81 protein-coding genes, 4 tRNA genes, 2 rRNA genes, 2 pseudogenes and 1 riboswitch are annotated in these 92,376 nt (G+C 44.4%); of the genes and pseudogenes, 56 read left to right on the top strand and 33 right to left on the bottom strand.

The annotated features are described in order from the left end of the window. The 4 genes from ACINWC323_RS16075 to cysK all read left to right on the top strand — a co-directional run. A 23S ribosomal RNA gene (locus tag ACINWC323_RS16075) occupies positions 1 to 2,758 on the top strand; the annotation flags it as partial. A 159-nt stretch (positions 2,759 to 2,917) separates the two neighbouring features. Further along, positions 2,918 to 3,032, top strand: a 5S ribosomal RNA gene (gene rrf / locus ACINWC323_RS16080). Between the two features lie 99 nt (positions 3,033 to 3,131). Next, the gene (locus tag ACINWC323_RS16085; RefSeq protein ID WP_009508040.1) at positions 3,132 to 4,139 is read left to right on the top strand and encodes a hypothetical protein; all 1,008 of its coding nucleotides are present in this window, start codon (positions 3,132 to 3,134) and stop codon (positions 4,137 to 4,139) included. A 145-nt stretch (positions 4,140 to 4,284) separates the two neighbouring features. Beyond that, positions 4,285 to 5,286 carry a cysteine synthase A gene (cysK, locus tag ACINWC323_RS16090; protein WP_009508090.1) on the top strand — a complete coding sequence of 334 codons (1,002 nt, stop codon included), beginning with the start codon at positions 4,285 to 4,287 and terminating at the stop codon, positions 5,284 to 5,286. Positions 5,287 to 5,351: 65 nt separating this feature from the next. Here cysK and ACINWC323_RS16095 read toward each other — a convergent pair whose 3' ends face one another. The 5 genes from ACINWC323_RS16095 to ACINWC323_RS16115 all read right to left on the bottom strand — a co-directional run bounded on the left by ACINWC323_RS16095 (position 5,352) and on the right by ACINWC323_RS16115 (position 8,407). Beyond that, positions 5,352 to 5,894 (bottom strand): lytic transglycosylase domain-containing protein, encoded by a 543-nt coding sequence (locus ACINWC323_RS16095; RefSeq protein WP_005226292.1) that lies wholly within the window; start codon positions 5,892 to 5,894, stop codon positions 5,352 to 5,354. Positions 5,895 to 6,225: 331 nt separating this feature from the next. After that, positions 6,226 to 6,789, bottom strand: a complete 564-nt coding sequence (locus ACINWC323_RS16100; protein WP_032881019.1) for a lytic transglycosylase domain-containing protein — start codon at positions 6,787 to 6,789, stop codon at positions 6,226 to 6,228. Between the two features lie 325 nt (positions 6,790 to 7,114). Next, positions 7,115 to 7,333, bottom strand: a complete 219-nt coding sequence (locus ACINWC323_RS16105) for a DUF2798 domain-containing protein (protein ID WP_005226294.1) — start codon at positions 7,331 to 7,333, stop codon at positions 7,115 to 7,117. Next, positions 7,330 to 7,905 (bottom strand): flavodoxin family protein, encoded by a 576-nt coding sequence (locus ACINWC323_RS16110; RefSeq protein WP_009508408.1) that lies wholly within the window; start codon positions 7,903 to 7,905, stop codon positions 7,330 to 7,332. Before ACINWC323_RS16110 ends, ACINWC323_RS16105 begins: the two co-directional genes overlap by 4 nt. A gap of 10 nt (positions 7,906 to 7,915) precedes the next feature. Beyond that, a complete protein-coding gene (locus ACINWC323_RS16115; RefSeq protein WP_009508091.1) occupies positions 7,916 to 8,407 on the bottom strand; it encodes a DUF2938 domain-containing protein in 492 nt (163 codons plus the stop codon). Between the two features lie 81 nt (positions 8,408 to 8,488). Between ACINWC323_RS16115 and ACINWC323_RS16120 the strand changes: the two genes are divergently transcribed. The 5 genes from ACINWC323_RS16120 (at position 8,489) to ACINWC323_RS0118765 (ending at position 14,968) form a co-directional block, all read left to right on the top strand. Next, complete coding sequence (locus tag ACINWC323_RS16120) at positions 8,489 to 8,896, top strand: helix-turn-helix domain-containing protein (protein ID WP_009508088.1); 408 nt, start codon at positions 8,489 to 8,491, stop codon at positions 8,894 to 8,896. Between the two features lie 150 nt (positions 8,897 to 9,046). After that, positions 9,047 to 10,300, top strand: coding sequence for an esterase-like activity of phytase family protein (locus ACINWC323_RS16125; protein ID WP_009508067.1), 1,254 nt, complete (start codon positions 9,047 to 9,049; stop codon positions 10,298 to 10,300). A 78-nt stretch (positions 10,301 to 10,378) separates the two neighbouring features. Then, positions 10,379 to 11,587 (top strand): MFS transporter, encoded by a 1,209-nt coding sequence (locus ACINWC323_RS16130; RefSeq protein ID WP_009508071.1) that lies wholly within the window; start codon positions 10,379 to 10,381, stop codon positions 11,585 to 11,587. A 157-nt stretch (positions 11,588 to 11,744) separates the two neighbouring features. Next, positions 11,745 to 14,126 carry a YgiQ family radical SAM protein gene (locus tag ACINWC323_RS16135; protein ID WP_009508435.1) on the top strand — a complete coding sequence of 794 codons (2,382 nt, stop codon included), beginning with the start codon at positions 11,745 to 11,747 and terminating at the stop codon, positions 14,124 to 14,126. Between the two features lie 302 nt (positions 14,127 to 14,428). Further along, positions 14,429 to 14,968, top strand: a complete 540-nt coding sequence (locus ACINWC323_RS0118765; protein WP_032881017.1) for a DUF2726 domain-containing protein — start codon at positions 14,429 to 14,431, stop codon at positions 14,966 to 14,968. On the opposite strand, the gene ACINWC323_RS16140 is transcribed toward ACINWC323_RS0118765, so the two are convergent. The 5 genes from ACINWC323_RS16140 to mdtD all read right to left on the bottom strand — a co-directional run bounded on the left by ACINWC323_RS16140 (position 14,965) and on the right by mdtD (position 19,926). Further along, the gene (locus ACINWC323_RS16140; RefSeq protein WP_004773913.1) at positions 14,965 to 15,321 is read right to left on the bottom strand and encodes a RidA family protein; all 357 of its coding nucleotides are present in this window, start codon (positions 15,319 to 15,321) and stop codon (positions 14,965 to 14,967) included. The two genes, ACINWC323_RS0118765 and ACINWC323_RS16140, sit on opposite strands and share 4 nt — an antisense overlap. 371 nt (positions 15,322 to 15,692) lie before the next feature. Beyond that, positions 15,693 to 16,760: a DNA polymerase IV gene (dinB, locus tag ACINWC323_RS16145; RefSeq protein ID WP_009508433.1), complete on the bottom strand. Its 1,068-nt coding sequence runs from the start codon at positions 16,758 to 16,760 to the stop codon at positions 15,693 to 15,695. Then, positions 16,750 to 17,511, bottom strand: coding sequence for a glycoside hydrolase family 25 protein (locus ACINWC323_RS16150; RefSeq protein WP_009508064.1), 762 nt, complete (start codon positions 17,509 to 17,511; stop codon positions 16,750 to 16,752). The genes dinB and ACINWC323_RS16150 overlap by 11 nt, the downstream gene beginning before the upstream one ends. Positions 17,512 to 17,522: 11 nt before the next feature. Continuing rightward, a complete protein-coding gene (locus ACINWC323_RS16155) occupies positions 17,523 to 18,491 on the bottom strand; it encodes a hypothetical protein (protein WP_009508060.1) in 969 nt (322 codons plus the stop codon). Between the two features lie 46 nt (positions 18,492 to 18,537). After that, positions 18,538 to 19,926 carry a multidrug transporter subunit MdtD gene (mdtD, locus tag ACINWC323_RS16160; RefSeq protein WP_009508042.1) on the bottom strand — a complete coding sequence of 463 codons (1,389 nt, stop codon included), beginning with the start codon at positions 19,924 to 19,926 and terminating at the stop codon, positions 18,538 to 18,540. Between the two features lie 164 nt (positions 19,927 to 20,090). Here mdtD and ACINWC323_RS16165 point away from each other — a divergent pair, with 164 nt between their 5' ends. Then, a complete protein-coding gene (locus tag ACINWC323_RS16165; RefSeq protein WP_009508384.1) occupies positions 20,091 to 21,872 on the top strand; it encodes a choice-of-anchor I family protein in 1,782 nt (593 codons plus the stop codon). 52 nt (positions 21,873 to 21,924) lie between these two features. Here the strand turns inward: ACINWC323_RS16165 and ACINWC323_RS16170 are convergent, their stop codons facing one another. Then, positions 21,925 to 22,551 carry an LOG family protein gene (locus ACINWC323_RS16170; RefSeq protein ID WP_009508038.1) on the bottom strand — a complete coding sequence of 209 codons (627 nt, stop codon included), beginning with the start codon at positions 22,549 to 22,551 and terminating at the stop codon, positions 21,925 to 21,927. Positions 22,552 to 22,876: 325 nt separating this feature from the next. Here ACINWC323_RS16170 and ACINWC323_RS16175 point away from each other — a divergent pair, with 325 nt between their 5' ends. The 5 genes from ACINWC323_RS16175 (at position 22,877) to ACINWC323_RS16195 (ending at position 30,102) form a co-directional block, all read left to right on the top strand. Then, positions 22,877 to 24,460, top strand: coding sequence for a TerC family protein (locus ACINWC323_RS16175; RefSeq protein WP_009508423.1), 1,584 nt, complete (start codon positions 22,877 to 22,879; stop codon positions 24,458 to 24,460). Positions 24,461 to 24,627: 167 nt separating this feature from the next. Next, complete coding sequence (locus ACINWC323_RS16180) at positions 24,628 to 25,098, top strand: YchJ family protein (protein WP_009508032.1); 471 nt, start codon at positions 24,628 to 24,630, stop codon at positions 25,096 to 25,098. A gap of 52 nt (positions 25,099 to 25,150) precedes the next feature. Further along, positions 25,151 to 25,795 carry a trimeric intracellular cation channel family protein gene (locus ACINWC323_RS16185; RefSeq protein ID WP_005226310.1) on the top strand — a complete coding sequence of 215 codons (645 nt, stop codon included), beginning with the start codon at positions 25,151 to 25,153 and terminating at the stop codon, positions 25,793 to 25,795. 250 nt (positions 25,796 to 26,045) lie between these two features. Beyond that, on the top strand, positions 26,046 to 28,265 hold the full coding sequence (parC, locus tag ACINWC323_RS16190; RefSeq protein WP_009508425.1) for a DNA topoisomerase IV subunit A: 2,220 nt from the start codon (positions 26,046 to 26,048) through the stop codon (positions 28,263 to 28,265). A 157-nt stretch (positions 28,266 to 28,422) separates the two neighbouring features. Next, complete coding sequence (locus ACINWC323_RS16195) at positions 28,423 to 30,102, top strand: long-chain-fatty-acid--CoA ligase (RefSeq protein ID WP_004773931.1); 1,680 nt, start codon at positions 28,423 to 28,425, stop codon at positions 30,100 to 30,102. Positions 30,103 to 30,445: 343 nt separating this feature from the next. On the opposite strand, the gene ACINWC323_RS16200 is transcribed toward ACINWC323_RS16195, so the two are convergent. Beyond that, positions 30,446 to 30,835, bottom strand: a complete 390-nt coding sequence (locus tag ACINWC323_RS16200) for a hypothetical protein (RefSeq protein ID WP_009508058.1) — start codon at positions 30,833 to 30,835, stop codon at positions 30,446 to 30,448. A 150-nt stretch (positions 30,836 to 30,985) separates the two neighbouring features. Here ACINWC323_RS16200 and ACINWC323_RS16205 point away from each other — a divergent pair, with 150 nt between their 5' ends. Together ACINWC323_RS16205 and ppa are read left to right on the top strand one after the other, a co-directional pair. Further along, on the top strand, positions 30,986 to 31,384 hold the full coding sequence (locus ACINWC323_RS16205; RefSeq protein WP_032881013.1) for an MAPEG family protein: 399 nt from the start codon (positions 30,986 to 30,988) through the stop codon (positions 31,382 to 31,384). 114 nt (positions 31,385 to 31,498) lie between these two features. Further along, positions 31,499 to 32,026 (top strand): inorganic diphosphatase, encoded by a 528-nt coding sequence (ppa, locus tag ACINWC323_RS16210; protein WP_009508394.1) that lies wholly within the window; start codon positions 31,499 to 31,501, stop codon positions 32,024 to 32,026. A 97-nt stretch (positions 32,027 to 32,123) separates the two neighbouring features. Here ppa and ACINWC323_RS16215 read toward each other — a convergent pair whose 3' ends face one another. After that, positions 32,124 to 33,449 carry an OprD family outer membrane porin gene (locus ACINWC323_RS16215; protein WP_009508414.1) on the bottom strand — a complete coding sequence of 442 codons (1,326 nt, stop codon included), beginning with the start codon at positions 33,447 to 33,449 and terminating at the stop codon, positions 32,124 to 32,126. Between the two features lie 738 nt (positions 33,450 to 34,187). On the opposite strand from ACINWC323_RS16215, the gene ACINWC323_RS16220 reads away from it, so the two are divergent. Then, a complete protein-coding gene (locus ACINWC323_RS16220; protein ID WP_009508431.1) occupies positions 34,188 to 34,958 on the top strand; it encodes a TorF family putative porin in 771 nt (256 codons plus the stop codon). Positions 34,959 to 35,062: 104 nt separating this feature from the next. On the opposite strand, the gene ACINWC323_RS16225 is transcribed toward ACINWC323_RS16220, so the two are convergent. The 3 genes from ACINWC323_RS16225 to ACINWC323_RS16235 all read right to left on the bottom strand — a co-directional run bounded on the left by ACINWC323_RS16225 (position 35,063) and on the right by ACINWC323_RS16235 (position 37,787). Next, positions 35,063 to 35,827, bottom strand: a complete 765-nt coding sequence (locus ACINWC323_RS16225) for a sulfite exporter TauE/SafE family protein (RefSeq protein ID WP_009508059.1) — start codon at positions 35,825 to 35,827, stop codon at positions 35,063 to 35,065. A 175-nt stretch (positions 35,828 to 36,002) separates the two neighbouring features. Next, entirely contained in the window at positions 36,003 to 37,490 is a 1,488-nt protein-coding gene (locus tag ACINWC323_RS16230) for a YifB family Mg chelatase-like AAA ATPase (RefSeq protein WP_032881026.1), read from the bottom strand. 69 nt (positions 37,491 to 37,559) lie between these two features. Next, entirely contained in the window at positions 37,560 to 37,787 is a 228-nt protein-coding gene (locus ACINWC323_RS16235; RefSeq protein WP_009508400.1) for an accessory factor UbiK family protein, read from the bottom strand. A 275-nt stretch (positions 37,788 to 38,062) separates the two neighbouring features. On the opposite strand from ACINWC323_RS16235, the gene glnK reads away from it, so the two are divergent. From glnK to ACINWC323_RS16270, 7 genes are all read left to right on the top strand, one after another. Further along, on the top strand, positions 38,063 to 38,401 hold the full coding sequence (gene glnK / locus ACINWC323_RS16240) for a P-II family nitrogen regulator (RefSeq protein WP_004656379.1): 339 nt from the start codon (positions 38,063 to 38,065) through the stop codon (positions 38,399 to 38,401). A gap of 69 nt (positions 38,402 to 38,470) precedes the next feature. Beyond that, positions 38,471 to 39,880, top strand: a complete 1,410-nt coding sequence (locus tag ACINWC323_RS16245; RefSeq protein ID WP_009508419.1) for an ammonium transporter — start codon at positions 38,471 to 38,473, stop codon at positions 39,878 to 39,880. A 124-nt stretch (positions 39,881 to 40,004) separates the two neighbouring features. Beyond that, on the top strand, positions 40,005 to 40,469 hold the full coding sequence (nrdR, locus tag ACINWC323_RS16250; protein WP_009508081.1) for a transcriptional regulator NrdR: 465 nt from the start codon (positions 40,005 to 40,007) through the stop codon (positions 40,467 to 40,469). 12 nt (positions 40,470 to 40,481) lie between these two features. Continuing rightward, the gene (gene ribD, locus ACINWC323_RS16255; RefSeq protein WP_009508077.1) at positions 40,482 to 41,582 is read left to right on the top strand and encodes a bifunctional diaminohydroxyphosphoribosylaminopyrimidine deaminase/5-amino-6-(5-phosphoribosylamino)uracil reductase RibD; all 1,101 of its coding nucleotides are present in this window, start codon (positions 40,482 to 40,484) and stop codon (positions 41,580 to 41,582) included. After that, a complete protein-coding gene (locus tag ACINWC323_RS16260) occupies positions 41,579 to 42,871 on the top strand; it encodes a DNA adenine methylase (protein WP_009508380.1) in 1,293 nt (430 codons plus the stop codon). Before ribD ends, ACINWC323_RS16260 begins: the two co-directional genes overlap by 4 nt. Positions 42,872 to 43,252: 381 nt before the next feature. Further along, a complete protein-coding gene (locus ACINWC323_RS16265) occupies positions 43,253 to 44,092 on the top strand; it encodes an MIP/aquaporin family protein (protein ID WP_009508086.1) in 840 nt (279 codons plus the stop codon). Between the two features lie 160 nt (positions 44,093 to 44,252). Continuing rightward, on the top strand, positions 44,253 to 44,912 hold the full coding sequence (locus ACINWC323_RS16270; RefSeq protein WP_009508412.1) for a riboflavin synthase: 660 nt from the start codon (positions 44,253 to 44,255) through the stop codon (positions 44,910 to 44,912). A gap of 41 nt (positions 44,913 to 44,953) precedes the next feature. On the opposite strand, the gene blhA is transcribed toward ACINWC323_RS16270, so the two are convergent. The 3 genes from blhA to ACINWC323_RS16285 are packed head-to-tail and all read right to left on the bottom strand — an operon-like array spanning position 44,954 to position 47,464. Beyond that, positions 44,954 to 45,580: a cell division protein BlhA gene (gene blhA / locus ACINWC323_RS16275; protein WP_009508046.1), complete on the bottom strand. Its 627-nt coding sequence runs from the start codon at positions 45,578 to 45,580 to the stop codon at positions 44,954 to 44,956. Between the two features lie 35 nt (positions 45,581 to 45,615). After that, positions 45,616 to 46,023 (bottom strand): DNA polymerase III subunit chi, encoded by a 408-nt coding sequence (locus ACINWC323_RS16280; RefSeq protein ID WP_009508390.1) that lies wholly within the window; start codon positions 46,021 to 46,023, stop codon positions 45,616 to 45,618. Then, on the bottom strand, positions 46,016 to 47,464 hold the full coding sequence (locus ACINWC323_RS16285; RefSeq protein ID WP_009508437.1) for a leucyl aminopeptidase: 1,449 nt from the start codon (positions 47,462 to 47,464) through the stop codon (positions 46,016 to 46,018). The genes ACINWC323_RS16280 and ACINWC323_RS16285 overlap by 8 nt, the downstream gene beginning before the upstream one ends. 153 nt (positions 47,465 to 47,617) lie before the next feature. On the opposite strand from ACINWC323_RS16285, the gene lptF reads away from it, so the two are divergent. The 4 genes from lptF to ACINWC323_RS16305 all read left to right on the top strand — a co-directional run bounded on the left by lptF (position 47,618) and on the right by ACINWC323_RS16305 (position 52,637). Next, complete coding sequence (gene lptF / locus ACINWC323_RS16290; protein ID WP_005226334.1) at positions 47,618 to 48,718, top strand: LPS export ABC transporter permease LptF; 1,101 nt, start codon at positions 47,618 to 47,620, stop codon at positions 48,716 to 48,718. Continuing rightward, positions 48,718 to 49,788, top strand: a complete 1,071-nt coding sequence (gene lptG, locus ACINWC323_RS16295; RefSeq protein ID WP_005281054.1) for an LPS export ABC transporter permease LptG — start codon at positions 48,718 to 48,720, stop codon at positions 49,786 to 49,788. Before lptF ends, lptG begins: the two co-directional genes overlap by 1 nt. Before the next feature lie 122 nt (positions 49,789 to 49,910). Continuing rightward, positions 49,911 to 51,455: a 2,3-bisphosphoglycerate-independent phosphoglycerate mutase gene (gene gpmI, locus ACINWC323_RS16300; RefSeq protein WP_009508406.1), complete on the top strand. Its 1,545-nt coding sequence runs from the start codon at positions 49,911 to 49,913 to the stop codon at positions 51,453 to 51,455. Positions 51,456 to 51,464: 9 nt separating this feature from the next. Next, positions 51,465 to 52,637, top strand: coding sequence for a S41 family peptidase (locus tag ACINWC323_RS16305; protein WP_005281046.1), 1,173 nt, complete (start codon positions 51,465 to 51,467; stop codon positions 52,635 to 52,637). 40 nt (positions 52,638 to 52,677) lie between these two features. On the opposite strand, the gene ACINWC323_RS16310 is transcribed toward ACINWC323_RS16305, so the two are convergent. The 3 genes and pseudogenes from ACINWC323_RS16310 to gacA all read right to left on the bottom strand — a co-directional run bounded on the left by ACINWC323_RS16310 (position 52,678) and on the right by gacA (position 56,363). Next, positions 52,678 to 54,114 (bottom strand): sigma-54-dependent transcriptional regulator, encoded by a 1,437-nt coding sequence (locus tag ACINWC323_RS16310; protein ID WP_032881010.1) that lies wholly within the window; start codon positions 54,112 to 54,114, stop codon positions 52,678 to 52,680. A gap of 18 nt (positions 54,115 to 54,132) precedes the next feature. Next, positions 54,133 to 55,701: pseudogene (locus ACINWC323_RS16315) on the bottom strand (sensor histidine kinase). A 26-nt stretch (positions 55,702 to 55,727) separates the two neighbouring features. Beyond that, a complete protein-coding gene (gene gacA, locus ACINWC323_RS16320) occupies positions 55,728 to 56,363 on the bottom strand; it encodes a response regulator transcription factor GacA (protein ID WP_004773961.1) in 636 nt (211 codons plus the stop codon). A gap of 210 nt (positions 56,364 to 56,573) precedes the next feature. Here gacA and pbpG point away from each other — a divergent pair, with 210 nt between their 5' ends. Further along, positions 56,574 to 57,638 carry a D-alanyl-D-alanine endopeptidase PBP7/8 gene (pbpG, locus tag ACINWC323_RS16325; RefSeq protein WP_126687697.1) on the top strand — a complete coding sequence of 355 codons (1,065 nt, stop codon included), beginning with the start codon at positions 56,574 to 56,576 and terminating at the stop codon, positions 57,636 to 57,638. Positions 57,639 to 57,763: 125 nt separating this feature from the next. Here pbpG and thrC read toward each other — a convergent pair whose 3' ends face one another. The 4 genes from thrC to xerD all read right to left on the bottom strand — a co-directional run bounded on the left by thrC (position 57,764) and on the right by xerD (position 62,302). Beyond that, positions 57,764 to 58,903: a threonine synthase gene (gene thrC, locus ACINWC323_RS16330; RefSeq protein ID WP_004656353.1), complete on the bottom strand. Its 1,140-nt coding sequence runs from the start codon at positions 58,901 to 58,903 to the stop codon at positions 57,764 to 57,766. Between the two features lie 107 nt (positions 58,904 to 59,010). Then, a complete protein-coding gene (locus tag ACINWC323_RS16335; RefSeq protein WP_004773963.1) occupies positions 59,011 to 60,312 on the bottom strand; it encodes a homoserine dehydrogenase in 1,302 nt (433 codons plus the stop codon). Between the two features lie 129 nt (positions 60,313 to 60,441). Beyond that, positions 60,442 to 61,257 (bottom strand): DsbC family protein, encoded by an 816-nt coding sequence (locus ACINWC323_RS16340; RefSeq protein ID WP_005281034.1) that lies wholly within the window; start codon positions 61,255 to 61,257, stop codon positions 60,442 to 60,444. A gap of 124 nt (positions 61,258 to 61,381) precedes the next feature. After that, complete coding sequence (xerD, locus tag ACINWC323_RS16345; RefSeq protein WP_009508429.1) at positions 61,382 to 62,302, bottom strand: site-specific tyrosine recombinase XerD; 921 nt, start codon at positions 62,300 to 62,302, stop codon at positions 61,382 to 61,384. Positions 62,303 to 62,451: 149 nt separating this feature from the next. Between xerD and ACINWC323_RS16350 the strand changes: the two genes are divergently transcribed. The 6 genes from ACINWC323_RS16350 (at position 62,452) to ftsW (ending at position 67,890) form a co-directional block, all read left to right on the top strand. Continuing rightward, on the top strand, positions 62,452 to 62,712 hold the full coding sequence (locus tag ACINWC323_RS16350) for a FeoA family protein (RefSeq protein WP_005226344.1): 261 nt from the start codon (positions 62,452 to 62,454) through the stop codon (positions 62,710 to 62,712). After that, positions 62,709 to 64,562, top strand: coding sequence for a ferrous iron transporter B (gene feoB, locus ACINWC323_RS16355; protein WP_009508404.1), 1,854 nt, complete (start codon positions 62,709 to 62,711; stop codon positions 64,560 to 64,562). The genes ACINWC323_RS16350 and feoB overlap by 4 nt, the downstream gene beginning before the upstream one ends. Positions 64,563 to 64,615: 53 nt before the next feature. Then, positions 64,616 to 64,867, top strand: a complete 252-nt coding sequence (locus ACINWC323_RS16360) for a DUF6587 family protein (RefSeq protein ID WP_005226346.1) — start codon at positions 64,616 to 64,618, stop codon at positions 64,865 to 64,867. Between the two features lie 54 nt (positions 64,868 to 64,921). Further along, positions 64,922 to 65,212, top strand: a complete 291-nt coding sequence (locus ACINWC323_RS16365) for a hypothetical protein (RefSeq protein WP_009508443.1) — start codon at positions 64,922 to 64,924, stop codon at positions 65,210 to 65,212. Between the two features lie 114 nt (positions 65,213 to 65,326). After that, entirely contained in the window at positions 65,327 to 66,679 is a 1,353-nt protein-coding gene (murD, locus tag ACINWC323_RS16370) for a UDP-N-acetylmuramoyl-L-alanine--D-glutamate ligase (RefSeq protein WP_005226347.1), read from the top strand. Positions 66,680 to 66,696: 17 nt separating this feature from the next. Then, a complete protein-coding gene (ftsW, locus tag ACINWC323_RS16375; RefSeq protein WP_009508402.1) occupies positions 66,697 to 67,890 on the top strand; it encodes a putative lipid II flippase FtsW in 1,194 nt (397 codons plus the stop codon). Between the two features lie 51 nt (positions 67,891 to 67,941). On the opposite strand, the gene gluQRS is transcribed toward ftsW, so the two are convergent. The 5 genes from gluQRS to thiC all read right to left on the bottom strand — a co-directional run bounded on the left by gluQRS (position 67,942) and on the right by thiC (position 73,120). Beyond that, positions 67,942 to 68,874: a tRNA glutamyl-Q(34) synthetase GluQRS gene (gene gluQRS / locus ACINWC323_RS16380; protein ID WP_032881007.1), complete on the bottom strand. Its 933-nt coding sequence runs from the start codon at positions 68,872 to 68,874 to the stop codon at positions 67,942 to 67,944. A 3-nt stretch (positions 68,875 to 68,877) separates the two neighbouring features. Next, positions 68,878 to 69,408, bottom strand: a complete 531-nt coding sequence (dksA, locus tag ACINWC323_RS16385) for an RNA polymerase-binding protein DksA (protein ID WP_005226351.1) — start codon at positions 69,406 to 69,408, stop codon at positions 68,878 to 68,880. Between the two features lie 290 nt (positions 69,409 to 69,698). Further along, entirely contained in the window at positions 69,699 to 70,514 is an 816-nt protein-coding gene (gene cpdA, locus ACINWC323_RS16390; RefSeq protein WP_005226353.1) for a 3',5'-cyclic-AMP phosphodiesterase, read from the bottom strand. Positions 70,515 to 70,537: 23 nt separating this feature from the next. Then, positions 70,538 to 71,149: an NUDIX domain-containing protein gene (locus ACINWC323_RS16395; protein WP_032871209.1), complete on the bottom strand. Its 612-nt coding sequence runs from the start codon at positions 71,147 to 71,149 to the stop codon at positions 70,538 to 70,540. Positions 71,150 to 71,224: 75 nt separating this feature from the next. After that, positions 71,225 to 73,120 (bottom strand): phosphomethylpyrimidine synthase ThiC, encoded by a 1,896-nt coding sequence (gene thiC, locus ACINWC323_RS16400; protein WP_009508410.1) that lies wholly within the window; start codon positions 73,118 to 73,120, stop codon positions 71,225 to 71,227. Positions 73,121 to 73,204: 84 nt separating this feature from the next. Beyond that, positions 73,205 to 73,325, bottom strand: a riboswitch (TPP riboswitch). A gap of 412 nt (positions 73,326 to 73,737) precedes the next feature. On the opposite strand from thiC, the gene phoU reads away from it, so the two are divergent. Further along, entirely contained in the window at positions 73,738 to 74,460 is a 723-nt protein-coding gene (gene phoU, locus ACINWC323_RS16405) for a phosphate signaling complex protein PhoU (protein WP_004773981.1), read from the top strand. A 294-nt stretch (positions 74,461 to 74,754) separates the two neighbouring features. Here the strand turns inward: phoU and ACINWC323_RS16410 are convergent, their stop codons facing one another. Further along, positions 74,755 to 75,027, bottom strand: a complete 273-nt coding sequence (locus tag ACINWC323_RS16410; RefSeq protein ID WP_005226361.1) for an oxidative damage protection protein — start codon at positions 75,025 to 75,027, stop codon at positions 74,755 to 74,757. Positions 75,028 to 75,077: 50 nt separating this feature from the next. Next, complete coding sequence (argH, locus tag ACINWC323_RS16415) at positions 75,078 to 76,508, bottom strand: argininosuccinate lyase (RefSeq protein WP_009508382.1); 1,431 nt, start codon at positions 76,506 to 76,508, stop codon at positions 75,078 to 75,080. On the opposite strand from argH, the gene ACINWC323_RS16420 reads away from it, so the two are divergent. The 19 genes and pseudogenes from ACINWC323_RS16420 (at position 76,499) to tuf (ending at position 92,373) form a co-directional block, all read left to right on the top strand. After that, a complete protein-coding gene (locus tag ACINWC323_RS16420) occupies positions 76,499 to 77,644 on the top strand; it encodes a sensor histidine kinase (protein WP_009508392.1) in 1,146 nt (381 codons plus the stop codon). The genes argH and ACINWC323_RS16420 overlap by 10 nt on opposite strands. A gap of 59 nt (positions 77,645 to 77,703) precedes the next feature. Beyond that, entirely contained in the window at positions 77,704 to 78,444 is a 741-nt protein-coding gene (locus tag ACINWC323_RS16425; protein WP_009508044.1) for a LytR/AlgR family response regulator transcription factor, read from the top strand. Between the two features lie 110 nt (positions 78,445 to 78,554). After that, positions 78,555 to 79,472, top strand: coding sequence for a hydroxymethylbilane synthase (gene hemC, locus ACINWC323_RS16430; protein ID WP_032881024.1), 918 nt, complete (start codon positions 78,555 to 78,557; stop codon positions 79,470 to 79,472). Continuing rightward, positions 79,472 to 80,248, top strand: a complete 777-nt coding sequence (locus tag ACINWC323_RS16435; RefSeq protein ID WP_009508073.1) for a uroporphyrinogen-III synthase — start codon at positions 79,472 to 79,474, stop codon at positions 80,246 to 80,248. Before hemC ends, ACINWC323_RS16435 begins: the two co-directional genes overlap by 1 nt. Next, positions 80,245 to 81,072 (top strand): hypothetical protein, encoded by an 828-nt coding sequence (locus ACINWC323_RS16440; RefSeq protein ID WP_009508079.1) that lies wholly within the window; start codon positions 80,245 to 80,247, stop codon positions 81,070 to 81,072. The genes ACINWC323_RS16435 and ACINWC323_RS16440 overlap by 4 nt, the downstream gene beginning before the upstream one ends. 6 nt (positions 81,073 to 81,078) lie before the next feature. Then, positions 81,079 to 82,272: a hypothetical protein gene (locus ACINWC323_RS16445; protein ID WP_009508388.1), complete on the top strand. Its 1,194-nt coding sequence runs from the start codon at positions 81,079 to 81,081 to the stop codon at positions 82,270 to 82,272. An 8-nt stretch (positions 82,273 to 82,280) separates the two neighbouring features. After that, a complete protein-coding gene (locus ACINWC323_RS16450; protein WP_009508062.1) occupies positions 82,281 to 82,727 on the top strand; it encodes an acyl-CoA thioesterase in 447 nt (148 codons plus the stop codon). A gap of 379 nt (positions 82,728 to 83,106) precedes the next feature. Continuing rightward, entirely contained in the window at positions 83,107 to 83,433 is a 327-nt protein-coding gene (locus ACINWC323_RS16455; protein WP_005280991.1) for an H-NS histone family protein, read from the top strand. Positions 83,434 to 83,610: 177 nt separating this feature from the next. After that, positions 83,611 to 84,354 (top strand): type II secretion system protein N, encoded by a 744-nt coding sequence (gene gspN / locus ACINWC323_RS16460; RefSeq protein WP_005226377.1) that lies wholly within the window; start codon positions 83,611 to 83,613, stop codon positions 84,352 to 84,354. Continuing rightward, a complete protein-coding gene (locus ACINWC323_RS16465) occupies positions 84,354 to 85,193 on the top strand; it encodes a type II secretion system protein N (RefSeq protein WP_009508439.1) in 840 nt (279 codons plus the stop codon). Before gspN ends, ACINWC323_RS16465 begins: the two co-directional genes overlap by 1 nt. A 40-nt stretch (positions 85,194 to 85,233) precedes the next feature. Next, positions 85,234 to 87,498, top strand: coding sequence for a type II secretion system secretin GspD (gspD, locus tag ACINWC323_RS16470; RefSeq protein WP_009508386.1), 2,265 nt, complete (start codon positions 85,234 to 85,236; stop codon positions 87,496 to 87,498). A gap of 62 nt (positions 87,499 to 87,560) precedes the next feature. Next, the gene (locus ACINWC323_RS16475) at positions 87,561 to 88,175 is read left to right on the top strand and encodes an FHA domain-containing protein (RefSeq protein ID WP_009508445.1); all 615 of its coding nucleotides are present in this window, start codon (positions 87,561 to 87,563) and stop codon (positions 88,173 to 88,175) included. Between the two features lie 71 nt (positions 88,176 to 88,246). Continuing rightward, entirely contained in the window at positions 88,247 to 88,912 is a 666-nt protein-coding gene (locus ACINWC323_RS16480) for a phosphoglycolate phosphatase (RefSeq protein ID WP_009508069.1), read from the top strand. 112 nt (positions 88,913 to 89,024) lie between these two features. After that, entirely contained in the window at positions 89,025 to 90,518 is a 1,494-nt protein-coding gene (trpE, locus tag ACINWC323_RS16485) for an anthranilate synthase component I (protein WP_009508051.1), read from the top strand. A gap of 99 nt (positions 90,519 to 90,617) precedes the next feature. Next, positions 90,618 to 90,693, top strand: a tRNA-Thr gene (locus ACINWC323_RS16490). 52 nt (positions 90,694 to 90,745) lie between these two features. Continuing rightward, positions 90,746 to 90,829: transfer RNA gene (locus ACINWC323_RS16495), tRNA-Tyr, on the top strand. A 29-nt stretch (positions 90,830 to 90,858) separates the two neighbouring features. Then, a tRNA-Gly gene (locus ACINWC323_RS16500) sits at positions 90,859 to 90,934 on the top strand. 11 nt (positions 90,935 to 90,945) lie between these two features. Continuing rightward, a tRNA-Thr gene (locus tag ACINWC323_RS16505) sits at positions 90,946 to 91,020 on the top strand. Between the two features lie 164 nt (positions 91,021 to 91,184). Further along, positions 91,185 to 92,373 (top strand): annotated as a pseudogene (gene tuf, locus ACINWC323_RS0118760) (elongation factor Tu). Positions 92,374 to 92,376 lie beyond the last annotated feature (3 nt).

Genomic DNA, 92,376 nt, shown 5'->3' with positions numbered 1-92,376 from the left:
CCGCTATAAGGCGGGTATCATAAGCTGAATACATAGGCTTATGAAGCGAACGAGGGGAAGTGAAACATCTCAGTACCCTTAGGAAAAGAAATCAATTGAGATTCCCTTAGTAGCGGCGAGCGAACGGGGAGCAGCCCATTAAGTTATGTGTGTTCTAGTGGAACGCTCTGGGAAGTGCGAACGTAGAGGGTGATATTCCCGTACACGAAAGGGCACACATAATGATGACGAGTAGGGCGAGGCACGTGAAACCTTGTCTGAATATGGGGGGACCATCCTCCAAGGCTAAATACTCCTGACTGACCGATAGTGAACCAGTACCGTGAGGGAAAGGCGAAAAGAACCCCTGTGAGGGGAGTGAAATAGATCCTGAAACCGCATGCATACAAGCAGTGGGAGCACCTTCGTGGTGTGACTGCGTACCTTTTGTATAATGGGTCAGCGACTTATATTCAGTAGCAAGGTTAACCGCATAGGGGAGCCGTAGAGAAATCGAGTCTTAATAGGGCGTTTAGTTGCTGGGTATAGACCCGAAACCAGGCGATCTATCCATGAGCAGGTTGAAGGTTGGGTAACACTAACTGGAGGACCGAACCCACTGTCGTTGAAAAGCCAGGGGATGACTTGTGGATAGGGGTGAAAGGCTAATCAAGCCTGGTGATAGCTGGTTCTCCCCGAAAGCTATTTAGGTAGCGCCTCGGACGAATACCATTGGGGGTAGAGCACTGTTTCGGCTAGGGGGTCATCCCGACTTACCAAACCGATGCAAACTCCGAATACCAATGAGTACTATCCGGGAGACAGACTGCGGGTGCTAACGTCCGTAGTCAAGAGGAAAACAATCCAGACCGCCAGCTAAGGCCCCAAAATCATAGTTAAGTGGGAAACGATGTGGGAAGGCATAGACAGCTAGGAGGTTGGCTTAGAAGCAGCCACCCTTTAAAGAAAGCGTAATAGCTCACTAGTCGAGTCGGCCTGCGCGGAAGATGTAACGGGGCTAAAACTATGTGCCGAAGCTGCGGATGTATACTTGTATACGTGGTAGGGGAGCGTTCTGTAAGCCGATGAAGGTGTATTGAGAAGTATGCTGGAGGTATCAGAAGTGCGAATGCTGACGTGAGTAACGACAAAACGGGTGAAAAACCCGTTCGCTGAAAGACCAAGGGTTCCAGTCCAACGTTAATCGGGGCTGGGTGAGTCGACCCCTAAGGCGAGGCCGAGAGGCGTAGTCGATGGGAAATTGGTTAATATTCCAATACTTCTGTGTAATGCGATGAGAGGACGGAGAAGGTTAAGTCAGCCTGGCGTTGGTTGTCCAGGTGGAAGGCAGTAGGCATGCATCTTAGGCAAATCCGGGGTGCTCTATGCTGAGAGCTGATAGCAAGCTGTACTTGTACAGTGAAGTGGCTGATACCATGCTTCCAGGAAAAGTCTCTAAGCTTCAGTTACACAGGAATCGTACCCGAAACCGACACAGGTGGTCAGGTCGAGTAGACCAAAGCGCTTGAGAGAACTCTGCTGAAGGAACTAGGCAAAATGGTACCGTAACTTCGGGAGAAGGTACGCTGCTGACGGTGATGGGACTTGCTCCCTGAGCTTTGGCAGCCACAGAAACCAGGCCGCTGCAACTGTTTATTAAAAACATAGCACTCTGCAAACACGAAAGTGGACGTATAGGGTGTGATGCCTGCCCGGTGCTGGAAGGTTAATTGATGGGGTTAGCGTAAGCGAAGCTCTTGATCGAAGCCCCAGTAAACGGCGGCCGTAACTATAACGGTCCTAAGGTAGCGAAATTCCTTGTCGGGTAAGTTCCGACCTGCACGAATGGCATAATGATGGCGGCGCTGTCTCCAGCAGAGGCTCAGTGAAATCGAAATCGCTGTGAAGATGCAGTGTACCCGCGGCTAGACGGAAAGACCCCGTGAACCTTTACTGCAGCTTGACATTGAACTTTGACCTTACTTGTGTAGGATAGGTGGGAGGCTTTGAAGTTAGAACGCTAGTTCTAATGGAGCCGTCCTTGAAATACCACCCTGGTAATGTTGAGGTTCTAACTCTGCCCCGTAATCCGGGGCGAGGACCATGTCTGGTGGGTAGTTTGACTGGGGCGGTCTCCTCCTAAAGAGTAACGGAGGAGTACGAAGGTGCGCTCAGCGTGGTCGGAAATCACGCGTAGAGTATAAAGGCAAAAGCGCGCTTAACTGCGAGACCCACAAGTCGAGCAGGTACGAAAGTAGGTCTTAGTGATCCGGTGGTTCTGTATGGAAGGGCCATCGCTCAACGGATAAAAGGTACTCTGGGGATAACAGGCTGATACCGCCCAAGAGTTCATATCGACGGCGGTGTTTGGCACCTCGATGTCGGCTCATCTCATCCTGGGGCTGAAGCAGGTCCCAAGGGTATGGCTGTTCGCCATTTAAAGAGGTACGCGAGCTGGGTTTAGAACGTCGTGAGACAGTTCGGTCCCTATCTACCGTGGGCGCTGGAAATTTGAGAGGATCTGCTCCTAGTACGAGAGGACCAGAGTGGACGAACCTCTGGTGTACCGGTTGTGACGCCAGTCGCATCGCCGGGTAGCTATGTTCGGAAGGGATAACCGCTGAAAGCATCTAAGCGGGAAGCCTACCTCAAGATAAGATTTCCCTAGGAATTTATTCCTCTAAAGAGCCGTTCGAGACTAGGACGTTGATAGGTTGGGTGTGGAAGCACGGTGACGTGTGAAGCTGACCAATACTAATTGCTCGTGAGGCTTGACTATACAACACCCAAACAGTTGTTGTATTCAAGATAAATTCAATACATAACTTGATTTAGTGTCAAAACTAGTTACAATACGACTCGATTAAACTAATCCGTTAATAACTCTTTCGGTACTAAGTGGCAAAAAACGTAAGACCACCCAAAACCAAAACAGTTTGCTGGCGACAATAGCAAGAGTGAACCACCTGATCCCTTCCCGAACTCAGAAGTGAAACCTCTTAGCGCTGATGGTAGTGTGGCACTTGCCATGTGAGAGTAAGTCATCGCCAGCTTTTAAATACGAAACACCCCTAACCTGACGGTTAGGGGTGTTTTTTTGCGCGTGGAATTTTATATACTGAATCATTACTTAAAATGATTATGAGAATTTGATGATCAACTTCGATAGGAATAGTGCTTTTTCAATTGAGCTAAAAGATCCTGATAATGATAGGCCTCTGAACATTATAGAACTAATAACTATTAGAGATGATTTATATATATTCACATCTGAAGCTATTTTAAAAATGTTGCTGGCTGACTCAATTGATCCAGATAAAGTAGAACTAAACACCAAGCATTCTTACGAAAAAATTGCAGACATTGGATGTAGCTCAGAATATATAGCTCGAGTAATAATACAAGCATCAAAACTTATATCTTTCATTATTTATTCTGATATTGAAAAAGATAAAATACTATCACATTTATTAGGACTAAATTTTAAGCTATTGAATTGTAATAGTATTGTTTCTCAAATTAAGCTTGGCTATCAAGAATTATTACCTAAATGTGGCAAAATTATTTCTGATAATTACTTAAAGAATTCTATCCCGGCCTTACCAAAAATTCCTGAATTAGATTCTAAAGTCCGTGTTTTTTTAACAAATGCAAAATTAGTTATAATTGATATATTTAAATTCTTATCTTTATTTTATTTATTACCTATCAATGATAGAGATGAAGCACATTTTAATAAGCATATTGAAAATTTAAAAAAGAATTTAGGTGCTGATAATGAAATTGTTAAATTGTTAGAAGAAGACCTTGAATGGATTCAAATATTAGCAGAATGTCGAAATGCAATTGAACATTCAGGTGAGGGACAACTATTGAAAATTGAGAACTTTAGTATTAAGCCTGGTAATCTTCTTTCAACTCCGACATGGACTTATGATTTGACAAGAAAACTTAATATAAAAAAAGGTCCAGATGATCTATTGAATGATTTAGATGTGTTTTGCTCTAATATGCTTCATTTAATTGAAGATATGATAATACTGACTATACAGGATAAGCTTAGAAAGTATCCGCTTCTCGCTCTTTATAAACTAAACGAGCAGGATTATGATCCTAAATGTCCTGTTAGATATGATATAACCTTAAAAGCAAATATTTGAAATTAGCCAAAATTTTCGTATATCAACTTTAGAGTTTAAGTGATATTAGTTTCAGAGATAAAAGAAGGGAAGTTTTTTTACTTCTCTCCTCGCGCCACAAGCCTATAATGATTGAGAATCATTCCAAATCTAATAAGGAAATAACATGTCAACTGATCAGCAATTTCCAGCACCAGCCAACCTAGGGATCGCAGTGTATTCAAACAATGCCGAAGCCATTGGGAACACACCTTTAGTGCGTATCAACCGTCTGATTAAAACAGGTGCAACAGTACTGGCAAAAGTTGAAAGCCGTAATCCTGCATTCTCAGTGAAGTGTCGTATTGGTGCCGCTTTGATTGCAGATGCGGAAAAACGTGGTGTACTGAAAGCTGGCATGCATATTGTTGAACCGACCAGTGGTAATACAGGGATTGCCTTAGCCTTTGTTGCAGCGGCAAAAGGTTATCCAATTACCTTAACCATGCCTGCAAGTATGAGCCTGGAGCGCCGAAAGGTTTTAAAAGCTTTAGGTGCAAATCTGGTTTTAACTGAGCCTGCTAAAGGAATGAAAGGTGCAGTAGATGAAGCTGTTCGTTTAGCTACGGAAAATCCAGAACTATATTTCTTGCCGCAACAATTTGAAAATCCAGCCAATCCTCAAATTCATGTTGATACCACCGGTCCTGAAATCTGGCAGGCAACCAATGGACAAGTTGATATTCTCGTTGCGGGTGTCGGTACAGGCGGAACCATTACCGGAATTTCTCGTTATTTTGAGCACGTTCAGAATAAGCCAATTTATTCTGTAGCAGTTGAACCGGCTGAATCTCCAATCATTACTCAAACTAAAAATGGCGAAAGCATTACCCCGGCACCGCATAAAATTCAAGGAATTGGCGCCAATTTTATTCCGAAGAACTTAGATCTGGATTTGGTAGATGAAGTTGTAGCTGTGAATAGTGTGGATGCCATTGAGTGGGCAAGAAAGTGTGCAACTCAAGAAGGGATTTTGGTCGGTATCTCCAGTGGTGCAGCATTGGCGGCGGCAGCTCAAATTGCAGAACGTCCTGAAAATGCAGGTAAAACCATAGTGGTGATCTTACCGGATAGCGGTGAACGTTACCTATCTTCAGTCTTATTTGAAGGTTTGTTTGACGAAGCCTAAATCTATTGTTCAAGTTATAAAAAACCATGCCTAAGCGCATGGTTTTTTCATTTTTGCTGTATTTTTTATAAGGCTTTTTTCAAGGTTTTTTCATGGCGTTTCACCGAGCGGGCGTACTTTTTACCTTTATGCCGTGTCCAGAAGCTACGTTGATAACCTGTTGGGCCAACATTGTAATAGGCTACGGCTTTGGACCAGCTCCCAGCAGATCGATAGTAGGTCGAGAGGACATGCGCGCCACAGTTAATGTTGACATTTTCATCATAAAGATTGCCTGGGCAAGCCTGATTCCAATGACTGGAAATGATTTGGGTTAAACCAATGGCCCCCGTTGGTGAGCGGGCAGCGCTATTGTAATTGGATTCCTGTCGAATCAGCGCGGCCAGTAAAGTCGGCGATACATCATAACGCTCAGCACTTTGAATGATCATCGGTGATAAACGATTGGCCGTGCTGGGTGAAACAGAATAAGCGTTTTGTAAGCCTGAGGAGAGTTGATTCGAGCGATTTGCAAATGATCCGCTTAAGCTACTACACGCGGAAAGACTCACTGCCATAATGACAAGGCTGAGCTTTAAAAAAAGTGAACCGAGCGCGTGAGAAGTCATACCTTGATCAGTTGATGTAGAGACGATTTGCAAAACCAAGACCCGAGACAGAATAAAATTATTAGGATGGTATGCACTCGGTTTAGGGGAGTCAATAGCAGTTGTTTTACCGTATTGATTCTTTTAAACGGGACATAAAAAAGCCTCGACATCCTGTCGAGGCTTTTCATATTTGGTTTCTTGCCATCAACTCCTGTCAATGACCACATCCTGTGCTGTTATTGTTCTGAATGAGACGTCCTGTCCCTGTATGAGTCCTATATTAATGAATGCAAGATGATGAGGACATTCGCCAATGACGCCAACCGGTGTAGGTTTTTACCGACAAGGTTTATAAAGCTTCTTTCAAGGACTGTTCATGTCGTTTGACCGAGCTGGCATAACGTTCAGCCTGTTGGCGCATATACGGGCTTCTGCGATAGCCTGTCGGACCCACATTGTAATAACCCAAGGCTTTTGCCCAGTCTCCAGTGGACTGATAGTAGTTCGCCAGAATATAGGCACCACAATTAATGTTGACATGTTCATCATACAGATCACCTGGACAAAACTGTTGCCAGAATTTTGGACGGACCTGCGTTAAGCCCACTGCATCCGCAGAGGAGCGGGCAAACGTGCGATAACTGGATTCCTGACGAATCAGTGCAGCGAGTAAATGCGGGGAAATGTTATGTCGTTCAGCAGTTTTGAGAATGATCGGAGCAACGCGATTGGCAGTGCTCGGCGCAACGGAGTAGGCGTTCTGGATTCCTGTTGCAAATTGTTGAGATTGACGTATAGAAGGGCCTTGAGTACTGGTACAGGCAGCGGTTAAATAGCTAATGAAAAGGACGACACTCAATTTGGCAAAAGTGATTGGGAACCGAGAAAAGCAAAATTTGTTGTAAATTATCATCGTAAAACAAGACTGACCATCATATATAAAACATGCGGATAGTAGGTAGCAAGCCACAGGGAGTCAATGCAGAATCGTAAGTTAAATCGTTTACTTTTTTTGTATTCAAACAAACTCAAGGACAATAAAAAGCCCCGACATCCTGTCGAGGCTTTTCATATTTGGTTTCTTGCCGCCAACTCCTGTCAACGACCACATCCTGTGCTCTTGTTATTCTGAATGAGACATCCTGTCTCTCTATGCTTGATATATTAGCGAATTGATCTCATCAGGGATATTCGCCAATGACCACAGTCACTGTAGGCTTTTGCTTACAAAGTCCCAATTAGCGTTTCTTTAGAATCCATCCTACCAACCTTTGTGCAATCGGTGCGCAGACCAATACGCTAGGAAAGGCAAACATCCATGCCACGATCCATGCTGACATCCACATGGCAAAGAAATGATCGATAAAACCGACTGCCTTTAATGTGGTGATGCCAGAAATTAAAAAAGACATCATGCAGGACAGAACCAATGGAAATAAAAGACTTGCTGCTTTCACGTGATCATCACTCCTTGATATGCACTTAAGCTGGATGCAAAATTTTGTCCAAATAGCTGAGCAGTTTTGATATCACCAAAATCAAAGGCATCTGCTGCACTGGCATGTTCAGCTTGTGCCATAAGCCCAGTCCATGAGCCGAGACGATTGGCTGCTTGCGTATACGGAACCCCTTGATGTTGCTCAGGTAAAATAGGGTTGCCGATCCATATCATACCGTGTTGCATCGAAAAGGTGAAAAGTGAAATCAGTGTAGATTGCTTATCCCCTGCGGGCAGTGAGGAAACGGTAAATCCTGCGGCTAATTTTCCTTTAAAGGCTTGTTTTTTCCATAAAGGCCCTGTGGCATCCATCAATTGTTTAAATGTGCCTGACACACCACCCAAATAGGTGGGAGAGCCCCAAATCAGTCCGTCATAGTGACAGAGTAATTCGGGTTGAGACATTAACTGCTCAGCGCTGAATAAATCAGTTTTAATCTGTCCAACTTGCGCTATACCGCGTTGAATCTGTTGGGCAATAAACTGGGTATGGCCCTGACGGCTATGATAAATAATGGCAATCGACTTCATGGTTGATCCCTCAGTGAAATAATGCAAGTAATAGCGCGCTGAGATATAAACCGCAGCCGAAAATAGCGTGGTTGATCAGGCTGCGTAGACAGTTATGCAAGGGCTGTGCTGTTTTAGCTGAGGCAATGCCTGCCCCCATAGCTGGTTGCATAATCAAGAAGGGAATGAGCACTGTAATCACGCCGAAAATAAAAGCAGAGCTAAATTGAGGCTGTCGTAACCATGCTTCTCCAACAATCAGCACAAAGCTGAAGGCAAACAGCATGCCGACACTGTAATGTGCCAGCCAACCCAAGGCATATTCCTGTCGGATGGCAGGACTTTGCGTAATCGATGCATGGATGAACTTGCCTCGAAACATCCAGCCCAACCAACGGCCCAACAAAGCAAAATTTAAGCTTGGGCGGTTGAGTGTTTTTAACAGTAATAGCCACATATCCATCATGATCGTGGCACCGACACCTAAACACAGGATTTGAAATAACAGTTGCGCAGTTTCCATTTTTTCACCTTGATCTTTTTTGCGTAAAACGCGATAAAGATAGTGTGCAAGTTCAAGTCAACTTGAAGTCAAGGGGTATTTATGGATATTGGAGAAGTTGCGAGGCGGGCCCATGTGAGCACCTCAACCTTACGCTTTTATGAACAAAAAGGTTTAATCAAATCAATAGGCCGTCATGGATTACGCCGACAATATGGCAAGCAGGTTCTGGATCAATTGGCATTGATTGCTTTGGGGCGGGCGGCAGGTTTTTCTCTCAATGAAATTGCACAGATGTTTGGCGAAAATGGTCAGCCTGAACTGGATCGAGCCATGCTCAATGAAAAAGCTGAACAATTGCAACAAATGATCCAGCGCTTGGATTTTATCAGCCAGGGACTGAGACATGCTGCGGTATGTCCCGCAGAAAATCATATGCAATGCCCAACCTTTCAAAACTTTTTAAAAGCCGCGATTGCGGGTGAATATCGACCGATCAAACTTGAGTAAGACTGGATAGGCGATCGTTAGCGTAGTTTATAAAACAAAATGTCGGGTTACATTGTCATCTTTTCGCCATAAAGAGTTCATGCGATTGCAGTAAAAATGTCATCAAAGCTTGCTTAAATTGGCATAATTTTTGACCAAGCGTATAAAACCATGAATAAGAAAACTTTATTGGCCGTATTGTGCAGTACAGCTTTAGGACTCAGTGCCTGTAACGATGATAATAAACCAGATCAGACCACACCCACAGAGAAAGTTACCGAGCCTACTTTAGTCTCTTTTGCCAAACTTGATGTTGCAACTTATGCGGCTGGCCCCGACTCGGGTAAAGCCGTGAGTGGTGCCAATGGAATTTATCCGCCATTTAAAGGGCAGCCAGTACAAGGCTTTTCTGCCGCTTTGAAAAATGCGGATGGTAGTTATATGGCCATGGCCGATAACGGTTTTGGCACACAGGACAATTCAGCCGATTTCTTGTTACGTATTTATAAAATCAAAGCAGACTTTAAAAGCAAAGCTAAAGGCACAGGGCAAGTGGCTGTGCAAAGTTTTGTCCAGCTACGTGATCCCAATAAACTGATTCCTTTTGAAATTGTGAATGGCAATACCGCAGAGCGTTTGCTGACTGGGGCGGATTTTGATCCTGAATCGATGCAACGTGCTGCAGATGGAAGCTACTGGATTGGCGACGAGTTTGGTCCTTATCTGCTGCACTTCTCGGCAGAAGGTGTGTTGCTCGATGCGCCGATTGGATTGCCAAATCCATTGAATCCGGCACAAGAATTACGTTCCCCACAAAATCAACTGAATAAAGCCAATATCAATTATGTTGAGCCCTTAGTTGGACGCAGTAGTGGTTTTGAAGGCATGGCCATTTCACCAGATGGCAAGTATTTATATCCATTGCTGGAAAAACCTTTACTGAATGATGCAACTGGCCGACTATTGATTTCCCAGTTTGACCTTCAGAAAAAAGCCTATACGGGTGTTTATTATTGGTTTGAGCTGAACAGCAAAGCCACCAATATTGGCGATTTCCAATTGTTTAATGACAAAGAAGGCATCATTATCGAGCGGGATGTGAGCCAGAATAATCTAGGCGGATATAAAAAACTGATCCGGATTAAGTTCAATGAGCCTAAACAAACGGTAGCGCGTGAAGATCTGGTGGACTTGATGAAGATTGCCAATCCAGATGCTCTATACGGCACCGTGCGGGCAGGAGATATTGGAACAGGTAAGGTTTTTGCATTTCCATTTGAGACCATTGAAGATGTCATCATTGAAAATGGAACAACTTTGACGGTATTGAATGATAATAATTTCCCGGGTTCATCGGGACGTAACGCCAAACTTGCCGACGACAATGAAATTATTCAGATTCGTCTGCCTAAAGCATTATTTTAAACATTCGGTCAAAATCGCCGAAATGATCATTCCGCATTTCGGCTGAAGGCGTATACTGATTGGGCATAAGGAGTCCTCATGTCTGAATCAGTGTTGCGCCCAACCCATATCGAGTATGGTTCAAAATCGTTTACTGCGATTTTATGGTCCTTGTTCTTTGCTGGTTTTGCATCATTTTCATCGTTGTACTGTGTTCAACCGATGATGCCGATTTTTGCAGAATTCTTTCATGTGACGCCTACCCACAGCAGTTTCCCGCTGTCTTTTTCAACCATTGCGCTTGCGATTGGCCTGCTATTCACCGGTTTTATTTCTGATCGTTTTGGGCGTAAGCCGATCATGGTATTTGCCTTATTTCTGGTCTCGATTTTATTGCTGCTGAGTGCGTCGTTTCCCGTTTGGGAAATTTTCCTGACCACCCGTGTTTTTATTGGTCTAGCGGTCAGCGGCGTGGCTGCGGTGGCGATGACGTATATTGGTGAAGAAATTGCGCAAAAAGATATTGGCTTTGCGATGGGGCTATATATTTCAGGTACGGCCATTGGCGGCATGGGGGGACGGTTGATTGCCGGGGTACTGGTTGATTTTATCTCTTGGCAAGCAGCAACTTATGCAATTGGTTTTATCAATTTCATTATCGCCTGTCTATTTTATCTGTTACTTCCCAAATCACAGCATTTCAAGCCCTTTCCATTCCGTTTTTCCCGTTTTAAGGCGGCGTTTGAGCAGAATTTAAAAGATCCGAAATTACGGATTCTGTTTGCCCAAGGATTTATCTTGATGGGCTGTCTGGTCACTGTATTTAACTATATTAGTTATCACTTGCTGGAAGCTCCCTTTCATTTGTCACAAACCTGGATTGGCCTGATTTCGATCGCTTATCTGGCCGGAATTTATAGCTCACCTAAAGCTGCCAAATGGGGCTTTAAATATGGGCGCGATAAAGTGTTACCAGTGCTGTTACTTACCATGATGCTGGGTCTGTTAATTACTTTAATTCCATCTTTATGGACGATTCTGCTCGGGCTGATTATTTTTACCTTTTCATTTTTTGCAGCGCATTCGACTGCCAGTAGCTGGGTCTCTGTGCAGGCCGTGCAATACCGTGCAGTCGCATCTTCACTGTATTTGCTCTGCTATTACATTGGGTCAAGTTTATTGGGCAGTAGCGGTGGTCTGGTCTGGGAAAACTTTGGCTGGACGGGGATTACATGCATGGTCGCGGTGGTGTTAATGCTGGGGCTGCTTTTAGCATTGCAATTGCGTAAAGTGCCGCAAAAGAATTAAGCCAGAGCGGCTTTGTTTAAACTTTATACAAACAATTTGTTATCTCCTTGTTCTTGAATATTTTATAAACAGGGAAAATGAATGAAATTCATGTTAAAATGATCGGCTTTCATCTTTAGATGTCTCTCCTCCATCTGCTAGCCGAGATTCGCAAGCCATGTCTACTGCCTATACCACGCAGACCGCGCCAAAAGCGCTGTTTGATTACGACAAATATTGGGCGTCGTGTTTTGAACCCGCACCATTTTTGCCGATGTCACGAGAAGAAATGGATCTGCTCGGCTGGGATGCATGTGACTTTATCTTGGTGTGTGGGGATGCTTACATTGACCATCCTTCATTTGTATCGGGGGTGATCGGGCGAGTGCTAGAAGCACAGGGCTTCCGTGTCGGCATCATTGCCCAGCCAGACTGGACCAATGTCGAGAGCTTCCGCGTTTTAGGCAAACCGACCATTGCATGGGGGGTAACTGCAGGGAACATGGATTCGATGATCAACCGTTATACGGCAGATCGTAAAATCCGTTCGGATGATGCCTATTCACCGAATAATGAAGCAAATAAACGTCCAGACCGTGCAGCAACTGTCTATTGCCAGCGTTGTCGTGAAGCCTTCCCGGATGTACCAGTTCTACTCGGCGGGATTGAAGGTAGTCTACGCCGTATTGCACATTATGATTACTGGTCAGATAAAGTCCGTCGTTCAATCTTGATGGATTCGAAGGCTGATTTATTGATGTACGGCAATGGCGAGCGCGCCATTATCGATGTGATGCATCGCTTGGCCAAAGGTGAAAAAGTTCACGAGATTACCGATGTTCGCGGTACCGCATTTATTATCAATAAACATAATAAAAAATCGAAAGCACAATTTGTCGAAATTGCCAGTAACGATGTCGATACTGTTGGCCGTGTCGATCCGATTATCAATCCTTATGTGATGACTGAAGATATTGATGGTTGTGAAGTTGAAAAAGAAAAAGGCAATTCACTGGCACAATATCAAAACTTCCAGAAAGAAATTGTTGCCAATCCGATTGTCCGTGAAGGTGACAATCTGGATCCGGATACCCAGATCGTACAGCTGAAAGCTGCACCCTCAAAAGCAATTAAACATAAATTACCGCCCCGTGAGCTGGCGGTGATCCGTTTGCCTTCTTTTGAAGAAGTGGCCAATGATCAGGTACTCTATGCCCATGCCAACCGTATTTTGCATCTGGAAACCAATCCGGGTAATGCGCGTGCTTTGGTACAGCGTCATGGTGAGCGTGATGTCTGGATCAATCCACCACCAATTCCGTTGACTACTGAGGAAATGGATTACGTGTTTGATTTGCCTTATGCACGTTTACCGCACCCAGCCTATGGTAATGCGCGTTTTCCTGCATTTGACATGATCAAATTCTCTGTGAATATCATGCGTGGCTGTTTTGGTGGCTGTACTTTCTGTTCGATTACTGAACATGAAGGCCGGATTATTCAGAACCGTTCGGAAGATTCAATTCTGCGTGAAATTGAAAAAATCCGTGATACCGCACCTAATTTTACCGGCATTATTTCGGACCTCGGCGGTCCAACCGCAAATATGTACCGTTTGCACTGTAATGATCCTGAGATTGAAAAGAATTGCCGTAAGCCATCTTGTGTTTATCCAGGTGTGTGTCAAAACCTGCATACCGATCATGCGCCTCTGGTTCAGTTGTACCGTAAGGCCCGTGAAATCAAGGGTGTGAAGAAGATCCTGATTGGTTCAGGTCTACGTTATGATCTGGCTGTGCTGAATCCTGAATATGTGAAAGAGCTGGTTCAGCACCATGTCGGCGGTTATCTGAAAATTGCGCCTGAGCATACCGAAAATGGTCCATTATCGAAGATGATGAAACCGGGCATCGGGACTTATGACCGCTTTAAGCAGATGTTTGAGCGTTTCAGTAAGGAAGCAGGTAAGGAACAATATTTAATTCCGTACTTTATTGCTGCGCATCCGGGGACCACCGATTATGACATGATGAATCTGGCGATCTGGTTAAAGAAAAATGGTTTCCGTGCCGATCAGGTCCAGACTTTCTATCCATCACCAATGGCAACTGCGACCACGATGTATTATTCAGGCAAGAACCCGTTGTCTAAAGTGGCGCGTTATACGGAGAGTGTGGACATTGTCAAAGGCGAAAAACGTCGTCGCTTGCATAAAGCTTTCTTGCGTTACCATGATCCAAACAACTGGCCTTTATTACGTGAAGCCTTGAAGGACATGGGCCGTTCTGACCTGATTGGTAATTCAAAACAGCATTTGATTCCGACCTATCAGCCACAAGGAACCGCTGAAGGAGAATATAAGTCTGCACGTAAGAAGAATTCGAGTGTTGCGGGAGATTCGGCAAAACGTGGTCAAACTTCAAACCGTTCTTCATCTGGGCAAAAACGGCCACAGAAAGGCCAGGTATTAACCCAGCACAATGGTTTACCTCCACGTGAAACAGGTGAAAAGAGACCATTCTCTGGCAAGCCAAAATCCAAAGCAAAAGCCCATCGTTAATTTGATGGAAAAAAGGCATGATATTTCATGCCTTTTTTATTTTCATCGCAGGCAAAGATTTATATTTTGATCACAAAACCATCAGGATTGGAAACATAAACTGACAATAACGACTTGAATAATGCCAGCGTAATGATTATAAATAAAGGGTAGAGGGCAGTTACGACTTTGGTCGTCTGGAAAAACACGATTAAAAAACTTAAGTTTGCACTGCAAAATGAATTTGCTATCGCTGTTATTGATTAAAAAAATTGGCTTAAAGCCAAAAATGATTATAAAAAATCTAAAGGGATTGATGGGTAATGTATTATTTCATAACAATAGTTGGATTGCTGTTGATCACAGCATTAGCATTTCGCCGCCTTCAGCAAAACAGGCGTCAAGACAGTCCATTAAAACGACGCGGTATTTTGAACATTGCCGAGCAGATCACCTTAATGCGTTTGCAAGCCGTTTTGCCACGTCATACCGTATTGGCACATGTATCTTTTGATGCCTTACTCACCACTAAATTTGCACATACGCGCCGTAAATATCAAGGTTTGGTGGCTGACTTTGTGGTACTCGACCAGCAACATCAGGTACTGGCGATTATTGAGATTGCAGACGAATCCTATGTTAATCGCCTGCATCAAAAACATTATCAGGACAGTTTGCTCGAGTTGGCCGGCTATCGTGTATTGCGCTATAGCAGCATTCCGACCGAACAGGAATTAAGAGAAGATCTGATGCCTGATCTGTTTGAACCGATGAGCATTCCAAGCACGGTCGTCACATCAGCTCCGCTGCCAAAAATGGAGCGGATGATGAAATATAATGAATTCGCCGTAAAATCGTATTAATCAGGGCGAACCGCAGTCACTGTCATTTCAACCAGAACATCGGGTGCATAGAGTTTAGATTCGACACAGGTACGTGCTGGGGGATGTCCCTCAGCAATCCATGCATCCCATACCGCATTCATGGCGGCATAATCTCGTTCGATATCTTTTAGAAAAATGGTAATTGATAAGATATGGGTCTTGTCTGTACCTGCATCTGCCAGAAAACGATCAATATTGTCTAAAGTTTGCTGTGTTTGTGCACTTACATCAACACTGGTGTCATCTGCCAGTTGGCCTGCGAGATGAACAAGATTTCCTGAAATTGCGACCTCGCAAAAACGTGAAGTGACATGAAGTCGTTGCACAGACATAGTGATTCCTTAATGAATGGGATACTGTCTGGATTGTACTTGATACAATTGAATCGCAGTGTAATTTTGTATAAATCAGGCGGAAAAAGTGTCTATTTCCATTAAATCATCAGGGAATGAAGGAGGAAATGAAAAGCGAAAGATGAAGAATTTTGATTGGAAAAAGAAGCAACTCAACAACATCGGAAGTGCCCTGTAATCTTCGGATTTGATCGTCACACCAATCACAGGAGCAGATGCTAAAAGCGAGGTTTTCTTTAGCAAAGCGCATAACATGGATAATGTTACGGCGTTGTTTAGAGTACTGAATATTGCATAAAAAGCAAACATAAATTTGAACAATAATTATGCTTCTGTTTAAAAAAACAGCACTACCATAAAGAAAGCTGGGATTCGTCCTGTGCCGTCTGTAGCTGGTAAACACCGACCCCGACCAGTCGGAACTGAAACGCCGGATCGATATGCATTTCATTAAGCAACTGGAAAACCACTTGTGCCAAGTCCTGTTGTGATTGCAGGGCCTGCTTAAAACTTTTACTGTGCTGCAATACCTGAAAATTCTTGAGTTTAAGTTTTACACTGACCCCGCGTGCGCTCAGTTGTTTTTTATTCAGACTGCGCCATACCTGCTCGGCGAGCGGCTGCCAGGCATGGCGACACTGTTCGAGGGTATAGTCGTCATCAAAGGTAATCTCTTTGGAAATCTGCTGGCGTTCGCGTTCTGCTTTTACAGGGCGGTGGTCAACTCCCTGAGCATATAAATACAGCTGTTTACCGTATTTACCAAAATGATGAACCAGGACATTCTCTTCGATTTTTTGCAGATCACCCAAGGTATGCAAATTCAGCTGGCTTAATCGTTCCTGAGTGACCTTACCGACTCCCGGGATTTTGCTTAGCGCTAAATCCTGAATAAATTTCAATACTTGATGCGGTTTAATCACAAATAAGCCATTGGGTTTGTTCCAGTCCGAGGCGATTTTTGCCAGAAACTTGTTTGGTGCCACACCGGCAGAAGCTGTCAGTCCCGTAGTTGCAAAAATATCGGCACGGATGTGCGCTGCCACTTCAGTCGCACTCGGAATATTCTTCAAATTTTCAGTCACATCCAGATAGGCCTCATCTAAGGACAGAGGTTCAATCAAAGCTGTATATTGCTGAAAAATATGATGAATCTGCGCTGAAACTTCACGGTATTTTTCAAAGTTGGGTTCAATCACCACCACCTGTGGGCAGAGTTTTTTGGCTTGTCCCATCGACATGGCTGAACGCAGTCCAAAGACACGGGCTGGATAGGAGGCAGCCGCAATGACCGCACGTGGATGGTGTGAAGATACCACCACAGGCAGATCTTTGAGATCAGGACGTTCTCTCAGTTCGACTGAGGCATAAAAGGCATCCATGTCGATATGGATGATTTTTCGTAATTCATTTGGCATCTTGAATGCCTTGCTGTTTCAGGAAAATCCGCCATTGTTTAGGTGATTCGGCATAGACATTTAAATCCACTGCTTTGGGAATACCTGCAATTTTTCCCTGACTGCTATGTTGCCAAAACGTCCATTGGCGACCATCTTTCAGTTCAGGTTTGCCTTCATAATCTCTGACCCAAAGCGGTGTTTCGGTGAAATTTCCCATCAACACAATATGATAAAAGCTTTTCGAGATATAAAAGATCGGCTGTTTGCCATAATGTTTGTGCAGTTGGTCATGCATGACCTGAATTTCTTTCAGTAACTGCTCTTTGGTATAGGTATTGATACAGTTACTGTCATATTCCAGATCAATGGCAGGTGGCAGGGCATCTGCTTTCTTCGGCACGGTCGCAATAAAATTTTCAGCCTGTACCTTACCGTCACGACATAGGCGATAAAAATGATAGGCGCCGACATGTAAGCCCTGTTCGCGAGCCTTGAGCCAGTTTTGCTGGAAATTACGGTCACGGAAATCGCCGCCTTCGGTGGCTTTGAGATAGACGAATTGATACTGCATCGGAGAGATTTTTTTCCAGTTGATCTCCCCTTGATGATGGGAAACATCAAAACCACGAATGGCATAGTCTTGCGCAGCAGCTTTCTGTTGATAGAACAGACCGAAATAACTCACCACACCCAGCATGACTGCTAATCCGATACTGGCATAGGTCGGATAATGTTGAGAGAAGGAAGATGCTGCGGATTTCTTTGCCATAGTATCAGTGTTTATGCGAGGTCGAGATGAGTGCCAGATTTGCAGTATTGATCATGTAGCAATTGTACCCGTTTCGCCTTGGCATTGACTATCTGACTACCAAATTGTTCCACAAATCTACAGGACGCATAAGGTTCGGCACGCTGTTGATAATCGTGAATCCAGTTATTTCTACTGGCGACATATTGCTGATCGACGGGCCAAACACCGAAGCCTAAGCGCTGCATGCCAATGCGCCACGGTTTTGGACTGATACGGGCCCGAAAACAGTGCTGGTTTTTACACATCCGGACATAGTGAGGATCAGCTTGAATCGACTCAAACAGTAACTCGGCTTCTTTTCCATTGGCATCAAAGGTTCGATGCATTGCCAAGATCCGGTGTCCTTTTGGCGTACGGTAGACACGCAAATGCCAGTCTGGATACTGCTGAGAAAAGTTGCGGATCGAAGCGAGTGAGCGCTGTTCAGGTGTCGTGGTAAAACGTTGTTGTAGCCTAGATAAACTCTTGGTAAAAACACGGATCAATAGAAATGACATCATCAGGCCAATAATCAGAATCAGCCAGGACATGAAATAAGCAGCGGCTGCGATTGAAACTAACAGCAGCAAGAAAAAAGCAGCAACATGCACGCTCAACCGAGCGGATTCTGCAAAGTCGATATCGGCAAATAGCACATCAGGCGTGTTGAGGCACAAGGCGCCGTAGGCATTGCGCGTGATCATCACATCATCATGCTGGGCAATAATTTCTTCGCGAATGGGCAGACCTTCGGCACCGTTATATGTGGATTTATGATCCATTCGATGAATGTTTTCACCGGCTTTAATCTTCTCAATCGCTTGTGCAATACGGTGCTCTGCATGCACTTGGGCCGCCTCTGGACTGTGATCTGACCAGCCAAAACGTTTAAGCGTGTAATGACGTCCTGCTATACGAGTTTTTACTTTGGCTTCAGCCCAGTACCGGGGAATAAGCATCGAATATTTTCCTTATTATTTTGATATGGTTGCCACAGCAATATCTTTAATCGGTGGTTTCTTTAGGGATCTGCCAGAAGACCATCGCCGTAATGATGTTGATACAACCGAGGGTAATAAGGGTGGCATGGAATGCGGCACTAATCGAAGCAGATGAGAAATATTGACCAAATACATTGATCAAGGTACCTGCCAGTGCCACGCCCATACTCATGGACAGCATCATAATCATTGATAAGAAACTATTGCCGCTGCTGGCATCCTGCTGAGGTAAGTCTTTCAAGGTCAGGGTATTCATACCGACAAACTGCAATGAATTGAGAGTACCAAAGATAAACAAATGCAGGATTTTCAGCCACAGCGGTGTCGCTGCCGTCATCAGGGAAAAACTGGCAATACACAGCCCGACCAACACGGTATTGGTCAGTAAGAAACGGCGATAACCGACTCGTTGAATCAGTGGGCGTACAATTGGCTTGGAAAATAATGAGCCGAGTACCATTGGGATCATCATCAAACCGGTAATGAACGGTTCGAAACCAAATGCCACCTGTAGCATGAGCGGTAAAATAAAGGGAATCGCATTACTGCCCAAACGGGCAAAGAAATTGCCTAAAACCCCGACCGAGAAAATTTTGTAGCCAAATAAGCGCCCATGAAACAGGGCATTCTGATGAGTGTGGGCATGGTAAGCATAGCCTGCCGCAGCGATCAGTCCAGCCGCCAATAGCGCTAAACTGACCAGCCGGGAATATTGCGGTGTCGCGATATTCTCGATGCCCAAAGACAAGCCGACCATCGCCACAATTAATAAGATAAAGCCACTTAAATCAAAGGATTTGACCGTAGGTTCTTTACGATTCGGCATGATTTTGCAGGTCATGATCATCCCGAGAATACCCATTGGAATATTGATCAGGAAAATCCAGTGCCAAGTGGTGACTTCCACCAGCCAGCCGCCTAAGGTGGGGCCCATTAAAGGACCCACCAGGCCGGCCAGACTCATCAGGCTCATGGCGGAAAGAAATTGAGAGCGTGGAATAATCTTGAGTAGCGCCAGACGACCTACCGGCATCAGCAATGCGCCGCCAACACCTTGAATCACCCGGAAAAACAACAGTTGTTCCAGATTCTGGGATAAGCCGCAGCCGAGCGAAGCCAGACTAAAAATGACCATGGAGCTCAGATAAATATTGCGGATACCAAAGCGATCTGCCAGCCAGCCACTTAAAGGAATACATGCCGCAACCGACAATACATAGGCCACAATCACGCCATGCATTTGCAAGGGGTTTTCATTGAGTTGTACAGCCATGGCTGGAATCGCGGTATTGACGATGGTGGTGTCCAGTGCCTGCATAAAAAAGCCAATGGAAACCAGAAGGACCAATAGTCGAAATTCGGGTTGTACTGCCTGATGGGTTGTGCTGGTCATGAGCCTTGATGAGTAAAAATTCAGCTTTAGTTTAATGCAAATAAGCGTGAAATAAAGACAAAAATTGTCAAATAGCGGTCATGAAACTGACATTAAAATGTCATCGAATTTGCACTACGGGCGACTAGATTAGCCATACAAAATAAATTGTATGGAATTTGATCATGAAATTTAAACTTTCAGTGTTATTGACAGCGTTACTGTCTGTGGGGTTAGTGGCGTGTAATGATGATAACGACAACTCAAAGCCAACGGCAGAAATCGTTGAACCGACACCAGAAACAATTAAACTGAGCTTATTGGGGCGCTACGAAACCAATATTTTTGCCCAAAGTGCGGCTGAAATTCCAGCCTATGATGCTGAAACCAAACGTCTATTTGTTGTCAATGCACAAAAGGGACTGGTTGATGTACTAGATGCATCTAAACCTGAAAAACCAATACATATTGCCGAGTTATCTGCACGTACTTATTTGACTAATTCGGAAGTGAATAGTGTTGCGGTGAAAAATGGCATTGTTGCACTTGCAGTTCAGGCTGAGCAGAAAACCGATACGGGAATCGTGGTATTTTTTAATGCCAAAGATTTAAGTTTTATCAGTAAAGTCAGTGTGGGCGCTTTGCCCGATATGCTGACCTTTAGCCCTGATGGTAAAACCGTTCTGGTGGCTAACGAAGGCGAGCCGAATGATGATTATTCAGTTGATCCAGAGGGCTCTGTCAGTATTGTCGATATTACTAATATCAAGCAACCCAAAGCCAGTGTGGCAGACTTCAAAGCATGGAACACGCAAAAGGCCGATCTATTGGCGAAAGGGGTACGGATCTTTGGGCCAAATGCGAGTGTCGCTCAAGACTTGGAGCCTGAATATATTACGGTTTCGGCGGACAGCAAAACCGCATGGGTCACCTTACAAGAAAATAATGCCATTGCACGTATTGATATTGCTCAGCAGAAATTCACCGATATTTATCCATTGGGCTATAAAGACCATGGTGTTGTAGGCAATGAGCTGGATGTCAGTGATAAGGACAAGAAAATTGATATCAAAACCTGGGCGGGCTTGGTGGGGATGTATCAGCCTGACTCGATTGCCAACTATCAAGCCAATGGACAAACCTATTTAGTGACAGCCAATGAAGGCGATAGCCGTGAATGGTTAAAAGATTCCAAAGCCTACTATGCCGGCGATACTGGTCAAGGTTTTGTTGAAAATATTCGGATGAAGCATTTATTTAACAGTAAGGGCTTTAATACAGGAGGAGACTATCCTGCGCATCTGCAAAAGCTAGCAGTTGGAGTGAAAGGTGCCAAGCTTAATCCAGTCACTTTTGCCTATTGTGGTGCAACAGAAACAGCTGCAGGCGGATGTCGTGAGGATGCGCAATTAGGTCGCCTGAATATTGCCTGGAATATGGGGTACCAGACCAATGCGGATGGTTCTCCGAAACTGGATGCCAATGGTTTGCTGACTTATGACAAGCTGTATGCCTATGGCGCACGTTCATTCAGTATCTGGAATACCCAAGGGCAACTGGTCTGGGATTCGGGTAGCGAGTTTGAAAAGAAAACGGCTGAGTTATTCCCTGATTATTTTAATAGTGACCATGAAGCAGTTGCTTTTGATGATCGTAGTGATAATAAAGGGCCTGAACCAGAAGGGATTACTGTTGGTAGCATTGGTCAAAAAACCTTTGCCTTTATTGGTTTAGAGCGAATGAGTGGCATTATGGTCTATGACATTAGTACCCCGAATAAACCGAAATTTATTGAATATTTTACCACACGTAACTTTACTGAAACTGAGACTGCAAAACAGGGCGATTTAGGGCCAGAAGGTCTGATCTTTATTGCGGCAAAAGATTCACCTAATGGCAAGCCATTGCTGGTAGTGGGCAATGAAGTGAGTGGTTCCACCGCAGTCTATCAAGTCAATATCAACTAAACGCTAACCATAAAAAAGCGGATCCAATCGATCCGCTTTTTTTATTGCAATCTTATACTTCAATATGGCTGGGTGCATTCAGGTTCTTGATCGCACTTGAGATTTGTTCAAGCGTTTCACAAATAACAACTTTGGCGCGATGTTGTGGGGGTAAAAAACCTTCTTCAACGGCATGATCCAGTTGCGCAATCAGTGCATCATAAAAATGGTTAACATTATAGATAATCATGGGTTTCTGGTGCTGGTTGAGTTGTCCCCAGGTTGCAATTTCCAGAATTTCTTCAAAGGTGCCTAAACCACCCGGCAAGGCAATAAAGGCACTGGCCCGTTCGGCCATCAGTGCCTTACGTTCATGCATGGACTGGACAATATGCAGCTCGGTCAGACGATGATGGGCAATTTCATAATCCAGCATGAATTCTGGGATCACACCGACCACTTCACCGCTATGATCAAGTACGGTATCGGCGACTTGGCCCATCAAGCCAATGCTGGCACCGCCATAGACAATACCAAGACCCTGAGCGGCAATATGCTGGGCCAGTTCGATGGCTTTATCACGGTAAATCGGTTTATTGCCAGTACGTGAACCGCAATAAAGGGCAATGAGAGATTGGGTGGTTTTTATGGGAGTAGGGGTAATGCTTTTCTTTTCAGTCATTATTAGAACACTATTCATTCGTTTATTTTCACCTTATCATTTTCGTTGTGCTTGTCTAGGCTAATCGAGCTTTATGACAGTTTTATGCACATTTTACATACAAAGTGGTTTTGTAACGCTTGGAAAGAATTTGCAAACAACATCAACATAAAAAAGATGAATTTCAGTGAAATCTTGCCTATACTGAAAATCCTTTTATTAATTTATGTCCCTCTATGAGTAGTGGTTGTTGTCGCTCCGCATTGTTCCTATTTCCTACAAAAAATGTTTTGGCTCATCGTGCCGACCTTTTAAAAATTCAACTTCATAACAATATTGCTGATTTTGCAGAGGAGTCACGTCAATGATTCTGGAATGGATGTCTGACCCCGCTGCATGGGTTGGCTTAGCAACATTGGTGGTGCTTGAAATTGTACTTGGTATTGATAACCTTGTTTTTATTGCAATTTTGGCAGAAAAATTACCGCCTGAACAACGTAATGCTGCTCGTAGAGTTGGTTTGATTCTCGCCTTACTGATGCGTTTAGGATTGCTTGCGGCAATTGCATGGGTGGTGACCTTAACCGAACCGCTGTTCCATATTTTTGATCATCCGTTCTCTGGTCGTGACCTAATTTTACTGTTTGGTGGTGTGTTCTTGTTATTTAAAGGCACCATGGAACTGCACGAACGGATTGAAGGTAAGCAAGCGCTAAAAGAAGAAAGTCCAGTACATGCTACTTTCTGGATGGTTATTGTTCAGATTGTAGTTTTGGATGCCGTCTTTTCTTTAGATAGTGTGATTACGGCTGTCGGTATGGTGAAGCATCAAAGTGTAATGATGCTGGCAATGATTATTGCTGTTGGTATCATGCTTTGGGCATCAAAACCACTGATGGATTTCGTCAATAAGCATCCAACTGTGGTGATCCTGTGTCTCGGCTTCCTGATGATGATTGGTTTCTCATTGGTGGTGGAAGGTTTTGGTTTCCATATTCCAAAAGGGTACTTATACGCAGCAATTGGTTTCTCGGTCTTGGTTGAAGTCGTTAATCAAACCATGCGTCGTAACCAAGAGAAGATGGTGACGACAACAGATTTACGCTATCGCACCGCTTCTGCCGTCTTACGTATGCTCGGCAATAAAGGCAATGGCATTGAAAGCCAGAACAACGAAGCTGAAGATGTATTGGCAACACAAGCTTATGCCAAAGAAGTCTTTGATGAAGACAATGGCGTATATCACAGTGTCTTGGTACAAGGTGTGCTTGGTTTATCTGAGCGCCCGGTCAAGTCGGTGATGACGCCTCGTCCAGAGTTGGAATGGTTAGATCTGGATGATGATCCTGCCGAGTTGAAACAACGTTTGATGGCCATGACCCATTCACGTTTGATCGTGGCACGCGGTGAGCTGGACAATATCGAAGGTATTGTTTTAACGCACAAAGTGCTAAACGAATACATCGAAACAGGTGCAATTGATTTTAGTAAACATTTACGTGAACCGGTGATTGTGCATGAGAATGCACAGGTCTTGATGGTCATGGAACAGTTACGCCAGGCGCCGTTACAAATGGCGATTGTCTTGAACGAATACGGTTCCATTGAAGGGATTGCAACGCCGATTGATGTATTAGAGGCGATTGCGGGTGAATTCCCTGATGAAGATGAGCTGGAAGCGGCGGCTGAAAGTCTTGATGATGGTTCGATGTTGCTGGAAGGTTCAACCGATATTCGTCATGTGTCTTTGTTATTGGGTAAAGATTTAGTCGATGAAAGCGAAGAATATTCAACTTTGTCAGGCTATATCCTGTTCCACCTCGGTCGTTTACCTGAAAATGGGGATACGGTTGAAGTCGATGGTTATCGCTTTGAAGTGGTCACTATGGATGGCCACAAAATTGAAAAAGTACGTATTATTGCCAAAGAGAAGCCAGAGCAAGATTAAGCAATGCCCGAGAAGCATTGTTGCGCAAGATCCGGCATGCCGGGTCTTGCGAAAGTCTTCTGTGCTTTGAGTGAAGAAATAACTAAGCAGTAGAAACTGGATAGCCCTGAGTTTAATCGTTGCAATGCAACGGTTGTCCTCGGGCTATTTTTATTTGAGAATTCAACATGATTTTGTCAAAGAATTGTCCTTGCGGACATGGACCTTATGCTGAATGCTGTCAGCCTTTACATTTGAAACAGCAGTCTGCACTCAATGCAGAACAATTAATGCGCTCGCGCTATAGCGCTTTTGCTTTGCAACAGATTGATTATATTCTGGAAACTACGGCTTTAGGGCAACAGTCCGCTTTGGACCGTGCTGCAATTGCTGACTGGAGCCAGTCTAATCAGTGGTTAAAACTGGAAGTGGTCCAGCACCAGCCCAAGCTGGATAAAACCCATGCACTGGTTGAGTTTAAGGCACATTACCATGACGGTAAACAAGCTCATGTGCATCATGAAATTTCACATTTTGTGTTGCATCAACAGCAGTGGTATTTCCTGGATCCGACGCTGGATATGCAAATCACCATGAAACAACCCTGCATTTGTGGCTCGGGGAAAAAATTTAAACAATGTTGTGCACAATTCATCTAACTTTGTCTTAGAATAGCGCACACTTTTACGCCTGATTTAGGGATGTAGGCAGATGTTACTCACCGTAATTTATATTATTGCCATTACTGCGGAAGCGATGACTGGGGCATTGTCAGCGGGTCGACGTAGTATGGACTGGTTTGGTGTGGTGCTGATTGCCTGTGTCACGGCCTTAGGTGGCGGTTCGGTACGTGACGTGCTGCTCGGGCATTATCCTTTAACCTGGGTTAAACATCCTGAATATTTAGTGCTGACCTGTGCTGCGGCTTTTGTCACCATCATTATTGCCAAATGGATGCGCCATCTGCGCAATATCTTTCTGGTACTGGATGCGCTCGGTCTTATTGGCTTTACCATCATTGGCTGCCAGATTGCCTTATCGATGGGACATGGTTTTGTGGTGTCTGCGGTGGCAGGGGTACTCACTGGAGTGTCGGGTGGTATTCTGCGCGATATTCTGTGTAATGATGTGCCGTTAGTGTTCCGTCGTGAGCTCTATGCCAGTATTTCCTTTGTCGCGGTGATTTGTTATTGGGTCTGTCTGGAAGTCGGTTTACCCCATGATCTGACGGTAATTTTTACTTTGGTATTTGGCTTTACCTTACGTTTGATCGCAATTTATTTTGGTCTGGAAATGCCGAAATTTATTTATCAGGAAGATGATGCCGATTCGGCTTCTTCCACAGATGAGCATTGATCTGATTCAATTGAAAAAGAAAAATACGCGCTAAAAAGCGACTTTGTACAACAAAAGATGCTGGTCCAGATTATGGCTTTATGCTGCTTATCGGCTGGTATATCATGAAGAATGTTTAACTTTTGAGGTCTTGTCCTCTTCGCAAGACACCATTTGACGTTTAAACAACAACAAGGGCTTGTCACAACGCCTGCATCCACATAGCATACAAAACATTGACGATAACAATGATTTTGGATGACTTGCTGAAATGACCAGCCTTGCACATCATGCAACAGAAAACCGTTCCGTAGCCGAATTCACTGAACAGGCTTACCTGAACTATGCCATGTACGTGATTATGGATCGTGCATTGCCGCATATCAGTGATGGTTTAAAACCTGTACAACGCCGTATTGTCTATGCGATGAGTGAGCTTGGCCTGAAATCGACAGGCAAGCCGAAAAAATCGGCTCGTACCGTTGGTGACGTACTGGGTAAATACCATCCGCATGGTGACTCAGCCTGTTATGAAGCGATGGTGTTGATGGCGCAGCCATTTAGCTATCGCTATCCACTGGTTGAAGGTCAGGGTAACTGGGGTTCGCCGGACGATCCAAAATCATTTGCTGCGATGCGTTATACCGAAGCCAAACTTTCTGCCTATAGCGAGCTATTACTCAGCGAATTGGGGCAGGGTACTAGCGAATGGCAGGACAACTTCGATGGATCAATGAAAGAGCCGATCACGTTGCCAGCACGCGTCCCGAACATCCTGTTAAATGGTACGACCGGTATTGCGGTGGGGATGGCAACGGATATTCCGCCACACAACTTGCGTGAAGTGGTCAAGGGCACCATCGCACTGATTCGTAATCCTGAAACTTCAGATAGCAAACTGGCAGAATATATTCCGGCGCCAGATTTACCGACCAAGGCTGAAATCATTACCCCGCCAGAAGAATTACTCAAAATTCAGACCACAGGTCGTGGCAGTTATCGTATGCGTGCCGTGTATACGGTCGACAAAAATGAGATTGTGATTACTGAACTGCCTTATCAGGTTTCGGGTTCCAAAGTGATTACCCAGATCGCAGACCAGATGATTGCCAAGAAATTGCCGTTGGTCAGTGATGTTCGTGATGAATCCGATCATGCCAATCCCACCCGTTTGGTGATTGTATTGCGCTCGAACCGTGTCGATGCCGAAACAGTGATGAGTCACTTATTTGCCACCACGGATCTGGAATCCAGCTATCGTGTCAACCTGAACATGATTGGTGCGGATGGTCGCCCACAGGTGAAATCGATTCGCCGTATTTTATTGGAATGGATCGAGATTCGTAAGCAAACCGTGACCCGCCGTTTGCAATATCATTTAACCAAAATTGAAAAGCGGTTACATATCCTGGCAGGTCTTTTAATTGCCTACTTGGATATTGATACCGTGATTCGGATTATTCGTGAAGAAGATCAGCCAAAACCGGTACTAATGCAGCATTTTGGTATTGACGAGATTCAGGCGGAAGCAATCCTCGAACTCAAACTTCGTCATTTGGCCAAGCTTGAAGAAATGGAAATTCGTCGTGAACAGGAAGAACTGGAAGCGAAAGCTGCGATTATTCGTGAGCAACTCGCCAATCCGGAATCATTAAAAAACCTGATCATTAACGAATTAAAAGAAGATGCGAAAAAGTTTGGTGATGACCGTCGTTCACCGATTGTGGCGCGTGCGGATGCAGTGCAAATTAAAGAACAGGATTTAATGCCTGCTGAACCTGTGACTGTCGTATTGTCGGAAGCCGGTTGGGTACGTGCTGCCAAAGGGGCAGAAGTAGACGCAGCAAATCTGAATTATCGTGCGGGTGACCAGTATCTCAGTCATGCAGTGGGTAAAACCAACCAGCGTGTGTATTTCCTGGATGAGACCGGGCGTAGTTATGCCTTGCCAATCAGCAGTCTGCCTTCGGCGCGTGGTTTGGGTGAACCGCTCAGTTCAAAACTTTCGCCTGCCAGCGGTGTTTCCTTTATTCAGGTATTTATTGATGAGGAGAGCAGCGAACTGATTGCAACCAGTTCCAACGGTTACGGCTTTAAGAGTCAGGCGGCCCAGCTAGACACCAATGCCAAAGCAGGGAAGGCTTTCCTGACGGTTGCAGACAAAGCCACCGCTTTACCACTCTTGCCTATTCAGCAAGCCACCCATGTTGCCATCCTGAGTTCATCGGGTCGTTTACTGATTATTGATTTAACTGAACTGCCAGCTCTCAATAAAGGTAAGGGTAACAAGTTGATACAACTTGATGAAAAAGAGCAAATTTTATCCATGACAACCCTGACGTTAGATGAAATAATCCAAGTCGATGCAGGACAACAGCATCTGAAGTTGAAAGGGGATGATCTACAAAAATATCTAGGAAAAAGAGCAACAAAGGGGCAACTTTTACCACGTGGATATCAAAAAGCAAATAGACTCCTCATTCAGAGATAAGGCTAGTATTCTGTGATACAAATACGTTATATATGACAATGTATTCATATTGTTTGGATAGATTGACAGGGCAATTCAAAAAGTTAAAAAAAATGTTTTGCCATGGAAAGTAACGTTGTTACATTTTTAAGGATTACCACTCGGAGATAAGGGCATTATGGAAAAAATTTGGTTTGCTGAATACCAAAAGACAGGAATTCCAGAAACAGTTGAACTGCCTGCTGAAAACACCTCACTTGTTGATATTTTTGAACGCAATTTCCAAAAATTTGGTTCACGTGATGCCTTTATCTTCATGGATAAAGTTTTAACGTTTAATGAATTAGAAGTCGCTAGCCGTAAATTTGCAGCTTATTTACAAACTTTGGGTTTAGCCAAAGGCTCGCGCGTTGCGGTAATGATGCCGAACGTTTTTCAATATCCAGTGGTGGCATTAGGGGTTTTCCGTGCAGGTCTGGTACTGGTCAACGTCAATCCACTTTATACCGCACGTGAGCTTGAGCATCAGTTGAATGACTCTGGTGCTGAAGTTTTAGTGATTATTGAAAACTTTGCCAATGTTTATCAAAACATTATTGGCAAAACACCAGTGAAGCATGTTGTGGTGGCTTCAGTGGGTGATATGCTTGGTACCCTGAAAGGGACCATCGTGAATTTTGTTTTACGTAAAGTACGTAAGCAAATTCCAGCGTGGAATATTCCAGGCCATACTAAATTCAATGCGGCCTTAAACAAAGCCAACCCAAGCAATTATAAGCGTCCAAGCTTGACCTTAAGCGATACCGCAGTACTTCAATATACGGGTGGTACAACAGGTGTTTCTAAAGGGGCTGAATTAACGCATCGTAATCTTGTTGCAAACTTGCTCCAGTGTGAAGCGATTTTCTCAAGTAAGTTTGGCGGTTCTGATAGTGCCAAAGGTGATCGCATCGTATGTGCATTACCGCTGTATCACATCTTTGCCTTCATGGTATGTGCGCTTTACGGTATGTATAAAGGCCAGGCCAATATCCTGATTCCAAATCCACGTGACTTGCCTGCGGTGGTGGGTGAATTACGTAAATATCAACCTTCATTCTTCCCGGCGGTAAACACCTTGTTTAATGCCTTGGTGAATAACGAAGAATTCAAACAGCTTGACCATAGCAATCTGAAGATGGCGATGGGTGGTGGTATGGCGGTATTGCCATCGACAGCAGCAGCATGGAAGAAAATTACAGGTACTACCATTATCGAAGGTTATGGTTTATCTGAAACTTCACCTGTTGCAACTGCGAATCCTCCTGCTACAACTGAATTCAGCGGCACCATTGGTATTCCATTGCCATTAACTGAAGTTGCGATTCTGGATGATGACGGTAAAGAAGTTGCACTGGGTGAACAGGGTGAAATCTCGATCCGTGGCCCACAAGTCATGAAGGGCTACTGGAACCGTCCAGACGAAACTGCGAAAGTGATGACGGCTGACAACTTCTTCCGTACCGGTGATATCGGTGTAATGGATTCACGTGGTTATGTGAAGATCGTTGACCGTAAGAAGGACATGATCCTGGTATCTGGCTTTAACGTTTATCCAAGTGAAATCGAAGAAGTCATTGCGAAACATCCAAAAGTATTGGAAGTGGCTGCAATTGGTGTTCCAGATGAAAAATCAGGTGAAGTGCCAAAATTGTTCATCGTGAAAAAAGATCCTTCTTTAACCACAGAAGAAGTGATTGCTTATGCAAAACAAAACCTAACAGGCTATAAGTGCCCACGTTATGTTGAGTTTATGGAAGAATTACCGAAATCGAACGTGGGTAAGATCTTACGTAAAGATTTACGTAAACCAGCTTAAAGTTTTAGGCTTCTCAAATAAGGAAGCATAAAAAACGCCGCAATAGCGGCGTTTTTTATTTAATTTGAGTTCAATGTAAAATTCTAGATGAAATATGATACTCGGGAATGTCATCCGCAACTGTTTGAGATAGGACGTCATTAATAATTTGTTGTTTCTGCGATTTATTAAACTGGCTGATGGTAGTGAACGAGTTTTGCGGATGACAATGGTTTTGCCTACTTTTCCCAAAAGAAAAGTAGGGCTAGCCGCAGGCCGATCCTGAAATTGGATGAGTACTCGGCAAGATTCCGCCAATATAATTTTTACAATAAGTTAGAGAAATCTTGAAGCTTAACTCAGGTTATTTATTATTAGATTTCATTAACCAGCGATCAATATAAGGTCGGCCAATCCCTACGATACCCACAAAAACGACCATGGTCGCGAGTTGGAAACGCAATCGTGTCGGATCAATGCCATTAAAACTAAAATAATTATCGGCAACTGCATAAAGCACAATGACCGTCAGCCAGTGCCACAGTGTCAGGCGATAAATACCGACTGCATAAAAGGCCACTGTCAGAATCACAAAAGTACCCAGCGTAGACTGCCAGTTCAGATTGGCACAAATCACACTGAGTAGAAATGCCATGATCGGTAATACGATTTTGAGTACACGATCAACCAATTGCTGGTGCTGGCGTTGTTGAGCAAGGACCTCAAACATTTCTTTCTGGTCGGGTTGCGGCATAGGTTGACCTTAAAACAGTATGAAAAAACACAACTTTTACACAAACAAGGTGTGTAAAAGAAACGCTTGTTGAACAAGCACACATGAATGTTCAATAAATTATAAGTTATGATAGCATGATCAGAAGAACTTCAAATGATGGATGTCAGCATGCAAGGTATTAGCGGCATTATATTGATTATTATCGTCGCATGTTTATTGCCGTATGTTTTTACCTTGATTGCAAAATCAAAAGGTGGTTTTCAAGCAAAAGATAATCAGAATCCTCGTGATTTTTTAGCGAAAACTACAGGGCTGTCAGCACGGGCAAATGCGGTACAACAAAATAGCTTTGAAAGTCTCCCTTTGTTTATTGCTGCGATTTTGATGGCAGAATATATGGTGATCCCAGAGTATTTTATTTTGTCTTTGGGTTGGGCCTATATCGTCTTTCGTGTGATTTATGGCATTTGCTATCTGGCTAATCTGGCCACATTACGTTCAATCATCTGGTTTTTCTCGCTACTTTGTCCAATTTTACTGTTTGTGATTACGATCAAAATGACCTGATGACAGCTGGCTATAAAATTCGCCAGCTCGCTACATATCTAGCATCATTTTCGCTGTATTCACGTTATAATCGGTCCGATTTACATCTACTTCACAATATAAACGAGTGTTGATATGAGTTATAGCAATATTCCTGCGGGTAAAGACGCACCAAATGACATCTATGTCATTATCGAAATTCCTGCAAATGCAGCCCCAATCAAATACGAAATCGATAAAGATTCAGATGCGTTATTTGTAGACCGTTTCATGGGTACAGCAATGTTCTACCCAGCAAACTACGGTTATGTACCAAATACCTTGTCTGAAGATGGTGATCCATTAGACGTACTTGTTGTAACTCCACATCCTGTTGCTGCGGGTTCTGTGATTCGTTGCCGTCCAGTGGGCAAATTAAAAATGGAAGATGATGGTGGTATCGATGCGAAATTGATCGCTGTTCCACACGAAAAATTATCTCCACTTTATAAAGATGTTCAAGAATATACGGATCTTCCGCCATTGTTGATCAGCCAAGTTGAGCACTTCTTTTCCCACTATAAAGATTTAGAACCTGGTAAGTGGGTAAAAATCAGTGGTTGGGAAGGTGCTGACGTTGCTAAAGCTGAAGTACTTAAAGCAATCGAAGCCGCTAAAAAGTAACTTTGAACTGCTGGCCAGGTTTTAAATTTTTAAAATCTGGTCATAAAAAAACTCCATTCATTTGAATGGAGTTTTTTATTGCTTGATCAGCTGTGAATTAGAATAATTTCACAGGAATATCAAGCCAGATACGCCATTCGTTGGTATCACCGATATAGCCATCTTGGTATTCATCGCTTGCACGGTAATACGAGTGACGTAAACGTAAGCTCGCATCTTTGGCAAAACCAGATTGAACTGTGTATTTCACCTGATTAAAGAACTCACGTTCAGTTGCATTATCTGCAGTACGTACACGAGCAACTACATTATTACCGTTTTTAACAGCAGCATTGGTGTCGATATCCCAACCGTATACAAATGCTGTAGTCCAGCTTAAACCTGGTACACCGAAGCTACCAAAATCAAGGCTATATTGAAGCTGTGCCGATTTTTCATCATTACCAATAAAGTCTGATAGATAAGAGTTTGGTAAGTAAATAGTTTGATGACCATCACCTACGCCTTTACCAAGACCATAGTCATAACCAGCTTTACCATTATTTTGTTGATATGCAACCATTACAGTATGTGGGCCAGTATTATACGCTGTAGAAATTGCCCAGATAGAGTTGCGGTATTTATCATCTGCAGAGCCAATATAAGAATATAAGCTATCATTTGCTTTACGATCCCAGTCAGTATGATAACCACTGAAGTCATAAGTTAATGAGCTATTGTTTGCTAAAGCTTGCTTATAGTTTACATTTGCATAGTGGCGTTCTAAGCGGTCTTTGATGTCAGTACCATAGTAAGCCGTATTTAACTGATCATTGACTTTATATTTAGCACCCCAAACGACAGCGCGGTCTAATTGGTTACCATCTGAATTAATCTGGTCAGAATACTGATTTTTGGTAAATTTACCAACAGTAAGTTCTAAACCATCAATTTCACGGCTGTTTGCCAATACACCATCAAAGTATTCAGGTACCAAACGTGCTGTATTACTTGCTAAAACAGGTAAATCAAGGATCTGTGTACCATAAGTCACAGTTGTATTCGAAACGCGTGCTTTAACAAAACCGCCGCCACGTGCCCAATGATCATAAGCAGAACCATCTGGGTGTTTCGGAATCATGCCATTACCGGCATTATTGTTTGAGCCTAATTTAAAAGAAGCATCACCGATGATTCCAGCGCCAAAGCCAACCAAACCTTGAGTAAAACCAGTTTCCAGTTTCACCATTGCCGTCTGAGCATATGAGCTAGTGTCTTCGACACCATTCTTTTTGTCACGATTTAAATAACCAGTACGGAATAAAATATCCCCTTTGGCATCTTCAACAAGTCCTTTTGCTTCGCTTTGTTCGCTTGCATATGTTGAGGTAATTAACGCGGCATTAATCAAAACCGCTAAAGTAAGTTTCTTTGCCTTTGGCATAGCTCGCCTCATTAGAAATAATAAATTTGGGATAAAACCGAAATTTTGATCAATTGTATAAGTTATGCATAAAAAAGATAGATTTTTATTAAAAATTTTTAATTATTTTTAAATAAAATACTTATAAAATTTTATGATTTATTTCTTGTTTAAAAAATACACATTATAAATTTAAGTTAATGATTTTAAATAATAATATTATTTATTTTGGATATAAAATAATCTGGTTATTTTTTGTTTGGTTTGGATCAAAATATGTGATTTATTGAGGTAATTTTTCTTTTATTTTAAATATTTATTTTTTCTTTGTTTAAAAATTATTCAGCTTGATTTGCAAAAAATGACATCCCGACGAATGGCAATGACTGTCCGTTCTAAAACTTACAAAAGTTCAGGCAGATTTAAGTTTTTAACTATGCACTTTTATGGCACATCGCCTAGTTTTATAACGGAATGCCTATATTTTAAGCAATCTAAATGTTTTTGCAGTTCACGATATGCCACTTTTTTGTGCGAAAAATAATCTTGAATGGATGAATGCGTCTTAATAGTTCAAAAACGCAGAGAATTACAGTAAGGGACTCACTTGGAGAGGGTAAAAATCTAAGTCAAGAGAGGTTATTGGATAAAACCAAGCTGAATAGAGGCTTAAATGGAGTTGGCACAGCAATTGCTACTGACTATGCGATGCAATTTAAAACTTAAATCAGTCGAATATCCATCATGGGGGAGATCAAGATGATGAAATTTGCATGTAAAGCGATCGCGTTGAGTATTTGTGCTGTCACTTCAACTTTTGCGATGGCAGAAGAGGCCAATACCTTATCTCAATACGGTCTGAGTTTTTCAGGAACCGCTGCATTAACGACAGATTATCGTTATCGTGGTATTACTCAGACCCAATCTGATCCGGCAATACAGGGCGGTTTTGCATTAACGCATTCATCTGGTCTTTATGCGGGGGTATGGGGCTCAAATGTTAATTTTGGTGGCGCTGATCCACATCTTGAGTTAGATCCTTATGTCGGCTATGCGACTGAGCTACCATTTGCCGGTAAGCCGACTTTAGATGTTGGTTTATGGTATTACGGTTATCCAAGTGCATCTGACCTGAACTGGTTAGAACTCTACGCAAAACTAGGCTTTAAAAATGTATTGGCCTCTGGAGACAGTTTATTGGGGAGTTTGAACTATACCAATGATTTTGCAGGTACAGATGAGAATGGCTGGTATGTGAATGCTACCTATAACATTCCGTTTGCCGATACTGGCTTTGGTGGAGTGGCAAGTGTCGGCTATACCAAAGTGGATAACTATGACTTCAGTGATACCGGTGGTGAAGACGATAATTATGTCGACTGGAAAGTGGGTGTGACCTATAGCGTCAAATCCGTGTCTGGCCTGACTGCTGAACTGGCTGCAGTAGGCACCAATATTGACGCAGACTTCCAGCCGTTAAAGCGTGGCACAGAAACAGGTGCAGTATTTACTTTGACCAAAGCATTCTAAGCTTGCTTGGATAAACAAAAAGCCAGCTTTATTGCTGGCTTTTTTTATATTGAAAGATATTCGTTTGAGAGAGCTTTCAAATCAAATAATGACTTGCGATAGATTCAGGCTATAGATAATCCCATTCTGATAATCAGAAAGGCTAACAGGAACAGAAAAAATATCCGGATAAACTGACTGCCATAGCGCAGCGCCAGAAATACACCGACGAAGGCGCCCAAGACATTACAGACAGCAATCATTAAGCCGATTTCCCATAGCACATGACCTGTAGGGATAAAGAATAAAAGTGCTGAACTAAAGGTGCCAATATTCACAATCTTGGCTGATGCAGAGGCATTGAGAAAATCAAAGCCAAAGCCTTTGACAAACAAGAACAACAGGAAGCTGCCACTCCCTGGCCCAAATACACCGTCATAGAATCCGATGAGTCCACCAAAAAAGATTCCTAGAGCAATTTCTTTAGCTCCACAGTTCACATAGCGGCTATGGGTGCCTAAGTCCTTCTTGAGAAAGGTATAAATCGCCATAAAGATGAGCAAAAACAACACAAGATAGCTCATCAATTGCTTGGGAATATGTGCAATCGTCATTGCACCCACAAAGGCAAAGATAAAGGCTGATAGCATGGTCGGGATGAGCAACTTCCAGACCAATTGAATTTTATTCACATATCTAAAAATAGAGGAAACAGTACCTGCCCATACCGCCAGTTTATTGGTGCCCAAAACTGTGGTCATGCTGTGCTGGGGTAAAGCATGTAATAGCGCAGGGATTTGAACTAAACCCCCACCACCTACTGCGGCGTCAATCAGGCCACCACAGAAGGCAAACAATCCTAAGCTAAGTAGCACCGTGTCGTAGGTCATAATCGCCAGCCCGCGAGAAAGTTGTTTAGGGAGGAATGATCAGATTGCTTGTCTGGAATATTGATCTCGCTTGGTGCTGTTGATTCCATCTTCTAGTGTTTATTTTTAAAAGCATACTTCACAAAAGTACCCGCACTTTGATGGATACTTTTGTTGGGGTGTCAAAAGAAAAAACTCAGGTCTGATTGCCCCGATAGGACAGCGCTTCGGTTAAATGACTGCTTGAGATCAGATCACTTTCGGCTAAATCGGCAATCGTGCGTGCAACACGCAATACCCGATGATAGGCACGTGCAGACAGGTTAAGGCGTTGCTGCGCCATCTCAATAATTTTGGTCGAACTGTCATCTAACAGTGCATATTGTTCCAGTAACTTCGGTGACAAAGCCTGATTTAAGCATTGCTGTCTTTGGATCTGTTTTTGGTAGGCAGTAATCACACGCTGCCGGACACTGGCAGAATTCTCGGTGGGGGTACGGTCTTGTAGTTCCTGAGCTTGTAACGGCGGTACATCAATATGTAAATCAATACGATCCAGCAATGGGCCAGAGATCCGGTTTTGATAGCGTTGAATACTTTCCGGGGAACATTGGCACCGGCTGTCCTGATTGAAGGCATAACCACATGGGCAAGGATTCATGGCTGCAATAAACTGGAAATTCGCAGGAAAGGTCATTTGCCGTGCCGCACGAGAAATCACAATTTCCTTGGACTCTAACGGTTGTCGTAATACTTCCAGCACCTTGCGGTCAAATTCAGGTAATTCATCCAGAAATAGGACCCCTAGATGGGCGAGAGTAATTTCTCCCGGTTTGGGCTGGGAACCGCCACCGACTAGCGCAATGGCTGAGGCGGTATGGTGTGGTGCTCTAAAGGGACGTTGGCCAAAACTGTGCGGGGCATTGGCTACTGAATAAATACTGGCGACTTCTAGATTTTCCTGCGCATTGAGCGGCGGTAAAATCGAAGGCAGGCGAGATGCCAATAAGGTTTTACCTGTGCCAGGTGGGCCTTTAAATAATAAAGAATGTCCGCCCGCAGCGGCAATTTCCAGCGCTCGGCGTGGGCGCAACTGTCCTTTTACATCGGCCAGATCAAATGCATAGGCAGATGTGGCTGAGTTTGGCCGTTGTGGTGCAGCTACCAGCTGGGAATTGCCCGAAAAATGTGCACACACCTCTTGTAAATGTTGCGCGGCATAGACTTCAAAATCGGGAAGTTGGTTTGCCTCGTCCAGATTACCAGAGGGCAGCAGCAAACGATGTCGGGCCTGCTGGCAGGCCATGGCGATGGTTAATGCCCCTGAAATGGGACGTAAATGTCCATCCAGCGCCAGTTCCCCTATAAATTCAAAGCCTTCGGTACTGTGTTCCGGTAATTGTCCAGAAGCAATCAGAATCCCCAAAGCAATCGGCAGATCCAGCCGGGAACCATCTTTAGGTAAATCGGCGGGTGCCAGATTGATGGTTAAGCGCTTGGTGGGAAATTGAAAACCGCTATTGATGATGGCTGAACGTACACGATCTTTACTTTCACGCACGGCAGCTTCTGGCAAACCCACAATGGTTAAGGAAGGAAGCCCTGCACTGATATGTACTTCAACTTCAATTTGCGGGGCATGTAGTCCTAATAGCCCTCTGGTGTAGATCTTGGCAAAAGACATCTTATTATTGTTCCATTGTGGTGCTTTATTTTTAATCATTGAAGGGTACAAAATGCACCGAGTTGGTGCTTATTTTTTGTTCTGAATGATGTCTTCAAGTGTTTTCATTTGTTGCTGGAGTTCAGTCAGACGTTGATTAGCAAGCTCAAGTGCCGTTCTTTGACGATCAAGTTCTTGTTTTGAAACGAGATCTAGTTTTTCGATGCTCTCATTTAACAAGGCGCGCAGATTTTTTTCTAAATCTTTTTTTGGTTGATCGACTTGCTGCAAAATAGCCTGTAAAAGCGTTTCAATCATAAGGGACTCAATCAGTTATGTATGTTTGCTGCTCAGTGTATCACTGCTTGCCGCAATCCTCTAGCACAGTTCGGGCCAGAAGCGGATATGACTTAGCAATCCAGTTAAACAGCGGCAAATGATACTTATTTTCGATGGACAATCTACATCTTCAAGGCTAAATAGGTTATAAAGAAAGCTTATGTCCGATATTTAAAAACCCCCAACCTTTAAATATTGGCATGAAAATTGAACATAAAACCTTACTGGTGAAAATAAGCCGAAGGAAAACAAACATGAAGCTTGTAACTGCAATTGTAAAACCATTCAAACTGGATGATGTGCGTGAAGCACTTTCGGAGATTGGTGTTCAAGGGATTACCGTAACTGAAGTCAAAGGTTTCGGACGTCAAAAAGGTCACACAGAACTGTACCGTGGTGCAGAGTATGTGGTTGATTTCTTACCAAAAGTAAAAATTGAAATTGCAATTAGCGATGAAATGGTTGATGCCGTAATCGAGTCGATTACGCGTGTCGCAAGCACAGGCAAAATTGGTGATGGCAAAATTTTTGTGACCAATTTGGAGCAAGTGATCCGTATCCGTACGGGCGAGACTGGGCCAGATGCTGTGTAAGTTGGCACAAACTTTGCTGAGCTATTAAAAGTATAGCAATAGCTCGCGAAATCAGGTTGGGGGACACGAATGAAAAAAATGCTTATGGCGCTCAGTCTATCTGGCGCACTCTTAGGTGGTTCAGCGCTGGTTTGGGCAGAAGATGCTGCTTCAACACCTGTTACTGAACACGCTGTAGCGGTTGATACCACAACTGCATCAACAGATATTGTTGCAGCAGAAGCGCCAGCTCCTGTGGAAGCAACTCCCGCACCTGCTGCGGAAGCAAAGGTCGATACGGGTGATACCGCATGGGTGCTGGTTTCAACGGCTTTGGTGCTGTTGATGACGATTCCCGGCTTAGCCTTGTTCTATGGGGGGATGGTGCGTAAGAAAAACGTTCTTAGCACCATGATGTTCAGCCTTTCTGCAGCGATTCTTGTGAGCTTGATCTGGGTGACCGTTGGTTACTCGCTGGCTTTCTCCGGTTCAGGGGCCTATGTCGGCGATCTCGCTAAAGCCATGCTGAATGGCGTAGCCTTTGATGCCTTGACGGGTACCATCCCAGAAAGCCTGTTCGTTATTTTCCAAATGACCTTTGCCATCATTACGGTTGCCATTATCAGTGGTTCAATCGCTGACCGTATGAAATATTCTGCATTTATGGCCTTTATCGCTGTTTGGGTGATTCTGGTCTATGCACCGATTACACACTGGGTCTGGGCAGCAGATGGCTGGTTATTTAAAGCAGGCGCATTAGATTTTGCTGGTGGTACGGTTGTGCATATCAATGCCGGTGTTGCGGGTCTGGTTGCAGCGTATATGTTAGGCAAACGTACTGGTCTAGGCCGTGAGTCTATGGCGCCACATAACCTGACCTTAACCGTGATTGGTGCCAGCCTGATCTGGGTCGGCTGGTTCGGCTTCAATGGTGGTAGTGCTTTAGGTGCGGGTGCACGTGCAGGTATGGCGATTCTGGTGACACAAGTTGCTGCCGCGGCTGCTGCCTTCTCTTGGCTGATTGTTGAACGTGTGATTCGTGGTAAAGCTTCAGTATTGGGTGGTGCATCGGGTGCAGTTGCAGGATTAGTGGTGATTACACCTGCTGCTGGTTTCGTGGGTGTCGGTGGCGCATTAATTATGGGTCTCATCGGTGGCGTGGTCTGTTTCTGGGGAATTACCGCATTGAAACGCCTGCTTAAAGCGGATGATGCTCTGGATGCATTTGGTTTACATGCAGTCGGTGGTATCGTGGGTGCGATTCTGACAGGCATCTTCTATAGCGATGAGATCATCAAGGCTGCAAATGTGGCACTCGCGCCAACGTTTGCAGGGCAATTGTGGGTGCAAATTGAAGGCGTATTGGCAACCATGGCTTATAGTGCAATCGTGACCTTCATTATTCTGAAAGTGATTGATCTGGTGATCGGGATTCGTGTTAGCGCTGATGATGAGCGTATGGGTCTTGACTTGAGTCAACATGGCGAACGTATTGAATAATTCATACCAGATATGATGTAAAAACAGCCTCATGGGGCTGTTTTTTTATGCCTTTCGGGTGCTGGTTCTGCAATTGCAGAAACTTTGCTACACTTAGGCGAAGAGATTAAATAATCGCGCAACTATGCATTGTCCATTTTGTAACGCTGCTGATAGTAAAGTTATCGACTCCCGTCTGGCTGCTGAAGGGTGTCAGATTCGTCGTCGTCGTGAGTGCGTCATCTGTGGTGAGCGTTTTACCACATTTGAAAGTTATGATGTGGTGATGCCACGCGTCATTAAATCGGATGGTAAGAATGAACCGTTCGATGAGGCAAAATTACGTCGCTCCTTGATGCATGCTTTACAGAAACGTCCTATCACCCAAGAACAGATTGAAACGGTACTTAGTGACATTCAGTCACATATTCGCCGTTTGGGTGAGCGGGACGTGAAATCCAGAACCATTGGTGAAATCGTCATGCAGGCGCTGTTTGCACTGGATCATGTGGCCTATGTACGCTTTGCTTCGGTGTATCAGGATTTTCAGGATGTCGATGCTTTTCGTCAGCAGATTGAACAAATGCAACAACGCGAAAATGAAAACTAAATTAGAGAAATCATGTCTGAGTTAACCCAAGATCATTTATCCGAACAGCAGTACTGGATGCAACGTGCCATTGCACTGGCACGACTTGGACAATATTCAACCAAGCCCAATCCAAATGTGGGTTGTGTCATTGTCAAAGATGGACAGCTGATTGGCGAAGGCTATCATCCTAGAGCAGGCCAGCCCCATGCAGAAGTATTTGCCCTGCGTCAGGCGGGTGAACATGCCAAAGACGCAACGGCTTATGTGACATTGGAACCCTGTGCCCATTATGGTCGAACACCCCCTTGTGCCGAAGCATTGGTGAAAGCGCAGGTCAAGAAGGTGGTGGTGGCCTGTTCGGATCCCAATCCGCTGGTGGCGGGTAAGGGCGTGCAGATCTTGCAGAATGCCAGCATTGAAGTTGAAACGGGGATTTGTGTCGATGAGGCAAAAACCCTCAACTTTGGCTTTTTAAAAGCCATGTCGACCGGTATGCCTTATGTCCGTTTAAAAGTGGCTTCAAGTCTGGATGGGCGTACCGCCATGGCTTCAGGGGAATCGAAATGGATTACTGGCTCTGCGGCGCGCCAGGATGTCCAGCATTGGCGTGCAATTTCAGGCGCGGTGATCACAGGCATCCAAACCGTGCTGGCAGATGATTGCGAGTTAAATGTCCGTACTTTGACGGATGTTGATGTTTCGACAGTAGTACAGCCGAAACGAATCGTGCTAGATCGCCAAGGTCAGCTACCCTTGTCCGCCAAGATATTGCAAAATCCTGAAACCGTGATGGTGATGACACCATTTCGTCAAGAACTTGCCGATTTAGGCGTGATACAATTGCCACCGCAACCTTTAAATCAATTATTGCAGACCTTATCTCAACAATACCAAATTTATGATGTATTGGTTGAGGCAGGTGCAACTTTATCCACCGCCTTTTTACAGCAAGGTTTGGTTGATGAAATGATTAGTTATGTTGCACCCACTTTACTCGGTCAATCTGCCCGTGCGATGTTCAATGCTGAATTGAGCAAAATGGCAGAACAACGACGATTTGAGTTGGTCGATGTAACCCAACTCGGGCAAGACATTCGCCTGAGATTGCTCCCTATCCAAGAGTTGATATGAATCCAGAACCATCGGTTTATCACAAACGTCGTCATGCGGCCCGTACGACTGACGAATATCTTTTTCATCAGTTAGTTCCTTATCTCGGGAATAAGCGTCGACTTCTACACCTGATTTTAGAAGCGCTTGAGATTACCGGCACACTGAATAGCAAGAAAAAGAATCCACCGATTTTTGCCGATTTTTTTGCAGGCAGTGGGGTGGTTTCACGTTTGGCCCGCCAGAATGGCTACCGTGTGATTGCCAACGACTGGGAGCCGTATAGCCATGCGCTGAATCATGCGATTCTGGCCTGTGTTGATGCACCCGCCTTTAAAGAATTAGGGGGCTATCAAAAGGCCATCGATTATCTGAACCGCTTGCCTGAAGTCAAAGGCTGGGTCACACATAATCTATGTCCGCGCAATGACGATATCTATGATCCTGCACGTGATCGCCTGTTCTTCAAACGTCGTAACGGCATGCGTATTGACGCGATTCGTCAGCAGATTGCAACCTGGCAGGCACAGGGTGCGATTAATGATGTGGAAATGAGTGCCTTACTGGCGCCGTTACTGTATTCGGCAAGTTTTGTCAGTAATACCAGTGGCGTTTTCAAAAGTTTCCATCAGGGCTGGGGCGGACGTACCCAAACCGCGCTGGAACGGATCGAATCCTTGTTGTGGCTGACACCCAGCCGTTTCTGCGAGATCGGTGATCCTAAACGTCCTGCGGCAGAAATGTGGTGTGTCGATGCCCAGCATCTCGCCAACCAGATGAGTGGTTTCGAAGTCGATGTGGCTTATCTGGATCCGCCTTATAACCAGCATGCCTATAGCAGTAACTATCACGTTCTCAATGCCTTGACCTTATGGGATCAGGTCGATTTACCATCACCGGATACCAAAGGCTTTAAAAGCGGGATTGATCGGGCATGGCGTAAAGAGCGCCCAAGTCCTTATAACTCTTCTAAATATGCCAAAGAGGCTTATGAAAAGTTATTGGAAACCATCAATGCACGTTACATTTTGACCAGTTATTCGACCGATGGCAATATCGAGCCAAAAGACTTGCTAACCGCCAATTTAAAGCGCGGTAAGGTGACTTTGCTGACCCAGGATGTACCACGCTATCGCGTGAGTAAACAGCGTCAGTCTGAACGGGCACGGGTACTGGAATTTATCGTGATTACCGATACGCATGCCAAGTCAGGACCGCCGTTGCGACAGTTGTTAGGACAGTTATATCACTTTGCTGAACTGGGCGGAGTCGATACCACCGGGAACAGTACCCAACTGGCACTTTGGTAAAATACAGGACACCACTTTTAAAAGTGGTGTTTTTGTATTCAGTTTTTTTGTTAAATCGGATAATTAGATAAATGAAATCGGTTTATATGATAAGTGTCTGTTTTTATAGTAAATATCTCGCATTTTTACTGGATTGGATTGTTGGACTAGCACTACTGTAGAAAAATGATTATAATTATAAAAATTAAATAAAAACATGTATTTGAGTTGTGTTTTCGTCTGCTTGTTAGTTTGTTTTAGAGGTGTTTTTTGAAGAAAAATCTTTTGACCAATCGTTTAAAAAATTACCAAACCATATTGACCCGTTTCAAAAATAAATATAGTTTGCCGAGCTTAATTTAGGGTCTTGCCTATTTGCAGCGATGACCAAGAGAGGTTGTTATGAGTCGCTCGGAACCCACCTTATTGGGGCAATGTGTAGCCGAATATTTTGCTACCGCAATTTTTTTATCGTTTGGTATTGGTGTGGTGGCTGCACTTAAGCTTGCAGGCGCAAGTTTAGGTCTGTGGGAAATCAGCATTGTATGGGGCTTGGCCGTTGCATTGGCTGTCTATTTGTCTGCAGGTATTTCTGGGGCTCATCTCAATCCTGCCGTGACCATCGCCCTGGCGTTATTTGCTGGCTTTGATAAACGTAAAGTTCCTTTTTATATCATTGCTCAAGTGGCGGGTGCTGCAACAGGTGCTTTGCTGGTCTATGGTTTATATAGCAATCTGTTTGTAGATTACGAACAGACCCATCACATGGTACGGGGCAGTGTCGAAAGTCTGGAGCTGGCTGGAATTTTCTCAACTTATCCGCATCACCTATTGTCGCTGGGCCAGGCTTTCATGGTGGAAATGTTTATTAGCATGTTATTGCTGTGGCTGATTATGGCGATTGGCGATGATAGCAACGGTTTGCCGCGCGGTGCTTTGGCGCCGATTCTGGTCGGTTTGCTGGTGGCCGTGATTGGTGCTTCTTTTGGCCCATTAACCGGCTTTGCCATGAATCCTGCACGTGATTTTGGCCCGAAAATCGTGGCTTATTTCTCAGGCTGGGGTCCTGTTGCCTTTACTGGCGGTCGTGATATCCCTTATTTCATCGTACCCATCATTGCACCAATCGTAGGGGCATGTTTAGGTGTGCTGGGCTATAAATTCTTCTTTAGCCATTTTTTGGTCAAGCATCAGGTGGTAGCAAAAGATCCAACAGATCAGCAAGTCTCTGAAATGCAATAATTGCATCACTCAATAAATAATACCAAAAGGGCGCTCAGATGATCGCCCTTTTTGATTTGCGGGCATTTGCTTGGGAGACGCCTTGTTATCTCAGGTTCTTTGCTTTAAGGTATCTGATTCAATGTGGCATACACTGCAATAAAGATAGGTTGAAACTCCCATGTTTACAGGCATTATTGAAAGTTTAGGTAAAGTTCAGAGCCTACAAAGTGTAGGTGGTGATGTTCGTCTAACAATTCAGACGGATCTGGATATGTCTGATGTACATCTTGGGGACTCAATTGCCACCAATGGGATTTGCCTGACCGTGATCGAGTGGGGCGAGAACTGGTATGCGGCAGATGTTTCCCGCGAAAGTCTGAACCGTACCACACTCGGACAATGGAAAGTCAGTCAGGTGGTCAATGTTGAAAAAGCAATGTTGCCGACCACACGTTTTGGCGGACACATTGTCAGTGGTCACGTTGATGGGCTGGGTGAGATAACGCTGGTTCGTGAAGACGCACGCTCTTTATATTTTGAAGTGACTGCTCCGGTTGAGCTGGCAAAATATCTGGCTGAAAAAGGCTCGGTCACCGTCGACGGCATTAGCCTGACCATTAACCACTTACGTGGCAATATTCTGAGCCTGAATTTGATTCCGCATACCGCTGAACGTACCAATATTGGTACTTGGCAGGTGGGAAGCAAAGTGAATCTGGAAGTGGATGTACTGGCACGTTATATCGAACGTTTGTTGCTGGGTGATAAGGCGGCTGAGCAGAAAACCGAATCGAATATCAGCATGGCTTTTTTAGCTGAAAACGGTTTTTTAAAATAAAAGATCAAGTATAAAAAGCCCAGTTTAAACTGGGCTTTTTATTATTTCTCGTCCGAGAACTCACTGTTCTTCAAAATATATTCAATTTCATCTTGTGCGAGTGCATGCAGCTTGGCACGGAATACGGTCACTGCTTGCTCAATCAGGCCTTCGGCTTCAAGTTCAAGTCGGACACGGACACTTTCCAGCTCAGACAGAATTTGCTGATCATCAATCGCGATGCGCTGACCGCGTGCATAATCAATGCTTGGCTGTTCCGGATTGGTTTGGTAACGCTCGGTCTGTTGCGCAATTTCTTGATCGATATGACCACGTAAGGCAACTAAATTCTCGGTTTGCTGCTCAAACTGACGTGCTTCATCCGCTTGTAACTGGGCTGCATAGGCGGCTTCAGCTGCACGTTTTTCTGCCAGTGCTTTTTCTAATGCCAGCTGTTTAAGAATACGTGCCTGTTCCAGTAACTCAGCTTTTAAATCGGCATAGGCTTGATCAATGCGTTGTTGAGACCGCTGTTGGGCACTTTCCTCGTTCTGCGTCCAGGTTTGAATCGAAGTTTGTGGTAATAACAGATCACAGATACGTGCTAAATCTTCCTGATAGGTCTGACGAACCGCCTCAGGTGCATTTAACCAGCGTTTTTTAAAATCCTGACCTACATTTAATGCCACAAGACACTCCTAAAATGATGTTTTTTATCGCCAATTTATAATTTAAATGTACGAGGTTCTATGCCCAACCGTCGATACCGTTTAAATTTTTCCCGCCCAATCTGTTTCGCAGTTTCATTATTTTCAATAATTTCGATAATGTGGCGAAAATCTTGAGTTTGTTCAAGTGCATGATTGTTAAAATTAAACACGATCCAATCATTGGAGGGGGGTAAGTCTTTTGAAATACACACTGGGCTGTGTGGCTGGTCAATCCCGTGCGCAATGAAACTTTGTGGATCAAAGCTCCAGAGCAGTTCATCCAGTTCATTTTGCAAGTCTGGATCAGCACAGTACCACCAGATGTGGGGGTGCTGATTCAGAATTTTGCGACACAAACGGCAAGCACTTTCGACTTGCCGTTCCTGACTGTTTTCAAAGAGATAAAAACTGATTTTAGCCATTCGCTTGAACACGATTTGCCAGGAATTGCATCAATAATGGAACCGGGCGGCCTGTTGCACCTTTAGCGGTACCAGATAACCATGCCGTACCTGCCACATCAAGATGCGCCCAGCGATAGTCACGGGTAAAACGTTCAAGGAAGCAGGCTGCCGTGATGGCGCCACCGTATGGCCCACCAATATTGGCAATATCGGCAAAAGGTGAGTCGAGTAATTCTTGATACTCTTCCATGACCGGCATACGCCAGACACGGTCAAGTGACTGTTCGCCTGCCTGTTGCAAGTCTTGTGCAAGCTCATCATCTGGTGTGAATAAACCACTGACCACTTTACCCAGCGCAACCACACAGGCGCCGGTCAGGGTGGCAATATCAATCACCAGGGCAGGGTTAAAGCGTTTGATATAGGTCAAGGTATCACACAGGACCAGACGACCTTCTGCATCGGTATTCAGAATTTCTACAGTTTGACCGCTCATGGTGGTGACGATGTCACCAGGACGGGTGGCATGAGCAGATGGCATATTTTCTGCAGCGGCAATTGCACCCACCACATGAATAGGCAACTGGACTTCACAGAGTGCCTGAATGGTACCAAGAACCGAAGCTGCGCCGCACATATCAAATTTCATTTCATCCATGCCTAAGCCTGGTTTCAATGAAATACCGCCTGTATCAAAAGTCACACCTTTACCGACCAGTACCACAGGGGCTTGATCAATCTGGGCATTGTATTCGAGGGTGACAATACGACCCGGACGATCCGAACCTTTGCTTACGGCAAGGAAGGCATACATGCCCAGATCCGCCATTTGCTGCTCATCCAGTACAGTGACTTTTAATACATCTGGATACTGTTTGGCCAGTGCAAGTGCCTGATCTGCAAGATACTCAGGGAAACAGATATTTCCAGGACGGTTCCCCAGATCACGGGCAAAGTTTTGACCCGACTGAACCGCATGAATCAGCTTTAACTGTGCTTCATCTAATGGGGTCTGGCTGGCAATCAGGTGAATGGTATCTAATACAAACTCATTCTTTTTCGACTTAAACTCGTCATAGCCATAAGCTGCTTGTGTAAGGCTCAAGACAAAGAGAGAGTGTAGATCGGCAGGCAATGCTGAAAGATCGATACTAATTTGTTTAAATTTATTTTGTGATGATTTGATAATGCTTTGTGCAAGTTTTGCTAATTTTGTCGCTTTAAGCTCGTCACTTTTGCCTAGCCCTAATAATTGCGCATTGGCTTGTACAGAGATATTGGCAAGCAGCGGCAAGTTGTCGTTAAAACCGGCCTTGTATTGGCTTGCGTTAAGGATGTCATCTAGATGGTTGATTTGATAAGTATTTAAGTTCTGTTGTAATTGTTCTGAATCAACCAAAATCCACAAAGATTCGCTAGACGCCTGAGTTGGGAATGCGTTTTGAAGTGTAAATTTCATTGTTTATATAGAACCTAATGAGTAAAAAAGAAAGATAAGTCCATTAAACACTTTCAGATATGAGGTTGCAATCCGCAACAAGCGATAGGTTTTATATTTTTAACATTCGGGTAAACTAGCGTTACCTTCGATTGGTCTTTTGGAAGTATTACTTTGATTATTCGGCGTTATCTCGTCAAACAGGTGGTTTCGACATCTCTCGTCGTTATTGGTCTATTGACCATGATCATGATGGGTGGTCGTTTGATCAAGTATTTTGGCGTCGCAGCTCAAGGTCGTTTGGATGCAGGGATCTTATTTAGCATTATCGGCTATCGTTTACCTGAATTTTTAACACTGATCTTACCACTGGGGTTCTTTATTGCCTTGATGCTGGTGTTCGGGCGTCTGTATGTCGACCATGAAATGGCGGTTTTAAATGGCAGTGGCGTCAGTCGGAATCAGTTGGCCCGATTACTGTTGCCGATGACCGTGGTATATCTGGTGGTACAGACCTGCTTAATGGTCTGGATGGGGCCGTGGGGCTTACGTGAGTTTGAAAAACTGACCAGTACCCAGGCGGTACGGACCGGATTTGATCTGGTCCGTCCGAAAGAGTTTATTTCTTCAGGGCCGTATACCATTTATGCGGGATCACTTTCAGAAGACCGCAAGAACTTAAAAGATATTTTCTTCTACCAGAAAGGCAATCAGGCAGATAAACCTGATGTCATGATTCTGGCCAAAGAAGCAACACGGGTTGAAGTGGCCAATGATACCGCCAATGTGGTCGATCTGGTTCAGGGCCGTCGTTACGAGATTTATCCGAATCAGCCACGTTACACGCAGGCAGAATTTCAGTCTTATCGTTTACGTTTAGAAAATGACAAAGACGTAAAATTTGAGAGTGGGGATGTTGAAGCATTATCCATGTCCAAGTTATGGGAAAAACGTGATGATCCTGTCGTGCGTAGTGAACTGGGCTGGCGTGTGTTTGGTCCCTTTGTGATTATCGTGGCTTTAATGCTGGCGGTCGCATTGTCTGAGGTGAGTCCGCGTCAAGGTCGTTACTATCGTTTGATTCCCGCGATCTTTATCTTTGCCAGCCTGATCGTATTATTGATTGCGATTAAGACCCGAATCAGTAAGGAAGAACTTGATATCTGGGCTTATCCTGTGGTTCTTCTTGTTTATGCCATTGCCGCAGCAGTTTTTGCGCGTAAACAAAAATTAGCACCAAAATTTAAGAGAAGTATTCAGCGAGTGGGGTTGTGATGTTAGCACGTCGAATAGTCGCCAAACATGTGACAAAAACCACGATCCTGGCCATGCTGGGCACGACGCTGGTGTTATCTTTCTTACAGGTTCTGTTTACCTACTTAGGTGAATTAGGCTCGCTCAAACCCGACTATAATGCCTGGCAGGCTTTCCTGTACGTGATGTGGGGAGCGCCGCATTATCTCTATGAAATCCTTCCTGTTGCCGCCTTGATTGGCTCGGTGCTGGGACTGGGTGCATTGGCTTCCAACAGTGAACTGATCGTGATGCGCTCGGTCGGGATTAGCTTATGGCGAATCGTTGGCTGGGTAATGCGTTCGGCACTGTTATTGATTGTATTGTCCTTTGTGCTGAGCGAATGGGTGATTCCTTATACCAATGAACAGGCACAAAGTATCAAGAAGCAACGTAGCGTGGCGGCGTTGGGTGAAGTCAAAGGCTACTGGACCCGTGAAGGGCAGCGTTTTATTTATATTGACTATGCCAACTCCAAAGGCCAGTTACGCAATATCCAGTCGATCGATTTTGATCAGGACTACCGTTTGCAGTCTTTTGTGAATGCAGAAAAGGGCCAGTTTGTTAAAGATGGCGAATGGACGCTAGAACAGTCACATCAGGTGGATTTGCTGGCTCAAGGGAATGCCATTAAAACCGATCATGCACAGCAATCGCTGGGTTTGGCCTTGCAGCCTAAATATGTGCATATGGTCACCCTTGACCCGGAAGATTTGTCTCCAAGCCAGCTGATTAGTTTTATGCGCTATATGGATGAATATAGTCAGGTACCGAAAACTTATGAACTGGCGTTCTGGCAAAAAGTGACCTCGCCGTTTGCCTTGATTACGCTGGTGTTAATCGCCTGTTCATTCATTTTCGGACCATTACGCCAACAGTCGATGGGCTTCCGTCTGGTGATTGCCTTATTCACGGGACTTGGCTTTTTCTACTTACAAGATTTCCTCGGCTATGCGAGTCTGGTTTATGCCCCTTCTCCAGCATGGTTTGTACTGATGCCAGTGGTGCTCATCTTTATGGTAGGCAGTTACTTACTTTATCGAGCAAGATAAAGGACTTTGATTCATGGGCGCTATCATCGCTATTGATGAAAGCCATGGGTGAGGTCATAGAGAAATACCTTAAACTTCGGTAAAATAGACCGAACAAATGATCGACAAATAGAGAGTCCATTATGACGGATGCAAATGCTGGCAAAATTCCTCACGTTCTCGTAATCATGGATGGCGTAGGACATCGTGAAGCAGTTGATGACAATGCCTTTCTGGCAGCAAAAACACCCAACCTCACGGCAATGAAAGCCAAGCATCCGAATAGTTTAATTTCTGGCTCCGGTGAAGATGTCGGTCTGCCTGATGGTCAAATGGGTAACTCTGAAGTCGGGCATATGAATCTGGGTGCAGGTCGTGTGTTGTATCAGGATTTCACCCGTATTACTAAAGACATTCGTACCGGTGCTTTTTTCGAGCATGAAGTTCTGGTGGATGCGGTTGAAAAGGCTAAAGCAGCCAATGGTGCCGTACACGTGATGGGGCTGTTGTCGGAAGGCGGTGTGCACTCGCATCAAGATCATATTGTCGCCATGTGCGAACTGGCGTTAAAACGCGGTGCAAAAGTGTATTTACACGCTTTTCTGGACGGCCGTGATACACCTCCACGTAGTGCGCAACCTTCATTAGAAAAACTGGATGCCTTGTTCGCACAATATCCAAATCAGGGTCGTATTGTGTCGATGATTGGCCGTTATTTCGCGATGGATCGTGACAATCGTTGGGATCGTGTGGAACAGGCATATCGTCTAATTACAGAAGGTGAAGCTGTACGTGTAGTTAATTCTGCGGTTGAAGGTTTGGAACAAGCCTATGCAGCCAATGAAAATGATGAGTTTGTTAAAGCCACGCGCATCGGTGATGTCACCAAAGTACAAGATGGCGACAGCATTGTATTCATGAACTTCCGTGCCGATCGTGCGCGTGAAATTACCCGTGCGTTTGTGGAAAAAGATTTTGTCGGTTTTGAACGTAAAGTGCTGCCGAATTTATCTAAATTCGTGATGTTGACCCGTTATCAGGCCAGCATTGATGCACCGGTTGCCTATATGCCAGAAGGGCTGAAAAACTCGATTGGTGAATACCTGTCTGATTTGGGCAAAACCCAATTGCGTATTGCTGAGACTGAAAAATATGCGCATGTGACCTTCTTCTTTAGCGGTGGTCGCGAAGATGAATATCCGGGTGAGAAGCGTATCCTGATTCCATCACCGAATGTTGCGACTTATGACTTAAAGCCTGAAATGAGCGCTTATGAAGTGACCGATGAGTTGGTCAATGCCATCAATTCAGGTGAGTTTGATCTGTTGGTGGTGAACTATGCCAATGGCGATATGGTCGGGCATACCGGCGTTTTTGATGCAGCAGTAAAAGCGGTTGAAACGGTGGATACCTGCTTGGGTCGTGTTTACGATGCGGTCATGGCAAACAAAGGACACATGTTAATTACTGCGGATCATGGTAATGTAGAGCAAATGCAAGACTATGACAGTGGTCAGGTGCATACCCAACATACCACTGAACTGGTGCCATTTATTTATGTTGGCCCGACGCAAGCAATTATTGCAGAAGGCGGGGTATTGGCTGATGTGGCGCCAACACTCCTGCATTTAATGCACATTCCTGTACCGCCAGAAATGCAGGGTAAGAACTTAATTACTTTAAAATAAGGTGAAGCAATGACCCAGCACAACAACATTTACCGAGCCTTATGTGCAAGTTTGTTGATGTGTTGGGGGCATAGTATTGATGCCGCACCCGTTACCCATGCATCAGGATGGACCGAAGACGCGCCGCGTACGGCGGAAGTCCCGATTGAATCAATTCAGCAATTTGTCCAGATTTACGGGATTGTGAAAGATAACTATGTCGATAAGAAGTCGGACGATGCGTTATTTCAGCAATCGATTAAAGGATTGGTCAGTGGTCTGGACCGTTATTCCCGTTATCTCTCGGCAGAAGAATACCGTCAACTGATTCAATATACCGAAGGCGATCTGGCCTCGGTCGATTTTAATTTAAATTATGATGCACATGCTAAATCCTGGCAGATTCAGGATTTAAAAGCAGGCTCTGACTCGAGCAAGCTGGGTTTACGCAACGGCCAAGCCATTATTAAAGTGGACAATCAGGAATTAAAAAATCTTAATCAGGATCAGGTACAAGGCCTGTTGTATGGCTCAATTGGCAGTACTGTGCAGATCCAGCCTGAAAATAATAACAGCACCACCATTCTGGTCCGAAACAAGAAAGTAGAAACCGATATTGAACCTGTATTGATGCATAATCAGGTACTTGTACTTAAAATTAGAGTGTTTCAGCAAGACACTGCCAATGAAATTAAACGTTTAATCGAAGAATATAGCTCTAGCAAACTCAAGGCCGTGGTTCTGGATTTACGTAATAATCCGGGGGGCCTATTGTCTGCTGCGGTTGAGTCAGCGGATTTGTTCCTGAATCAGGGATTGATTGTGACCACGAAAAGCCGTTCTGAAGGCGACCAACAATTTCAGGCCCTGCCTTCCTTTGAATTTCAGAATCTGAAACTCGGTATTTTAATTAATAAACGCTCCGCCTCGGCAGCCGAAGTGTTTACCGCGGCGCTGAAAGAACATAAGCGTGCCTGGGTCGTGGGGGAAAATAGTTATGGTAAAGGCGTGGTGCAGAAGCTGTTCCCTTTACCGAGTGGCGCTGCCTTGCAAATGACGGTCTCACATTACTACACCCCCAATGGCAACATGATTGAAGGGCAAGGCATTCAGCCGAACCAGATTTCGCCTTTACCACCTGAAATGAAAGAAGATACCTACCTGGAACATGTCACTGATCTGGTGTTAAAAAGCCGATACTAAAAAATAAAGCCCCTTTGTTAAGGGGCTTTATGATTAACGCTTATTCATCATCTTCGGTATCTAGACCGAATTTTTTCAGTCGATAGCGTAAAGAGCGGAAGGTCATTCCCAACTTTTTCGCCGCTAAAGTCCGGTTCCAGTGGGTAATATTCAAGGCATTTAGCAGAATCTCTTTTTCGATATTCTCTAAATAGCGCTCTAAACCTTCTGGTGGCAGTTTTTTCGAACTCATTGTTGGACTGGCAGAATGTTGAGGCGTTTCAATTTCTTCTGCCGGTGCATTGGCAAATGCAGGCGCCGGATTTGCAATTGAGCTACGTAATGGCGCAGTTTGCAAGTGAGCCAGATCAATGGTTTCATCATCACTCAGTGTAATGGCGCGTTCAGTGATATTACGCAGTTCGCGCACATTGCCCGGGAAATATTGCTGTAACAAGAACTGCTCTGCACGAGAGGACAGTGTCTTCACCGACACTTCCCATTCCTGACTGATCTTTTGAATAAAGTGATTGGCCAGTAACAGAATATCCTGACCACGCTCACGTAATGGCGGCAACACCAGATCCATGACGTGAATACGGAAGAACAGGTCCTGACGGAAGCGGCCTTGCTGGACCAGCATTTCCAGATCCTGATGGCTGGCACTAATCACACGGAAATCGACATCAATCTCCTGATCTGAACCGACCGGACGAATTTTCTTTTCCTGTACCGCACGCAATAATTTGACTTGCATATTTAAAGGCAATTCAGCAATTTCATCTAGAAATAAACTACCGCCGTGCGCAGACAGAATTAAGCCTTGCTTGTCCTGTGTTGCGCCAGTGAAGCTGCCTTTCTTGTGTCCAAATAACTCGCTTTCCATCAATTCGGTTGGAATGGCACCACAGTTAATGGCAATAAACGGCCCTTCGCTGCGGTTACTTAAACGGTGTACCAGATTGGCTACCACTTCTTTGCCTGTACCTGATTCACCTGTGATAAATACAGGTGCTTGAGAACGTGCAATTTTCTTTAAAGCAATGCGAAGTTGCTGGATCGGTGCTGAACGACCAATCAGAAGCTTGTTTTCTAAAGCGGTTTCAGCAGCTTCCTGTTCAGGCTGAGGCCGGTTCAAAGCTTTCTGGATTAATTGATCCAGATGCATCTGATTAACCGGTTTGCTGACAAAGTCAAAGGCACCTGCTTTAAGTGCTGCGATGGCGATGTCCATGTTGCCATAGGCAGTAAGCACTGCAATCGGCGTGTTAGGGCAGTTTTGAGTGACATGTTTCACCAGGTCTAAACCATTCCCGTCCGGAAGATTTAAATCTGTTAAGCATGCATCGTACTGGAATTCAGTGAAGAATTTTTTTGCCTGTTCGACCCGATAAGCGATATGTGTTTTGATGCCCATCCGCGCAAGCGTCATCTGCATTAAAAGACATAAATCCTCTTCATCGTCTACGAGCAAGACGAGTGGTTGTTTTGTTGCCATTTCCCCGAAAAACCTAATCTAATCTATGAATTTTGAGCATTCCATCCTGAAACATGCTCCTTGTTGTCGCTCTATATAGGTGAGCTTTGCATGATTCGCCTCACAAAATGTATGAGACAAGTACAATCCTAAACCAGTTCCTTTAATTTCGGTACTAAAAAATGGTTTGAATAACTGAGAAATATCCCGTTTTGAGACACCCATCCCAAAATCGATGACATCAATACAGATTCGACCTTCTTTTTCATGAACATCCACTTCGATAAAGGGGGCATCGGTGGCGTTATGGCGTAAGGCATTCCGAATCAGATTAATCAGCACCTGACGTAATTGTTTTTCATCAAATACGATCGTCGTCTGTTCGGGTTGTTTTAACCGGATCATCTGTTTGGCATCCGCCAGATCTTCATTCAATAAACTGTCAAAGAATGGGGTGAGCTGAATGGGTTGTGCTTCGGTTGGCCGGTTGCGAGCCATCGCCAAAGTATCTTGGACGATGCTATCAATACGTTTGGCTTGCTTGCTAATCATGCGTGACAGCATTTCTTGCTGATGTGCATCGCTGTCTTTGAGTAACTCATTAGCCTGAACAATAGCGGCCAATGGATTGCGAATTTCATGGGCAATACTGGCAGACAGTTGCCCCAATGCCGCCAGCTTGAGTTGTTGCACCTGCTGAGTCAGTTTCTGGGCATCTTTTAAGATCAGTAAAACGAGTGCCTGCTCGGGCACAATCAAATGTTTAACCCGAACATGAACCGTATACGGGCTTTGTTGCGATTCAAAGCTAAACTCTTCACCGTCTTTTAAATCACTAAATTTAATCAGTTCAAATAGATCAGGCTGCAATTTGATTAATGGCGTTTTTTCGAGAGAAACAGGTAAATAAATTCCCAGTAAGGTGTTGGCTGCCGGATTGGTCAGGACAATATGATTGCTTTCATCCAGGACCAGATAACCATCTTCAATCTGCTCGAGAATATAACGGTTAATATTTTGCAGCTGGTGGATTTCAATGGATTGATGAAAGGTGAGGGTTTCTAAAATCTTAAAACGTTGAACCGCGATGCGGCCAATGGCATGCACCACAAAAAATAGAAAGGCCAGAAAAATACTATTGCCGAGATGAGTTAAGTTGATTGCATCAAAAAAATCACCTAAAAAGCGTTGGTATACCACCATGATCACGGCAAACAGGGTGATGATCAGTGATAACTGTGAGTTTAATAAAATGGCCGAGGAGAAAATAATGATGACATAGAGCAAGCTCAGTTGCAGATTCGGCCCGCCGGCTGAAAATGTGATTAAACTCAAGCAGATCACGTCAATCAGAAAAATCACAATCTACTGTCTGGACACCTGCACAGGGACCAGATGCAAGACAAAAAGCTGAATAATATTCAGCGTGATATACGCGATCAGGGTATAAAAATATAAGCTTGGATAAATATAATTACTACTGAGTTGCTCGGCAGTGAGTAAATAAATCAGCAGCAGGCTAACGGCAATAATCAGCCGATAGCCGCTATACCAAACGCCCAGTCGATAGACGGTCTGAGAGACCGATGATGCAATTTTCCCTAACATAGGCGTTGACTATTATTGTAAGTATTTTAAGGTTTAATCAGTCCATAGCGTATCGCAAGATGCGTCAGTTTGACATCACTGTCAATCGCCAGTTTTTCAAAAATACGGTAGCGATAAGTATTTACCGTCTTCACGCTGACAAATAATTTATCTGCAATTTCTTGGGCACTGATACAGTTCACCACCATCATCGCGACCTGCATTTCACGTTCTGATAAAGCATCAAAAGGAGACTGCTGGGTGTCAGAAAGGTAAGAACTCGCCAGTTGCTCGGCAATATCTGCACTGAAATACTTGCCGCCTTGCATGACTTTATTGATCGCACGGACCATTTCAGAGATTGGCGCACCTTTGGTGATATAGCCTTTGGCACCTGCTTTGAGTAAAAGGGATGGGTAGGGCTCTTCCGCCAGACCGCTGACAGCAATGACCTTGGTTTCAGGTGCACTCTGCAATAAACGTCGCGTTGTCTCAACTCCACCAATGCCAGGCATATTCACGTCTAGCAATACCACTTGGGGATGTTTCTGGCGAACCAGCGCAATCGCTTCTTCTCCAGATTCAGCTTGTCCGATCACCTCGACATCGGGGTGGTCTTCGAGCATACGGCAAATCCCGGTGCGCACGAGTTCATGATCATCAACAACGAGAACAGTGATCAAGAAGACCTCCTTTTTTCAAAAACACTGGTTTTTTGTTACATAAAGCAAAATTAGCTTGCAATGAAACGACAAAATTAGCAATCCTATTCTTCGTTTTTAGAGAATAGTTGTACACAATTGTGTCTACAAAAGCTTTACCCGATTTGTTCAAATGTAAGGCATAATGGTGGTAAGCGCAAATGTGCAGCGTCCTGAGTTGAGTATTGTGTCGTGAAAAATTCTAAAAAATCTATCATGCATGTTCTAAGCATGTCTATCTTGTTGGCGTGGAGTTCAACAAGTTTTGCTGAACTGGTTGTGAATAACAATCCAGCTTCTTCGCGTGCGAGTGGTTCAGCAACCTTAAACTGGTCGGCAAGTGATGCGAGCCAGTTAATGGAAGATGATGAACCCTTAGAGATTGGTCCTCAAGGTTCAACCTCTGTGACCACAACATTACGTAACGGTGGTTCAGCTTCAATTTCATCCTCAAGTGCTCCGCAGCAATCGACACAGATTCGCGATACGTTTGGCTATAGCAGCCAGCCGTCAGTGAATGCACGTGCTGCGCTGGTCATGGATGCACAAACAGGTGAGGTGCTGTACAGCAAAAACAGTAACATGTCGGTTCCGATTGCTTCAATTACCAAATTGATGACTGCGGTGGTGACTGCTGATGCGCGCTTAAACATGTCGGAAGAGATTACCCTTGAGTCGATTGATTTCGCGGGTGCAGGTGGTAAAAACTCAAGCTCAACCTTACGTGCTGGCGATAAGATGAACCGCGCTGAAGCATTGTTGTTTGCCTTGATGAAGTCTGAAAATCCAGCGGCGGCGGCATTGGCACGTACTTATCCAGGTGGTCGTCCTGCATTTATTGCAGCGATGAACGCCAAAGCGAGGCAATTGGGCATGACTTCGACACGTTATGCTGAGTCAACCGGGCTTGATCCGCATAATGTCTCTTCTGCACGTGACTTAGGCATTCTGGTAAGTACCGCTTCGCAATACGGTCTTATCCGCCAATTCTCAACCACACCAACCTATGACTTCAACCTTGGCTACCGTGTCCTCAAGTCGAACAATACCAATGCTTTAGTGCGTAATGGTGGCTGGAATATTAACCTGTCAAAAACAGGTTATATCAATGAAGCCGGTCGTTGTGTGGTGATGCATACGACGGTGAACTCACGTCCCGCTGTGGTCGTGTTATTGGGTGCACCAAGTTCACAAGCACGCAATAGCGATGCAACCAATTTATTAACCTGGTTAAGCAGTTTACCAAAACGTGTTTAATGTCGGTTAATGTAAAAAACGCTTCATCAGGAAGCGTTTTTTTATGGCTAGAAATGACTGATTTTAAGTGAACCCATAGAAAAACCAGTTGCAGGCAACTGGTTTTTTTATTTCAGACTTGATGCTTACATATTTGAAAGAATAGAGTCTTTGACCTGATCCATAGTTGCATCAATAGACAACATCACAGCATCAGCACATTGCTTGATGGCCGTATCTGGATCTTTTAAGCCATTACCTGTCACGGTACATACAATCACAGAACCTTCAGCAATTTTACCTGCCTTGATGTCACGGATTGCACCGCCAATTGAAGCGGCAGACGCAGGTTCTACAAATACGCCTTCGTACATTGAAAGTAAACGTTGTGCTTCCAGGATTTCACTGTCCTGAAGTTCATCGAACCAGCCTTTAGAGTCACGTACCACTGCTTTGGCATGGTTCCAGCTTTGTGGATTACCGATACGAATCGCAGTTGCAACTGTTTCAGGGTTTTCAACAGGTGCACCACGTAAGAAGGGCGCAGCGCCAGAAGCCTGGTAACCCACCATGGTTGGTAGGCCTTCTGGTTTAGGACCTGTGAACTGATCTGTCGCCGCATCATAAATCACTTGCTCGAACTGATCCGCAGGTTGGTTAGCAACAGCTTCGGTATAACCCATCCAATGTGCGGTGATGTTCCCCGCGTTACCGACAGGCAAGCAGTGATAATCAGGTGCACGACCTAAAGCTTCGACGATTTCATAAGCAATGGTTTTTTGACCTTGCAAACGATACGGGTTGATCGAGTTGACAATCGTTACAGGTGCCTGATCAGCCACTTCTTTGACCAAACGCATACCATCATCGAAGTTACCGCGGATTTGCATGGTGATCGCGCCGTACATCATTGCCTGCGCCATTTTACCCATGGCAATTTTGCCTTCCGGGATCAACACGAATGCTTTAATGCCTGCACGCGCTGCATAGGCTGCCGCTGCTGCTGAAGTATTACCGGTAGAGGCACAGATAATCGCTTTAGAGCCTTCTTCAACTGCTTTGGTCACCGCCATGGTCATACCACGGTCTTTAAATGAACCAGTTGGGTTCAGACCTTCGTATTTCACATAAATTTCGACGTTTTTGCCAATAATACGTGGAATGTTCTCGAGTTTAATCAGTGGAGTATTACCTTCACCTAAAGAAATTGCGCGTGTAGTTGCAGACACAGGTAAACGGTCACGATAACGATCTACAAGACCAGTATAACGATTGGCATTCGACATGATGGTGTTCCAATATAAGGTAGAGAAAAAATCCCGTTCAACAGGCTCCCTTTCAAAAGAGAGCAGTTCCATTCTTGAATGAAGAAGGGTGAGGGGATTTAAACTGATTAACTATCGAGCGATTCTAAACGAATTCTCACGATTTCGCCACGAATTGCAGGTAATGCTTGAATTTGGGCAAGCGCCTCGTCCATTTTAGATTCAACGATCGGATCGGTTAAAATCACGATTGGAATCAGGTCTTTTAAGCGCGATTGCTGCATGATGGCATCAATACTGATACCGGCACGGCTCAGAATGGTCGTCACATCTGCCAATACACCGGTTTGGTCTTCAGCATTGAGGCGAATGTAATAACCTGTGGTCATTTCTTCACGGCTGAGGATTGGCACATTGGTGAGTGCTTCAAAGGCCAGCTGAGGAATTGTTCCAGCGCCATCTTCGGTATACGAAATATCACGCACGATATCAATCACGTCAGCAACTACAGCAGAAGCGGTTGGACCTGCACCTGCGCCAGCGCCGTAGTATAGCGTTGGACCAACGGCATTGGCCTGAACCAGTACAGCATTTTTCACGCCATTGACATTGGCAATCAGTTCTTCCGCTGGAATCAGGGTTGGATGTACACGTAACTCAATGCCTTTGTCAGCACGGCGAGCAATACCCAAATGCTTGATACGGAAACCAAGTTCTTCTGCATATTTCACATCTTGAGCGGTGATTTTGCTGATACCTTCGGTATAGACCTTGTTGAACTGTAACGGGATACCAAATGCACATGAAGCTAAAATGGTGAGTTTGTGTGCAGCATCAATGCCTTCAACATCAAAGGTTGGATCAGCTTCGGCATAACCGAGTTCTTGCGCTTCTTTTAACACATCTTCAAAAGCACGACCTTTTTCACGCATTTCAGTCAGAATGAAGTTGCCTGTACCATTGATGATCCCGGCAAGCCATTCGATATGGTTGGCTGCAAGACCTTCACGGATGACTTTAATGATTGGAATCCCGCCTGCAACTGCTGCTTCATAAGCAATTTGCACTGCATTGTCTTCTGCTGCCTTAAATAGCTCATTACCATGCTCAGCCAGTAATGCTTTATTGGCTGTCACCACCTGTTTGCCATGTTTAATGGCTTCCATAATGACTTCATACGCAGGATGAATGCCACCCATGACTTCGACCACCACATCAACATCAGGTTGACGTACGATCTCCATCAAGTCATCGCTTTGTTTAATTCCTTCGAGTTGTAAATCTGGACGTGGACGGCGTGTGCCTACGTGTGTAATTTGAATTTCTCGACCGGTACGGCGTTTAATTTCCGCAGCATTTTCTTGTAGTAATTTAAGGGCTCCACCACCTACAGTACCAAGACCGAGTATCGCCAGACGAACTGGTTTCACGTCACACTCCATTATATTCAATCATTTTAATGAAGCTTGATCATAGCTAAAAAAATGCGGAGACACTAGGGCTAAGATCATCTTTCATCTGTCGCCCGGGTCTTTGTTATTTTGAAAGCAATATTTACCTTATTTGTTTAAGCGTTGAACAATTTCTTCAGGGGTCATGTAACCACCTAAATATTCTCCTTCAACGTTATAAATCGCTGGCGTGCCATTTACGCCCATGTTCAGACCCAGTTGGTATTGATCACGAACCGGGTTCTTACATTCTGCAGCAGTCACAGGCTGACCTTGAGTTGCTTGCTCAAATGCAGCTTTACGATCTTTACTGCACCAGATGGCCTGCATGGTTGGCATGAATTGTTCGCCACGTGGCCATGCGATATAACGCACTTCAATACCTTTGGCATTAATTTCAGCCAGGTGTTCATGCAATTTATGGCAATACGGACAGCTTGAATCGGTGAACACATAAATCACGTGTTTGGCTTTACCGCCTTGTGCCGGATAAACGATCAAGTCTTCAGTCTTGAGGGAAGCCAAATGCTTTTTATTTTCGGTGGCTTGTAATGCATCACTGACATTGTGCAGTTGCTTGTCGCCTAAACGCACCACATCACCCTGAATAATGTATTGGCCATCAGCGGTGGCATAGACCGAACCCATTCCTTCTAGACTCACCCAGTACAGGTTGGGTACTTCAGTTTTCTTGACAGCAAGAATTTTGGCATTGATGTTGGCTGTCTTGAAATGTTTTTCTAATGTAGAGACTAAACGCTGCTGTGCATTACGTTCATTTAAGGTTGAAGCTTCACCTGTCGCAGGTGCACTTGCCGTGAGTGCATCTTGTTTTTGTGCTGAATTTTCTTTTGAGCAAGCACTGACGAATAATGTTGATGCTAATGTACAAGCAATTACAAGCTGAGACCGAGTAAACAACATATAGAACCTTTTTGTACGTTTTAAGGGCTTTAGCATACCAAAAAAAAACAATCACTTCGTTAAATCTTGCTGATGCTGTGTGAACGAAACCAAGTTTGAGACCTATTCGGGACAGACGGTGGTTTTAACCGCGTGGGTGGTATTTGCCATGCAGCTCCTGTATACGGTGTTGGGCGACATGGGTATAAATTTGCGTGGTAGAAAGATCGCTATGGCCCAATAACATCTGTACCACGCGCAGGTCTGCGCCATGATTGAGTAAATGGGTAGCGAAGGCATGGCGTAAGGTATGCGGTGATAACTCGGCCTGAATATTGGCCTGCAAGGCATAACGTTTAATCGCATACCAGAAATTCTGACGACTCATGATGCCGCCGTGCTGGGTCAGAAATAAATAATCAGTGCTGCTTTTATACAGTTGCGGGCGTGATTCCAGCAAATATTTTTCAATCCAGTCACAGGCGAATTGCCCCAAGGGCACCAGACGTTCTTTATTGCCTTTACCGGTAATCCGTAAGTAGCCCTGTTTTAAATTGATCAGTTCAAGTTTCAGGTTGAGTAATTCTGATACACGCAATCCACAGGCATACAGTACTTCGAACATGGCACGGTCGCGTAGGCCTAGTGCAGTGCTGGTATCAGGTGCATTGATCAATGCTTCAACATCTTGTTCAGACAAATCTTTGGGCAAAGCCCGGCCAATTTTAGGAGAATGATGTGTCGCAACGGGATTGTCGTCCCTGAGTTTTTGTTCGCGTAAAAATTTATAAAATTGTCTTAAGGCAGAAAGGCAGCGGGCAATTGAACGGGGACTTTTTCCAGCCTTGGTCAGCGCAATCAGCACATCTGCAATATCGTCACTAGACCATTCGGGTAGGGTGGCAGTTCGATGCAATTCACTACATTGGATCAGGTCCGATAAATAGGCATTACGGGTATGCGGGCTCACTGTTTGAGCGACTAAATAATCACGAAAACCCTGTAAAAATCCCAGATGTTCCGGAATATTAACGGCGGCTGGAATACGTGGTTTTTTATTTAACATAATGGACTGACTGAACCTTCTTGTCTGCACTGTAAAAGAAAAATGAATTGTTGTCGAACTGTCAAAAGGGTAAATGCCATTGAGATTGTTTTTGGTAATTATTCTCATTTGCTTGTATACTATAATAAAGAGCGTAAAGGGTTAGAGCGGTGCGATTGTCAGCATTAAAAGTCAAGCAGATAGCGGTGATCACGAAAGTGGATCGCTTGGTCGATGAGACACAACAGCCAGATTTAGTTGCGGTTCGTTTAGAAAGTTTAGGCTTTGTGCCTGGTACACAAGTGCAAGTGATTACCAAAGGTATTTTTGGTGGTGATCCGATTCTAATCCAGCTCGGTTTTACGCGTTTTGCGTTACGGAAGGCGGAAGCTGACAAAATTGAAATTCAACTTGAAGGAGCACCTGCATGAGTGATGCGTTACGTGTTGCCCTTGTGGGAAATCCAAACTGCGGTAAGACATCTTTATTTAACCATTTAACTGGAACGCGCCAAAAAGTTGCCAACTATGCGGGCGTGACGGTTGAACGTAAAGTTGGACATTTTCAGCTTCCTTCTGGAAAGTCCGTACGTGTGCTGGATTTGCCTGGGACTTATAGTTTACAAGCCACTAGTCCAGATGAGGAAATTACCCGTGACGTCTGTCAGGGCAAAATCGCTGAAGAAGGCCAGCAAGATGCCTTCCTGTGCGTGGTGGATGCCACAAACTTGAAGCTGCATCTGGGTCTCGTGCTGGAAGTGATTGAGTTGGGCCGTCCGATTTTGGTTGTATTGAACATGATGGATGAAGCACGCCGTCGTGGTATCCAGATCAACACCCAGAAACTTTCACAGCGTTTAGGTGTACCAGTTGTTGAAACCGTGGCGGTGCGTAACGCTGGTATCGAAAACCTGTTACATGCCTTAGATCAGCAAAAATATTCTGTTCCACAGACCGAATTAAGTGGCTTGACTGGAACTCACCATCAGAAAATCGATATGATTTTCAAGGATGTGGTGAACTTTGTTGACCAAGAAGACAAGCGTACCGATTTCCTCGACAAAATTTTCTTACATCCGGTTCTCGGCTTAGTTAGCCTTGCAATCATGATGTTTATTGTCTTTCAGGCCGTGTTTGCCTGGGCGGCGCCGTTTATGGATGGCATTGAAGAATTCTTTGCCTGGTTCGGTGAAGCATTAGGCGAGCATATCTCCCAGCCTTTGCTACATAGTTTGGTGGTTGACGGGATTATTGCGGGTGCGGGTAGTGTGGTGGTGTTCTTGCCACAAATCCTGATTTTATTCTTCTTTATTTTGGTTTTAGAAGAATCGGGCTATTTACCGCGTGCCGCATTCTTGCTGGATAAATTGATGTTTAAAGCAGGCCTAAGTGGTCGTGCCTTCATTCCATTACTTTCAAGCTTTGCCTGTGCGGTGCCTGGCATCATGGCCACCCGGAGTATCAGTGACCCGCGTGATCGCTTTACCACGATTATGGTTGCACCATTGATGACCTGTTCGGCACGTTTGCCGGTCTATGCCTTATTGATCGCTGCCTTTATTCCAAGTCAAACGGTATGGGGTATTTTCAACCTACAAGGTCTGGTGTTATTTGGCCTGTACATGTCGGGTATTGTCAGTGCACTCTGTGTGGCAATCGTGATGAAATTTTTGCAGAAAGATAAATCACAACATGCACTTTTACTGGAACTGCCAAGCTACCGTATTCCGGATATGCGCAGTGTCGGGATTGGCTTGCTGGATCGCGGTAAGATCTTCTTAAAACGTGTCGGCGGCATTATCTTTGCCCTGTCGATTTTACTTTGGTTCTTATGTACTTTCCCGCAAGCGCCAGAAGGGGCGACTTTACCCGACATTGATTATAGTTTTGCAGGGATGTTAGGGCACTTGCTCCAGCCAATCTTTGCGCCTGTTGGCTTTAACTGGCAGATCGTGATTGCCTTGATCCCGGCCATGGCAGCACGTGAAGTCGTGGTTGCGGCTTTAGGTACGGTATATGCCTTATCGGGCGCGGATGATGAAGCTATTGCGCAGGGTCTGTCGCATCTGATTAGTGCGGACGGTACGGGCTGGTCATTGGCCACAGGCTTGTCGTTATTGGTGTGGTTCATTTATGCGCCGCATTGTTTAGCGACCTTGGCAACGGTACGCCGTGAAACAGGTTCATGGAAACATGTATCGATAATGACGGCCTACCTGTTTGGTCTGGCCTATTTAATGTCTTTCTTCACTTATCAGATTGCATCACGCATCTGGGGTTAAGACATCCTACTCAACCTCCCTTGAAAAAGGGAGGAACCACTGGAGAGACGCTTATGTTTGAGTACTTGATTGTTGCTGTATTGGTGCTGTGGAGTGCTGTTGTAGTCTTTAAGAAGGTATTTCCTCAAACAGCAGGTTCAGCATTCTTAGCCTTGTCTAATACCTGTCAGCGTATGGGCTGGCAGCGTTTGGCCGTATGGTTAAAACCTAAAATGGTGGCAGGTTGTGGGGGAAGCTGTGGCTGTTCAACTGATGAGTCTGAAAGCAAAAAAACAGAATCCGTGCAAACTGTGAAATGGCGTTGATAAAACTCAAAATGCCCATCCTAAGATGGGCATTTTTTTGGAAACAAGAAAAAAATGAATCAGACTCAAATCAGTAAAAAACAAGTATTGAGCCCTAAACATAAATTGATTTTATTGGGCTTTATCCTGATGGTGACCTTGCTTTATCTTTCTGCTCTGTTTAAAGGCCTGAATATTTATAAAGAAACTCTCTTCTGGCTTATTTCATGTTTAATCTTGATTTACCTATGGCTAAGACCAGAATTCATTAACCTTAAAATCAAAGCTTATGCATTTAAATCTGTAGATTGGCTAGGGGCCGTGATCTTGGCTTTATTGGGGATTAGCCTTTTTATACCTGCTTAAGCTTTTACGCACTGACACAAAAAAGATTGAATAAAACCAAAACTGAAAAAGCATTTAAAACAGTAAAGTGCTAACATTTTTGCCATTCTGTGATCTGCGAAAAATGGGGCAAAAATGTTAATACAGCGCGGTGGATTAAAAGTTGTAGCTGGCTTGGGAATTTCCGGTGTATCCGCGGTTAATTTTTTACACGAACAGGGCTACCAGGTTGCAGTCACAGACTCACGCGCAACCCCGCCAGGACATGACCAGATTCCAGCAGGTGTGCGGACCAGCTTTGGTCAACTGGATACGGATCTTTTATTACAAGCAGAAGAAATTATTCTGAGTCCGGGGCTGGCACCGCAACTTCCAGAAATTCAGCAAGCAATGGAAAAAGGCATTGCAGTGGTAGGGGATATTCAGTTATTACGCCGTGCTACAGATGTGCCGATTGTTGCGATTACAGGATCAAATGCGAAAAGTACTGTCACCACCTTAATCGGATTGATGGCAGCAGATGCAGGCAAGAAAGTTGCTGTCGGTGGAAACCTGGGCCGCCCTGCATTGGATTTACTTAAAGATCAACCTGAATTAATCATTTTGGAGCTATCGAGCTTCCAGCTTGAAACCACATCACACCTGAATGCAGAAGTGGCTGTGGTGTTGAATATGAGCGAAGATCATCTCGACCGTCATGGCGATATGCTGGGTTATCACAAGGCCAAACATCGCATTTTCCAAGGTGTGAAAAAAGTGGTGTATAACCGTGACGATAATCTGAGTCGTCCTTTGGTGCCTGATGTGACGCCGATGCAGAGCTTTGGCCTGAATGCACCTGATTTAAATCAATATGGGGTGTTACGTGATGCTGATGGCAGCATGTGGCTGGCCCGTGGCAGAGAGCGTTTGCTGAAAACCTCGGAAATGTATATTCAAGGCATGCATAACGTTGCCAATGCGTTGGCCTGTTTGGCACTGGGAGAGGCGATCGGTTTACCGATGGCTTCGATGTTAGAAAGCTTAAAGCATTTTAAAGGTCTGGAACATCGTTGTGAGTACGTGCAAAGCATTGACGGCGTACGTTATTACAATGATTCGAAAGGCACCAATGTCGGTGCGACCCTTGCTGCGATTGATGGTCTGGGTGCGGCCATTGAAGTAAAAAATGGCAAACTGGCATTGATTTTGGGTGGTCAAGGTAAAGGACAGGACTTCAAGCCGTTACGCGATGCCATTCAAAAATACGTCAAGACTGCGATTCTGATTGGTGAAGATGCAGCAGTGATTGAACAGGCAATTCAAGGTACAACCGTGATTCAACATGCTGCCAGTCTGAAAGAGGCAGTGGCAATGGCACAAAAAGCGACTCAGGCAGAAGATGTGGTATTACTTTCACCGGCTTGTGCCAGCTTTGATATGTTTAAAAGCTATAATGATCGCGGACATCAATTCGTGGCATGTGTGCATGCCTTGAATGAAAAATAAGAACTAGGAACAGAACTATGGCTGACTTGGCCCAAAATACGGTACAGAAGATTTCGCAATTGCTAAATCGTTTACCTAAGCTACCTGCAGAAATGACAGCACGCAATATCTTGATCTTTTGTGTGATTTCGCTGCTATGTTTCGGTTCGATCATGGTCGCATCGGCGTCGATGCCCTATGCGGAATATATCCATGAGAGTCCTTTTTACTTTCTCATTCGTCACGGCATCTCGATTGTGGTTGCTGCCGTGGTGGCATTTTTAACCTATCGGGTTTCCTTGAATCTGTGGTTTCAGAATGCCTTTCCTTTGTGGCTCATTACCATCGTTCTGCTCTTGGCGGTACTGGTGGTGGGTTCAGAAGTGAATGGTGCGCATCGCTGGATCAAGATTGGCGGCTTTACCTTGCAGCCAACCGAAATTGCCAAGATTGTCATGGCGATTTTCACTGCGGATTATGTGGTACGCCGTGCCAAGGAAGTGCGAACGCATTGGAAAGGGCTATTGCGTTTAAGTGGTGTAATGGCCTTAACCGTGGGCTTTATCGTCGCTGAGCCTGACTTGGGTGCAACCGTCGTGATTGTCTTGATGATGGTGGGCGTGTTCTTCTTGGCAGGTGCACCAGCGACTCAGTTCCTGATCATGTTGGGTGCGATCTTTGCGGGTATCAGTGCGCTGATTATCTTCGAGCCATTCCGCTTCCAGCGCCTGATTTCCTTTACCAACCCTTGGGCAGATCCATTGGGTGTCGGTTATCAGTTGTCAAATGCCTTGATGGCCTTTGGTCGTGGTGAGTGGTTTGGTACGGGCTTGGGGCATAGTGTGCAGAAGCTGTCTTATTTACCTGAAGCGCATACCGACTTTATGTTGGCAGTATTAGGCGAAGAATTCGGTTTCTTTGGTGTGTCTGTGGTGATGATCCTGTCATTTACCATGCTGGCATGCTGTATCCGTATTGGTCATCGTGCCTTGCAGCATAATTATCTACGTGCGGGCTATCTGGCTTATGGCATCAGTATCATCTTCCTGATGCAGATTCTGGTCAATGCCGGGATGAACATGGGCCTCATGCCAACCAAAGGCCTGACCTTACCTTTCATTAGTTATGGTGGTACCTCGTTGATGATGTGTGCGGCGATGATTAGCTTAATTCTGAAAATTGATGCATCGACGCAAGAGCTGAACCCTGTGAAAGAAGAGTCGAATTTCTAGCATATTCAAACCAATAAAAAGCCCTGTCATAATGCAGGGCTTTTTTATGACTTATAAATACGTGCCACTTAAATGGATGCCTTTGGGGATTAAATCAACATCCCATTGTTGTACTGCCTGTTGTAGCATGATACGGGGTTGATCCAGTTCCACAACAGGTTGGCCTAAAGCCAAGATGGCCTGTTGTAAAAGTTCGGGTGCCTTGCTGATATCGAGGGCTTGGGCCAGATTCTGTTTAGACAGCTTTTGCCCTTGATCATTCATTGCCAGCGGCAGGTGCATATAATTTAGGGTAGGATAATTTAATAACGATCCTAGCCAGATTTGTCGGGCAGTGTTATCGAGTAAGTCTGCACCGCGAACCACATGGGTAATGCCTTGTCGATCATCATCGACCACCACCGCCAGTTGATAGCTGATAATGCCATCACGACGCTTCAAGACAAAATCGCCTAACTCATTCTGCAAGTTAGAACATTGTTGGCCTTGTAAGCGGTCCTGAAAGCAAATCAGTTGATCCGTGACTTTTAGACGAATCGCCTGATGGGCAAAATCCAGATTCAGATTGCGACAGGTACCTGCATAGATATGATTGGAACCCAACATCTTGCGTGTGCATTGACACGCGTAAATGGCTTGTGATTGCTTAAGTTGTTCAAGCACCTGCTCATAAAGGTCTAAACGGTCTTTCTGGAAAATAATCTCGGCATCAGGCTCAAACTGGAAGGCATCGATGCAGGAGAGGATGTGTGTTTCGCTATGGGGATAAATGCGGGGAATGTCAGTATCTTCAATACGGACTAGCCATTTGCCATGATTGGCTTTGGCATCACAATAACTGGCCACTGCAGTGAGCAGCGAGCCAAAATGCAATGGGCCGGTTGGCGATGGCGCAAACCGACCCACGTAGCGACAGCAATCTGGTTGCTGTTGGAAGCATTCTGGCGAAACAGCTGCTTGCTGTTCCGCAGTATGTTCAAGCATGATTTAACCGTTGTTTTGCTTTTCTTTGATTTCAGCCAAAGTTTTGCAATCGATACATAAAGTCGCAGTTGGGCGAGCTTCTAGACGACGTAAGCCAATTTCGATACCACAGGTTTCGCAGAAGCCATAGTCTTCATTTTGAATCGCTTCAATCGACTGTTCAATTTTACGAATGAGTTTACGTTCACGGTCACGTGTACGTAGTTCAATCGCAAATTCTTCTTCTTGCGTTGCCCGGTCATTGACATCAGGAAGAGCACTTGATTCGTCTTGCATGGTATTCAAGGTACGATCAACTTCAGACATTAACTCAGCTTTCCATGCGTTTAAAATTTGGCGGAAATGCACAAGTTGTCCTTCAGACATGTATTCTTCATTTTTCTTCGGCTGATACGGCGCAATACCAAATAAGCTCGCGGTTGTACCACCTTCTGAAGCTTTCGGTTTGGTTTTACGTACGCGCTTCACCGCTTTCTGATCGTCGATCACTTCGGTCTGTTCGTCCAAGACTTGATTTTGGTTGTCATTCGCCATATAGGGCATTCCTCATCTTACACGTACTATCTATACGCAAAAAATATGGTGATATGCAAGTGTTTTTATAGAAACCTACGATGGTTTTTTCCATCAAGGGTCGACATCATATAGAGTTTTTGGACAAGATGGTAGTCATTCCCGTCCAGATTTTGTGTGAATTCGTCAATGTAATTTGTAATCAAAAGTTTTAGGAACTGCTGCTATTTCAGCCATGCATGATGTTATCGGCTAAAACGCCATAAACAAGGTATGAAATGCAGATAAAAGCGATTCCCTTGACCCATTGCCTAATCATATCCCAAAACTTCAGAACTACTCATGCGCTGCGAAGTAGGTAGCCGATAGACTTGTGTTTCCAGTTCTCCATTGGCTTTCAGGCGGATTAAACGGTAGCCTGGGTGTTCCTCATCCAGCGCGAATTTTTCGCTTTTGGGTCTGAACTGAATACAGGTCGATGGGGTGGACAAGAACTCAACGCCTTGCCAGGTATTGACGGAATCCTGATGCACATGCCCGCAGATAATCGCCTTGACATTGGAAAACGGCTTGATGGTATCGAGCAGGTCAGATGAATTTTTTAACTTATGCTGATCGATCCAGGCGGACTGCATGGCAAAAGGGTGGTGGTGACAGGCAATAATCACATGACGATCATGTAATTGAGTCAATAATCGGGTTAAGTGCTGTAACTGGATATCGCTAATTTTGCCATCAATACGCTCAGGTTGGGCGCTATTCAATAAGATCACGCTCCATTGGCCTAACTCGACCACGGTCGGTTGGGTTGGATCTTGCTCATGAAAGGGGAAATGGGTGACATCATCATGATTACCCGGGGTATGAAAAAAAGGAATCCCCAAGCTTTGCATGTGTTGTACATAGCGTTTATAGGTTAAAGGTGTCGGCGACTGGGCCAGATCACCGGTATGGATGATCAGGTCGATATGCGGATGCTGCTGGCGCATCAAGTCGATGACCGCATGAAAACTTTGCTCGGGTTGCATGCCGACAAATTCGAGGTGGGGATACTCTAATAAATGTGTATCGGTAATCTGTATCATCACAAAATCTTGCTGTGATAATGATGAGACCTGGAAAGTCACCGTCGTTAGCCCCTTCAGATTTCTTATCTTTGTTGTATATGCTGAGCCAGCCACTGTAATGCCATGATCACAGGTGCATTTCTCAACCGCCCGTTTTGAAATAATGCTTCTAGCTGGGAATAATCAAACAGATGCAGTTGAATATTTTCACCTTCATCTGGCATCCCAAAAACGCCCCCATGTTCTGGAAGCTGAACCTCTGCCACATATAAATGAAAAAATTCAGAGCAGGCCCCAGCAGAAGGGTAGAAGCTAAATAAATGTTTTAATTCAGTGATCTCGCACCCGGACTCTTCCAGGCTTTCACGGCGGATACAACTTTCTGGAGATTCGTCTCCATCCAGCACACCGGCAATAATTTCAAGTTGCCAAGCTGAAACCGGATCATTCACAGCCCCGACACGGAACTGTTCAATCAGCGCAAAGCGTTGTTGCTGATCGCTATAGAGCAAAACGCCAGCGGCTTCAGGACGATGAACCAGTTCACGTTGAATGAGAGGCGAGTAATCTTTCCGGTGAAATAACCGGTGTTTTAAGCTCACTTTCTCAACTTGAATGAACCCTCGAAACAATGTTTGTCGAGATTCTATCGTAACGTCGGTGGCTGAATAGCTGGCGTGGTCAAGAATAGTCATCTTCAATCAGGATGAGATTGTACATATCTCATCCTAACCGAGAATGATTCGCAGGAAAATCTTTTTTTAGTCGATTTACACTTTGTGGTACAATTTTTGACCATGTTCCTGATAAGCGGTTTTCATGGCATTGAGACCTGCTTCAACTTCTGTTTCCGCATCATTTGACTGCTTGGCATTGTGTTGATTTTGCGCATAATCTCGCACATTTTGGGTGATTTTCATGGAACAGAATTTTGGACCGCACATAGAGCAGAAGTGGGCCGATTTATGCGCTTCTTTTGGCAGTGTTTCATCATGCATACTGCGTGCGGTATCCGGGTCCAGGCTTAAATTGAACTGATCATCCCAACGGAACTCAAAACGCGCTTTTGATAAGGCATTATCACGAACCTGAGCACCCGGATGACCTTTGGCCAGATCTGCCGCATGAGCGGCAATCTTATAGGTGATGATGCCATCTTTAACATCTTTCTTATTCGGTAAGCCCAGATGTTCTTTTGGCGTCACATAGCACAGCATTGCCGTTCCATACCAGCCAATCATCGCTGCACCAATTGCAGAGGTAATATGATCATAGCCCGGTGCGATATCGGTGGTGAGTGGTCCAAGCGTATAGAATGGCGCTTCTTTACAGACCTCAAGCTGGAGGTCCATATTTTCCTTGATCATATGCATTGGCACATGGCCCGGACCTTCAATCATCACCTGTACATCATGCTCCCAGGCGCGATGGGTCAGTTCACCCAGGGTTTTCAACTCGCTAAATTGTGCTTCATCATTGGCATCCTGTACGCAACCCGGGCGCAGACCATCACCTAAGCTGAATGACACATCATAGGCTTTCATGATTTCGCAAATTTCGTCGAAATGTGTATATAAGAAGTTTTCTTCATGATGCGCCAGGCACCATTGCGCCATGATTGAGCCCCCACGAGACACGATCCCAGTGAGGCGATTCGCTGTCATCGGGACATAACGTAATAATACACCTGCATGAATGGTGAAATAGTCTACGCCTTGTTCGGCTTGTTCAATCAGAGTGTCTTTAAAGATTTCCCATGTTAAATCTTCAGCCACACCATCGACTTTTTCCAGGGCTTGATAGATCGGTACCGTACCGATAGGTACTGGTGAATTACGGATAATCCACTCACGGGTTTCATGGATATTCTTACCTGTCGATAAGTCCATGATGGTGTCGGCACCCCAACGGGTTGCCCATGTCATTTTCGCCACTTCTTCATCAATGGATGAACCGAGCGCCGAGTTACCAATATTGGCATTGATTTTCACTAAGAAGTTACGGCCAATAATCATCGGTTCGCATTCTGGGTGATTAATATTGGCTGGGATAATCGCGCGCCCCGCTGCGACTTCCTGACGGACAAATTCCGGGGTAATTTCTTTTAAATTCTGCGCGCCGAAGTTTTGTCCGGCATGCTGACGCATATCGACACCATCACGCTGGCGCTGATTTTCACGAATGGCGATATATTCCATTTCAGGGGTAATTATGCCTTGCTTGGCATAGTGCATTTGCGTGACATTTTTCCCTGCTTGGGCACGACGTGGATTTTGAATATGGGCAAAGCGGATGTCGGCAGTACGGATGTCTTTGAGACGGGCCTGCCCAAACTCGGAGCTCAGGCCTAAAAGGATATCAGTATCCTGACGTTCATCAATCCACGCTTGGCGAACCAGTGGCAAACCTTTATTTAAATCGATTTGTACATTGGGGTCGGTATACACGCCAGAGGTGTCATAGACCATCACAGGTGGGTTGTGTTCACCGCCTAAACCTGTCGGTGTTTCGGTTAAGCTGATTTCACGGAAAGGCACCTGGATGTCTGGGCGAGACCCTTGGACATACACCTTTCTTGAAGCCGGTAGGATACGGGTTAAATCTTTAGCGTCTTGCTCATGTTGAGCAGAAATATCAGCAGGGGAAAGATTCGTTAACTGGTTCATGGCATGATCCTTATGTATGGCATTAACGAATCAAGCACGACCAAAAACAATGGCGGATTTATCTCTATGATAAATAAAGGCTAAGTTTTTGCTGGGCTTGATTCCTACGCAGGTGTTAACCTGATCAGGTTCAACGGTACTTGCCTTTAAATTCTGTGATTAAGACAATCTCAGCAGTTTGTTAACTGCGCTCCGTCAAGCGAAATTGGGTCTGTTATCATTTTATATATGATTGCGACAGGGGATCTTTTTTGGCGGTACAAGGCATGACTTGTGAAACTTAGTTATTCTAAATAAACAAGGCATAACACAGTAACGTCAAAAAAGCTTCCTGTCCCGCAGGGTTGTGGCGAAAATTCCCTCATACATCGTTATGAAACTTGGTAAGGGTGTGGCCATTACCTGCATTTCATGCCTCGTCTGATGAAATTTTTGCCTACAACTCAATTCAGCTATAAAGTGCTAACAGACCCCTAGCGTAACAGATTTAAAAATTTTTGTTGTATCAATTCACACCAATTTACAATGTCTAAATCCATGCTATTGTCATAAAACTTTCATCATTTCTATGTTCTAATCACCAATCATTTTTTCCATGTGTCTAGTGGAGGCATACTGTGAGCCCAAGCAATCCTGTGTTAAGTCATCATATTTCTTCACAATTTAATGAAGACTTGCAAGATGTGCATACCAAGTTTATGACCATGGGTGGATTGGTGGAGCAACAAGTTGCCAACTCAATTCATGCTTTATTAGACACAGATGCGAATTTAGCGATCGATGTGCAATTTAAAGACAATGCGGTGAATCAGTTTGAGCGTGATATTGATGAAGGTTTAACCCTGATTCTTGCTCGCCGTCATCCTGCAGCGATCGACTTGCGTATGGTGATTGCCATGAGCAAGGCCAATACCGATTTAGAACGTATTGGTGATGAAGCGGCAAAGATTGCCCGTATTGCACAAAACTTGTGTGAAGAAGGTGAGTCACCACGTGGTTATATGGAAACACGGCATATCGGTAATCAGGTACGTGTCATGATTCATGACGCGCTGGATGCATTTGCCCGTTTAGATGTGGAGCAGGCCTTGAAAGTGGTGATGGCCGATGTCGACATTGACCGTGAATATCAGTCTGCGACACGTACTTTGATGACCTATATGATTGAAGATCCGCGTCATATTTCACGTGTCATTAACGTGATGTGGGTATTGCGTTCATTAGAGCGTATTGGCGATCATGCGCGTAATATTTCAGAACAAGTGATTTATATGGCGAAAGGTATGGATGTGCGTCATACCAGCATTGAAGAAATCGAGCAGAAAGTTCATCAGAAATAAGTGTAAAAATAAAATAACTTTAAACCGTCCAATCATGGGCGGTTTTTCATTTTCAGGATATATAGATAAAAAAATCCCAGACTTCGGGGGAAAAGTCTGGGAGAGAAATATCATGCGTTACGTGAGATATCAACGTATCTCTTTGTCTTTCTGAATACAACTATAAGCGCAGGCGTCTGAGGAGTCATGTAGACAACTGTGTATACTCTGTAAGGCTTTATTACTTATGTAAATGTCACGTAAAAAGAGAGCTAAAAACAGCTCTCTTTTTATCGTAGAATCAGGCAAAATGACTTACTTTTGCTCAGTCCAACCCTCTGCTTTTTCTACACTTTCATCGTTATTGAAGAACTTCTCACGTTGTTCTTCCAGAAACTTCTTCGCATCCGGTTCAAACACATTCAGACGTTTTTCATTAATTAGCGTGGTCTGGTGTTTTAACCATTCCTGCCATGCCTGCTTTGAAACGGTTTCAAACAATTCCTGACCTTTTGCACCCGGAAACGGTGCAAAGTCCAAGCCTTCAAGCTCTTGTTTATATTTGCGGCAAAATACTTGTCTAGTCATTATGGCATCCAGTGAAAGTCCCTCCTTTGTAAAAGAGGGATATAGGGAGATTAATATAACTGTTCTAGGCGAGTGTGCGCACGCGCAATCGCAGCTTCAACCTGTTTCGGTGAAGTTCCACCAATATGGTCACGGGCATTCACAGAAGCTTCTAAAGTCAATGCTTTATCGAATACATCTGCAGTGATCAAATCAGAGAATTGTTGTAACTGTTGCAGCGTCAATTCTGATAAATCTTTTTCTTCTGCGACACCTAAAGCCACCGCTTTACCGACAATTTCATGGGCATCACGGAATGCTACGCCTTTTTTCACCAGGTAGTCGGCAAGATCGGTTGCGGTAGAGAAGCCACGAAGTGCTGCTTCGCGCATAATTTCGATATTTGGAACAAGCGCTGGAACCATGTCCGCGAAAGCCATGAGTGAACCGCGCACGGTATCAATCGCATCAAATAATGGCTCTTTATCTTCTTGGTTGTCTTTGTTATATGCCAATGGTTGACCTTTCATCAGGGTCAACAGGCTGATCAAGTCACCAAAGACACGACCTGATTTTCCACGCACCAGTTCAGGCACATCCGGATTCTTCTTCTGTGGCATGATGGAAGAGCCTGTGCAGAAGCGGTCAGGAATATTCACAAACTTGAATTGTGCTGAAGTCCATAAAATCAGTTCTTCTGACATACGTGACAAGTGCATCATGATTAATGATGCCGCCGCATTAAATTCAATGGCAAAGTCACGATCAGAAACCGCATCTAAAGAGTTCTCTGAAACTGCTTCGAAACCTAAGAGTTCAGCCGTATAAGCACGGTCGATCGGGTAGGTGGTACCTGCCAATGCCGCAGAACCGAGAGGCATACGGTTGACGCGTTTACGGCAGTCTTGCAGACGTTCGGTATCACGCACCAACATTTCAAACCAAGCCAATAAATGATGACCAAAGGTCACTGGCTGTGCGGTTTGCAGATGGGTAAAGCCCGGCATAATCGTGTTGGTATTTTTGCTTGCCAGACTGAGCAGGCCTTTTTGTAAACGAAGTAACAAGCCCAAGATGTCATCGATTTCATCACGTAAATAGAGACGGATGTCAGTTGCAACCTGATCATTGCGGCTACGGCCGGTATGGAGTTTTTTACCGGTAATGCCGATACGTTGAGTCAAACGAGACTCAATATTCATGTGCACATCTTCTAAATCAATACGCCATTCAAAGTTACCCGCTTCAATTTCAGCTTTAATGGTGCTTAAACCTTGGATAATGTCGTCACGTTCAGCTTCAGTCAGCACACCTACTTTCGCAAGCATGGTGGCATGCGCAATTGAACCGGCGATATCTTGTTTATAAAAACGTTGGTCAAATTGCACAGATGCGGTAAATTCTGCAACAAAAGCATCAGTTGCTTCAGAGAAGCGACCGCCCCACATTCCAGAGGTTTGATTCGGGCTGGCTGAAGAAGAGGATTGAGAAGATGTGGTCATGGCGGCTCAGTAAAATAAAAAAGAGTATAGCAAATCCAAACGCAGTTGCCGAAACTCGACGTAAGAAGTTATCGCAAACTCGTCAGGGGGGAAATCCATCAGGCTCCTATTTTTTTACGAAAATCGGGCAATGGCAACACTTATTGGAATTAATTGTTGCCAGCAATGTGCTGGCCATGGTGCTGGCGCTGGCTGAGGCTCGGTCATGGCAAGCTTTAGAGGGCATTCGTGTCCTGCAATATATGTTTTTTATTAACTGGGTAATTTTATCTTTTTCGGCACTGGTGGATTATTTTCAGGATTTTTTTGCCAGATTTAGCCAGAAAATTGCTCTGGTATTGGGCTTTATACTATTACAGCTGATTGTGTTGTTGACCACCTGTGTTGTAAATATTCTGCAATATTGGGCGACCCGTTCCGGACCATTTTCCGAAGATATTCTATTGCACGGGACCAGCCTGCACTTAGGTTATGGGGTGTTGCTGGGCGCGTTTTGTATGCGCTATCTCTATATGCGCGAACAATGGATGAATCAGCAATATAGTGAATTAAATGCCCGTATTCAGGCCATGCAGGCACGAATTCATCCACATTTTTTATTTAACAGTCTGAATAGTGTGGTGAGCCTGATCGCGATTGATCCTGACAAGGCCGAGAATATGCTGATTAATTTATCCCGCTTATTCAGGGCCAGTTTTCAGGAACTGAAGCTGGTGAGTCTGGCGGAGGAAATTGACTTATGTCAGCACTATTTAAGTATTGAAAAGATGCGTTTGGGCGAGCGTTTGAATGTAGAATGGAATATACAGGCCACAGCTGTTGAATTAAAACGGACAACGATTCCGTTATTAACGTTGCAACCTTTGCTGGAGAATAGTATTTTTCATGGGGTAGAAAAAGTTTTGCAAGCTTCGACCATCAGTGTATTGGTTGAAATATTGCAAAATCAAGTCAGTATAGTCATTACTAACCCTTATTCTCACGATACAATAAAATCGAGAAAAGGAAATGGTATTGCGATTGAAAATGTGAAGCAGCGCCTGAAAGCTTATTATGGGCAATCGGTCAAGTTTCAGATTTACGGGGGAACGTCGTTGTATACGACGGTGGTGAATTACCACGATCAAGTAAAATAATAAGTCGAGTTAACCATAAAAATGATGGATATGAAGTTAACGCTGACAAGGAGAATAGGATGAGAGTTCTGATTGCTGATGATGAGCCTCTTGCTGTAGAGCGTTTGTCACGTTTGGTCACTCAAATGGGACATGAAGTCATTGCGACAGCGCATCATGGACAGGATGTGTTAAATCATATTGAAAATGACTCACCTGATGTCGTTTTACTGGATATTCAAATGCCCGGGATGAATGGTCTCGAGTGTGCCGAACAGCTCAGCCAGCTTAATCCGCGTCCGGCTATTATTTTCTGTACGGCATACGATCAACATGCATTGGAAGCATTTAAATTTCAGGCACAAGGCTATTTACTTAAACCTGTTGCACAACAAGATCTACAGCAGGTGTTTAATCATTTAACCCAACTTACACAAGCACAAATGACTGGCTTACAACAACAAGATGATATGTACGATACTAAAACCCAACGCCAACAGATTGCTGCGAAGACTTATCGCGGGGTAGAGCTGATTCCCTTGGAAAATGTGTATTATTTTTTAGCGGATCAAAAATATGTCACGGTGCGCCATAAAAATGGCAGCGTACTGATTGATGAAACACTGAAAGATCTGGAACTGGAGTTTGCCGACCGTTTTATCCGTATTCACCGTAATGCACTGGTCTCACTGGATTATCTAGAAGGGCTGGAACTGGTCGCAGCAGGCCAATATCAGGTGCGCTTGCGTGAACTGGATGAGCGTTTATCGGTGAGCCGCCGTCATTTGCCAAGTTTAAGAGAGTGTATGCTTCAATTGTAAATGCGGCTTTTCAGCTGAATCAATGCTCACTTTATGATTTTTTACTTGCAATTTCGGGTGATCAAGTTAAGTTGGGAGCAATTGCTTTGATCAATACTTCATTTGAATTTATGAAAACCTTAAAAATTGCGACCCGACAAAGCCCGCTTGCACTTTGGCAGGCCGAGCATATCCGTTCTCGTTTAAATGCACTTTATCCAGATTTAACGGTTGAGCTGGTCAAGTTTGTGACGCAGGGTGACAAGATTCTGGACACCCCACTGGCAAAAATCGGTGGTAAAGGTTTGTTTGTGAAAGAGCTCGAAGCGGCTTTACTGGATGGTCGCGCAGATTTAGCGGTACATTCCATGAAAGATGTGCCGATGCATTTGCCTGAAGGCTTAACCTTGGCAGTGATTTGTGAGCGTGAAGATCCACTGGATGCATTTGTTTCGAATCAATATCAGCATTTTGATGAGTTACCGCAAGGTGCAAAAGTCGGTACTTCGAGCCTGCGCCGTAAATGCCAGATTTTACAGCAACGCCCCGATCTGGAAATTATTGATCTACGCGGTAATGTCGGTACCCGTTTATCCAAGCTAGATGACGGATTATATGATGCCATCATCTTGGCGAGCGCGGGACTGAAACGTCTCGGCTTGTCGGATCGTATTCGGCATTGTCTGGCGCCCGTACTGAGTTTGCCAGCAGTTGGACAAGGTGCGCTGGGACTGGAATGCCGTGCCAATGACAACGCATTATTAAAACTGATTCAGCCATTACAACATGAAGAAACCTCAATTTGTGTCCGCGCAGAACGTGCCTTTAATGCTTATCTTGAGGGTGGCTGTCAGGTTCCGATTGCAGGCTATGCCACTTTGGCCAATGATCAGCTTCAGATTGAAGGGCGAGTGGGCAGTGTCGATGGACATACTTTATTAAAAGAACAACTGGTTGGTGCGCCAGCAGAAGCTGAGCAACTGGGTGAGCAACTGGCACAACGCTTATTGGCGCAAGGTGCAGGTGAGTTGCTAAAAGCGTTGTATTAATGCTGCTGATCAATACCCGTCCTGAAGACCGTGCTGCTGCTCTAACACAGGCATTATCCGAAGCAGGTTATCAGGTTGTGGGCTTGCCATTACTTGAACTGGTGCCAGAGCCTTTTTCGCCAGACTTGCAACAGCTCTATCAGCAGCTTGACCAGGTGCAGGTGATTGTTGTAGTTAGTCCCACAGCGGTAGAGGTAGGGATGCACTATTTGCAGCATGCCGGGATCGCGCTGGAGAGGCTGCAACATATCCGCTGGATTGCAGTCGGTCAAACCACTGCGCAGGTACTGGCCCGATTCAATATTCACAGTGATGTACCTCAGGTCGAAAATTCGGAAGGCATGCTGGATTTACCTATTTTAAAGCAGCAGAAAAATGTCAAAAAAATTGCCTTCTGGCGGGGGCTAGGCGGACGACAATTCATGATGCAGCAATTGCAGCAGCAGGGGATTGAAGTACTCAATTTTGTGCTTTATCGCCGTCAATGTCCGCAACAAAGTTTTACGCTATTTCCTGAGATTCTAAACCAGATAAACCCTCAACAAGCGGTTGCTGTGCTGATCACTAGTGAGGCAAGCTGGAATTACTGGCAGCAGATCTGTGAGCAGGTGCAGCAGCCCCGAGCATGGATTTATTTAGTACTGGGGGAAAGGCTGGCACAACTATTAGAAAACACCAGAACACAGACAAACAAAGCATTTAACATTATTCAGCTTGAAAATTTATCTGCATCAGAGATCATTCAACGCATGAGAGACTGGCAAGGACATGTATGAGAAAAATTGGTTATTTAATATTAGGGCTGAGTTTATTGTGGTTGGCTAAACTCAGTTACGATGTTGCACAATATTCTCAAACGGTTCCCCAGCTTCAACAGCAGCTTAGCCAGACTGAACAGCGTTATGCCTTATTGAATGATCAATTTGTCGCGGTCCAGCGTCAGTTGCAAAATAATCGTGTGGTTGAGCCTACAGATAATAGTTCAATTCCGATGACAGTTGAGGGCATCTCACCGATTATCCTGATTAAACAGCACATGCAACTGGTGCAGTTTGCACTAGATCAGCAACAGTTTATTTATGCACTGGAACAATTGAATCAGGCCCAGCAACAGGTGCTGCAATATGCAGTCTCACCGGCGTTGCAAGATAGCCTGATTAAATCGATAGAGCAGGATAAACAGGCCATCCAGCAATTTGTTTTAAATCAAACCCAACAGCAGCAGCAACTGGATCAGCTATTGCAACAACTGGACCAAAAGATCGCGCAAAACCTGCAAGATCCGAAACTATCAATTGAAAAAGGTGAAAGTGCAACATGGTGGCACTGGTTTAAACTGGAAAAAGTGCAACGTTCATCGCCTGATTTAATGGGCCGTAATATTACCTTGAAAGAAGCACAGTTACGTTTATTGCTGGCATCTCAAGCCTTGCATGAAGGTCAATTGACTGAATATCAGAAATCGGTTCAGGAAGTGATCCGGTTACTTGCCGAGTTACCCGATCAAAATAGCCAGAAAATGAAACTGCGCCTAGAAAAAATCTTAAACCAGCAAGCCGTCCCTACACCGAAATTAACCAGCTTAGGCTTGTTGGGATAATCTGTCATGAAGCAATTAATGTTGATTTATTTTCTCTCGGCGCTGGTGTTGTTCGCATTATTTTCTGTATTGAGTTATGGCTATGGAAATGGCTATGCGTATATCTACTGGCGAGAATGGCAGTTCCAGAGTAGTGTGTGGGGCTTAATTGCACTGTTTATTGTGATTAGCCTGATCCTGCAATTATGCTGGTTATTGGCTAAACGTTATTTCACCCAGGAACAAAGAAAAAAAGAAACGATTCTGCACTTCAAGCAATTACATCCTTATGAGCAACTCGGTATTGTCTGGTTGCTTGAAGCCTCAAAAGACCAGCAGGTTTTTATAGAGCGGGTATTTGCCCAGTCAGGCCTACTCAGCAATATTATTGATGCGCAATTTGATTATCAAAATGGTGATTATATTGCGGCATTGCAGAGTCTGGATAAATCAGCCCCGATGGCCTTTGAATTGGCTGAATTACAACGCATAGATATTTTTCTTGAGCAAAAAGAAACCGAAAAAGCGTTAACCCATTTGGAATTTCTGGCGCAACATCAGCTTTCTCCATGGCTGGTTGAAATCGAAACCGCTTACCAGCAGCGTATTACTGCACTATGGGGCAAACTGGCGCTCCAACAACCCTGGTTATTTTTGCAAACCACACAATATGGGTTATTAGATGCGGAACATCGTGATTTATGGTTGCAGCAATTATTAATTCATTTTGATCAGGCATCGGTTGATGACCTTGGTGCATTACAGCAGCGCTATCTGGTGTTGCAGGATGAGATTGAAACCCGTCCCTATAGCAGCAAGGTGCTGTGGTTGAAACTATTGGCCAGAATGCCTGAAATGAGCGTGCAGCATGAAGAGCTGGCCTTACATTTATTGCAAGATCAGTTCGACCCGGAAGTGTTTTATCTGTGGTTCCAGCAACAGTTACTCAAGCAGATTCCGGATTATGCTTATGTTGAGCAGCGCATTATTCAGCTGGAACAGCGTTATACCAGTGTGCCTATGCTGGCTTTTGCAAAGTGGCATATTTATATGGCGACCCAACGTCAGGCAGAGGCAGAGCAGTTATTAACTTTATATCCTGATAATATATTAATGAGTTATTTAAGAATTAAGTCGACCTTGGGTGATAATCAGGACTTAATCAAACAGTTAAATTTAATATTTGAAAATGATGTGAATTTTCTTAATTTCAAGATATGAGTGTAAATATGAAAGAACTGTCTGTCTATCCGGTTATTCATCAGCAATCCGTGGCTTGGGGCGATATGGATGCGTTTGGGCATGTCAATAATGTGCAATATTATCGCTATATGGAAAGTGCCCGTATTGCCTATTTAATGGCATTAAATATCTTCGATCAGGAGATATTGACAGTGGTTGCCTCGAGTCAGTGTAAATATTTACGGCCGGTATTTTATCCCGATGTGCTGCATATTGGTGCGCGCATTGAAGAGTTAAGAAATAGTGCATTTCGTATGCATTATGTATTATGGAGTGAATCCCAGAATCAAATGATTGCCACCGGTGAGGCGGTTATGGTTTGTGTAGATAAGGTAACATCCAACAAATGTAATATCCCGGATTTGATTCGGCAGAAAATTATTCAGCTTGAAGAAAATGTCGGGCATCAATTAATATTAGGCCCATCATCATAAAGACAATTATGTCTACTTTATTTGAATATATAACAAATTTCATAATGTGGTGCTTTTGAGTGGCCGGGAAAACAGGCAAAATAAAGCACCATGAACTAAATCAAAAAATAAGAAATTTTTTAGTGAAATTTAAGAATAAGTTAATATAAGTGATGTTGGTTAAGGTTGTTTATTTAATTTTTAAATTCTGTTTAGATAACTAAATTCTCCCTTTTTTTGTTTTATTGTAAATAAAATACCATTTTATTGTTGATATACGATTAAGTGAGCTATTCTCATATTGATTATTTAATCGCTTATAAATTAATATTGAATAGAATTCTAAATTCATTTTTATTTTTGAGTGATATTTTTTTCTTATTAAGTTGGAGTGGTTCGAATGAAACCAGATATTAGCGAATTATCGGTAGAAGATTTAAAGCGTTTACAGGCTGAAGCTGAAGCTTTAATTGCCAGCAAAAAAGATCAGGCAATTGAAGATGCTTATAATCAAATTGTTGCTATTGCTGAAGCAATTGGTTTTAGCGTTGAAGAGTTATTAGAAGTAGGTGAGCAAAAGCGTAAGAAAACGACGCGTAAAGCTGTAGAGCCACGCTACCGCAACAAAAACAATACTGAGGAAACTTGGACAGGTCGTGGTAAACAGCCACGCTGGTTAGTTGCCGAGTTGGAAAAAGGTGCAAAACTTGAAGATTTCTTAATCTAAGCAAGTTTTAAAGTCATCGTTTTGTCATACGATGGCTTTATCCTGAATCAAAAGCCAGGCTTAAAAAGCTTGGTTTTTTTATATGAGAGAATTGGCGATGTTGAAAAAGTATGCATAATGTCATTCAGGGGCGAGTGTCTCGAAAAGGATGATATTTTGCATGTTGGTAAGGGTTGAATGAAGAAAAAAACCAAGCAATGGAGATGGTGGCTTTTCGCCATTTTTGCATTTTTAATTTTTATTATTTTACAAATTCCAGCGACATGGTTAATTGCAAAATTCTCAAAAGATAATCAAATATTACATAATGTCAGCGGCAATATCTGGCAGGGGCAAGCCGATTGGCAACGTGGCCAGCTACGCGGCTCGGTGCATTGGAAAACCCGTCCTTTAGATTTGTTATTGTTACGTTTAGGGGCAAATCTTGATATCCATAGCGGTAACACGCAATTCAATGGAGTATTTGGTTATGGTTTAGGACAAAAAATCATGATCAAGGATTTGCAGGGTGCGATTTCGCCAGAAACTTTAAAGTATTTTGCAAACTGGCAATGGCCTGAAAATTCTATTCAATTGAAAGACGTGCAATTTAACTATCAAAAAGAAAAAGGTTTTAGCGCAGCAGAAGGTCAGTTGAACTGGGGCGGCGGCGCCTTGAGTTATACCTTTGGTCAGCGTCAGGATCGTATGAATATGCCTTCCTTGGTGGCTGAGATAAAAGATGAAAACGGCCAACTCCAGATTGATATCCGTGATCAGCGTAGCCAGAAAATGGGGAATCTCAGCTTAGATGCCAACTTGATGCTGGATGTACAGCTGACGCAACGCATGTTATTGAATATTCCATCCTATCAAGGTAAAGCTGGCCTGGATACCTATGTGATCAGTTCACGTCAGCCGTTGTTGCAGGGTGGTTTTTGATGAAAGCAATCACTGAAAAAATGCAACAATTGCGTTGGCAGAAGCTGGATAAGTTAAGTGGCCTGATTCTGGCTTTACTGATTTTATGGTTATGCTGGAAACTGGCCTCCTTATTCTGGTGGGTGGTTGCACCGCCACAATTGATGCAGTTTGACCGGGTTGAACTGGGTTCGCAGCAAGCCCAGGTTCCGAATATCAGTTCATTTGCCTTATTTAATGAACCCGCAGCAGCTTCGGCCGATGACAATATCAATCTGGAGTTACAGGGTGTATTGCTCGGTCAACCAAATTACTTGTCTTCTGCGGTCATTAAAATGAATGATACTGCTGAACGTTATCGGGTAGGCGAGACCGTTGGCTCAACCTCCTATCAGCTGGCCGAAGTGTATTGGGATCACGTAATCTTGCGTCAAGGTAATGGTGCAACACGTGAAGTCAAATTCAAGGGACTGGACAATGGTTTATATCAACCGGCTGCGCCTGTTTTAAATAATGGAACAAGCGTCCCTCCAGCAGCAGCTCCTGCGCCTGCCCAGAATTCGCCCCAGTCTGCTTTAGGGCAGGCTATCCAGCAAATGCAGGATAACCGGGAACAATATCTGAAAAATATGGGCGTCAGTAGTGGAGGGGAAGGCTATGAAATTTCGGATAAGACGCCCTCGAGCTTAAAAAATAACTTAGGTTTGCGTTCGGGTGATCGTATTCTGTCGATCAATGGCCAAAGCGTCGGGCAGGGGCTCAACGAAGTACAATTATTAGAGCAAGTACGTCGTGAAGGGCATGCCAAAATAGAAATAAAACGTGGTGATCAGGTGATGACCATACAACAAAGTTTTTAGTGATCACACGTCACACATCAGTTAGGAATAAGTGCAGGTTATGGCTTTCTTGAATCATCAACGTCCACTTTGGGCATTACTTGCTGCAGCGCCTTTAATTGCGACAGTCAGTACCCATGTGCAAGCACAAACATGGAAGATCAATCTACGTGATGCGGACTTAACTGCATTTATTAACGAAGTTGCTGATATTACCGGGAAGAACTTTGCGGTTGACCCACGTGTACGGGGCAATGTTACGGTTATTTCCAATAAACCGCTGAATAAAGATGAGGTTTATGACCTATTTCTGGGCGTCCTCAACGTCAATGGTGTGGTGGCACTACCTTCTGGCAATACGGTAAAACTGGTACCAGACAGTAATGCCAAGAATTCGGGTATTCCTTATGATGCCCGAAGTCGTGCTGGCGGTGACCAGATTGTCACGCGTGTGATCTGGCTACAAAATACCAATCCGAATGACCTGATCCCAGCATTACGTCCATTAATGCCACAGTTCGCGCATCTTGCTGCGGTGGCTGGAACCAATGCCTTAATTGTTTCGGACCGTGCCACCAATATTTACCAGCTTGAAAATATCGTGCGTAATCTGGATGGAACTGGGCAAAACGACATTGAGGCAATTAGTCTGCAATCCAGTCAGGCCGAAGAGATTATTGGATTGCTGGAGACCATGAGTGCCACAGGTGCATCCAAGGACTTCATTGGATCGCGTGTCCGTGTGGTTGCAGATAACCGGACCAATCGTATCTTAATCAAAGGTGATCCGGACTCGCGCAAGCGTTTGCGTCAAATGATTGAAATGCTGGATGTGCCGTCGGCGGCTCGTTTGGGTGGCTTAAAAGTTTTCCGCCTGAAATATGCCAGTGCCAAGAATTTGGCTGAGATTTTACAAGGTCTGGTCACAGGGCAATCGGTTTCATCCTCATCTTCTTCGTCAAATAGCAACAGTAGTTCAAATTCGATTAATAACCTGGTTTCAAGTAGTCAGAATTCAGGTTCATCAATGGGATCTTCATCTTCTGTTTCTACACCTTCGATTAACTTAAATAGTAATTCAAATAATAGCCAAAACGCGGGCATTACCAGTTTTAATCAGGGTGGGGTCAGTATTATTGCCGATCCTGCACAGAATGCTTTGGTAGTGAAGGCTGAACCACAATTGATGCGTGAAATTGATGCCGCGGTTCAGCAACTAGATACGCGTCGTCAGCAGGTCATGATCGAGGCGGCAATTATTGAAGTGGTTGGGACCGATGCAGATCAACTGGGAGTGCAATGGGCGCTTGGTGATTTGAATAGTGGCGTGGGGTTAATTAACTTTTCCAACTTAGGTTCTGGCTTGTCCAAAATTGCAGCTGGATATTTAACTGGTGGTGCAGCTGGTGCGGCAGGTGCTTTGGGGGATGGTGCATCAATTGGTCTCGGTAAGTATAAAGAAGGCAGCAACGGCTCTCGTCAACTGTATGGCGCGTTAATTCAAGCCTTGAAGGAAAATACCAAATCCAACCTTCTGTCTACCCCATCAATCGTCACCATGGACAATGAAGAGGCGTATATCGTTGTTGGTCAGAATGTCCCGTTTGTGACAGGTTCGGTTGCAACGACAGGTAACAGTACAGTAAATCCTTATACCACTGTCGAGCGTAAAGATGTCGGGGTGACTTTAAAAGTAATTCCGCATATTGGTGAGGGTGGTTCTGTACGTTTGGAAGTTGAGCAAGAAGTCTCTAACGTTCAGAATAGTAAAGGTCAGGCTGCTGATTTGGTCACCAGTAAACGTGCCATCAAAACCTCTGTGTTGGCAGACCACGGACAAACAGTGGTATTAGGTGGCTTGGTCTCAGACAATACGACCTTGGGGCGCCAAGGGTTACCGATATTAAGTGATATCCCGTATCTAGGACGACTGTTCCGTTCGGATAATCGCAGCAATGAAAAGCGTAACCTGCTTGTCTTTATCCATCCGACTATTGTTGGGGATTCTAATGATGTTCGACGTATCTCACAACAACGCTACAATCAGCTTTATAGCTTGCAGTTAGCCATGGATAAGAATGGCAACTTTGCCAAACTGCCTGAAAATGTTGCAGATATTTATAACCCGCAGGCGATTGTGAAGAACTCCCCATATCAAAAGGTTCCGACCGCGACACAAGCCCAAAAAACCGTTGTGGTAACTACGCCGGTTGCGGTAGAACAACCTCAAGTGCAGCAGAAAACTGTACAGCTACCGGTGAAGGAAACAGAGCGAAGTAAAAACACGGTCACCACCACTACGATTCGCCCAGCGTCTTCACAGTAGCTGCACAGAAACGCTTATGTCACAATGTTACGATTGTGGAAAATGATAAAGGATATGCATCTATGACTTGGAAATTACAAGCCATTACAGGTGAATTTACGGGGCAGGAACTGAATATTGAGCGTGATATGTTGGTTGGCCGACATCAGGATGCCGATATTTTGTTGCAATCCGCCGATATTTCACGTCGTCATGCGGCGTTGTTACTCAAAGACCAACAGCTTTGGGTGCAAGATTTAAACTCGTCCAATGGCACATTTATCAATGATGCGCGTATTGAGCGGGAAACTGAATTGCATGATGGTGATATTCTACAATTCGCCAGCTTCGTATTCTCGGTACTTGCGCCAGCGGCAGCAACAGAATTACCTGAAATTGAAGCAGAGCCTGTGACTGCAAACACGCATGATCAAGGCATGCCGAGCATTGCCGAACGTGCGGCCGAAACACCGATTACCCGTGATGGTATGCCACAACAGGTCGCGATACCAAAACCTGCACCCATTCCTGAAGGCGTGCAGGTACAGGCTGTGCCTGAACCGCAACCTGTTGCGCTTGAAGAGCCTGTTTCACGTATGGCTGAAGAGAAAGAGCAACAGAAGAATGCTTCGGTTGGGCTCATTTCAATTATTGTATTGATCATTTTAGCTGTGATTGCCTGGCTGTTCTTTAAATAATCGGGCGAAGCTTTTACAATCAAAGGCATGCCCGCTTGGGTGTGCCTTTTTTATTATGAGGGTGAAATTTCATGTCTGTTGCGCAGTTGCAAAGTCGTCATCTGGTGTTATTTGATCTGGATGGAACACTGGTGGATTCGGCCGCTGACCTATATCGTGCCATGAATCTGAGTCTGACCAAGCTAGGGCTGCCGCTGGTGACTGAAGCGCAGGTGAGAGTGTGGGTGGGTAAGGGTGCCGCAAAATTATGTGAAGCGGTACTGAGCCATTTATTTGGGCAGGTCGATGCGCAACAGCAAACGCAGCTGTTAAGCACCTTTATGCAGGTGTACGCGCAAGAGCTCTGTGTCGATACGCAGGTATATGATGGTGTGTTGCCATTTCTGGAATATTGTCAGGCTCATAATATTGCCATGGCCTGTGTCACCAATAAGCCTGAACATCTGGCCCGAGGAATTCTGGACGTTTTAGAGCTTGCACCTTATTTTAAAATGGTTGTAGGTGGGGACAGTCTGGCGGAGCGTAAACCGCATCCGTTGCCGCTGTTGCATTGTGTAGAGCAAGCAGGAATAACCACGGCTGAAACCTTGATGATTGGCGATTCAAGCAATGATGTTGAAGCGGCAAGGCGTGCAGGTATTGATTGTATTGTAGTCAGCTATGGCTATAATCATGGGGAAAGCATTTATGACTGCCAGCCACAGCAAGTGGTTGATCGTCTGGCAGAGTTAGTTTAAGAAAATCAGATAGGGAAAGAGGTATGAGGATGATGATGGTTTTTCGATGGCGGGATTAAAGCAGTATTAAAACAGGGAAACGCAGATAAATCGAAACCATAAGAGATGACTCATGACAACATCAATCCAGTTTGAACAATTAAAAGCAGCAGGCTACAACACCATTCCAGTTTATCGTCAACGCCTGGCTGATACTGAAACCCCGTTATCTGTTTTTGCACGTTTTAAGGAACAGAAACAAGCTTATCTATTTGAGTCGGTAGAGGGCGGCGAGAACTGGGCACGCTATTCCATGATTGGATTCGGCGAATCTACCGTTTTTTCATGCAATGCCGGTGTGTTAACCATCCAGCAAGCAGATGGCACAGTAACGCAACAGGATTGTGCAGATCCGTTTCAATATATTCGTAATTTTCAAAGTCAGTTTAAAGTTCCCAGCAAAGCCGAACTACCAGATTTACCAAGCTTTACCGGTGGTCTAGTGGGTTATTTAGGCTATGACGCCGTGCGTTATATTGAGCCAAAACTCAAGAATGTCCCGGCAGCTGATCCGGTAACCCTACCTGATTTATGGTTGATGCTGTCTCAAACCGTGATTGTGTTTGATAATTTAAAAGATACGCTGTTCCTGATCCATCATGCTGATGTCAGTGAGCCAGATGCCTATAACAAAGCACAAGGCAAGCTGGATCAGCTAGAGCAGTTACTGGCAACACCAGTGAGTCTGCAAGCAAAACCGCATACCGCCCCACATTTTGAATCGATTACCGGCAAGGAAAAGTTTCTGGAAACCGTGGACAAGGTTAAGGAATACATCCGTGCGGGTGATGTGATGCAGGTGGTGCCTGGGCAACGTATGGTGTCTGATTTTGATGGTGAAGCGCTACAAGTGTATCGTGCACTCCGCCATTTAAATCCATCGCCTTATTTATTCCTGGTGCAAGGGCAAACGCTGACCGATCAAAAACCTTTTCATATTGTAGGATCATCGCCAGAGATTCTGTCCCGTCTGGAAAATGGTATCGCAACAGTACGTCCTTTAGCAGGAACGCGACCACGCGGCAAAACCAAAGAAGAAGATCTGGCCTTGGAGCAAGATTTACTGGCGGATGAAAAAGAGATTGCCGAACATTTAATGCTGATTGATCTTGGGCGAAATGATGTCGGGCGGGTATCCAAGATTGGTAAAGTGCAAGTGACAGACCGTATGGTGATCGAACGTTACTCACATGTCATGCATATTGTCTCTAATGTGCAGGGTGAGGTACGTGATGATATTGATGCTCTGGATGTATTTAAGGCGACTTTTCCGGCTGGAACACTTTCGGGTGCACCCAAAATACGTGCCATGGAAATTATTGACGAAGTTGAACCGGTAAAACGGGGTGTGTTTGGCGGTGCAGTGGGTTATTTAGGCTGGCACGGCGAAATGGACATGTCGATTGCCATTCGAACCTGTGTGATTCGAGATAAAAAGGTCTATGTACAGGCTGGAGCAGGGCTGGTTGCGGACTCAAATCCTGAATCTGAGTGGAATGAAACCCAAATAAAAGCTCGCGCAGTGATCAAAGCGGTTGAATTATCGTCAAACGGATTGATTTTATGAGTTTTTAACGGTTTTTTTTAAAAAAGCACTTGCATCGATTCTAAGTTTTGCTAAACTGCACACCGTTCCGATACGAAACGTACGAAACACTAAGAAAGAGCCGGCATAGCTCAGTTGGTAGAGCAACTGACTTGTAATCAGTAGGTCCACAGTTCGAATCCGTGTGCCGGCACCATCTTAAAGTGTGGTAGTATAAAGTAAAGAACAGCACTGTGTAAGTGTGATATGGTGAGATTCCCGAGCGGTCAAAGGGGGCAGACTGTAACTCTGCTACGAAAGTTTCGAAGGTTCGAATCCTTCTCTCACCACCATCTAACTTCGATAGATGTCGTACCAACATGCGGGAGTAACTCAGTTGGTAGAGTGGCAGCCTTCCAAGCTGCATGTCGCGAGTTCGATCCTCGTCTCCCGCTCCATCGAAGATGTCGCTCTTATAGCTCAGTGGTAGAGCACTCCCTTGGTAAGGGAGAGGTCTCGAGTTCAAATCTCGATAAGAGCTCCAGATATACAGTTTAGTGGTTATTCCACAAGTTTTTAAAGAAGCAGGCTATTATAGTCTGCTTTTCAAGTATTAGGTGTCTAGTTTTTTAGGCGAATGTCGATAAAGAAGGTTTTTCAGGGTTGTTTTTCTCTAAACTGGTGTCGACGTAAACGAGGAAAATCAAAATGGCTAAGGCTAAGTTTGAACGTAACAAACCACACGTAAACGTGGGTACAATTGGTCACGTTGACCATGGTAAAACAACTTTAACTGCTGCGATTGCAACGATCTGTGCAAAAACTTACGGCGGTGAAGCGAAAGATTACTCACAAATCGACTCAGCTCCTGAAGAAAAAGCACGTGGTATTACAATTAATACATCACACGTAGAATACGATTCTCCAATCCGTCACTACGCTCACGTAGACTGCCCGGGCCACGCCGATTATGTTAAAAACATGATTACTGGTGCTGCTCAGATGGACGGCGCGATCCTTGTATGTGCTGCGACTGATGGTCCAATGCCACAAACTCGTGAACACATCCTTCTTTCACGTCAGGTTGGTGTACCTTACATCGTTGTATTCTTGAACAAGTGTGACCTTGTTGATGACGAAGAATTACTTGAATTAGTAGAAATGGAAGTTCGTGAACTTCTTTCTACTTATGACTTCCCGGTGATGAACTCCAGTTATCCGTGGTTCAGCGCTTAAAGCGTTGGAAGGTGATGCTGGTCAATATGGCGAATCAGCAGTTATCGCTCTTGTTGAAGCGCTTGACTCTTACATTCCAGAACCAGAACGTGCAATCGACAAAGCATTCTTGATGCCAATCGAAGACGTATTCTCAATTTCTGGTCGTGGTACTGTAGTAACAGGCCGTGTAGAAGCTGGTATCGTTAAAGTTGGTGAAGAAGTCGAGATCGTTGGTATTAAAGATACAGTTAAAACAACTGTAACTGGCGTAGAAATGTTCCGTAAACTTCTTGACGAAGGCCGTGCAGGTGAGAACTGTGGTATCTTGCTTCGTGGTACTAAGCGTGAAGACGTACAACGTGGTCAAGTACTTGCTAAACCAGGTACAATCAAGCCGCACACTAAATTCGATGCAGAAGTATACGTACTTTCTAAAGAAGAAGGTGGTCGTCACACTCCATTCCTTAACGGTTACCGTCCACAGTTCTACTTCCGTACAACTGACGTAACTGGCGCGATCAAATTACAAGATGGCGTAGAAATGGTAATGCCTGGTGACAACGTAGAAATGTCAGTAGAGTTAATCCACCCGATCGCAATGGACCCAGGTCTACGTTTTGCGATCCGTGAAGGTGGTCGTACTGTAGGTGCTGGTGTTGTTGCTAAAGTAACTGCATAAGCG

The sequence above is a fragment of the Acinetobacter sp. WC-323 genome, assembly GCF_000314615.1.
GTDB classification, from domain to species: Bacteria; Pseudomonadota; Gammaproteobacteria; order Pseudomonadales; family Moraxellaceae; genus Acinetobacter; species Acinetobacter courvalinii.
Note: the sequence above shows the minus strand (reverse complement) of the source record. Positions and strands in the feature narration are given on the sequence as shown.

What these genes read in the sequence shown, in the direction of transcription:
- ACINWC323_RS16085 (WP_009508040.1), top strand. Translation starts at nt 3,132, where the DNA reads ATGATCAACTTCGATAGGAATAGTGCTTTTTCAATTGAGCTAAAAGAT.
- cysK (WP_009508090.1), top strand. Translation starts at nt 4,285, where the DNA reads ATGTCAACTGATCAGCAATTTCCAGCACCAGCCAACCTAGGGATCGCA.
- ACINWC323_RS16095 (WP_005226292.1), bottom strand. Translation starts at nt 5,894, where the DNA reads ATGACTTCTCACGCGCTCGGTTCACTTTTTTTAAAGCTCAGCCTTGTC.
- ACINWC323_RS16100 (WP_032881019.1), bottom strand. Translation starts at nt 6,789, where the DNA reads ATGATAATTTACAACAAATTTTGCTTTTCTCGGTTCCCAATCACTTTT.
- ACINWC323_RS16110 (WP_009508408.1), bottom strand. Translation starts at nt 7,905, where the DNA reads ATGAAGTCGATTGCCATTATTTATCATAGCCGTCAGGGCCATACCCAG.
- ACINWC323_RS16115 (WP_009508091.1), bottom strand. Translation starts at nt 8,407, where the DNA reads ATGGAAACTGCGCAACTGTTATTTCAAATCCTGTGTTTAGGTGTCGGT.
- ACINWC323_RS16120 (WP_009508088.1), top strand. Translation starts at nt 8,489, where the DNA reads ATGGATATTGGAGAAGTTGCGAGGCGGGCCCATGTGAGCACCTCAACC.
- ACINWC323_RS16125 (WP_009508067.1), top strand. Translation starts at nt 9,047, where the DNA reads ATGAATAAGAAAACTTTATTGGCCGTATTGTGCAGTACAGCTTTAGGA.
- ACINWC323_RS16130 (WP_009508071.1), top strand. Translation starts at nt 10,379, where the DNA reads ATGTCTGAATCAGTGTTGCGCCCAACCCATATCGAGTATGGTTCAAAA.
- ACINWC323_RS16135 (WP_009508435.1), top strand. Translation starts at nt 11,745, where the DNA reads ATGTCTACTGCCTATACCACGCAGACCGCGCCAAAAGCGCTGTTTGAT.
- ACINWC323_RS0118765 (WP_032881017.1), top strand. Translation starts at nt 14,429, where the DNA reads ATGTATTATTTCATAACAATAGTTGGATTGCTGTTGATCACAGCATTA.
- ACINWC323_RS16140 (WP_004773913.1), bottom strand. Translation starts at nt 15,321, where the DNA reads ATGTCTGTGCAACGACTTCATGTCACTTCACGTTTTTGCGAGGTCGCA.
- dinB (WP_009508433.1), bottom strand. Translation starts at nt 16,760, where the DNA reads ATGCCAAATGAATTACGAAAAATCATCCATATCGACATGGATGCCTTT.
- ACINWC323_RS16150 (WP_009508064.1), bottom strand. Translation starts at nt 17,511, where the DNA reads ATGGCAAAGAAATCCGCAGCATCTTCCTTCTCTCAACATTATCCGACC.
- ACINWC323_RS16155 (WP_009508060.1), bottom strand. Translation starts at nt 18,491, where the DNA reads ATGCTTATTCCCCGGTACTGGGCTGAAGCCAAAGTAAAAACTCGTATA.
- mdtD (WP_009508042.1), bottom strand. Translation starts at nt 19,926, where the DNA reads ATGACCAGCACAACCCATCAGGCAGTACAACCCGAATTTCGACTATTG.
- ACINWC323_RS16165 (WP_009508384.1), top strand. Translation starts at nt 20,091, where the DNA reads ATGAAATTTAAACTTTCAGTGTTATTGACAGCGTTACTGTCTGTGGGG.
- ACINWC323_RS16170 (WP_009508038.1), bottom strand. Translation starts at nt 22,551, where the DNA reads ATGAATAGTGTTCTAATAATGACTGAAAAGAAAAGCATTACCCCTACT.
- ACINWC323_RS16175 (WP_009508423.1), top strand. Translation starts at nt 22,877, where the DNA reads ATGATTCTGGAATGGATGTCTGACCCCGCTGCATGGGTTGGCTTAGCA.
- ACINWC323_RS16180 (WP_009508032.1), top strand. Translation starts at nt 24,628, where the DNA reads ATGATTTTGTCAAAGAATTGTCCTTGCGGACATGGACCTTATGCTGAA.
- ACINWC323_RS16185 (WP_005226310.1), top strand. Translation starts at nt 25,151, where the DNA reads ATGTTACTCACCGTAATTTATATTATTGCCATTACTGCGGAAGCGATG.
- parC (WP_009508425.1), top strand. Translation starts at nt 26,046, where the DNA reads ATGACCAGCCTTGCACATCATGCAACAGAAAACCGTTCCGTAGCCGAA.
- ACINWC323_RS16195 (WP_004773931.1), top strand. Translation starts at nt 28,423, where the DNA reads ATGGAAAAAATTTGGTTTGCTGAATACCAAAAGACAGGAATTCCAGAA.
- ACINWC323_RS16200 (WP_009508058.1), bottom strand. Translation starts at nt 30,835, where the DNA reads ATGCCGCAACCCGACCAGAAAGAAATGTTTGAGGTCCTTGCTCAACAA.
- ACINWC323_RS16205 (WP_032881013.1), top strand. Translation starts at nt 30,986, where the DNA reads ATGCAAGGTATTAGCGGCATTATATTGATTATTATCGTCGCATGTTTA.
- ppa (WP_009508394.1), top strand. Translation starts at nt 31,499, where the DNA reads ATGAGTTATAGCAATATTCCTGCGGGTAAAGACGCACCAAATGACATC.
- ACINWC323_RS16215 (WP_009508414.1), bottom strand. Translation starts at nt 33,449, where the DNA reads ATGCCAAAGGCAAAGAAACTTACTTTAGCGGTTTTGATTAATGCCGCG.
- ACINWC323_RS16220 (WP_009508431.1), top strand. Translation starts at nt 34,188, where the DNA reads ATGATGAAATTTGCATGTAAAGCGATCGCGTTGAGTATTTGTGCTGTC.
- ACINWC323_RS16225 (WP_009508059.1), bottom strand. Translation starts at nt 35,827, where the DNA reads ATGACCTACGACACGGTGCTACTTAGCTTAGGATTGTTTGCCTTCTGT.
- ACINWC323_RS16230 (WP_032881026.1), bottom strand. Translation starts at nt 37,490, where the DNA reads ATGTCTTTTGCCAAGATCTACACCAGAGGGCTATTAGGACTACATGCC.
- ACINWC323_RS16235 (WP_009508400.1), bottom strand. Translation starts at nt 37,787, where the DNA reads ATGATTGAAACGCTTTTACAGGCTATTTTGCAGCAAGTCGATCAACCA.
- glnK (WP_004656379.1), top strand. Translation starts at nt 38,063, where the DNA reads ATGAAGCTTGTAACTGCAATTGTAAAACCATTCAAACTGGATGATGTG.
- ACINWC323_RS16245 (WP_009508419.1), top strand. Translation starts at nt 38,471, where the DNA reads ATGAAAAAAATGCTTATGGCGCTCAGTCTATCTGGCGCACTCTTAGGT.
- nrdR (WP_009508081.1), top strand. Translation starts at nt 40,005, where the DNA reads ATGCATTGTCCATTTTGTAACGCTGCTGATAGTAAAGTTATCGACTCC.
- ribD (WP_009508077.1), top strand. Translation starts at nt 40,482, where the DNA reads ATGTCTGAGTTAACCCAAGATCATTTATCCGAACAGCAGTACTGGATG.
- ACINWC323_RS16260 (WP_009508380.1), top strand. Translation starts at nt 41,579, where the DNA reads ATGAATCCAGAACCATCGGTTTATCACAAACGTCGTCATGCGGCCCGT.
- ACINWC323_RS16265 (WP_009508086.1), top strand. Translation starts at nt 43,253, where the DNA reads ATGAGTCGCTCGGAACCCACCTTATTGGGGCAATGTGTAGCCGAATAT.
- ACINWC323_RS16270 (WP_009508412.1), top strand. Translation starts at nt 44,253, where the DNA reads ATGTTTACAGGCATTATTGAAAGTTTAGGTAAAGTTCAGAGCCTACAA.
- ACINWC323_RS16280 (WP_009508390.1), bottom strand. Translation starts at nt 46,023, where the DNA reads ATGGCTAAAATCAGTTTTTATCTCTTTGAAAACAGTCAGGAACGGCAA.
- ACINWC323_RS16285 (WP_009508437.1), bottom strand. Translation starts at nt 47,464, where the DNA reads ATGAAATTTACACTTCAAAACGCATTCCCAACTCAGGCGTCTAGCGAA.
- lptG (WP_005281054.1), top strand. Translation starts at nt 48,718, where the DNA reads ATGTTAGCACGTCGAATAGTCGCCAAACATGTGACAAAAACCACGATC.
- gpmI (WP_009508406.1), top strand. Translation starts at nt 49,911, where the DNA reads ATGACGGATGCAAATGCTGGCAAAATTCCTCACGTTCTCGTAATCATG.
- ACINWC323_RS16305 (WP_005281046.1), top strand. Translation starts at nt 51,465, where the DNA reads ATGACCCAGCACAACAACATTTACCGAGCCTTATGTGCAAGTTTGTTG.
- ACINWC323_RS16310 (WP_032881010.1), bottom strand. Translation starts at nt 54,114, where the DNA reads ATGGCAACAAAACAACCACTCGTCTTGCTCGTAGACGATGAAGAGGAT.
- thrC (WP_004656353.1), bottom strand. Translation starts at nt 58,903, where the DNA reads ATGTCGAATGCCAATCGTTATACTGGTCTTGTAGATCGTTATCGTGAC.
- ACINWC323_RS16340 (WP_005281034.1), bottom strand. Translation starts at nt 61,257, where the DNA reads ATGTTGTTTACTCGGTCTCAGCTTGTAATTGCTTGTACATTAGCATCA.
- xerD (WP_009508429.1), bottom strand. Translation starts at nt 62,302, where the DNA reads ATGTTAAATAAAAAACCACGTATTCCAGCCGCCGTTAATATTCCGGAA.
- feoB (WP_009508404.1), top strand. Translation starts at nt 62,709, where the DNA reads ATGAGTGATGCGTTACGTGTTGCCCTTGTGGGAAATCCAAACTGCGGT.
- ACINWC323_RS16360 (WP_005226346.1), top strand. Translation starts at nt 64,616, where the DNA reads ATGTTTGAGTACTTGATTGTTGCTGTATTGGTGCTGTGGAGTGCTGTT.
- ACINWC323_RS16365 (WP_009508443.1), top strand. Translation starts at nt 64,922, where the DNA reads ATGAATCAGACTCAAATCAGTAAAAAACAAGTATTGAGCCCTAAACAT.
- murD (WP_005226347.1), top strand. Translation starts at nt 65,327, where the DNA reads ATGTTAATACAGCGCGGTGGATTAAAAGTTGTAGCTGGCTTGGGAATT.
- ftsW (WP_009508402.1), top strand. Translation starts at nt 66,697, where the DNA reads ATGGCTGACTTGGCCCAAAATACGGTACAGAAGATTTCGCAATTGCTA.
- gluQRS (WP_032881007.1), bottom strand. Translation starts at nt 68,874, where the DNA reads ATGCTTGAACATACTGCGGAACAGCAAGCAGCTGTTTCGCCAGAATGC.
- dksA (WP_005226351.1), bottom strand. Translation starts at nt 69,408, where the DNA reads ATGGCGAATGACAACCAAAATCAAGTCTTGGACGAACAGACCGAAGTG.
- ACINWC323_RS16395 (WP_032871209.1), bottom strand. Translation starts at nt 71,149, where the DNA reads ATGACTATTCTTGACCACGCCAGCTATTCAGCCACCGACGTTACGATA.
- thiC (WP_009508410.1), bottom strand. Translation starts at nt 73,120, where the DNA reads ATGAACCAGTTAACGAATCTTTCCCCTGCTGATATTTCTGCTCAACAT.
- ACINWC323_RS16410 (WP_005226361.1), bottom strand. Translation starts at nt 75,027, where the DNA reads ATGACTAGACAAGTATTTTGCCGCAAATATAAACAAGAGCTTGAAGGC.
- ACINWC323_RS16420 (WP_009508392.1), top strand. Translation starts at nt 76,499, where the DNA reads ATGTGGTCATGGCGGCTCAGTAAAATAAAAAAGAGTATAGCAAATCCA.
- argH (WP_009508382.1), bottom strand. Translation starts at nt 76,508, where the DNA reads ATGACCACATCTTCTCAATCCTCTTCTTCAGCCAGCCCGAATCAAACC.
- ACINWC323_RS16425 (WP_009508044.1), top strand. Translation starts at nt 77,704, where the DNA reads ATGAGAGTTCTGATTGCTGATGATGAGCCTCTTGCTGTAGAGCGTTTG.
- hemC (WP_032881024.1), top strand. Translation starts at nt 78,555, where the DNA reads ATGAAAACCTTAAAAATTGCGACCCGACAAAGCCCGCTTGCACTTTGG.
- ACINWC323_RS16435 (WP_009508073.1), top strand. Translation starts at nt 79,472, where the DNA reads ATGCTGCTGATCAATACCCGTCCTGAAGACCGTGCTGCTGCTCTAACA.
- ACINWC323_RS16440 (WP_009508079.1), top strand. Translation starts at nt 80,245, where the DNA reads ATGAGAAAAATTGGTTATTTAATATTAGGGCTGAGTTTATTGTGGTTG.
- ACINWC323_RS16445 (WP_009508388.1), top strand. Translation starts at nt 81,079, where the DNA reads ATGAAGCAATTAATGTTGATTTATTTTCTCTCGGCGCTGGTGTTGTTC.
- ACINWC323_RS16450 (WP_009508062.1), top strand. Translation starts at nt 82,281, where the DNA reads ATGAAAGAACTGTCTGTCTATCCGGTTATTCATCAGCAATCCGTGGCT.
- ACINWC323_RS16455 (WP_005280991.1), top strand. Translation starts at nt 83,107, where the DNA reads ATGAAACCAGATATTAGCGAATTATCGGTAGAAGATTTAAAGCGTTTA.
- gspN (WP_005226377.1), top strand. Translation starts at nt 83,611, where the DNA reads ATGAAGAAAAAAACCAAGCAATGGAGATGGTGGCTTTTCGCCATTTTT.
- ACINWC323_RS16465 (WP_009508439.1), top strand. Translation starts at nt 84,354, where the DNA reads ATGAAAGCAATCACTGAAAAAATGCAACAATTGCGTTGGCAGAAGCTG.
- gspD (WP_009508386.1), top strand. Translation starts at nt 85,234, where the DNA reads ATGGCTTTCTTGAATCATCAACGTCCACTTTGGGCATTACTTGCTGCA.
- ACINWC323_RS16475 (WP_009508445.1), top strand. Translation starts at nt 87,561, where the DNA reads ATGACTTGGAAATTACAAGCCATTACAGGTGAATTTACGGGGCAGGAA.
- ACINWC323_RS16480 (WP_009508069.1), top strand. Translation starts at nt 88,247, where the DNA reads ATGTCTGTTGCGCAGTTGCAAAGTCGTCATCTGGTGTTATTTGATCTG.
- trpE (WP_009508051.1), top strand. Translation starts at nt 89,025, where the DNA reads ATGACAACATCAATCCAGTTTGAACAATTAAAAGCAGCAGGCTACAAC.